Source organism: Sporosarcina sp. P20a, from assembly GCF_002743175.1.
Taxonomy (GTDB): Bacteria; Bacillota; Bacilli; order Bacillales_A; family Planococcaceae; genus Sporosarcina.
Genome location: NZ_PDYT01000001.1, coordinates 173,015 through 288,357, shown reverse-complemented (window position 1 = coordinate 288,357; position 115,343 = coordinate 173,015). Strand labels below are relative to the sequence as shown.

121 protein-coding genes, 1 other RNA gene and 2 riboswitches (2 of these 124 running past the window's edge) are annotated in these 115,343 nt (G+C 41.3%); of the genes, 17 read left to right on the top strand and 105 right to left on the bottom strand.

Annotated elements, in window-relative coordinates; translation table 11 throughout:
• Window positions 1-74, bottom strand: partial view of a CidA/LrgA family holin-like protein gene (locus CSV72_RS01445; RefSeq protein WP_099676798.1) — the 5' portion only. The gene continues 304 nt to the left of window position 1, outside the view; only the first 74 of its 378 coding nucleotides appear in the window; it begins with the start codon at window positions 72-74; its stop codon lies beyond the left edge, outside the window.
• Window positions 75-317: 243 nt separating this feature from the next.
• On the opposite strand from CSV72_RS01445, the gene CSV72_RS01440 reads away from it, so the two are divergent.
• On the top strand, window positions 318-530 hold the full coding sequence (locus tag CSV72_RS01440) for a cold-shock protein (RefSeq protein ID WP_083035681.1): 213 nt from the start codon (window positions 318-320) through the stop codon (window positions 528-530).
• A gap of 76 nt (window positions 531-606) precedes the next feature.
• Here the strand turns inward: CSV72_RS01440 and CSV72_RS01435 are convergent, their stop codons facing one another.
• On the bottom strand, window positions 607-804 hold the full coding sequence (locus CSV72_RS01435; RefSeq protein WP_029054626.1) for a zinc-finger domain-containing protein: 198 nt from the start codon (window positions 802-804) through the stop codon (window positions 607-609).
• 110 nt (window positions 805-914) lie between these two features.
• On the opposite strand from CSV72_RS01435, the gene CSV72_RS01430 reads away from it, so the two are divergent.
• Window positions 915-1,316 carry a ribonuclease HI family protein gene (locus CSV72_RS01430; protein WP_099677116.1) on the top strand — a complete coding sequence of 134 codons (402 nt, stop codon included), beginning with the start codon at window positions 915-917 and terminating at the stop codon, window positions 1,314-1,316.
• A gap of 474 nt (window positions 1,317-1,790) precedes the next feature.
• On the opposite strand, the gene CSV72_RS16620 is transcribed toward CSV72_RS01430, so the two are convergent.
• The 8 genes from CSV72_RS16620 to CSV72_RS01395 form a co-directional block, all read right to left on the bottom strand.
• Window positions 1,791-1,949 carry a hypothetical protein gene (locus CSV72_RS16620; RefSeq protein WP_158232110.1) on the bottom strand — a complete coding sequence of 53 codons (159 nt, stop codon included), beginning with the start codon at window positions 1,947-1,949 and terminating at the stop codon, window positions 1,791-1,793.
• On the bottom strand, window positions 1,946-3,283 hold the full coding sequence (locus CSV72_RS01420; RefSeq protein WP_099661430.1) for an MATE family efflux transporter: 1,338 nt from the start codon (window positions 3,281-3,283) through the stop codon (window positions 1,946-1,948). Before CSV72_RS01420 ends, CSV72_RS16620 begins: the two co-directional genes overlap by 4 nt.
• Window positions 3,284-3,557: 274 nt before the next feature.
• The gene (locus CSV72_RS16615; RefSeq protein WP_158232109.1) at window positions 3,558-3,698 is read right to left on the bottom strand and encodes a hypothetical protein; all 141 of its coding nucleotides are present in this window, start codon (window positions 3,696-3,698) and stop codon (window positions 3,558-3,560) included.
• 99 nt (window positions 3,699-3,797) lie between these two features.
• Complete coding sequence (locus tag CSV72_RS01415) at window positions 3,798-3,980, bottom strand: hypothetical protein (RefSeq protein WP_099676796.1); 183 nt, start codon at window positions 3,978-3,980, stop codon at window positions 3,798-3,800.
• A gap of 225 nt (window positions 3,981-4,205) precedes the next feature.
• Complete coding sequence (gene yghU, locus CSV72_RS01410) at window positions 4,206-4,994, bottom strand: glutathione-dependent disulfide-bond oxidoreductase (protein ID WP_099676795.1); 789 nt, start codon at window positions 4,992-4,994, stop codon at window positions 4,206-4,208.
• Between the two features lie 440 nt (window positions 4,995-5,434).
• The gene (locus CSV72_RS01405) at window positions 5,435-6,034 is read right to left on the bottom strand and encodes a metallophosphoesterase family protein (RefSeq protein WP_099676794.1); all 600 of its coding nucleotides are present in this window, start codon (window positions 6,032-6,034) and stop codon (window positions 5,435-5,437) included.
• A 6-nt stretch (window positions 6,035-6,040) separates the two neighbouring features.
• Window positions 6,041-6,865 carry a sulfurtransferase gene (locus CSV72_RS01400; RefSeq protein ID WP_099676793.1) on the bottom strand — a complete coding sequence of 275 codons (825 nt, stop codon included), beginning with the start codon at window positions 6,863-6,865 and terminating at the stop codon, window positions 6,041-6,043.
• Entirely contained in the window at window positions 6,862-10,455 is a 3,594-nt protein-coding gene (locus CSV72_RS01395; RefSeq protein ID WP_099676792.1) for a dynamin family protein, read from the bottom strand. The genes CSV72_RS01400 and CSV72_RS01395 overlap by 4 nt, the downstream gene beginning before the upstream one ends.
• A 258-nt stretch (window positions 10,456-10,713) precedes the next feature.
• Here CSV72_RS01395 and CSV72_RS01390 point away from each other — a divergent pair, with 258 nt between their 5' ends.
• The gene (locus CSV72_RS01390; protein ID WP_099676791.1) at window positions 10,714-11,172 is read left to right on the top strand and encodes a chemotaxis protein CheX; all 459 of its coding nucleotides are present in this window, start codon (window positions 10,714-10,716) and stop codon (window positions 11,170-11,172) included.
• Between the two features lie 58 nt (window positions 11,173-11,230).
• On the opposite strand, the gene CSV72_RS01385 is transcribed toward CSV72_RS01390, so the two are convergent.
• From CSV72_RS01385 to rnpB, 3 genes are all read right to left on the bottom strand, one after another.
• The gene (locus tag CSV72_RS01385) at window positions 11,231-13,132 is read right to left on the bottom strand and encodes an ATP-dependent DNA helicase (protein WP_099676790.1); all 1,902 of its coding nucleotides are present in this window, start codon (window positions 13,130-13,132) and stop codon (window positions 11,231-11,233) included.
• Between the two features lie 62 nt (window positions 13,133-13,194).
• Window positions 13,195-14,322: a THUMP domain-containing class I SAM-dependent RNA methyltransferase gene (locus CSV72_RS01380; RefSeq protein ID WP_099676789.1), complete on the bottom strand. Its 1,128-nt coding sequence runs from the start codon at window positions 14,320-14,322 to the stop codon at window positions 13,195-13,197.
• A gap of 141 nt (window positions 14,323-14,463) precedes the next feature.
• An RNA gene (gene rnpB, locus CSV72_RS01375) (RNase P RNA component class B) lies at window positions 14,464-14,839 on the bottom strand.
• Window positions 14,840-15,452: 613 nt separating this feature from the next.
• On the opposite strand from rnpB, the gene CSV72_RS01370 reads away from it, so the two are divergent.
• Both CSV72_RS01370 and CSV72_RS01365 read left to right on the top strand, forming a co-directional pair.
• A complete protein-coding gene (locus tag CSV72_RS01370) occupies window positions 15,453-17,717 on the top strand; it encodes an ATP-binding cassette domain-containing protein (protein WP_099676788.1) in 2,265 nt (754 codons plus the stop codon).
• Between the two features lie 38 nt (window positions 17,718-17,755).
• On the top strand, window positions 17,756-18,430 hold the full coding sequence (locus CSV72_RS01365) for a DNA-3-methyladenine glycosylase family protein (RefSeq protein WP_158232108.1): 675 nt from the start codon (window positions 17,756-17,758) through the stop codon (window positions 18,428-18,430).
• Window positions 18,431-18,491: 61 nt separating this feature from the next.
• On the opposite strand, the gene gpsB is transcribed toward CSV72_RS01365, so the two are convergent.
• The 3 genes from gpsB to CSV72_RS01350 all read right to left on the bottom strand — a co-directional run bounded on the left by gpsB (window position 18,492) and on the right by CSV72_RS01350 (window position 20,641).
• Window positions 18,492-18,791: a cell division regulator GpsB gene (gpsB, locus tag CSV72_RS01360; protein ID WP_099634717.1), complete on the bottom strand. Its 300-nt coding sequence runs from the start codon at window positions 18,789-18,791 to the stop codon at window positions 18,492-18,494.
• Window positions 18,792-18,868: 77 nt separating this feature from the next.
• Complete coding sequence (locus CSV72_RS01355) at window positions 18,869-20,143, bottom strand: ribonuclease H-like domain-containing protein (protein WP_099676786.1); 1,275 nt, start codon at window positions 20,141-20,143, stop codon at window positions 18,869-18,871.
• A gap of 276 nt (window positions 20,144-20,419) precedes the next feature.
• On the bottom strand, window positions 20,420-20,641 hold the full coding sequence (locus tag CSV72_RS01350; RefSeq protein ID WP_099676785.1) for a transcriptional regulator: 222 nt from the start codon (window positions 20,639-20,641) through the stop codon (window positions 20,420-20,422).
• A 126-nt stretch (window positions 20,642-20,767) separates the two neighbouring features.
• Between CSV72_RS01350 and CSV72_RS01345 the strand changes: the two genes are divergently transcribed.
• From CSV72_RS01345 to CSV72_RS01335, 3 genes are all read left to right on the top strand, one after another.
• Window positions 20,768-21,214 carry a DUF4385 domain-containing protein gene (locus CSV72_RS01345; RefSeq protein WP_099676784.1) on the top strand — a complete coding sequence of 149 codons (447 nt, stop codon included), beginning with the start codon at window positions 20,768-20,770 and terminating at the stop codon, window positions 21,212-21,214.
• Window positions 21,215-21,602: 388 nt separating this feature from the next.
• Window positions 21,603-21,806 carry a helix-turn-helix transcriptional regulator gene (locus CSV72_RS01340; protein ID WP_099676783.1) on the top strand — a complete coding sequence of 68 codons (204 nt, stop codon included), beginning with the start codon at window positions 21,603-21,605 and terminating at the stop codon, window positions 21,804-21,806.
• Entirely contained in the window at window positions 21,806-22,486 is a 681-nt protein-coding gene (locus tag CSV72_RS01335; RefSeq protein ID WP_099676782.1) for a DUF3169 family protein, read from the top strand. Before CSV72_RS01340 ends, CSV72_RS01335 begins: the two co-directional genes overlap by 1 nt.
• A gap of 71 nt (window positions 22,487-22,557) precedes the next feature.
• Here CSV72_RS01335 and CSV72_RS01330 read toward each other — a convergent pair whose 3' ends face one another.
• From CSV72_RS01330 to CSV72_RS01310, 5 genes are all read right to left on the bottom strand, one after another.
• Complete coding sequence (locus CSV72_RS01330; RefSeq protein ID WP_099676781.1) at window positions 22,558-22,929, bottom strand: DUF488 domain-containing protein; 372 nt, start codon at window positions 22,927-22,929, stop codon at window positions 22,558-22,560.
• A gap of 208 nt (window positions 22,930-23,137) precedes the next feature.
• Complete coding sequence (locus CSV72_RS01325; RefSeq protein ID WP_099676780.1) at window positions 23,138-23,491, bottom strand: hypothetical protein; 354 nt, start codon at window positions 23,489-23,491, stop codon at window positions 23,138-23,140.
• A 161-nt stretch (window positions 23,492-23,652) separates the two neighbouring features.
• A complete protein-coding gene (locus tag CSV72_RS01320; RefSeq protein WP_099676779.1) occupies window positions 23,653-25,848 on the bottom strand; it encodes a 5'-nucleotidase C-terminal domain-containing protein in 2,196 nt (731 codons plus the stop codon).
• Between the two features lie 176 nt (window positions 25,849-26,024).
• Complete coding sequence (locus CSV72_RS01315) at window positions 26,025-28,289, bottom strand: DEAD/DEAH box helicase (RefSeq protein ID WP_099676778.1); 2,265 nt, start codon at window positions 28,287-28,289, stop codon at window positions 26,025-26,027.
• The gene (locus CSV72_RS01310) at window positions 28,282-28,659 is read right to left on the bottom strand and encodes a YppE family protein (RefSeq protein ID WP_099676777.1); all 378 of its coding nucleotides are present in this window, start codon (window positions 28,657-28,659) and stop codon (window positions 28,282-28,284) included. Before CSV72_RS01310 ends, CSV72_RS01315 begins: the two co-directional genes overlap by 8 nt.
• A gap of 199 nt (window positions 28,660-28,858) precedes the next feature.
• On the opposite strand from CSV72_RS01310, the gene recU reads away from it, so the two are divergent.
• Window positions 28,859-29,470 (top strand): Holliday junction resolvase RecU, encoded by a 612-nt coding sequence (recU, locus tag CSV72_RS01305; RefSeq protein WP_099676776.1) that lies wholly within the window; start codon window positions 28,859-28,861, stop codon window positions 29,468-29,470.
• 24 nt (window positions 29,471-29,494) lie between these two features.
• Complete coding sequence (locus tag CSV72_RS01300) at window positions 29,495-32,191, top strand: transglycosylase domain-containing protein (RefSeq protein WP_099676775.1); 2,697 nt, start codon at window positions 29,495-29,497, stop codon at window positions 32,189-32,191.
• A gap of 51 nt (window positions 32,192-32,242) precedes the next feature.
• Here the strand turns inward: CSV72_RS01300 and CSV72_RS01295 are convergent, their stop codons facing one another.
• The 14 genes from CSV72_RS01295 to CSV72_RS01230 form a co-directional block, all read right to left on the bottom strand.
• Window positions 32,243-32,578 (bottom strand): YpoC family protein, encoded by a 336-nt coding sequence (locus CSV72_RS01295; RefSeq protein WP_099676774.1) that lies wholly within the window; start codon window positions 32,576-32,578, stop codon window positions 32,243-32,245.
• Entirely contained in the window at window positions 32,575-33,222 is a 648-nt protein-coding gene (gene nth, locus CSV72_RS01290) for an endonuclease III (RefSeq protein ID WP_099634701.1), read from the bottom strand. Before nth ends, CSV72_RS01295 begins: the two co-directional genes overlap by 4 nt.
• A gap of 8 nt (window positions 33,223-33,230) precedes the next feature.
• On the bottom strand, window positions 33,231-33,938 hold the full coding sequence (locus CSV72_RS01285) for a DnaD domain-containing protein (protein ID WP_099676773.1): 708 nt from the start codon (window positions 33,936-33,938) through the stop codon (window positions 33,231-33,233).
• A 44-nt stretch (window positions 33,939-33,982) separates the two neighbouring features.
• On the bottom strand, window positions 33,983-35,176 hold the full coding sequence (locus tag CSV72_RS01280; RefSeq protein ID WP_233191041.1) for a pyridoxal phosphate-dependent aminotransferase: 1,194 nt from the start codon (window positions 35,174-35,176) through the stop codon (window positions 33,983-33,985).
• A 38-nt stretch (window positions 35,177-35,214) separates the two neighbouring features.
• Complete coding sequence (locus CSV72_RS01275; protein WP_099676771.1) at window positions 35,215-35,694, bottom strand: cell wall elongation regulator TseB-like domain-containing protein; 480 nt, start codon at window positions 35,692-35,694, stop codon at window positions 35,215-35,217.
• Between the two features lie 72 nt (window positions 35,695-35,766).
• On the bottom strand, window positions 35,767-38,538 hold the full coding sequence (gene dinG, locus CSV72_RS01270; RefSeq protein WP_099676770.1) for an ATP-dependent DNA helicase DinG: 2,772 nt from the start codon (window positions 38,536-38,538) through the stop codon (window positions 35,767-35,769).
• A 334-nt stretch (window positions 38,539-38,872) separates the two neighbouring features.
• Window positions 38,873-39,256 carry an aspartate 1-decarboxylase gene (gene panD, locus CSV72_RS01265; protein WP_099676769.1) on the bottom strand — a complete coding sequence of 128 codons (384 nt, stop codon included), beginning with the start codon at window positions 39,254-39,256 and terminating at the stop codon, window positions 38,873-38,875.
• On the bottom strand, window positions 39,249-40,130 hold the full coding sequence (gene panC / locus CSV72_RS01260) for a pantoate--beta-alanine ligase (protein WP_369802862.1): 882 nt from the start codon (window positions 40,128-40,130) through the stop codon (window positions 39,249-39,251). Before panC ends, panD begins: the two co-directional genes overlap by 8 nt.
• Complete coding sequence (gene panB / locus CSV72_RS01255; protein WP_099676768.1) at window positions 40,127-40,966, bottom strand: 3-methyl-2-oxobutanoate hydroxymethyltransferase; 840 nt, start codon at window positions 40,964-40,966, stop codon at window positions 40,127-40,129. The genes panC and panB overlap by 4 nt, the downstream gene beginning before the upstream one ends.
• A 246-nt stretch (window positions 40,967-41,212) precedes the next feature.
• A complete protein-coding gene (locus CSV72_RS01250) occupies window positions 41,213-42,196 on the bottom strand; it encodes a biotin--[acetyl-CoA-carboxylase] ligase (RefSeq protein ID WP_099676767.1) in 984 nt (327 codons plus the stop codon).
• The gene (locus CSV72_RS01245; RefSeq protein ID WP_099676766.1) at window positions 42,174-43,352 is read right to left on the bottom strand and encodes a CCA tRNA nucleotidyltransferase; all 1,179 of its coding nucleotides are present in this window, start codon (window positions 43,350-43,352) and stop codon (window positions 42,174-42,176) included. The genes CSV72_RS01250 and CSV72_RS01245 overlap by 23 nt, the downstream gene beginning before the upstream one ends.
• Window positions 43,349-44,488, bottom strand: a complete 1,140-nt coding sequence (gene bshA / locus CSV72_RS01240; RefSeq protein ID WP_099676765.1) for an N-acetyl-alpha-D-glucosaminyl L-malate synthase BshA — start codon at window positions 44,486-44,488, stop codon at window positions 43,349-43,351. Before bshA ends, CSV72_RS01245 begins: the two co-directional genes overlap by 4 nt.
• A 25-nt stretch (window positions 44,489-44,513) precedes the next feature.
• Entirely contained in the window at window positions 44,514-45,314 is an 801-nt protein-coding gene (gene dapB, locus CSV72_RS01235; protein WP_099676764.1) for a 4-hydroxy-tetrahydrodipicolinate reductase, read from the bottom strand.
• Window positions 45,311-45,643: a nucleotide pyrophosphohydrolase gene (locus tag CSV72_RS01230; RefSeq protein ID WP_099676763.1), complete on the bottom strand. Its 333-nt coding sequence runs from the start codon at window positions 45,641-45,643 to the stop codon at window positions 45,311-45,313. The genes dapB and CSV72_RS01230 overlap by 4 nt, the downstream gene beginning before the upstream one ends.
• Window positions 45,644-45,824: 181 nt before the next feature.
• Here CSV72_RS01230 and CSV72_RS01225 point away from each other — a divergent pair, with 181 nt between their 5' ends.
• Window positions 45,825-46,697: a YitT family protein gene (locus tag CSV72_RS01225; protein ID WP_099676762.1), complete on the top strand. Its 873-nt coding sequence runs from the start codon at window positions 45,825-45,827 to the stop codon at window positions 46,695-46,697.
• Between the two features lie 38 nt (window positions 46,698-46,735).
• Here CSV72_RS01225 and CSV72_RS01220 read toward each other — a convergent pair whose 3' ends face one another.
• The 39 genes from CSV72_RS01220 to CSV72_RS01030 form a co-directional block, all read right to left on the bottom strand.
• Window positions 46,736-47,404 (bottom strand): zinc metallopeptidase, encoded by a 669-nt coding sequence (locus tag CSV72_RS01220; protein ID WP_029053027.1) that lies wholly within the window; start codon window positions 47,402-47,404, stop codon window positions 46,736-46,738.
• Between the two features lie 66 nt (window positions 47,405-47,470).
• Complete coding sequence (gene lhaT / locus CSV72_RS01215) at window positions 47,471-48,070, bottom strand: lipoprotein heptaprenylglyceryl N-acetyltransferase LhaT (protein WP_233191040.1); 600 nt, start codon at window positions 48,068-48,070, stop codon at window positions 47,471-47,473.
• Between the two features lie 104 nt (window positions 48,071-48,174).
• Window positions 48,175-48,942, bottom strand: a complete 768-nt coding sequence (locus CSV72_RS01210) for a menaquinol-cytochrome c reductase cytochrome b/c subunit (RefSeq protein ID WP_099676761.1) — start codon at window positions 48,940-48,942, stop codon at window positions 48,175-48,177.
• Between the two features lie 51 nt (window positions 48,943-48,993).
• Complete coding sequence (gene qcrB, locus CSV72_RS01205) at window positions 48,994-49,668, bottom strand: menaquinol-cytochrome c reductase cytochrome b subunit (protein WP_081244540.1); 675 nt, start codon at window positions 49,666-49,668, stop codon at window positions 48,994-48,996.
• 22 nt (window positions 49,669-49,690) lie between these two features.
• Window positions 49,691-50,194 carry a QcrA and Rieske domain-containing protein gene (locus CSV72_RS01200; protein WP_085133401.1) on the bottom strand — a complete coding sequence of 168 codons (504 nt, stop codon included), beginning with the start codon at window positions 50,192-50,194 and terminating at the stop codon, window positions 49,691-49,693.
• Window positions 50,195-50,562: 368 nt separating this feature from the next.
• Entirely contained in the window at window positions 50,563-51,012 is a 450-nt protein-coding gene (locus CSV72_RS01195; RefSeq protein ID WP_158232107.1) for a DUF2487 family protein, read from the bottom strand.
• An 85-nt stretch (window positions 51,013-51,097) separates the two neighbouring features.
• Window positions 51,098-51,658 (bottom strand): ReoY family proteolytic degradation factor, encoded by a 561-nt coding sequence (locus CSV72_RS01190; protein ID WP_099634686.1) that lies wholly within the window; start codon window positions 51,656-51,658, stop codon window positions 51,098-51,100.
• A 1-nt stretch (window position 51,659) separates the two neighbouring features.
• Window positions 51,660-52,922: a tetratricopeptide repeat protein gene (locus CSV72_RS01185; RefSeq protein ID WP_099676759.1), complete on the bottom strand. Its 1,263-nt coding sequence runs from the start codon at window positions 52,920-52,922 to the stop codon at window positions 51,660-51,662.
• A gap of 27 nt (window positions 52,923-52,949) precedes the next feature.
• Complete coding sequence (aroA, locus tag CSV72_RS01180; protein WP_099676758.1) at window positions 52,950-54,245, bottom strand: 3-phosphoshikimate 1-carboxyvinyltransferase; 1,296 nt, start codon at window positions 54,243-54,245, stop codon at window positions 52,950-52,952.
• Window positions 54,246-54,260: 15 nt separating this feature from the next.
• Window positions 54,261-55,373, bottom strand: a complete 1,113-nt coding sequence (locus tag CSV72_RS01175; RefSeq protein WP_099676757.1) for a prephenate dehydrogenase — start codon at window positions 55,371-55,373, stop codon at window positions 54,261-54,263.
• 12 nt (window positions 55,374-55,385) lie between these two features.
• Window positions 55,386-56,477 carry a histidinol-phosphate transaminase gene (gene hisC / locus CSV72_RS01170; protein WP_099676756.1) on the bottom strand — a complete coding sequence of 364 codons (1,092 nt, stop codon included), beginning with the start codon at window positions 56,475-56,477 and terminating at the stop codon, window positions 55,386-55,388.
• 28 nt (window positions 56,478-56,505) lie between these two features.
• Window positions 56,506-56,871, bottom strand: coding sequence for a chorismate mutase (aroH, locus tag CSV72_RS01165; protein ID WP_099676755.1), 366 nt, complete (start codon window positions 56,869-56,871; stop codon window positions 56,506-56,508).
• Window positions 56,868-57,974 (bottom strand): 3-dehydroquinate synthase, encoded by a 1,107-nt coding sequence (gene aroB / locus CSV72_RS01160; protein ID WP_099676754.1) that lies wholly within the window; start codon window positions 57,972-57,974, stop codon window positions 56,868-56,870. Before aroB ends, aroH begins: the two co-directional genes overlap by 4 nt.
• Before the next feature lies 1 nt (window position 57,975).
• A complete protein-coding gene (aroC, locus tag CSV72_RS01155; RefSeq protein WP_099676753.1) occupies window positions 57,976-59,157 on the bottom strand; it encodes a chorismate synthase in 1,182 nt (393 codons plus the stop codon).
• A gap of 23 nt (window positions 59,158-59,180) precedes the next feature.
• Window positions 59,181-59,954: a CheR family methyltransferase gene (locus CSV72_RS01150; protein ID WP_099676752.1), complete on the bottom strand. Its 774-nt coding sequence runs from the start codon at window positions 59,952-59,954 to the stop codon at window positions 59,181-59,183.
• Between the two features lie 115 nt (window positions 59,955-60,069).
• A complete protein-coding gene (gene ndk / locus CSV72_RS01145; protein ID WP_085428805.1) occupies window positions 60,070-60,516 on the bottom strand; it encodes a nucleoside-diphosphate kinase in 447 nt (148 codons plus the stop codon).
• A gap of 90 nt (window positions 60,517-60,606) precedes the next feature.
• A complete protein-coding gene (locus tag CSV72_RS01140) occupies window positions 60,607-61,581 on the bottom strand; it encodes a polyprenyl synthetase family protein (RefSeq protein ID WP_099634727.1) in 975 nt (324 codons plus the stop codon).
• Between the two features lie 26 nt (window positions 61,582-61,607).
• Window positions 61,608-62,303 carry a demethylmenaquinone methyltransferase gene (locus CSV72_RS01135; RefSeq protein ID WP_099676751.1) on the bottom strand — a complete coding sequence of 232 codons (696 nt, stop codon included), beginning with the start codon at window positions 62,301-62,303 and terminating at the stop codon, window positions 61,608-61,610.
• A 36-nt stretch (window positions 62,304-62,339) separates the two neighbouring features.
• Window positions 62,340-63,053 carry a heptaprenyl diphosphate synthase component 1 gene (locus CSV72_RS01130; protein ID WP_233191039.1) on the bottom strand — a complete coding sequence of 238 codons (714 nt, stop codon included), beginning with the start codon at window positions 63,051-63,053 and terminating at the stop codon, window positions 62,340-62,342.
• A gap of 29 nt (window positions 63,054-63,082) precedes the next feature.
• Complete coding sequence (gene mtrB, locus CSV72_RS01125) at window positions 63,083-63,304, bottom strand: trp RNA-binding attenuation protein MtrB (protein ID WP_099634675.1); 222 nt, start codon at window positions 63,302-63,304, stop codon at window positions 63,083-63,085.
• Between the two features lie 65 nt (window positions 63,305-63,369).
• On the bottom strand, window positions 63,370-63,939 hold the full coding sequence (folE, locus tag CSV72_RS01120) for a GTP cyclohydrolase I FolE (protein ID WP_099676749.1): 570 nt from the start codon (window positions 63,937-63,939) through the stop codon (window positions 63,370-63,372).
• 178 nt (window positions 63,940-64,117) lie between these two features.
• Complete coding sequence (locus tag CSV72_RS01115) at window positions 64,118-64,390, bottom strand: HU family DNA-binding protein (protein WP_037561579.1); 273 nt, start codon at window positions 64,388-64,390, stop codon at window positions 64,118-64,120.
• A 217-nt stretch (window positions 64,391-64,607) separates the two neighbouring features.
• Complete coding sequence (gene spoIVA / locus CSV72_RS01110; protein ID WP_099634673.1) at window positions 64,608-66,086, bottom strand: stage IV sporulation protein A; 1,479 nt, start codon at window positions 66,084-66,086, stop codon at window positions 64,608-64,610.
• A 348-nt stretch (window positions 66,087-66,434) separates the two neighbouring features.
• Entirely contained in the window at window positions 66,435-67,145 is a 711-nt protein-coding gene (locus tag CSV72_RS01105; RefSeq protein WP_099676748.1) for an LptM family lipoprotein, read from the bottom strand.
• Between the two features lie 3 nt (window positions 67,146-67,148).
• Window positions 67,149-67,352, bottom strand: coding sequence for a DUF2768 domain-containing protein (locus CSV72_RS01100; protein ID WP_099634671.1), 204 nt, complete (start codon window positions 67,350-67,352; stop codon window positions 67,149-67,151).
• Window positions 67,353-67,372: 20 nt separating this feature from the next.
• The gene (locus CSV72_RS01095) at window positions 67,373-68,392 is read right to left on the bottom strand and encodes an NAD(P)H-dependent glycerol-3-phosphate dehydrogenase (protein ID WP_099676747.1); all 1,020 of its coding nucleotides are present in this window, start codon (window positions 68,390-68,392) and stop codon (window positions 67,373-67,375) included.
• Window positions 68,393-68,418: 26 nt separating this feature from the next.
• Window positions 68,419-69,729, bottom strand: a complete 1,311-nt coding sequence (gene der, locus CSV72_RS01090) for a ribosome biogenesis GTPase Der (protein WP_099676746.1) — start codon at window positions 69,727-69,729, stop codon at window positions 68,419-68,421.
• Window positions 69,730-69,859: 130 nt separating this feature from the next.
• Window positions 69,860-71,008, bottom strand: coding sequence for a 30S ribosomal protein S1 (rpsA, locus tag CSV72_RS01085; RefSeq protein ID WP_099676745.1), 1,149 nt, complete (start codon window positions 71,006-71,008; stop codon window positions 69,860-69,862).
• 79 nt (window positions 71,009-71,087) lie between these two features.
• Complete coding sequence (locus CSV72_RS01080) at window positions 71,088-71,672, bottom strand: lysophospholipid acyltransferase family protein (RefSeq protein WP_099676744.1); 585 nt, start codon at window positions 71,670-71,672, stop codon at window positions 71,088-71,090.
• On the bottom strand, window positions 71,669-72,346 hold the full coding sequence (gene cmk, locus CSV72_RS01075; protein WP_099676743.1) for a (d)CMP kinase: 678 nt from the start codon (window positions 72,344-72,346) through the stop codon (window positions 71,669-71,671). The genes CSV72_RS01080 and cmk overlap by 4 nt, the downstream gene beginning before the upstream one ends.
• Window positions 72,347-72,422: 76 nt before the next feature.
• Window positions 72,423-73,064 carry a flagellar brake protein gene (locus tag CSV72_RS01070; protein ID WP_158232106.1) on the bottom strand — a complete coding sequence of 214 codons (642 nt, stop codon included), beginning with the start codon at window positions 73,062-73,064 and terminating at the stop codon, window positions 72,423-72,425.
• Window positions 73,065-73,130: 66 nt separating this feature from the next.
• On the bottom strand, window positions 73,131-74,414 hold the full coding sequence (locus tag CSV72_RS01065; RefSeq protein WP_099676741.1) for a PepSY1/2 domain-containing protein: 1,284 nt from the start codon (window positions 74,412-74,414) through the stop codon (window positions 73,131-73,133).
• A 23-nt stretch (window positions 74,415-74,437) separates the two neighbouring features.
• On the bottom strand, window positions 74,438-75,235 hold the full coding sequence (gene sleB, locus CSV72_RS01060) for a spore cortex-lytic enzyme (RefSeq protein ID WP_099676740.1): 798 nt from the start codon (window positions 75,233-75,235) through the stop codon (window positions 74,438-74,440).
• Between the two features lie 97 nt (window positions 75,236-75,332).
• The gene (gene prsW, locus CSV72_RS01055) at window positions 75,333-76,013 is read right to left on the bottom strand and encodes a glutamic-type intramembrane protease PrsW (protein WP_099676739.1); all 681 of its coding nucleotides are present in this window, start codon (window positions 76,011-76,013) and stop codon (window positions 75,333-75,335) included.
• A gap of 80 nt (window positions 76,014-76,093) precedes the next feature.
• A complete protein-coding gene (locus CSV72_RS01050) occupies window positions 76,094-77,056 on the bottom strand; it encodes a YpdA family putative bacillithiol disulfide reductase (protein WP_099676738.1) in 963 nt (320 codons plus the stop codon).
• A gap of 28 nt (window positions 77,057-77,084) precedes the next feature.
• Window positions 77,085-77,849 carry a metallophosphoesterase gene (locus CSV72_RS01045; RefSeq protein ID WP_099676737.1) on the bottom strand — a complete coding sequence of 255 codons (765 nt, stop codon included), beginning with the start codon at window positions 77,847-77,849 and terminating at the stop codon, window positions 77,085-77,087.
• 109 nt (window positions 77,850-77,958) lie between these two features.
• Window positions 77,959-78,264, bottom strand: a complete 306-nt coding sequence (locus tag CSV72_RS01040; RefSeq protein ID WP_085428786.1) for a hypothetical protein — start codon at window positions 78,262-78,264, stop codon at window positions 77,959-77,961.
• Between the two features lie 148 nt (window positions 78,265-78,412).
• Window positions 78,413-79,852, bottom strand: coding sequence for a RecQ family ATP-dependent DNA helicase (locus CSV72_RS01035; protein WP_099676736.1), 1,440 nt, complete (start codon window positions 79,850-79,852; stop codon window positions 78,413-78,415).
• Window positions 79,852-80,880 carry a YpbB family protein gene (locus tag CSV72_RS01030; protein WP_099676735.1) on the bottom strand — a complete coding sequence of 343 codons (1,029 nt, stop codon included), beginning with the start codon at window positions 80,878-80,880 and terminating at the stop codon, window positions 79,852-79,854. The genes CSV72_RS01035 and CSV72_RS01030 overlap by 1 nt, the downstream gene beginning before the upstream one ends.
• Before the next feature lie 112 nt (window positions 80,881-80,992).
• On the opposite strand from CSV72_RS01030, the gene CSV72_RS01025 reads away from it, so the two are divergent.
• Window positions 80,993-81,250 (top strand): ferredoxin, encoded by a 258-nt coding sequence (locus CSV72_RS01025; protein WP_029053065.1) that lies wholly within the window; start codon window positions 80,993-80,995, stop codon window positions 81,248-81,250.
• 647 nt (window positions 81,251-81,897) lie between these two features.
• Here the strand turns inward: CSV72_RS01025 and CSV72_RS01020 are convergent.
• From CSV72_RS01020 to CSV72_RS00965, 12 genes are all read right to left on the bottom strand, one after another.
• Window positions 81,898-82,479, bottom strand: coding sequence for an ECF transporter S component (locus tag CSV72_RS01020; RefSeq protein ID WP_099676734.1), 582 nt, complete (start codon window positions 82,477-82,479; stop codon window positions 81,898-81,900).
• Between the two features lie 186 nt (window positions 82,480-82,665).
• Window positions 82,666-82,800: riboswitch (FMN riboswitch) on the bottom strand.
• Window positions 82,801-82,872: 72 nt separating this feature from the next.
• The gene (locus tag CSV72_RS01015; protein ID WP_099676733.1) at window positions 82,873-84,072 is read right to left on the bottom strand and encodes a GerMN domain-containing protein; all 1,200 of its coding nucleotides are present in this window, start codon (window positions 84,070-84,072) and stop codon (window positions 82,873-82,875) included.
• A gap of 4 nt (window positions 84,073-84,076) precedes the next feature.
• Window positions 84,077-84,601: an RNA polymerase sigma factor SigX gene (locus CSV72_RS01010; protein ID WP_099633300.1), complete on the bottom strand. Its 525-nt coding sequence runs from the start codon at window positions 84,599-84,601 to the stop codon at window positions 84,077-84,079.
• Window positions 84,602-84,649: 48 nt separating this feature from the next.
• Complete coding sequence (locus tag CSV72_RS01005; RefSeq protein WP_099661469.1) at window positions 84,650-86,452, bottom strand: ATP-binding protein; 1,803 nt, start codon at window positions 86,450-86,452, stop codon at window positions 84,650-84,652.
• Entirely contained in the window at window positions 86,449-87,168 is a 720-nt protein-coding gene (locus CSV72_RS01000) for a response regulator transcription factor (RefSeq protein ID WP_085133365.1), read from the bottom strand. Before CSV72_RS01000 ends, CSV72_RS01005 begins: the two co-directional genes overlap by 4 nt.
• A gap of 104 nt (window positions 87,169-87,272) precedes the next feature.
• Window positions 87,273-88,457: a c-type cytochrome biogenesis protein CcsB gene (gene ccsB / locus CSV72_RS00995; protein WP_099633297.1), complete on the bottom strand. Its 1,185-nt coding sequence runs from the start codon at window positions 88,455-88,457 to the stop codon at window positions 87,273-87,275.
• The gene (gene resB / locus CSV72_RS00990) at window positions 88,448-90,106 is read right to left on the bottom strand and encodes a cytochrome c biogenesis protein ResB (RefSeq protein ID WP_099676732.1); all 1,659 of its coding nucleotides are present in this window, start codon (window positions 90,104-90,106) and stop codon (window positions 88,448-88,450) included. The genes ccsB and resB overlap by 10 nt, the downstream gene beginning before the upstream one ends.
• A 15-nt stretch (window positions 90,107-90,121) precedes the next feature.
• Window positions 90,122-90,658 (bottom strand): thiol-disulfide oxidoreductase ResA, encoded by a 537-nt coding sequence (resA, locus tag CSV72_RS00985; RefSeq protein ID WP_099676731.1) that lies wholly within the window; start codon window positions 90,656-90,658, stop codon window positions 90,122-90,124.
• Window positions 90,659-90,762: 104 nt separating this feature from the next.
• On the bottom strand, window positions 90,763-91,494 hold the full coding sequence (locus CSV72_RS00980) for a pseudouridine synthase (RefSeq protein ID WP_099633294.1): 732 nt from the start codon (window positions 91,492-91,494) through the stop codon (window positions 90,763-90,765).
• A gap of 107 nt (window positions 91,495-91,601) precedes the next feature.
• Complete coding sequence (locus CSV72_RS00975) at window positions 91,602-92,606, bottom strand: D-alanyl-D-alanine carboxypeptidase family protein (protein WP_233191038.1); 1,005 nt, start codon at window positions 92,604-92,606, stop codon at window positions 91,602-91,604.
• Window positions 92,603-93,214 (bottom strand): SMC-Scp complex subunit ScpB, encoded by a 612-nt coding sequence (gene scpB / locus CSV72_RS00970; protein WP_099676730.1) that lies wholly within the window; start codon window positions 93,212-93,214, stop codon window positions 92,603-92,605. Before scpB ends, CSV72_RS00975 begins: the two co-directional genes overlap by 4 nt.
• Window positions 93,215-93,227: 13 nt before the next feature.
• Window positions 93,228-93,959 carry a segregation/condensation protein A gene (locus CSV72_RS00965; protein WP_099633292.1) on the bottom strand — a complete coding sequence of 244 codons (732 nt, stop codon included), beginning with the start codon at window positions 93,957-93,959 and terminating at the stop codon, window positions 93,228-93,230.
• Between the two features lie 36 nt (window positions 93,960-93,995).
• Between CSV72_RS00965 and CSV72_RS00960 the strand changes: the two genes are divergently transcribed.
• Complete coding sequence (locus CSV72_RS00960) at window positions 93,996-94,505, top strand: DUF309 domain-containing protein (RefSeq protein ID WP_158232105.1); 510 nt, start codon at window positions 93,996-93,998, stop codon at window positions 94,503-94,505.
• Here CSV72_RS00960 and CSV72_RS00955 read toward each other — a convergent pair.
• From CSV72_RS00955 to CSV72_RS00930, 6 genes are all read right to left on the bottom strand, one after another.
• On the bottom strand, window positions 94,502-94,876 hold the full coding sequence (locus CSV72_RS00955; protein ID WP_233191037.1) for a GNAT family N-acetyltransferase: 375 nt from the start codon (window positions 94,874-94,876) through the stop codon (window positions 94,502-94,504). The two genes, CSV72_RS00960 and CSV72_RS00955, sit on opposite strands and share 4 nt — an antisense overlap.
• 180 nt (window positions 94,877-95,056) lie before the next feature.
• Window positions 95,057-96,382, bottom strand: a complete 1,326-nt coding sequence (gene lysA, locus CSV72_RS00950; RefSeq protein WP_099676728.1) for a diaminopimelate decarboxylase — start codon at window positions 96,380-96,382, stop codon at window positions 95,057-95,059.
• Between the two features lie 86 nt (window positions 96,383-96,468).
• The gene (locus CSV72_RS00945; RefSeq protein WP_099676727.1) at window positions 96,469-97,926 is read right to left on the bottom strand and encodes a spore germination protein; all 1,458 of its coding nucleotides are present in this window, start codon (window positions 97,924-97,926) and stop codon (window positions 96,469-96,471) included.
• Window position 97,927: 1 nt separating this feature from the next.
• On the bottom strand, window positions 97,928-98,716 hold the full coding sequence (locus CSV72_RS00940) for a SigF/SigG family RNA polymerase sporulation sigma factor (RefSeq protein WP_099633288.1): 789 nt from the start codon (window positions 98,714-98,716) through the stop codon (window positions 97,928-97,930).
• 3 nt (window positions 98,717-98,719) lie between these two features.
• Window positions 98,720-99,166 carry an anti-sigma F factor gene (gene spoIIAB, locus CSV72_RS00935; protein WP_099633287.1) on the bottom strand — a complete coding sequence of 149 codons (447 nt, stop codon included), beginning with the start codon at window positions 99,164-99,166 and terminating at the stop codon, window positions 98,720-98,722.
• Window positions 99,156-99,509 (bottom strand): STAS domain-containing protein, encoded by a 354-nt coding sequence (locus CSV72_RS00930; RefSeq protein WP_233190380.1) that lies wholly within the window; start codon window positions 99,507-99,509, stop codon window positions 99,156-99,158. Before CSV72_RS00930 ends, spoIIAB begins: the two co-directional genes overlap by 11 nt.
• A 290-nt stretch (window positions 99,510-99,799) precedes the next feature.
• On the opposite strand from CSV72_RS00930, the gene CSV72_RS00925 reads away from it, so the two are divergent.
• The gene (locus CSV72_RS00925; RefSeq protein ID WP_099676726.1) at window positions 99,800-100,018 is read left to right on the top strand and encodes a hypothetical protein; all 219 of its coding nucleotides are present in this window, start codon (window positions 99,800-99,802) and stop codon (window positions 100,016-100,018) included.
• On the opposite strand, the gene CSV72_RS00920 is transcribed toward CSV72_RS00925, so the two are convergent.
• The 6 genes from CSV72_RS00920 to CSV72_RS00895 all read right to left on the bottom strand — a co-directional run bounded on the left by CSV72_RS00920 (window position 100,013) and on the right by CSV72_RS00895 (window position 105,152).
• Entirely contained in the window at window positions 100,013-101,308 is a 1,296-nt protein-coding gene (locus tag CSV72_RS00920; RefSeq protein ID WP_099677111.1) for a pyrimidine-nucleoside phosphorylase, read from the bottom strand. The genes CSV72_RS00925 and CSV72_RS00920 overlap by 6 nt on opposite strands.
• 7 nt (window positions 101,309-101,315) lie before the next feature.
• A complete protein-coding gene (gene deoB, locus CSV72_RS00915) occupies window positions 101,316-102,509 on the bottom strand; it encodes a phosphopentomutase (RefSeq protein ID WP_099676725.1) in 1,194 nt (397 codons plus the stop codon).
• 24 nt (window positions 102,510-102,533) lie between these two features.
• On the bottom strand, window positions 102,534-103,424 hold the full coding sequence (gene xerD, locus CSV72_RS00910) for a site-specific tyrosine recombinase XerD (RefSeq protein WP_099676724.1): 891 nt from the start codon (window positions 103,422-103,424) through the stop codon (window positions 102,534-102,536).
• Between the two features lie 44 nt (window positions 103,425-103,468).
• Window positions 103,469-103,945 (bottom strand): ferric iron uptake transcriptional regulator, encoded by a 477-nt coding sequence (gene fur / locus CSV72_RS00905; RefSeq protein ID WP_099676723.1) that lies wholly within the window; start codon window positions 103,943-103,945, stop codon window positions 103,469-103,471.
• A 96-nt stretch (window positions 103,946-104,041) separates the two neighbouring features.
• Complete coding sequence (locus tag CSV72_RS00900) at window positions 104,042-104,554, bottom strand: hypothetical protein (RefSeq protein ID WP_099676722.1); 513 nt, start codon at window positions 104,552-104,554, stop codon at window positions 104,042-104,044.
• A gap of 64 nt (window positions 104,555-104,618) precedes the next feature.
• Entirely contained in the window at window positions 104,619-105,152 is a 534-nt protein-coding gene (locus CSV72_RS00895) for an NUDIX hydrolase (RefSeq protein WP_099676721.1), read from the bottom strand.
• Between the two features lie 72 nt (window positions 105,153-105,224).
• Here CSV72_RS00895 and CSV72_RS00890 point away from each other — a divergent pair, with 72 nt between their 5' ends.
• Window positions 105,225-106,127 carry an aldo/keto reductase gene (locus tag CSV72_RS00890; RefSeq protein WP_099676720.1) on the top strand — a complete coding sequence of 301 codons (903 nt, stop codon included), beginning with the start codon at window positions 105,225-105,227 and terminating at the stop codon, window positions 106,125-106,127.
• Window positions 106,128-106,170: 43 nt separating this feature from the next.
• Here CSV72_RS00890 and CSV72_RS00885 read toward each other — a convergent pair whose 3' ends face one another.
• From CSV72_RS00885 to CSV72_RS00875, 3 genes are all read right to left on the bottom strand, one after another.
• Window positions 106,171-107,526, bottom strand: coding sequence for a nucleobase:cation symporter-2 family protein (locus CSV72_RS00885; protein ID WP_099676719.1), 1,356 nt, complete (start codon window positions 107,524-107,526; stop codon window positions 106,171-106,173).
• The gene (locus CSV72_RS00880) at window positions 107,523-108,110 is read right to left on the bottom strand and encodes a xanthine phosphoribosyltransferase (protein WP_099661475.1); all 588 of its coding nucleotides are present in this window, start codon (window positions 108,108-108,110) and stop codon (window positions 107,523-107,525) included. Before CSV72_RS00880 ends, CSV72_RS00885 begins: the two co-directional genes overlap by 4 nt.
• Window positions 108,111-108,240: 130 nt before the next feature.
• A riboswitch (purine riboswitch) is annotated at window positions 108,241-108,342 on the bottom strand.
• A gap of 620 nt (window positions 108,343-108,962) precedes the next feature.
• A complete protein-coding gene (locus CSV72_RS00875) occupies window positions 108,963-109,892 on the bottom strand; it encodes an AEC family transporter (protein ID WP_099633276.1) in 930 nt (309 codons plus the stop codon).
• Between the two features lie 74 nt (window positions 109,893-109,966).
• Here CSV72_RS00875 and CSV72_RS00870 point away from each other — a divergent pair, with 74 nt between their 5' ends.
• Complete coding sequence (locus CSV72_RS00870; RefSeq protein WP_099633275.1) at window positions 109,967-111,199, top strand: CynX/NimT family MFS transporter; 1,233 nt, start codon at window positions 109,967-109,969, stop codon at window positions 111,197-111,199.
• Window positions 111,200-111,736: 537 nt separating this feature from the next.
• Here the strand turns inward: CSV72_RS00870 and CSV72_RS00865 are convergent.
• Window positions 111,737-112,582, bottom strand: a complete 846-nt coding sequence (locus CSV72_RS00865) for a VOC family protein (protein WP_099676718.1) — start codon at window positions 112,580-112,582, stop codon at window positions 111,737-111,739.
• Between the two features lie 37 nt (window positions 112,583-112,619).
• The gene (locus tag CSV72_RS00860) at window positions 112,620-113,042 is read right to left on the bottom strand and encodes a DoxX family protein (protein ID WP_099676717.1); all 423 of its coding nucleotides are present in this window, start codon (window positions 113,040-113,042) and stop codon (window positions 112,620-112,622) included.
• A gap of 524 nt (window positions 113,043-113,566) precedes the next feature.
• Between CSV72_RS00860 and CSV72_RS00855 the strand changes: the two genes are divergently transcribed.
• Window positions 113,567-114,097: a helix-turn-helix domain-containing protein gene (locus CSV72_RS00855; protein ID WP_099633273.1), complete on the top strand. Its 531-nt coding sequence runs from the start codon at window positions 113,567-113,569 to the stop codon at window positions 114,095-114,097.
• Window positions 114,098-114,244: 147 nt separating this feature from the next.
• On the opposite strand, the gene CSV72_RS00850 is transcribed toward CSV72_RS00855, so the two are convergent.
• Both CSV72_RS00850 and CSV72_RS00845 read right to left on the bottom strand, forming a co-directional pair.
• Window positions 114,245-115,003, bottom strand: a complete 759-nt coding sequence (locus CSV72_RS00850) for an exodeoxyribonuclease III (protein ID WP_099676716.1) — start codon at window positions 115,001-115,003, stop codon at window positions 114,245-114,247.
• Window positions 115,004-115,023: 20 nt separating this feature from the next.
• Window positions 115,024-115,343, bottom strand: the end of a protein-coding gene (locus CSV72_RS00845; RefSeq protein ID WP_099676715.1) for a pseudouridine-5'-phosphate glycosidase. Its footprint extends 592 nt past the window's final position; only the last 320 of its 912 coding nucleotides appear in the window; its start codon lies off the right edge, out of view; it ends in the stop codon at window positions 115,024-115,026.

Genomic DNA, 115,343 nt, shown 5'->3' with positions numbered 1-115,343 from the left:
GCCTGTAAAAACTCTCCTGCTAGAAATAGTATGTATAAAAACCCGACCTGCAAAAGTGCGATAACAATTTTCACTCCAACACTTCCTTACCTAATTCTTATATATATAAAATGAATACTACTTCATTATAGGGAATAGTCAGATAAAAACCAATACTTTCCTAGCTATTATTGAATAGTAATCAGAATATTCATCCTAGCATTGACACTTTCGTCCCACCCATGTATAGTGTAAGAAGCCGTATTGGGCAAGTTTTTAATAATAGACTTGCACGTTACGTGTGGAGATGGATTTCTAATTGCCGAGGAGGAATTATTATGCACCAAGGTAAAGTGAAGTGGTTCAGCAGTGACAAAGGATATGGGTTTATCGAAGCAGATGATGGTGAAGACGTATTTGTACATTTCACTGGAATTGCTACCGATGGATTTAAGACACTGGCTGAAGGTCAAACAGTTTCTTTTGAAGTAATTGAAGGAAATCGTGGTCCACAGGCGGCTAACGTATCGACTCTTGAGGATGAAGTGTAACCTCACTTCGGCGCAAACAGCTGAATTTATAACATAAACAAAGCATCCACGCAGTTGCGGGATGCTTTTTCATTATTTATTTGGAGGCCGTACTGATCTTGTTGATTTCTCTTCCAAGGAATTGCAGCTGGTCTCCTACAGTACAGTCGGAAATACAAAATTGGTGAGCGCCTGTTTTGCCTCGTTCATTTGTTAGTTGTTTTTTGACGTAACAACCTTCACAATATATATCGAGCAATTGATTAATTTCTTTCATGACAACTACTTTATCCATTAGAAAAGAACTCCCACCTTTCTTCCTTCTATTTTAAGTTGGCTGACGGGATGTTGCAAGTGTTTCTACGTTTTTTTACAATTCATTACCAGATTGGAGCGAAAAATCTCATGTTGGAAGTGTACATAGATGGTGCTAGCGCAGGGAATCCTGGGTTAAGCGGAATTGGTGTGTATATTAAAGGAGAAGGTCAGGACGTTCGGATTAGCGAGACGATTGAGCCAACGAATAATCACCACGCGGAGTTTCAAGCGCTTGTGAGAGGTCTTGAGGAGGCGTCTAATCTGACAACAGGTATGGTGTCGGTAAGGTCGGATTCGAAGGTGGTCGTGCAGTCGATGGAGAAGGAGTTTGTAAAGAACGAACAGTATGCACCTCATTTGAAGGAAGCATTGAGACTGGCAGCAACGTTTGACTTTTTCTTTATTAAGTGGATTGCGGACAGCACAAACAAGACGGCAGATACACTTGCACGGCAGGCGATTTTGATGCAATTGAAGCAAAAGGAATAGCCTGAGCGAACTGTTTTATTGTCTATTATAACCGTCACTAAAAGAGTGTACTGCTACTGTTCCATTTTTATTCGGAAAAGGTCGTGCTTCATGACGACCTTTTTGCACGAGGTTAAGTGGTTGCGATTTGTCGCTTTAGCTGGACGTGTATCTTATAAGCGGTGAACAACACCCTTTGTTTCGATCAACTAAGTGAGTGTGTTATGGTGTATGCCAAAATAAATACATCACTACGAAGAACAATAAGTAGATAACTATAATTATTGGAAAAACGTAAAGTGACACTCTCCCGAATTTGTCTTTTCTGCTAAACAAGGCTAAAACGAATGAGAATACAAGAAGGATAAATCCAAGTGGCATTGCAATGAATAGTCTACCTGAAAAAATAAAAAGGCAAAGGAAAACCAATCCTATAAGTAGACTAATAAAAGACATCATGCCTAATCTCTGTGTATTTTGCAAGTGTATGACCTCCTAATTCTCGACAAGAGGATAGCCCGTTACATGTTTTTTTATTCCACATATCCACCATATTACACGCGATATTTCATTGCCGAGAATTTGATTAGCTTCAATAAAACGATCTTCATACTTTTCGTATCCATTACTTCGCACTCTGGTCGTTTGATTCATTCCCCGATAGCTTCGACTTCTCGCCATTTTCCATATCGGTAATACATAAATGCAGCGATACTACTAATAACAAAACTGACGCCCATCCCGAGTGCAATTCCTTTCTCACCCATCATGCCTGACAATATGTACGTAATTGGAAAACGAAGAATCCAAAAAGAAATGATGTTTAGCACAAGCACTTGGAACATGGCTCCCGCTGCACGGACAGCCCCATTTAAAACAAAATTAATGCCTAAGAATGGATAAAATAATGCAATCGCCTTTAAATAGTTTATACCAAAATCAGCAGCTTCCGGTTCTGTTATGAACAGCTTAATCCCATAATCTGCAAATAGGATGATCAGAATGGCGATCGCAAACATGACAATCAAATTATATATAAACCCGTACAACGTAATTTTATGAACCCGGTCCCATCTGCCTGCCCCGATATTTTGACCCGCCATACTATTGACCGCAGTTCCGAGTGCTTGGGCTGGCAGCATAATCAAACTATCCAATCGTTGTGCCGCCCCGTATCCCGCGACAACTGCTGGGCCGAATGATGCGACTACACTCATGATTGCCATCACACCTGCCGAAATGACACTCATCTGTAAACCCGCAGGAATTCCCAACTTTAATATATCGAGTACTTCTCGGCGCGCTGGAATATGTGGTTTTGAGAATGGAACAAGGCTTTTACGCACTGAATAAATAGCACCAGCGGCAAATGCGATTCCCTGTGATAATATCGTTGCATAAGCAGCGCCTTGAACTCCCCATCCAAAAACGTAAATAAATAAAGGATCCAGTACTGTGTTCAAAATAACTGCAGCTAGCACAAAATAAAGCGGTGTCTTCGAGTCGCCTACCGACCTAAATACGGTACCAATAAAATTATAGCCGAATAAGAAAAGGATGCCGATAAAATTAATTCGCAAATACGAAACGCCCATCGCCAACATCTCGTCAGGGGTCCCAAGTAAAAGCAAGAGTGGTTCCGCAAATATAAATCCTGCAATACCGAGCACGACGGACATGCCGGAAAGCAGAACGACAAATGCATTTAAATAACGCCGAAGTCCTGACTCGCTACCTCTGCCTTTTTGCTGGGATAAAATCGTTAGTGCAGCGTTGTTCAAGCCGATGACGAATGACAAAACCGTAAAGACGACCGTCCCGGAAATAGCCACAGCACCAAGTGCATCCGCACCAATTAAATTCCCAACCCACAAGCTATCGATAAATTGATAGGATGCTTGTAGTAAATTTGTTATCATAATGGGTCCTGAAAAAAGCATGAGTTGTTTGATTATACTTCCTTCTGTGAAATCCTGTTGCCTTGCCATTCTTTTCCTCCCTGCTTTTAATAAAAACTTACCATTTTATCTTTTTTAATATCTTAGCGATCTATTTTGGGAAAGCTGTTTAATGTATTATTTTAAAATTATGCCTGATTAAAACAGTGGCATCCTATACGATATTGGTTAATTAATAAGAATAAATTTGGAAAATTCATCAAAATTTACTTACATTCCCCTGTAACAGCGCCAAGGTTTCTTCTAAAACAATGGACCAGGCATCAGATTTTGGATCAATTAATTAATTCAAAATGAACATAATTCAATAATAGATACTTGTAGAACCTTCTAAAAGATAAGTTCCATACCCCAAAGTATTAATTCCTAAAACAGCTAATAACGCTACAAAGATTTTAGTGCTTAAATTTGTCGCACTATTTTTTGAAACCTCGTAATTACTCATCTTAACCCTCCACTATATTCCGTTAAATGGCTCAATTCTAACTTAAATCTTATACGATAACTGCGCCCTTTTGATGAGAAATGTGATAAGAGTTACAATTCACTTCCGAAATTTACCTGGATCCTCAATCCTTGTAGATACAACCTCTCCACAATTCAGACAGAAGGTAAATATTTTATTCGATCCAACTGATAACTTTTTGTCCAGTGGTTTAACGGCCATAAAATCCGTACCTTCACCAAACTCAGTACCGTTACACTTCGGGCATTCATTTTTATTCATTCATAACATCTCCCTTATTTTTCTATACGACCGACCGACCGAACTGATCCAATCTAGAGTACAATTCCCGTTCAAGAATTTGGCCTATAACTAAATAGGGTGCAAAACTCTTATACAAGAATCGCACCCTTTTGTTAAATAAACCACTATTCCGTTGTCTTTGATATGTCTATATAAGGTTTCAATTCTATTGTAAAAAAACTTCAATACATTGTTTTTTTAAAATTACTCCCCCAGCGACTGATACTCTGCTGCAAGACCTTTTTGAACGCCTGGTCGTTTCGCAATGCGATGAGACCATTCCAAGAGATGAGTATATTCATCCATGTTTAAAAATTCATAAGAGCCTTCATACAATTTCCCCAAAGCTAACCGTCCGTACCAAGACCATATTGCAATATCTGCAATAGTATAAGTATCGCCAGCGATATAAGAATGCTGAGCTAGTATTTTATCTAGTAAGTCTAATTGACGTTTCGTTTCCATAGTAAAACGATCAATTGGGTATTTCATAGGCTCTGGCGCATAAGCGAAAAAGTGACCAAACCCTCCACCAACATAAGGACCCGCCCCAATTTGCCAGAATAGCCAATTAAGGGTTTCTGTTCGTCCATGAATATCTGTAGGGATCAGTTTATTAAATTTCTCAGCCAAGTATAGCAAAATCGAACCTGATTCAAAAATTTCCAAACGCGGACTTTGACTTTGATCGACTAGGGCCGGGATCTTTGAATTAGGATTGACCTGGACGAAATCTGAACCAAATTGTTCCTCGGCTCCAATATTGATTTCATACAAATCATAATCTGCACCATCGACATCCAACTCTTTTAATTCTTCCAGCATAATCGTCACTTTAATTCCGTTCGGTGTTCCGAGTGAATAGAGTTGGAACGGTGCCTCTCCGACCGGTAATTTTTGTTCAAAACGTTCACCGGCTGTCGGACGATTCCCCCATCTATTTGAATTCTCTTCTTCCCACTTCCACACGTTTGATAATTCATATTTTGTCATCTGAACACTCCTCCTACTATTTATTTAGTAATTCCATCATACTAACAGTACAAAATTATTCCTAATATTTAGTTTATCAGCTTATCGTTATGAATCTTAAACTTTGCTCAGAAAAAGGTAACTTAGTAAATTCCTTAAACAATCTCAATGAAAAGTTGACTGTTTTCTAGCTATAGAATGGCTACTGATATAATATATTGCATTGATCAAATCTAACATCGCCAATAAAAATCGCTCTTACTTTCATTGGATCTTCCTCCTCACAGTGTACATTACAAAATGACACGCTTACTGAACGTCAAAAACTCTTTGTACTTCAATACGATTATACCAAAGATATCCAAATAGATTTTAAAAATAAAAAAGCACCGCAAAATGCGATGCTTCACTTACTATTTCACTATTCACTTCTCAACTAAACAGGTCAGACATAAACCTATTTAGCGTTGTGACACTTTCATAAATCTAACGGTTTGTTCTTCGGAATCATATAACACCCATTCTCTAGAGTCCACTACAGCCCCTACGTTGACCACCGTTCGGGAACCCCTCACTGACATCTCTTCGTTCCAGTTAATCGCTATGTGTTTCCCATCGCTTGTAATGCCTGACCGATGGGTATGTCCGTGAAACACTACGCGTGATTCTGGTAGATGCTCAGCAAGCCACGCCGCCGCTTCGTTATGCGGCCATTGGTGACCGTGGATGACAACTGCCTGATCTATCTTCAAAATCTCCGGTAAGTCATTCAAGAAGTCCCGTATAGGTTCTGTTTGCTTAGTCAGCAACAGAATGCGTTGTTCTTGATTGCCGTAAATGGACGAAAAAGTGAATAGCTCATCGATACCATCCGGATGTATGATCACTTCTTCGATAGTAGGATAAATCTGCCCATGAAGGTCTTTTTTGCTGACCGTGCATTCGTATAAATCACCGGTCCCAATAAGAGTCGCTTCAGGTGCTTCATTAGCAATTTGCGCCAGTACGGCTTGCAAATCTTCTTTGGATGAATGAATATCTCCGAGCAATGCGTATTGCATCGTGTTTCAACCCCTTATTGCGGTTTCGATCGGTGCGTCGTCTTTTGAAATCCAGTCGCTGAAACTACCAACATATAGTTTTACATTTGGATAGTCCAGTTCTTTAAGTGCTGCGAATAAAGGGGAAGCCGTTACACCACTGCCACAGTAGACGATGACATCATCTTCAGGTGACACAACTTGTTGTAAGTGTTCTTTCGCTTGCTGCACGTCATACTGTCCATCTTGCTTTAATTGTTCCCAATCAAAGTTTCGCGCTGTCGGTATATGGCCCGCCTTGTGGTAGAGCGGTTCTATTTCTCCCCGATAGCGAACTTCAGAACGAGCGTCGACAAGTTGTGACGCTCGATTGCCCGCCACCACTTCTTCGACTTCACTTCTACTTGCATATAGGTGATCTTGCCACTGCGGTTCCACTGTTGAGCGTGCAGGTGTTACAGAGTCACTTGTTACGTCAACGATTTCGCGTAATTCAGCATATCCTTCTGTTACAACATGCACATCCGTGAAGCCTCCATATTGCAACATCCACCAAGCACGTGTTGCAAAAGGACTCCCACCATCGTCGTAAATCAAAATTGTATCCGTACGTTCCAGTCCACTTTTACGGAATAGTTCAGTCAACTGTTCAGTAGAAGGCAACGGATGACGTCCACCTTCTAAAGAAGTGCCGGACAGATCTTCTGCTAAATCCCAATGAACGGCGCCTTTTACGTGTTCTTTTTGATAATCAAGTTTGCCACGTTCTTCATCTTGCAATGAAAAGCGCGCATCGATCCATTTCGCATGACTTGTCTCTATATCGTGAATAGATACGAATACTTGTGTCATTGAACCAACTCCTCTTGACGGATTTTTTCATACGTTTTCTGCCATTGTTCCAGCTGCTCCGAACCATCAAGCAATGTACGCTCCGATTCGATTTGCACTAGACTTTCCTGCAATAAATGAACGCGTAATGCTTCTGCTTCATCGTCGATCCATAAGTCTGCCCACTTCTCAATACGTTCTTTCTGATCGCCAAGATAGCTCGATGCATCTTTTTTCAATATTTCTTCCAGCTTCGCTTTTAAGATATCGCGATCACCGCGCTCAAAGAACGATTTTTGATTTTTGAAGGATTTATTGACCGCACTATATACCATAGGTTCTTCATATGGCGTATCAAATGACAGCATGTCTTTGTCATTTGGCTCATATGGTGAAGGCACGATCGACTGATCCATTTCGGATAATGACCGAACTTCCATCCGTTGACGTTCTAGCAATTGCTTCTTCATGTACTGGAGAATACGCAAATTCGTTACTTTTAATTCCTGTGTTAAGTCAAAGCCTACCATATTGACTGTTTCCGCCAACGCAATTTTTAATGCTTTATCCGATGAGTTCTTCGCGAACGTGGACGGACTATAGCCTTCTTTAAAGAAATCGCCGAAACGCAAGAAGACGCGTTGCAAAATATAGTAGACAAGCTCACTCAATTCATCTTGAGTGGATTTCACTAAGATCTCACTTGCGCTCTTTTCGAAGCGCTCTTTAATTGCTTTTTCAGCGGTCGCGAGTTCCTCTAGTCTTTCCGCTTTACGTGAACGGTTTTGAATCGTTCTATCGATTAACGAAGCTAGACGATCGATTGTTTTCGTCGTTTCTTCTTCCAGAGCCTGAACAACTTGCGCGCGCAAATCATGCTCAAGGAATGAATAAAATTTCTCTTCGAAATCGACCATTAATGGATTCGGTTGTTGTGTTAACTTGCCTTCCAATGCTTCAAGGCTTGAAATACCGTGCACTCGTGGATTACGGATTCCAAATTTCTGCAATTCATTCGCAACGAAGCCTTTTACTTCTTCTCCTTCTTCTTCATTCGAAGCAAGGTCGATTGCGTTGACGATAAAGAACATTTTATCAAGTTCGAATGCATCTTTTACACGGCCCAGCTGAATAAGGAATTCACGGTCGGCACGTGCGAATGCATGATTATAGTACGTTACAAAAAGAATCGCATCGGCATTACGAATATATTCAAATGCTACGTCGGTATGACGCGCGTTGATCGAATCCGCTCCCGGTGTATCCACTAATGTAATACCGTGGCGAGTTAAGGCACAATCATAAAAGAAGTCGATCGATTCGACGAAACAGCTACGTTCCTCTTGTGCAACAAATTTCGTAAACTCTTCACGCTCTACCGTCAACGTCGTACCGAGTGCAGGCGTATAGAGTGGATACCCTCTCTGGAATGCGCTGATGAACGACTTATGGATGTGCAAGTTCTCGTCTTCAAGTGGTTGTTTCATCGCAGCATCTGTTTTATTGAAAGCATCTTCAAGTGAAGAAATATTGATACCAAGTGCACCGAAAGAGAGCGCTACGTCTTCTGTCATCGTGGCAACATCTTTCAAGTGGATATCTGCAGTATTATGTAAGTGCGTTTCACTTACTGGACGAATTCGGTTGATCGCAGCGGTTGTTGGGTTCGGTGAAACAGGTAATACTTTTTCACCTATCAACGCGTTTGAGAATGAAGATTTACCCGCACTGAATGCACCAAACAACGCAACTGTGAATTCTTGCCCTTTTAAGCGATCTGCTTTTGTCATCAAATACGATGCCGTTTCTGCAAATCCTGGAATGGCTTCAACAGACCCTGCGATGTGTTGTGCATGAATGATTGCTTTTTCTGAATCGACGATTTGACGTTGTTCTTCCACCACTTCTTCTACTTCTTCAGCAACCGTTTCTTGCTCTTCTACTTTCGCTACATATTCAATTGTTTCAATTTTCTTAGGCTGTTCCCACTTAGCAACGAGTTGATCGCGGCCCATACGCGTCGGTGCTGACGGATTGGCGATTTCTTTATCGACCCATTCCATACGCTCTTGCCATTTATTCATTTCTTTTAGTGCATCTACTTTTTCTTGCAACACCGCAATCGTTTCCACTAGAGGTCCTGATTGCTCGCCACCGGATTCTTTCGCAATCACTGACATTTCCTGTTTCCATTTATCCGTTTTGCGCTTGTACACTAAATGAATAGCACGTTTCATTTGCTCTGCGTAATTCAAAATGGTTTCGCCGGTGATCACTTCTTGTACATGGAGTTGCTCATCCACTTCGTCAAACGGTAGTGTCAGATCCATATTATCAATCGCAAGTGAACGCTCATCGGTTAAAATCCCTGCTTGTTTCAATGAACTCTTCATCAAAGACTTCATATAAATTTCGATTTGCGTGTGGGCTAGACCTGAAATATTATCATCTAGCTTTTGACGACGTCTTTCGCGCTCTTCTGCTGTCTTCTTCGCGCCAAATAGTAAACCGACTTTGAATTTCGGTGACTTCGCTTCTAGATGATCTTTTAATAATTCTCTCGTTTCAAACGGCGCTAGTCCCGCGTTCGACAATAATTCATTGCGTTCTTTTTCAAAATTCACATAGAATTCGTCACCCGAGACTAGTTCTAAACGTTTTTTCGCATCTTTCAAATCTTGATTTAACTCTTCAAACTGCTCCCACTCGGATTCGCTTAAGATTTCCGAATGGTTCTCCTTCAAGTCATCTACTTGTTGCTGAAGATATGTCATATGCTCATCTTTTAATTTTAATAATGATTGTTCAATATTCTGTTCAAAGTTCTCTTCGCGGTGTTCAATCGAACCGTCAACAATCGCCTTAACTTTTTCAAAATCATTATGCGGGTGATCCAGCTGTTTCAATGACGTGTAGAAAATTCCTTTTGGCTCTACCCCCCATAATTTGAACGAATCTTCAACGGACTTTTTGAACTCATCGAACGATAATTCACTGTCACGGTGCTTATCGATCTGATTAATAATTAAATACACATTACTGTTATAACGCATTAATTCTTTTGTGAAGCGGAAGTTCATTTCAGATTGTACGTGGTTATAGTCCATCGTATAAAATACAAGATCCGCTAAGTGCAATGAAGACTCGGTAGATAGTCTATGTGCATCATCTGTCGAGTCGACACCTGGTGTATCCATTACCGTAATTCCTTCTGGTAAATTGGATTCGGTATGACCGATTTCAACTAATGAAACTTCAGCCCCGTCCTTACTGTAGGCTTTTACGCCTTCAGAGAAACCATGACCGCTGAATTTCACTGCACTTCCATCGACGCGGTGGATAATGGCATAATCCTCATCCGCTTTATGCACCTTCACAATATTCGCACTTGTCGGAATAGGGCTAGATGGTAAAAGGTCGTCTCCTGTTAATGCATTGATTGTCGAAGACTTCCCTGCCGAAAAGTGTCCAGCAAAAGCAATTGTATATTCTTTGTCGATTATTTTATTAGCGAGTAATGTCGTCTTTGCTTTGCGTTCATCATCTTCATTGTTTGAAAAAATTTGTCCATATGTAGCAGACTGCTGTAAAAACTCATGATTTGTAGACATAATCGTCGTCCTTTCAATTTAAACTCATCTCATCATACCATTAATGCGTGAAAAAATAGATAGTTACTTTATAAGTATTACTTTAATAATGAAGAATGTATGATGCACGTGTGATTTGTATAATCATCCTAGCAAATTTTGAGGAAATTGAACGAATAGTGATAGTAGGACTATTCATTCAAAATTTATCTAGTCTATTAGATATGTTTAGTGATATGATTGAACTACTAAATCGTTCGTGAAAGGATGTCCCTTTAGATGGATACAGCAACAAATGTTCAAAAAGTTTTAAATGCAACGATTGCCTCCCTTACTACTGTTGTCCCATTAAAATTCCAAGTGCTTTCTCCCACCCTTATACAGCAACCGTATGAACAACGTGAAATCAGTGTATTGATCGGTCTCATTGGAGATATTAAAGGTCGTTTAATTGTAGAGCCTACCCATTCCATTATCAGTGACATCGGTCTAGCTATGTTTGGTATGCAGATCGAAGGTGAAATGGCCGAGTCATTTACTGGAGAACTCGGGAATATGATTGCGGGAAACCTTTGTATAGTATTAGAAAAAGCTGATCTGACGCTAGATATTTCACCACCTACTGTCATGACAGGACAAACAAAGTTTTATGGCTTTAAGCAGGCATTTCAAATCCCAGTGAAATTTGAAGATGGCCAGACGCTAAATTTATTGCTTACGATTGACGAAGAACGATGACAGGCAAAAAGCGTGTAGATATCGGAACTCCGACGTCTGCACGCTTTTTCTATCTTGTTCACGAGAATGGTACAGGCAACACACGTTCCATAACCGGTAATAATTCTATATTCTCTGGTTTTACAAATAAATGAATTGTCCCGTGGTCATCGCTCGTTCGAATCAATCGTCCAATTCCTTGTCGCAAACGCAATAGCATAAATGGTAGGTCCACTTCGTCAAACGGATCTTCCGCAAATTCCCTTCTAGCTTGGAATAGCGGATCATGCGGTGGAAACGGTAAGTCAAAGATGATGACACGAGTCAACGCGTCATTCGGCAAATCCAGACCTTCCCATAAATGATAAGAGAAGAAAACATTCACTTTCTGCTGTTGGAAATCTTTTACTAATGACGATAGGGAACGTTCCCCTTCATACGTCACCATGACACTTTGTTCGAGCGGTAATTGTTCGTAGGCTTCCATCATCGATTGCTTGGAACTGAACAATACCAATGTCTGTTCCTCTTCTTCGAGGAGTTCTGAAAGACGCGTGATGTTCTCTTGCGTATTGCCTTGTTCCAAATGAATTTTCATGACATTTTCATAGTCGAATGGTGATGCGATAGAAAATGATTGATAATCTACGATACCTAAGCTGTATGCCAAGTAATCAAATGATTTCTCAACTGACAATGTGGCAGAAGAGAAGATAATCGGCATCGTTCCAGTGAATAACTTCTCTTTCAAAATAGACGTGACAAGTCTTGGCATAATGAGCAATGTACTTTCTTCACGACGATTTTCAAGCCAATCTACCGCGTCATTGTCACCCGCAAATAGCTCCATTGAATAAATGTACTGTTCCAAATACTCTTCGACAATTTTTAAGTCGTATTCAGGAATCACATATAATTCGCCTTCAAAAACAAATTCTTCAAGAAGTTCATTTGATAATGCGACTGCTGTCTTAGCAAGCTTCATCATTTCCTTATTCTTTTCGATTGTCAGGCGTTCATTGTCATGTTGAATGGCATTACTTTTCAACTGTTTGAAAAACAGTTCATGTGTCTCGAGTAATTGCTCCATTAACTGCAACGTTTTCTCTCGGATGCCGTCGACCATAATACGTTCAAGCAAATTGATAATCGTTTGTTCTTGCACTTCATATGTCAATGCACGCTGAGCGGAATACTCAAGCAAATGTCCTTCATCAAAAACAACCATCGATACTTCAGGTAATAAAGGCAACTGACCTTGTCTAGCACGGGATTCTTTTGTCCATAAATGCTCCATATAGAAGTCATGTGAGCAAATGATCAAGTCAGCAGCTTCACGATAATGATTACGATGAATCGTTTGCCCACAACGATTACGAATATCACAAGCCGCACATTGCATAATCGGGTGGTAATTAATCATTTCCCACTCTTCATCGGCTAAATACGGATAATCTGAACGCACACCATAAGGATAAACCGACTGCAAAGAACGCTCTGCATTCACGAATTCCGGCAACTGATCTTCGACTAAATCGACAAAATCCTCGTTCGTCTTCATGCTTGTTTCTTCCAGACGTTTTAGACAAATATACTGATTACGCGCTTTCGCCAAACGGACGTCCACTGTCATATTGAGTGCGGTACTCAATTTCTGAATATCGCCTTCTTCTTTGATCAATTGATCGATCAGTGTTTCATCTGCGCAGGAAATCACGGCTGGCTTACCTGTATAACGTGCATACGCAATAGCCGGCAATAAGTACGCAATCGTTTTCCCTGTACCCACTCCCGCTTCTGCAAGCAAGACATTTTTTTCTTTCAGTGCTTTTTCTATTTGAAATGCCATATAAATTTGCTCATCACGGCATTCGAATCCTTTTTCTGTTAAATCATCATATAACGTATCCCCGAGCCAATCGTTGAGAGATTCATAAAACGTTTGCCCTTTATCCAACTCAAATGGAATTTTTGTACTCATACTGACTCCTCCTGATTGCAAGCGAAAGGAAGAGGGATCTACTCCTCTTCCTGCCCGTCTAATTATGAACGCTGTCCCCAGAACTGATATAAATCAGTACGGATGAAGCCGTTAAATAGTTTACGTTTTTTCGTTGCACGTTTGCCGTACATCGTTTCATAGTTTTCAAGTGAAGATAAAATATATACAGACCATGATGGATATTGTTTCATAATCTCACCAAGTACTTCTGCAATATCTTCTGCTTCTTCCACTTCACCAAGACGTTCACCGTATGGCGGATTGGCGATCAAAACTCCATTTTGTCCTTCAAGACTCAAATCACGCACGTCTCGCTGTTCGAATGAAATCAAATCTGTAAATCCTGCTTCCATAGCATTCCGCTGTGCCACAGCGACGATATTGTGATCTACGTCAAACCCACGAATATCGAGTGGTAAATCATACTTCGCAACGTCTTCTACTTCTTCGCGAACACGATCCCACACATCTGCTGTCATCCAAGGCCATTCTTCACTTAAGAAAGAACGATTATAACCTGGCGCTAAATTTTGTCCAATCATCGCGGCTTCAATAGCAATCGTACCAGAACCACAGAATGGGTCTACAAATGGACGATTCGGGTTCCACTTAGAAAGCTTAACGAGTGCAGCTGCCATCGTTTCCTTTAGTGGTGCATCCCCTTGGGCCATACGATAGCCGCGTTTATGCAAGCCTTGGCCACTTGAGTCAATTGTCAATGTTACTTTATCTTTTAATATAGAAACTTCTAATTTAAAAAGCGGACCTGATTCACTTAAGAATCCAGTTCGTTTATACGCGCTATTCAATCGTTCCACAATCGCTTTTTTCACGATTGCCTGACAGTCTGGCACGCTAAATAATTTTGACTTGACGGATTTACCTGAAACTGGGAAAGCGGCATCTACCGGCAAGAACTCTTCCCATGGCAAAGCTTTCGTACGTTCGAATAACTCATCAAATGTGAAGGCTTTAAATTCGCCCACAATAATTCGTACACGGTCGCCCACGCGCAACCACATATTCGTTCTCGCGATTGCTTCTTCGTCTCCCGAAAAATAGACTTTTCCGTTCTCTGTCTGGCATTCATAGCCAAGATCTTTTATTTCAGATGCTACGATGGATTCGAGCCCCATGGCAGCGGTTGCTACTAAATTGTATTTACTCATGTTTCAACACTCCATTCTTTTCTTTCGGTCAATATGTCCCTTCTATCTTTAGAAAGGTATATGTATACGTTCGTTTCTATAAAAAGAAAAACTCTCCCAAAACTGTAGGAGAGCTAATTGTAAGATAAATGCCATAGAATATTCTGTAAGCCATGTTTTGTTCTTCGGTACTCAAACGGCTCGCGCCTCGTACTTGAAGTGGTAATCATCTATCTACAGACAATTGCCTGTTCCTTCCTCCATTGAATTCTTTCGGAAGAACGCCCCTACCATAATTTGGGTTTCTCACTCGTGGGGTTTACCCGTTCCACTCGACATGTTTCCATGCCGACTACGTCACTGTGGCACTTTCAGAGAATCTAGTCCATATCCGAAGACTTAGGAGTTATTCCCGCCATCAATGCAGATGCATTGCCCCGGCTTATTTTTTCACCGAGCACGAACACTACGGTCATCTCAGATCCGTGTGAGCATGGACTTTCCTCTACAACCGAAGTTGCAGCGATTACCTGAATACTCTCTATGGCACTCCTGAGTATACACCAAATCGGTTCGTTATACAATGGATTCGTTTGAAAGAGTTAGATTTTATGTTTGGAGTGATTTGTTGAATGAAGTAATAAGTGGTTTGGGATTGAGGCTTGAGCCGTTATGGTGGATGGATGTAGATCATTCACTGTCAGTAGTGTGTGACTTATTGTGATCTTAAAACTTATTTAAGTTCAAGAGCAGATGGAGTTCAGAATCTATTGTAGATAAAGTGTGTATTGAGCGGTTATATCTAGTTAATGAGCGGTTAGAGTGAAGGATAGAGCGGATGCGGTGTAGGTATGAGCGCTTGTTGGAAGTTATGAGCGGTTGAAGCGAAAGTATGAGCGCTTAACCAAATTAATGAGCGCAGACGAGTCCTCATTCATAATTGATTCGCCTTTCCAACTAAAAACAACATAAAATTGATCGTTTAGTGTCAACAAAGTGTTGGAAGTAGCCTTTTAGCCTGCAAACCCTCACCACCGATGCTAAAGTCAACTTTTCCCCATCAATTTTCCCAAATTACATAGTGTAACTTCTATAAAACAGGGAAATCATCTAGCAAGTCTAGTATTTACGGTTTAAAGGAGGGCTATTGTATGAAGGAAATCAAAGATGAGATTGTTTTGCGTGGACTACGAGAAAACAATTTGAAAGATATAGATTTAAATTTGCCGAAGGAACAGATTACGGTGTTTACTGGGTTATCTGGGTCGGGCAAGAGCTCGGTTGTGTTTGATACGCTTGCGACGGAAAGTAGACGGCAGATGACGTTGAATTATCCACTGTATGTACGAAACCAAATGCCTCGTTACGAACGGCCGCGTGCTGATTTAATGCGGCATTTGAGCCCAGTTATTGTGGTGGAGCAAAAACCTGTTGGGGGTAATACTCGCTCGACAGTTGGGACGTATATGGATATTCATCCATTGATCCGTCTTTTGTTCTCGCGCATCGGTACACCTGCAATTGGCTCGGCTACTGATTTCTCCAGTCAAAGTTCATTTGGTAAATGTCCAGAGTGTAATGGTTTCGGTGAAGTCGTGTACCCTGATTTGCATAAAATTATCGACTTGGACAAGTCACTTCGTGAGTACGCCGTAAAGTTTAAGCCATTGTCCCCTTCTGGTTGGCAAGGTAGATGGATGATGACAGGTGGATTATTCGACCCGGATTTGCCAATTAAAGAGTACCCAGCAGATCAATACAATTTATTGATCTATGGTCCTCCTGAAGGTGAAAGAGTGTTTGCGCCATTCCATACGAAAGATGGTCCGCATGATCATGAGTGGGATGGCTTATTACCTAGATTTGTACGTCTATATATTAATCGAGATATCTCAAAGCTCAAACAAACATCGCAAGAAGATGTTCTGGCTGTGTCGACACATACATTATGCCCAACCTGTGATGGCTCAGGATTAAATCCTGAAGTGTTGAAGTGCAAAATCAATGGTTTCAATATTGCTGAATACGATAAGTTGGAACTGACAGAGCTACTGCCAGAACTGAAAAACATAGGTGATCCTTTAGGTGAGTCTATTGCGCAACAAGCAATCCCCAATGTACAACAACTGATTGACTTGGGACTTGGCTATTTAAGTCTATCAAGAAAAATGGGAACTCTTTCTGGCGGAGAAGCGCAACGTGTGAAAATTGCAAGACATTTAGGTAGCAGCTTAAACAATATTACCTATATTTTCGATGAGCCAAGTGCTGGCCTTCATCCAGAAGAAGTGGATATGCTCATTCAGATGCTCCAAAGTTTGAAAGCTAACCATAATACTGTCATCGTGATTGAACACGATTTATCTGTTATAAAGGTAGCGGATGAAATTGTGGAAATGGGACCAGGTGCTGGTGCTGCTGGTGGAGAGATTGTTTATCAAGGTGAGCCAGACGGATTACAAAATGCTTCTGCATTAACGAAACTCGATCACAAATTAGAAATCAATCAGAACCCACGTGAGTCAAACGGTCATTTCACCGTGACAAGAGCGAATAATAATAACTTAAAGGATGTATCGATTGATATCCCTAAAAACGTTCTCGTATCCGTCTGCGGCGTTTCAGGTTCAGGTAAGAGTTCACTACTATTTGAAGCGTTCTCGACAAAATATCCCGATATAATTAAAGTAAGCCAAGGCCGTATCGGAATTTCTAGCCGCTCGACGCTAGCTACCTATATGGGAATCATGGATGACATACGGCAGAACCTTGCGAAAGAAACGGGACAGCCGGCTGGTCTATTTAGCTTTAACTCGTTAGGCGCTTGCCCAGTATGTGATGGTAAAGGAGTCACCACTCCAGATGTGGCATTTGCGGATCCGGTCACCGTAGTTTGCGAAGCTTGTGGTGGTTTACGCTATTCAGATGAGGCCCTTTCCTATGTGTATCGCGGGAAAAACATCGCGGAAATCTTAGAATTAACAGTAGACGAATCGCAAGAGTATTTTGTTTCACCGAAGATTTTAAAAAGAATGGACATGCTGGATGAAGTCGGTTTAGGTTATCTCACATTAGGGCAAACGACCAGTTCATTGAGCGGTGGGGAAATTCAGCGACTTAAACTGGCAAGTCACTTACAAAATGAAGGACAAATCTATCTGTTGGACGAACCATCATTAGGGTTGCATATGAGCGATAATGGTAAGCTACTTGAATTGTTCCAAAAACTTGTAAACAAAGGGAATTCCGTGATCATCATTGAACATAATCTAGACTTCATTGCAGCTAGTGACTGGGTAATCGAGCTAGGTCCGGGCGGTGGAAAACGTGGAGGTACCATACTCTTTGAAGGGACACCGCAAGAAATGCTGTCTGCGGACACGCTAACAGCGAAGTGGTTGAAGGACGGCGTTTGATTCTTTACTATCTAACTCCAGGATAAGAGGTGAGCGATTTGGAAACGCTTCGTATTCGTATACAGGATCCAGTAGTCGAATCTATTTGCGCGAAGGACCCTAGACTTAAACAATTGATTACACTCATTGGTGATATTGAAGTTCCGTTACGATCAGATTATCTATCTTCTATTGTACGGTCCATCATAGGTCAGCAGATTTCAGTAAGTGCTGCAAGTGCCATCTACGCACGTTTACTAAATTTGCTCGGAGGTCGTATAACAGTGGACGGGTTGCTAGCCACGTCACAGGAAGAATTAAGGGAAGCTGGCTTGACTATGAGAAAAGCTGAATATGTAAAAGACCTTGCAGATAAAATAGTGAACCGTGATCTGGATCTTAGGAATATTGGACCCTATGACAATGACGCGATTCTCAAGCAATTAATCCATGTCAAAGGGATCGGTAAATGGACAGCAGAAATGTTTTTGATTTTATCACTCGGCCGTCAAGACGTGCTTGCGATCGATGATGTAGGAATCCAGCGATCTGCACAATGGCTATATGGAGTGGAAAAATCCGAACGCCGTCAACTACTTATTGAGAAATCACCGCTTTGGGCACCAAATCGTTCCATTGCGTCCTATTACCTTTGGGAAGCAATTCATCTAGGTTTTGTTCAGGATTTTGACTCGATTGAAGAATTAATCGATACGAAAAATGAACTTCAATAATTCAAAAAGCACCGCCACATATTATAAACTGTGGCGGTGCGTTTATTTCAAGGTGAAATTTTTATTCTTCAGGCTGAACCAGTTTGTCGCCAAATACTTCTCTTTCTAGGTTCGCGATGCGTTGAATGATATCAATATTCGTCGTTTGAGGAGCCGGTGTTGCAGAGCGTCTTTGAGAAGAATTGACTTCAGACTTCAATCTAGTATTCTCTTCTTGTAGACGTGCAATTTCTTTTTTGAATGTTTCATAATCTTGAATGACATCATCCAAAAACCAATCCACTTCTTCTTGCTTATAACCTCGAATGGCTTGCTTAAATTCTTTTTCCAAAATCGTTTTCGTATCTAGCTTAAATTCCATGACAAAACGTCCTTCCGTCTATGATTCCATAAGGTCATTATAGCATATGTTGTCATTCTTTGTCTTACTGAAAAAGACTATTGTTCTTCATCTGTCGCTTCTTGCGCTTGCCCAGGAAATAACTTTCTATTCACTCGCATTTCCCGTTTTGCTAAAGATTTCTTCATCCGATTACTGAAGCGCAGCGTGAAATCTTTGGATTGTTGCAATAATCGATCCGCACTTAGTATGTGCTCATATGCAAGAGAATAATCCTTAACTTGGTGCTCATATAATTTTGCTAGTTCCTCGTAAGCTAGTACCTGCTCCCTGCCTGTACCATGCGTGGCGACGATGTCAAATGACTGAATGGCCCGGTCGAATTCTTTATGGCGCTTCAATAAAAATCCTAGATGATAATGCGTCATAGGATAACTCGTCCCGTATACTTCCGCAATTCGTTGAAGTTCCGTAAAACTATGATCTTTCAAACCAAGATCTTGGAACCATTTGGCGATATTCGTTGCGATTTGTGCATTTTGCTGACTAGTTTCCTCCATGATAATATCCGTAGACAGACTAAACAGTGTCACAAGCGACAGAATATCCCATTCATTATGCCACATGACTTTCATTAAAATTTCTGCACGACCATTTTTCACCGCATCTTGATAAATAATAGGTGCCATATGGCCAGGTATATCATCTTTCCGATGAAAGCCTAGCTGCGTTCGCTCTACTTCGGTCAACTTGAATGATTCCATCTGCCCTTTCCAAATTCGACGCGATCCATGTAACAAATCGATTTGATGCGGGACAGGCAGTGGCGGCAATAGTTTCCGATGCAAAGACCAACGTGTTTGGAGTTGTGGGAAATCAAAGCTTTTCCCGTTATATGTGACGAGTGTTAGTCCTTCTCTCCATAATTCTGACGCATAAAGAAATGCCGCTTCATGATCCGGATTCGGCAATACGTATTGTGTCATGACGAATTCATCGGACTTTAATTCCAACAGTCCAATTAAAAAAATGACAGCTCCAGCGCCTTTCAAACCTGTTGTCTCCGTATCAAAAAATAATAGCTTACCAGCGTTTGGAGATAATGGATGCATGTAATCCGCTTCAGACCATTTCATCAGCTTTTGCTTCACGTCTCCTAAACGAAAATCACCGTGCATCGTATCGAGCGGATAATGAATAACACGTTTATAGACGACACCGAATTCATTTTCAATTTTCTCCATGCCTGTCGTCAACCAGCGTTTTTCATAGTTGGGTGCTGGTGGCGTCTTGAAAGTCTCTTCCACTTCCTGAACAACTTTCGTCTTTTTTAACAACGACTTCATCGCCATCAGTTTCTGCTCATATGACATGACGATTCAACTCATCTATCTGTTCCTCTAATTGTTGGCTATCCACTATATGTCGAACCCCTTGTCTATATAACCTATTAAATTTCCCTTTAGTTACATACTGGTCTATCATAACTTCACCTCAGAAATGATCGTATTGCTCTAAATTATACATGATATGTCTAGTTTTATATGAAATTTGTTTTTTACATTTTAATACATCCTATCTCAAACACTAAAAAGCGATGTATCCTGAAAATCGGATAGATCGCTTGAGTTCCTTCTGTATATAATCGATTAAACGATAACCGTTTCTTTCTCTCTTACGGGAACGACTGCCAGTACTTGGTCGATCAGGAAAGTTCGTTTGGAGTTTCGCAGAAAACAGTATGCTGTAAATGTTTTGCCATGTAAGTTCAGTACACGGATTTTTCGTTTGCTAATGGAACCATCTTTAGCTTCATATATCACTTCGAGAATATCACCGTATCGTAATGCCTTTTCTAATGAACACCGCACATTCGTTCCCTCCCTTTGTTCCAGTATAAAGAATGTATGTTCTGTTGTAAAGTATTTTACATAATTAATTCTCACGTTTTCTGCCCTTCTTTCAGGGGTACAGTAGAGAAAAAAGGATGTGAGTATATGCCATTCGATTATGATGTAGATTACAGTACGTTAGACTTACGCAAAAACCCCGAATTATATAGAGTAGGAAGAGGTGAACAAGGCGTGTTATTGGTTGAGCCTTACAAAAGTGAAATTTTACCTCATTGGCGTTTTAAGACACCTGAAATTGCAAAAGAGTCTGCTGATAAAATTTGTGAGCTTTTCGAAGAATATCGAAAGAATAATGACTTCGTTGGAATGGATATGGCACGTAAGTTCATTCAAATGGGATATACACGAGCACGTCGTTATGCCAATCATAAAAGCGGACGGAAGTATAATGAGGATGGAACGGGTAAGGAGCGCGATATGGATCCTGTGAAAGCAAAATCTGCACAAATTTTCAAAGAACGATGGGACACTATCCGCGAAGATGAAGATTATATAAAGCGGAAAAAAGCACATCAGAAAGCATATGGATAATTCTCATAAAAAAGCGGTTAATGTCTAAACAGGCATTTACCGCTTTTTTTACGTGTATTACTTGTCGCTTGCAAACTTGAGCTATCCAGTGGTTGGTGAACAGAAAGAGTGAAATAGTTCCACACATATTTTTCAGTAGTATGTGATTTTTCATATTCCGTCCTTTGCCATTACGTGAATATATAGAAGTACGTTTAACAAAGCGTTGAAGATACTTGAATTTTTTAGAGGAACAGCAAATTTGGCTGATTCCTCCTTTCTTCTCACTGTTGAGCGTAAATACCACATCTTCGGTTATTACGTAAACGACTTGTAAAGTAGTCATACTGACAATTATACTTGTCAATATGCACATTATACATTACAATACAATCAAGAGGTGAGGCTAGTGAGAACAAGATTAAAAGAATTACGAGCGCGTGATGGGCTCAATCAAACGGAACTCGCAAAACGCGCAAAAGTATCTAGGCAAACGATCAGCTTAATTGAAAGGGAAGAATTTGTTCCTTCCTTGCTTATTGCGAAACGGATTGCACATATTTTTAATGAGACAATTGAAAGTATTTTTATTTTTGATGAGGAGGAATTATAATGAGAATGATCATTTGGACACTTATCGGAGCAGTAGTCGGCTTCTTTGGAATGTATGCCGCGTTATCTATAGATTTCAAAGCAGGCTTTCCGCCCGTAGCACTTGAGGTAAATATTGTATTGGTTGCTATCACTTTATTGCTTTTTGTTTTCATTGCTGTCAGTGCTACACAGATGAAAAAGAAAGCCGACCTCACACTGACAGGTGTTGACGAAGACGAACGCGATGTTTGGCAATATAAACGATTCAGTGACCTGAATTTATGTAATACCGTCGCACTGATCGTAAGTATTGTCGCAACAGGCATCTCTATCATCACCGATCAGCCGACATGGTTATTAATGACTTCCGGCGGTACGTTAGTACTATCTATCATGTTTTCCATGCGGGTCCCAGGTTTGATGAAAACCGTGTATCCTGACCGTGAACTGCCCTCTTCTTCTGAAAAAAACTTTGCCAATAAGTTGCTAGCTGCTTCAGATGAAGGCGAGAGATTCGTCATGCTTCAAGGCTATTATAAAACGTTTAACACGATGAATCTGTCATTGATCATCGCATTGATGTTATTTATTCTGTACTCCGTGGGCACAGGTGACTCCCAGTTATTCTCTATTTTCATTGTAGGACTCATACTCATTTTAACGAACGCACAGTATTTGCTAACGATACGAAATAAATGATAAGTAGCTCAATATATTGATACTCGCTGTTCAAGTGTTTGTTTTCTTGAACAGCGAGTATTTGTATTTGATCACTCTACTTGCTGATGATCCAAGATTTCTTTTAATACTACAGCTTGATTATTCATTTCATCCTTCGCTCCAAATACTAGCGTTATATTCTTCTTATGTTTTTTCGTCCAGTCCTTCAGTTTTTCTAACTCTTCTTGCTGTTCTTCATTGTCTTTCAATTCTTCTTTATACTTTTTCTTAAAATCTTCAAATTTATCGGGATCATGGTCAAACCATTTACGAATTTCTTTGCTCGGTCCTACATCTTTCAACCATTCATCCACTTGTGCATCTTCCTTGCTCACTCCACGTGGCCAAAAACGATCAACTAGAACTCGCAAGCCATCTGCTTTCTCTGCATCATCATAAACCCGTTTGATCTGAACTGGCATATTGATCTCCTCCTATTCGGTTCTCATAATTCTTCTACCCTAAATTCTATAAATGAAAAGGTTATTAGTTTTTGAATGTATTACAAAGAATGCAACGTCGAGATTCATCTCGACACTATCTTTATTTTTAATTTATTTCTAGTACATTAGTTATTGGTATGCTCAGTTCGGGCAACTTCATTTGACTATTTCAAGCAAATCCGTCGTTTCAACTTGATACGTCCACCGTTCTATTTTGTTTTTGGAAGATCGGTTTCGTATAATCGACGCGATACCATTTCGTTCTATCAATTTTCATTTTATTGTACGAGGAATTGGAGATCAGATAGCCTTGGGACTCTAAACTGTAAATGGTACGCCGAATTTTATTGAGTGACCAAAATGGAATCTCTTCCTTCCAGTCCTCATACGTTTTGTATACCCATTTATATCCTTCCCGTTCATTTTTTGATATGAGCGAACGATAATGAAGGTGTTGCAGTAAAAAGGCTTCATTATGGCCGATCTCCTTAACTAACGTAGTTTGCAAAGTAAATGAAGGTTCATCAAGTAATAAATACATAGTATTTCCTCCTAATGATTCGAATGTAAGAGAGGCATTTCCCTCTCTTCATATGCTATATAGCGACATATTGCAGAAAGGATACACCTTAGAAAAATATTTTTTCAATATAAAAAAGAGCTGAAGCTTTTTGAGCTCCAACTCTTTTGATTTCTTGAATATTACTTTTTCACATCAACAATTCGGCCTTCAATTTCAGGCTTGACTGTTCCAAGCTTAATCATGTGATCGCGTAGATTAACCCAGTCATCTAAACCAAGATCGGTTACACGACCATTTTCATATGCTTCACCAAGCACTTTAAAGCCATCTCCGCCTCTTGCTGTAAAGGCATTTGTCGTGATCACGTATTCTTTATCCATCTCCACATCAACGAACTCATCATTCATTTTCACTTGCATTGTCTGAATACGTTTGCCCACTTCTTTACTGCTATCGAATGTTATTTTCATTCCTGACATATGCAAGAAACCGCCTTCTTCATTAGGTGAGTTTCGCACACTATGCTCAAGCGTATTTTTCATCTCTTCACCCGTAAGCGTAACAAGAGATAATGTATTACCGAATGGTAGTACTTCAATTACTGCTCCGACTGTGACTTTTCCCTTATTCAAATGGTTGCGGATTCCTCCACCGTTTTGCAGAGCAATTACCGTTTTCGGATTGTATTCTTTTGCTTTTTCCAGCATTCCATCCGTAATTAAGTTACCAAGTGCTGTTTCGTTCGCACGGACACTTTCCGTCGGATTGTCTTCTCCACGACTTCTCGGGTTCGGTAGATCCACTTCTAACGTTGCTCCGATTTCTTTACCAAACGTATCATCGATTGTACCGGAATACTTGAGAAGTGCTTCCGCTGCTTCCGGGTCATTCGCTTTGTCTTTTAAGCTGATTAACTCGCCAGCATGTCCTGTAATGACGCCTTTATTATCAAATTCTACATCCAATGTTCCAAGATGAGTCAAGTATTGATCAGCTTGAACTATAACTGTAGGATCTTTGCTTTCTCCACTTGCATTTTTGTCGACAATGACCGGTTCTGATAGTTTCGTATGAGAATGCCCACCAACGATAATATCAATGCCTTCAACTGCTTCAGCTAGAAGCAAATCATTCCCTACAGACGGATCACTATCGAACCCAAGATGATTTATCGAAATAATTTTATTTACTCCCTGGCTCTCGAAGTAGGCTACGGCTTTTTCAGCTGACTCTTTATAATCCAGAAACTCTACTGCTCCTGGGCTAGCGACAAACGCCGTACTTTCTGTAGTCAATCCGAATATTCCAACTTTTTCCCCATTCACTTCTTTGATCAAGCCTTTATGAATTTCTCCCAATGCTGGCGTACTTGTAAATTCCGTTTCGCTTACTAGATTTTTCAGAGCTGGGTCTTTGGAGAAATCTATGTTGGTGCCGATTACAGGGAAGTTGGCACCTTTCACAAAATTCGCCAATGATTGGTGACCGTTTTTACTGTCGCCTAAATCAAATTCATGATTACCAAATACCATTGCATCCAGACCCATTAAATTCATCAATTCTAGATCGGCTTGTCCTTCAAACTCTGAGAAATATAATGTTCCCGAGAAAACATCTCCGCCATGGAGAAGCAAAGCATCCGGCTTTTCATTTCGAACTTCTTTAATAGCGGTAACCGCTTTCGGCATTTCCGCAACGCGGGCATGCGAGTCATTCATATGCATTAATGATAATGTGAAATCACCTGGATTTAATTGGTTGGCACGATGAATGAATGATGAGAATGCGCCCCGTGTAACGGGTTCATTCGGTCTGAAATTAGTCAGTTGATCGGTCAACCCAAGATTCGCAAGGATTTGCACACCTCTTTTATGTGACTCTCCTACATTCGATAAGTTGATTGTCACTTTCTTGCCTGTATCGTATTTCTCAAGATCCAATGCATTCACTAGAACATTCGCCATTTGTTGACGCGTGAGGGCTGCAGTCGGTTTAAAATTGCCATTTGAGTCCCCTTTAAATACATTCGCGTTCGCTAGAGTTGCCATTTCTTTCGCGTAGAAACTGTCCGCTGAAATATCTTTAAACTTTTTTAATGCATCCGCCACATTATTCGGTTCTTCAAAGTCCCCTAGCTTTGCCAAAATTAACGCCGCGTGACGACGCTCGATTGAATTCCCAGGCTTAAACTGATTTCCGGGATATCCACTAATGATTTGTTGATCCGTCAACGCTTTAATTGCTTCATAATGGGTGTTATCCTTTGATACGTCGGTATACCATTGCTCTGCTGCACTAACAGAACCTCCTGCCATTACAATAGCGCTAGCGACAGCAAATGTTGCACCAAACCTATGAACTTTTCTTTTATTCATCTGTTTTTACCTCCCCATTTTTACTAGTCTGATAGTTGTACATATTCATATTATCAGAATATACCTCAGTTTGGTTAGAGAGTCGGGAAGTTTATTTATTTTCATGAATTTATTTACTTATTTCTTTTTATCCATAAAAAAAGAGTCGAAGTGATTCGCTTCGACTCTCTTTCTACTCACTTGGCCAACTCTGCTAGCAAGCTATGTGCACGATGTTTGTTATTCTTCTGTCCCGCTTCTTGCGCTCCGATACAGACAGGACAGCCGTATTCACAACGACATTCCGCCACATGATCCGCTGCCAGCATTAATAATTCTTTCCAACGACTATAAATATTTTCACTCAAACCAATTCCACCTGGATAGCTATCGTAAATGAAGAATGTCGGCCGCTCCATGTGAATTGCTTTCACTTGCGGCACGACATGGATATCATTTCGATCACATTTAATGAATAGAGGTACTAGCGACTGAATGGCGTAGGCAGCAGCTGTCATCGCATCGGTCAAGTCGGATTTCTCCCAGTCCTCGGGAACATCGAACGTTAACCATGTACCGGACGTATGCATTTCTTCCGCCGGCAACGAGATCGGACCTGACCCAATATTGTCATGCGTATCAAACTTAATTTTCTTAAAGATTGTCGGAATGGCGAGTACCGCTAAATCTCCGTAAGCTAACGTACGCTCCCCGTCTACCATTCGCTTGTCTTCACTGATCACTTTCAGTTCCACCGCAAGATTGGCATCTGTGAAATAATCGACATCGACGACGGTCACATACGCTTTCTTTTCTTCCCAATCCAACTTCTCCACTTGATACTGCGTTCCTTGATGTAAATAAATTGCTTCTTCATGCAATAATGTCATGGCACTGAATCGGTCCATCTCTCCAATGACGCTAGTTTCTTTCGGAAGTGACTGATCAATGATGATGACATTTTCTTGTGAAGCAGAACGCAAACTGATTTCTCCAGCGGGAAAACGATCGGTCATCCAATGCCATTTATCTGATGTTTGTAACAACACACCTTCACTTTGCAAAAACGCTAGTAATTCTTGTACTTCAAATTCACCATACGTCTCAGTAGAACTAAATGGCAGTTCGAATGAAGCACATTTCAGATGATCCATCAATATCAGCATATTGTCCGGATGAATATGAATCTCTTCCGGTTGCCGTCCGAGCAAATATTGCGGATGTTGAATAATATATTGATCAAGTGGCATCGATTGCGCTACATAAATAATCAGCGCATCTTCTTGGCGTCTACCCGCACGACCCGCTTGTTGCAATGCACTGGCAATATTTCCCGGGTAACCTGTCATGATACACGCTTGCAATTGTCCGATATCAATACCAAGCTCCAAGGCGTTTGTACTGACTACGGTGCGAATATCACCATTTTTCAAACCACTTTCGATTGTTCTGCGTTCTGATGGTAAATAGCCGCCACGATAGCCCATTACAGTTTTATCGAATAACTTTTTCTTTGTTAGCTCTTTCATATAGGTCACGAGCATTTCTACACGCACACGACTTCGTGCAAAAATGATTGTCTGAATATGCTTTTGATATAAAAATGCTCCGAGATCACGGACCTCAAGCACTGCACTTCTTCGTATACCAAACACATCGTGAACAATGGGAGGGTTATAAAAAACGAAATGTTTCTTACCGCGTGGTGCCCCGTTTTGATCTATCAGCACCATATCTTTATTCGTCAGATTATCCGCCAATTCCTTGGCATTTGAAATCGTTGCGGACGTACAAATAAAAATCGGATCACTGCCATAAAATCGACAAATACGCTGTAATCTTCTTAAAACATGCGCCACATGACTGCCGAACACACCTTTATACGTATGGAGCTCATCGACCACGATATATTTCAAGTTCTCGAACAATGAAATCCATTTAGTATGATGAGGCAGTATGGCCGAGTGAAGCATATCCGGGTTCGTTAAAATAATATGTCCAGATTTTCTCACTTTGGTTCGCAAGCCAGGTGCCGTATCACCATCATACGTATGACTTAAAATCGTTTCGCCACTCGCTTCAATCAAATCATGCAAATCTGCTAACTGATCTTGTGCCAATGCTTTCGTTGGGAATAAATACAGAGCCCGTGAAGATGGATCATCCAAAATCGACTGCAATACTGGCAAATGATAACAAAGTGACTTCCCTGAGGCAGTCGGCGTTATAGCGGTAATCGAGTGACCTTCACGCACTTCATCAAACGCTTGTCGCTGGTGGCTATATAACTGTGTGATCCCTTTCATTGCCAATGCTTTACGAATCGATGAATGTAAAACTGGAGGAAACTCCGCGGTGACAGCCTCTTGCTCTTTTAGTGTTTCGATATAGGCAATATTTGGCCCAAAGCGCGAGTCTGCGAATAGTTCTTGAATGGTATCGGGTATACTTTGTTTATTCATTCACACGGTCCTCTCTCCGGTCCGCGTTCATTGCGTCCAAAACAGTTTGCAATGTATAGCGCGCCGCACGGATAGACAGAATGAAACGTTTTTTTCCAGTTGCTTTATAGAATGATTGCACGACGAATTGTGTCATCGAGTCTTTCAGCGAATCCACTTGCACTTCATGCACATACCGTGGCTTTTCCTTCTGTATCCACACCTTCATCTCTTCCGCCCACTGCGCGATTGCCTTGTGACTTACATCGGCATATGGCTTCACTTCTTCAAAGAAATCAGGCTCATGATCCGTCTCACGCATATGATAAAACCGTTGTTCGCATTCATCACAAATTGTCAGCAATAGCTTTGTGTCTTCAATCTTGCTCATTTATATAAAACTCCTTTAGAATTCATTGTAATCAATGTACTCCCCTCATTTTATCAGATATTCAACTGTAGCTCCACTTTCTACGAACAAACATTCCAAGACGTCACCAATTTGACTACTTTTGACACGTTGGAAACTTTCTTTTTGGTAACTCGTCTAATAGTCGGTATGATATGATGTAGAGTACGAGGTGGTCACATTGGCGATACGTTATCCAAACGGAAAAAAGTTCAATCCTTCCGTGTCTTCTACGAAAAAGAAAACCTATGACTACTCCTTTAGTAATCGGGGTAAATCATTAGAAGACGAACTCAACGACACAAATGAATACTATTTGGCGCATGGTCTTGCCGTCATCCATAAAAAGCCGGTTCCCATACAAATCGTCAATGTCCGCTACCCTGCAAGAAGTGCTGCGGTGATCACAGAAGCGTATTTCCGTACACCTTCGACAACTGACTATAATGGTGTGTGGAATGGATATTATGTGGACTTTGAAGCTAAGGAAACAAAAAACAAAACTTCCTTGCCCCTCCAAAATATTCATTTGCATCAAGTGCAGCATATGAAGCAAGTAATCGACCAATCCGGACTTGCTTTTTTTATTGTCAATTTTACATTGTTGGATCGATATTTCTTACTGCCCTTCGAGGAATTCTATCCTCTGTGGCAACGTATGGAAGATGGCGGAAGAAAGTCCATTACGTTATCTGAAATAGAAGAACGATCTATCGAAATCAATACCGGTTTTCATCCTCGGCTAGATTATATACAAGCCGTGGCGGATTGGATGAAGCGCAAGAAAGATTAATGAAAGCGAAAGGCAGGAACTATTATGAGTGATAACATAAACTCGAGAACGGCAAGAAGAAAGAAACAAGTGAAGGAGCAACCGAAGCGTCCACAGAAAAAACTTCCTAATGAATTATGGAAGAAAATCCTTTTAGGAATTGCGGCACTTTTCCTTTTAGTGCTAGTTGGCGGGGCTTCATTATTCGCTTATTATGCAAGTACTGCACCCGATTTGGACGAAGAGCTGTTGAAAGATCCACTCACTTCTAACTTCGTGACAAAAGATGGCGATGTATTCATGAAGTTCGGTGCAGAGAAACGGGAATTCGTACCGTATAATGAAATTCCCGAGCAAATGAAAGATGCTATTTTAGCTACGGAAGACATTCGTTTCTTCAAGCATGGCGGAATTGACTTTTATCGTCTTGGAGGAGCCATCATTGCCAACTTCCGGAGCGGATTTGGATCACAAGGTGCTTCGACATTGACACAGCAAGTAATCAAAAACTCATTCTTGAAGAATGAAAAAACATTAAAGCGTAAAGCACAGGAAGCTTGGCTTGCGCACAAATTGGAAAAAGAATATACAAAAGAAGAAATTTTTGAGATGTACTTCAATAAAGTTCTCATGTCAGGTACACGCTACGGTATCGGGACAGGTGCAACTTACTTCTATGGTAAAAAAGTAGGTGAACTGGAATTACCTGAAATGGCTATGCTAGCGGGTATGCCACAGTCTCCGAACGGCTATAATCCATTTAAGAATCCCGAGCGTGCAGAAAAGCGACGGAATATTGTACTAACACTTATGGAACGTCACGGCAAAATCACGACTGCTGAAATGAATGAAGCGAAAAAAGTTCCAGTTACTTCAACTTTATTGGCAGAAGAAAATCGTGAAGTGTATGGTAAATACCCAGCTTATGTAGATGCGGTGCTAGATGAAATTGAAGCAGCAGGTTTTACGGATCTTTTATCTGAAGGTGTTACAGTTCAAACTGCTTTAGATCCAAAAGTACAAGAAACTGTAGAAGCCAAAATCAATGATCCAAGCTATTATGAATCGGATGAAATGCAAGCCGGTATGACAGTGTTGGATACGAAAACAAGTGCAATCGTCGCTATTGGCGGCGGACGGAATTATTCAGGGCGTGATTTGAATTTCGCTGAAGTCAGACGTGCACCGGGTTCTAGTATTAAGCCCATTTTATCGTATGGCCCGGCAATTGAAGAACTAGATTGGTCCACAGGTCAAAAGGTAGTAGACGAACCTTACAGCTATAAAGGTTCAGGTACAGCGATCGGTAACGCAGATGGTAAATTCCTTGGTACATTGACTATGCGGCAGGCATTATATTGGTCCAGAAACATACCCGCAGTCAAAACGTTTGAAAAAGTTGGACCGAAGAAAGCCGAAGCTTTTGCTAAGAAACTTGGGTTTACGTATAAAAATATAGATTCTTCCAACGCGCTTGGTGGCGGGGATGAATTCTCCACAGTTCAAATGGCAGGCGCTTATGCTGCTTTTGGTAATGGGGGTATTTATACAAAACCTCATACTGTCAATAAGCTCATCTTGCGTGACGGCAAGACGGAAAAGAATTTACGTCCGGACCCTGTCACTGCAATGAAAGATTCTACTGCGTACATGCTTACAGATGTATTGCGTGATGTCCTTACCGAGTATGAAGCAACAGGTACTCGAGCAAATATTAGCAATATGGACATTGCCGGAAAGACAGGTACAACAAATTATTCAGCTGAAAAAATGAAAAAAGACAATATGGAAAGTCATTTTGTGCCTGATACGTGGTTCACAGGCTATACAACCGAGTACACCATTTCAACATGGGGCGGGTATGGAGATTTCTCACCGATTAAGACCTATGACAATGGACGCTATGTACCGCAAAATTTATTCAGAGATGTTATGAGCAGTATTGCAAAAGATCCGGGTACGTTCGTTCAACCAGACTCCGTTGAAGAAGCAGCAATTGTCAAAGGCAGCGATCCTATTATGCTTGCTAGTTCATTCACTTATAGTAACCTCGTCAGTAATGAATTATTTGTCAGGGGCACATTACCCAAAAAAGCATCAATTCCTAAAAAGGTTTCAATTCCAAGTCCGGATGGATTAACTGCACAATTCGACGCGAATTCCAATACAGTTCAATTACAATGGAATTACGATGTGCCAAATAAATACAGCAGTCTCGGAAGTCCCACATTCAACGTCAGTGTTTCTGTTGATGGGGGTGGACCACAAAGTATTACGACGACATCCGATAAACAAACCACATACTCTGGTGTGGAGTACGGGAAGAACTACACATTCTATGTCAGTGCCAACATGGGCGGGTATACAAGCGGCTCGGCTACAGCTTCCCTTTCGATAAAAGGTGCTGATGAACCGGTCATTGAAGATGAACCTATCGTTGAACCCGATGAAAACCAGGATGATCAAAACAATAACGATGATGATCAATCTGGAAATGATTCGGATGACAATAATGATATAGACAATGAAGAGCCCGATCAATCAGAACCAGACGGCTCGAACAATCCAGATGGCAATAACTCAACTAACGACCAGAACGACCAAGGCCAGAATCAGGACCAAAACCAAGGTCAGGGCCAGTCTAACCAAGGACAAGGAAATCAAGGGAACCAAGGCAATCAAGGACAAGGTCAAAATCCTAACGATGCCGGGGATACTTCATCTGACTCCTCTTCCAATTAAAAAAAGAGCGACTCCACACGTCAAAACAACGTGTAGAGTCGCTCTTTTTATTTACTGTTGAACGCGTAACCGCGCTGCTTTCTTTTTCATCTCATCATACAGCATAGTCAGCTGTATGACTGCATAATGACTATTTTTTTGAACTTTGATAAACTCGATTCGTTCTCTATAATTATTTGGTGCGAGTGCGTGATACATTTTTCCTGTGTGTGGATTCTCCAGCTCTTCGCTTTGCTCAACTACCCATTCGAGTTGATCGATAGCTGGTTGTATTAATTCCAATTTACGCGGATCATTTACGGCATATGCCTTTTCTACTTCAGGCTTTTGCTGTCCCCATATATCGAGTACTTGTTGTACGTTTTTCTTTAATTGTTCATGTGTCATTTCGCTTTCATCCTTTTCCGGCCTTCGCGGCATAAATCCAATAACGGACATTCTGGACAATTGGGATTTTGCGCTTTGCAATGATAGCGACCAAAGAAAATTACTTGATGATGGGTTTGTGTCCACTGTTCCATTGGCGTCCAACGCATGATTTTTTCCTCTACATCAATCGGGCGATCTTTCCAGCGATTCATACCTAATCTCTTCGCTACACGTTCGACATGTGTGTCGACAGCTAATGCTGGCACACCGAACGCGTTCGACACGACGACATTTGCTGTTTTCCTGCCCACACCCGGCAACGTCATCATGATATCTCGATTAGGAGGTACTTCTCCCCCAAATTCTTCAATCAACCGAAGGCTAAGTGCTTGGATATTTTTTGATTTATTACGGAACAAACCAATTGAACGAATATCTTGCTGTAATTCCTCAATGGGTACGGCCAGATAATCTTCCGGTGTCTTGTATTTTTTAAACAGCTCTGCAGTCACTCGGTTGACTAACACGTCCGTACATTGTGCAGATAAAAGTGTCGCGATCAGCAATTCAAAAGCATTTTTATGAACGAGTTCACAATGCGCTTCAGGAAACATCTCGTCGAACGTTTGCAGGCATGTTTGCCACTGTGTTTTTGTCAGCATTGTTTCACCTACTCCCGTTCTTCGAGCCAATTGTAGAAAGGCACATCTTTAATCGCTGTTTTCACTTGCGGCGTTGTCGCTACCGATGTGGGACGAAACGCTTTTGTCTGCTTTTCTACATCACGCATCGTTTTCACATTTTTCTTTTTCCATTCAAATAAAATTCGGTCGATATAGCGCAAACTCATTTTTTGTGCTAATACGGCTTCTCTTAATGCCGCGCGAATGATTTCCGTTGAATGACCATCTTTATCAATCCACATACCGATTGTTTCAAATTCCATAGGGGATAAGAAGCGGCCAAATTCCTGTTCGAACAACGAGAAGATTTCCCCCTCTTCATGCTTGACCACTTCTTCTTCGATTTCCATCGATTGTTTTTCGACTTCATCTATCAATCGTTTCCACAAAGGATAAAATGAAAATTGTTCATGTAAAACTTTATTTTCATCGGTACTTTGCTCAATGGAAAACAATCCTTTTTGCATCATACGTTGTAGACAATTCGTTACATCTTTCTCTTGCAGTTGCATACGATTCGCGATATCAGTAGGCGTTGGAAAATAGTTCCCCGCTCCTTGAAATGCAATCAAATGCAATAATACCATGGCGTCACTATCTGAAATCAGCAGTTGTTTATAATGTTGAAAAAAGAGCTGGGAAATAGAAACATTTCCCTGCTCCATCCAAATTTTCAGCCGCTCATCTTGCTGCATATTTGAAACTTCCTCTCATCAGCACCTTATCGGTTGCTTCTGTTTTACGCTTTCCAATGATCTCTTACAAACTGATCGATACGAGAAATTCCTTCCTCCAGCTGATCAATCGATGTGGCATAAGAAAGACGGATCGTAGTATCTGAACCGAATCCTGAGCCTGGAATGACAGCAACTTTAGCCTCTGTCAATAATGCTTGTGCAAAGTCATCTACATTTGCATAACCAGTTTTCTTTACTGCTTCCTGTACGTCTGGCAATAAATAAAATGCGCCTTGTGGCTTCAATACATCGAAACCTGGGATAGCAGAAAGTTTAGGGTACGCTTGATTTAAACGGGATTCAAAATCTTTCCGCATGACTTCTACAGTGTCTTGAGGTCCGTTATATGCTTCAATTGCTGCATACTGCGAAGTCGTCGTCGGATTGGATGTAGAATGGCTAGCGAGATTCGTCATCGCGCTTACTACTTCTTCATTACCCGCGATATATCCTATTCTCCAGCCTGTCATTGAATGGGACTTCGATACACCATTAATAATGAATGTACGATCTTTGGCATCGTCTGAAAGCTGCGCAATCGATACATGCTCTTTACCATCATAAACAAGCTTCTCATAAATTTCATCCGAAATGATCCATACATCTTTTTCACGGCAAACCTCTGCAATGGCTGTGAGTTCTTCTTTCGAATAAATCATACCTGTTGGATTACCCGGTGAGTTGATGATGATGGCTTTTGTTTGATCCGTGATGGCATCTCTAATTTGCTTGGCTGATACTTTGAACTGTTCAGCAGCTGTTCCTTCAACGAACACAGGAGTACCTTCTGCGAGCTTCACTTGTTCAGGATAACTCACCCAAAATGGCGAAGGGATGATGACTTCGTCACCTTTATTCAGAAGTACTTGGAAAAGTGTATAGAGCACATGCTTTGCTCCAATACCGACTAACACTTCCTTGCGTGTATACGTCAATCCTTGGTCTCTTTTCAATTTGTCAATTATGGCATCCTTTAGTTGTGGAAGACCACCGGCCGGAGTATATTTCGTCTTGCCATCCTTCATTGATTGATACGCTGCTTCTAAGATGTTTTTAGGCGTATTATAATCAGGTTCGCCAGCTCCGAGTCCGATCACATCGATGCCCGCTGCCTTCATTTCTTTTGCCTTCGCTGTAATCGCTAATGTTGTAGATGGTGATAAAGTATTTACTCTGGACGCTAATTGCTTTCTCAAATTGACCGCTCTCCTTTTAGTCCTAATTCCATTTTTCTCTATAGTTTTGAAATTCGCTTTAACCATTTTCCATCTGCAAAATTCAGATACGCGTAGTTTAAGAAATCCTCGTCGTCCAGATAACTGACTTCCCAAAACGGGGTGTCATTTTCCATACTTAATGAGGCATTGAGGATTTTTTTAACGTTCTCCTCTTTTTTTACGATGTCCGTGGCTTTTCGCTTAGTAATACCATCTTTAATTGATACAGCTTTCAGAATTTTTGTCGTCTTTTCTTCCACAAAGATGATTTTTTCATGGTTATTTTTATCTGTACCATAGACGGTAATCCATGACGTCTTCCCATGAAAATGATCCATCCTATCTACTTTTTCAAGAACATTATTGGCCAATACAGCTTCTTTCACTATGTTTTCAGATGCAGCAAACGGTTTCTCTGCTTGATAGAAAACGACAAGAGTAATCGTGAACCCGAGCGCGAGTAAAAATAGGAATAGAAACTTAATCCAGTTGAGCATAAGTGCCACTTCCTATCGAATGAACCGCTGATTTTTTTCGATTCATTTTCTAACCTGCTTTCTATTTGTACATCATTCATTATAACAATTTTCGATCTCGTTAACTAGACCTTCCAAAGATACTTTTTTTACAGATGACGTAGGCAATGCTTGTAAAAAGGATGTGCCGTAGGATTTCGTGTCTATGCGACGATCCAATATGATGAAGAATCCTTGTTCATCTGATGAACGGATTAATCTACCAAATCCCTGTCTGAAACGCAGTATCGCTTCCGGTAAACCTAAATGGGTGAATGCATTTTTATGCTCCGCTACTAAAGCCTCTGAACGAGCTTTAAATAAAGGTTCCTCGGGTGAAGTAAACGGTAAACGAACGACCACTACTGCCGATAATTGTTCACTCGGAACATCCACACCTTCCCAGAAGCTTGTCGTGCCGAATAATACGGCTTTCTTTTGCTGTTTAAACGTCTTCAGCAACTTATGTCGGCTTCCGGAGCTAACACCTTGTGCGATCAGCATGTATTCTTCTTGTAATGACTCACTGTCGATTACCGCTTGATGCGTCTTCTTCAACATATCATGAGACAAGAACAACGCAAAGACGCGTCCTTCAATCGCGACCGCTGTTTGGATTAACGCATCTGCCACCGCTTCGATGTACTCTTCATTTGAAACTTGCTGAATATCCGGCATATCTTCCACAATCAACGTATGAGCACCTTCATAGAAGTTCGCGGGTGCATCAAATGTGTACAGCGGCACGCTAGAAGGCAATCCTGCCTGGTCTAGTACGAAGCGGTCCTGCTGCCCCGCGGTTAACGTTCCGGACGTCCAAACGATGCCTGCCTCCCCATCAAACGTATCTATAAAATCACGGATTACTTGTGAACCGTTTACCGGACTTTTCTTGATCTGTAAACTGCCAGGCAAACTTCGACTATCTTTCTCCATCCAAATGGTCGTGCTTGATTTTGGCTGTTCTAAAAATAATTCAATCCATTCGCCAGCTTTTATTTTCATTTCATTGACCCAATAAAACCATTCATTTAGTGCTGCGTGCTCATGCAAGGTCAATTCACTCGACAAATTCTGGATTGGCATTGCATAGTTCTCGGTAACACCGATATAATCATTCATCTTACGCAACACTTTGTCGAAAATTTCATTCGACCGCAGACGTTTGGACAATGGCTTTACTGTTCTTGTCGTCTGCTTATTGTCGCTATTTGAGTTCGAGTTCACTAGTACGAGCATCGATTCATCGAATGCGAGTATGAATTCATTGAATGAATGTTGAAGTCGTTCAGTAGTAGTTTTATGATTGAAATGAAACCGCTTTAAGATATCCTGAATATCAAACAGTAATTGACAGCTGCTTAAACCGTTCAATTGACTCATTACATATTTCCATTTCGTATAGGAAAACACTTGTTGGTGAGTCCGTATTGCCGCTTGGTTCAGTTGATGGGCTTCATCAATCACCAACCCACTGATGGAGTGAAACAGCGGATCGTAACGCTGTTGATCATTTACTAACATCGAGTGATTCGTCAATAGCACCATCGACTGCTGACAGTTTTTTATTGTATGTGTATAAAAATCTGCTACTCGTTCGTCTTTCTTCACTCGCATCGAACGCTTACGAATTCGGTCGATAAATAACTGACCACCACCTGATACATTGACCTCATCCAAATCACCAGTAGTCGTTTCTGTTAACCAGACCAATAACTGCATGATGGTGATGGAGTCATCGTAAACCTCATCATTAAAATGCAAGAGCTCCTCAAATTTCCCAAATGAAATGTAATTCGCCATGCCTTTAACAACGGTCGTTGGAATCGTCACCTGCAAAGCCTTTTCAAGCTTCTGGACTTCTTCCGCAAGTGTATCGACCAAGTGATTCGTATACGTACTAATGACAACAGGCTGCTTTGTTTCATATGCACGGATTAAAGCAGGCACTAAATAACCGATCGTCTTGCCAGCACCGGTTGGAATCTCTACAGCGATTTGCTTCTTCTCAACAAAAGCTTGCCATGTCAAATCCATCAATTGTGCCTGACCTTCTCTCACATGGTAAGACGGATCAATTTTCTGCATGACTCGATCTTTCGCCGGAACATCTGCAGGAAAATCTATCGGCTGTGACCATGATGTTGCAGGTGGCTTTGATTTCAAATACGGAATCCCACGAAATAGCGCATAGTCAGTGGATGTTTCCTTTCCACGTACATGCTTAAGTGCTTCATAAAATAATGTTGAAACGTCAGATTTCATTGCGAATGAACGCTCATGCATACGATTCAACGTCTCTTTAGGTAACGTTTTGATTTTCTTAATAGCCTGCAATAAAAACAATGCCGTCGCTTCCGCATCATCATCTGCCCGGTGAGCCTGCTTTAACGAAATATTTAATGATTCGGCAATATCCTGCAAACGATAGCCAGATAAAGTAGGATACATAATCTTCGCCAGTTCTACGGTATCAATTGTCTTACCATGCCATTTGGATACACCACAACGAACCAATTCTTTTTGTAGAAACGATACGTCAAAATCTGTATTATGTGCGACAAAAATACATCCAGCAAGCAAATCCGCCACTTCTTCAGCAATGTTTTCAAAAGGGGCAGCATCCTTCACGTCTTCATCACCGATGGATGTGAGTTGGTGAATAAAAGGCGGAATCGAGCGCTGCGGATGCACGTAACGCATATATGTATCTATTATTTTATTGTTCTCAATAAAAACAATTGCAATTTGAATGATCCGATCTCCATTTGAAGGCGAATGACCAGTCGTTTCCAAATCGACAACTGCATATTTGCTTGTAGACATACCATCATCAACTTCCTATTTGGTTTCTAAAGCAAATTGTATCACACTTACCACGACGACTCACGTCTTGCATTCAGGGCAACAGAAAACCATTTGAACGAAAAAATAAAAAGGTGAATTAGATCGTAGTTCGAGGTTAAAGTTCCGTCTGAGGACGCTTTCCTGTGGGCGCCGCTTGAGCAAAACGAACAGCGAAGGGTTTGCTTAGCCCAAGATCCCTCCCCCGGAAAGCGCCCGCCTGGAACGCAGATCGACTTTGCTACCTTTTCCCACTTACTTAATCTACAAATGAAACCCCCATTCGAATAACTCTCAAATGGGGGTTCAGTACTCATTAGAATATAGCGACGCCTGGCTTTTCCGTGATAACTTCCTTCACACGATTCTGCTCATCCATAATCAACACAGTCGGCTGATGAGTACGAGCCTCTTCGTCCGACACATAAGCATAGGAAAGAATGATAACAATGTCGCCTGGCTGCACAAGACGCGCTGCAGCTCCATTGACACAAATTACTCCACTGCCCGGCTCTCCTTCGATAATATACGTCTCGAAGCGCGCACCGTTATTATTATTGACGATTTGCACCTTCTCATTCGGTAACATACCTGCAGCCTCTAATAGCGCTCCGTCGATTGTAATGCTCCCTACGTAATTCAAATCGGCTTCCGTAACAGTAGCGCGGTGTAATTTTCCATTCATCATCATTCTAAACATTTTTCTCATCCTTTATAGTTGACATAATAATATTATCTATCAATCTTGCGTGAGTAAATTGTACCGCAACGGCCAAGATTACTTCTTGAGTATCATCGATTTTTTCTTCCAGTGACGGATACGCAAGTACTTCGACATAATCAATTGTACCGGATGTTTCTTCTTCAATCGCTTTGCGCACAATCTTCGCGACTTCTTGCAGTGGAACGCCTTCATAATAACTGCGTTTCCCCTGAGATAGTGCACGGTAGATTGCACTCGCTTCATTCCGTTCATGTTCAAGCAAACGAACATTACGAGAACTTTTTGCAAGTCCGTCTTCTTCTCGAACAGTAGGTACACGTGCAATCGACGTGCGAAGATTAAAATCACGGACAAACGTTTCGATAATCGCTAGTTGTTGCGCATCTTTCATGCCAAAATACGATTCATCTGGATCGACGATGCTGAATAATTTCAACAGAACTTTCAATACTCCGTCGAAATGTCCTGGTCTCGAAGCTCCACATAGTCGCGATGCTTGTTCTCCAGGTAAAATACTAATGCCGCTCTTACGAGGATACATTTCATCAACAGACGGAATAAATAAATAGTCGACACCTGCTGTGGAAGCCAGTTCTGCATCATGTTGTTCATCGCGTGGGTATGCTTCGTAATCTTCTCCTGGTCCAAACTGCGCAGGGTTAACGAAAATACTCATTACGACAATATCATGGTCTCTTCTAGCTTCTTCTACTAATTCCATATGGCCTTCGTGAAGGAAGCCCATTGTCGGTACGAAACCTACCGTGCGTCCTACACGCTTTCTTGGATTTAAGATATTTTGCAATTCTGCGATCGACCGGACAATTTGCATGGTGGCACTAGCATTCATAGCGTCTTGCCTCCGTACAATGCTTCGAGTTCTTCTTCCTTCATCGTAAAGCGATGGCTTTCAGAAGGGAACGATCCGTCCTTAACGGCCAAATTATAAAGTCTCATCGCACCTTCAATATCTTTACCTACTTCCGCGTAGCTTTCGACGAATTTCGGTAGTTTATGATTACCGTAGCGCACCATATCATGGAATACGAGTACTTGGCCATCTGCTTCAGCGCCCGCACCGATGCCAATGATAGGAATAGATACTGCCTGCGCGACTTCTCTCGCCAATTGGAAAGGAATGCATTCCAGTACAATCATAAACGCACCCGCTGCTTCACAAGCTTTAGCATCTTCAATCAGTTGTTTAGCTGCAGCTGCCGTTTTCCCTTGTACCTTGTATCCGCCACTAACCCCAGCAGACTGCGGAAGCAATCCTAAGTGTGCGCATACCGGCATGCCTGCGGTCGTCATCAAGTTGATTTTATCGATGACCGCACCACTTCCTTCAACTTTCAATGCATTCGCTGAAGTTTCCTGGAATAAACGTAAAGCATTCTGTAATGTGGTATCAGCAGATCCGTGATACGTACCAAACGGCATGTCTACGATTACGAATGTATCTTTTGCACCTCGTCGAACCGCTTTACCGTGGTGAATCATTTCATCAAGTGTTACATGTGCTGTCGAATCATAGCCAAGCACGACCATCCCTAAGGAATCTCCAACAAGAAGTACATCAATCTCCGCTTGTTCTGCAATTTGCGCTGTCGGATAATCATATGCAGTTAGCATACTAATCTTTTCACCGTTCGCTTTCATTTTCGAAAAATCTGTTGTAGATTTCACTGTTCATCTTCTCCTTTACGTCTGATTTCAGCAGGCGTTTGGTAGGCAAAAAAACCAAAAATAAAACCCTACTGATCCAAATTTGGACAGAAGGGTTGCGTAAGCGTTTCATCATGCTTCCTCCGTCCCTGTCTAAATAGATCAAGGCAGATCTCGTATATAATTCATTTGCCAAACAGGTGCAGCTCCAAAATCGATACCGCCCTATGCGTACACTATATCAAAACAGTAAGAATCTGTATAGTTTTAATTCTTAACTTCAATGTCTGCTGAATAAATTCCACGTACAGTGCCGTCTGCCAATCGAAGTTCTAGCATGCCATCATGAGAAATACCAAGTGCAATACCTTCAACTGTTTCATGGACCATACTCGCTTTGATTTTCTTACCCGTAATCGCAGCATAGCTCTCCCATAAAATTTTAATTGGCGCAAATCCTTTTTCGACATATAAATCTGTATATTGCTCAAGGTACTTAAGAATAGCCGCCACTAATTGCGCACGGTTAATCATTTCTCCTTTTTCAATACGTAATGAAGTCGCTATTGTTTGAAGTTCTTCAGGGAAATCAGACTGCTGCTGATTGGCATTGATTCCCATCCCTAAAATAATCGCTTTGACACGATCTGGATCGGACTGAAGCTCTGTCAGGATACCTGTAACTTTTTTGCCATTTATTAATATATCGTTCGGCCACTTGATAACTGGTTGAATATCCGCCACTTCTTCAATCGCGCGAACAATTGCGACCGCTGCAACCAATGTCAGTTGTGGCGCATATTGAGGTGCCAAATCAGGACGAATAATCAAACTCATCCAAATACCACGATTTGCTTTTGACTTCCAAGGTCTCGCCAAACGTCCTTTGCCCGCTGTCTGCTCTTCCGAAATAATCAACGTACCATCTTCCGCACCATTTTGCGCATCTTCATGTGCAATGGTCTGCGTAGTAGGCACGGTTGTAAAGTAATTAATAGTATGACCGTAGCGGTGTGTCGTTAAATATTCGGTGATATTTCCTTGATTGACTAAATCCGGTGCTTCTATTAAGTAATAACCTTTTTTACGTTGTGACCCAATTTCATAGCCCTCTTCTTCAAGTTCTTTTATATATTTCCAGATTGCTGTGCGCGAAAGACCGAATTCATCGGCAATATCTTGACCCGATATGGGCTCACCTTGTGCGGCAAATAATCGTTTTAATAATTCATTTTTCACGGGAAGTTTCATTTATAAACCATTCCTTTATCGCCAGTGCGTCATTTTCGATTTGTCCGTAGACAACCGCTCGTTCAATTTTCATAATCCAATCACTTGTCCATCTGCCACCACTTTTTCCTGACCATATTAATAAATCTTTTCCTGTGAAAGCCAGGTCTGCACGTTGCAGAATCGGCAATTGCTTTTTATGTTGTTCAATTTGCTGACTGCTGAGATCATGACCTTCATGATTGGTGTAATAGATTCTCCCCACTACTTCCAGTACGTCGGTTGGATAACTATAGAAATCCCAAGGGTCAAATGGTCGTTGTGTACGTACAGAATATGCTTCTTCATATAGTTTCAAGAAGCGTTTTTCTTCATTGGATAATTTGTAGAGCCTAGCTAGGTCTGTTGCCGATGTGTCCGTTACATTCAGCATCGCTCCGAATCCATGACGTGCGTGAAGAAAAGGTGTATAGCGATCCAGTGATTCAAACGCTATAAATAACTCGGGAAATAGTTTGGGTAATCCAATTTCACGTCCGTAATGAAAAGCCCGTGATGGGTTCAGCCCTTGAAACAGTTTATCCATTTCTGATTTGATCCGTTCAATTGCCACATGACGCAATGAAGGGGCCAGTTGTCCCATCGAATGCAAAGTTTGCCATTCTATTTCAAAATCCAAGACTGATGAAAAACGTAAAGCACGGAAAATTCGCAGCGGATCTTCTTGAAAACGTTCTTCCGGTTTTCCAACAGAACGAATTATCTTATGTCTCAAATCTTTGAGTCCATCAAATAAATCAATAAGTTCTCCGTCTACTGTCATTGCGAGCGCATTGACAGTAAAGTCACGGTGTTGCAAGTCCTCTTGCAATGATGTTACATAGACGGTATTACTCAGTTCGTTGTATGTACTGTCTGTCCGGTACGTCGTCACTTCAATCGGCTCGCCATGCATAAGCACAAGGATCGTACCATGTTCAATGCCTATATCAATCGTGTGGCGAAACACCTCTTTCACTTGATGCGGTGTGGCGGAAGTCGTAATGTCAATATCCAATGGTTTTTTACCAAGCTCGGCATCACGTACTGCACCCCCAACAAATACGGCCTCATAGCCCGCTGCGTGCAATTCTCTAAGTATTTTCCGGCTCGCTGCTGAACCGAATGAAGCTGTCATTTCATCGCCGCCACTTCATAATATAACTCTTCATATTGTTCTACTATCGATTCGGAACTGAATTCTTCCACTACAGTTCGCATAGCATTCCTCTTCATTTGTTGATGTAATGTGGAATCACTCAGCAACTGTGTCACACGATTTGCGACGGCTTGTACATCACCTAATTCCACCAAAAATCCGTTGACCCCATCTTCCACAACTTCTGGAATACCACCTATCGCATTTGCTACAGCTGGCACACCACAAGCGAACGCTTCAAGTAGCACGAGACCAAACGCTTCTTTCTCGGAAAGCAACAGCATCACATCACTGATTGATAATAATTCAGGCAGATCATCACGCTTCCCTAGGAATAAAATGTCATCTTGCAACCCATTATCCTCAACATATTTCTCCAAATCAAATTTCTCCGGGCCTTCACCCACTAATAACAATTTTGCTTTATGCTGCGGATCCAACAAACGGAAACTTTCGATAATATCGGGAATACGCTTCACTTTACGGAAGTTAGATATATGAATTAGGACTTTTTCATCCGCTGCAATGCCGAGTTCTTCCCGAAGATGTCCCACTTCACGTGGATAATACTTTTCCTCATCGATGAAGTTATAAATCGTTCGTATTTCTGTCGTCGGTTGTAGCAACTCGATCGTTTCATTACGTAACGATCGTGATACAGCCGTGACACGATCAGATTTATTAATACCATAAGACAATGTATTTTTTAATGCAGGGTCGTGACCGAGAATCGTTACATCGGTGCCATGTAGGGTTGTAATGATGCCAATAGATGATTGTGCCATATCTTTCGCCAGAACAGCGGAGATCGCGTGTGGGACTGCGTAATGGACATGCAGTAAATCCAGCTGTTCTGATTCAATGACTTGCGCGATGCGGTTGGCAAGGGCGATGTCATACGGAGGATACTTGAATACTGCATACCCTTCTATCGTCACTTCATGAAAATGGATATTCGGATGGATATCTAAAAATCGAAACGGTTTACTAGATGTAATATAATGCATCTCATGACCTTTAGCCGCCATTTTTAGTCCTAACTCCGTTGCCACTACACCCGACCCTCCGAGTGAAGGATAACAAATGACGCCTACTTTTAATTTTCTTTGTTGCATACGTTAACCGCCTCACTGCAAAAGTTTAATCTATAATTTTTTCAAGCCCGTAAACGAATCGTGTAGAAGAAACAGATTCACGGATCGCCAATAGGATTCCTGGCATAAAGGATTTTCGGTCGAATGAATCATGTCGGATTTTGAGCAATTCTCCTTCACCGCCAAGTAGCACTTCTTGATGTGCTAGTAATCCCGGTAAACGAATACTGTGGATTTTCATTCCTTCAATATCTGCACCACGTGCACCTTTAAGTGTCTCTTGTTCTTCTGGGTGCCCTTGAATGTGAGCTGCACGTACTTCACGGATCATCTCAGCTGTCTTGACAGCTGTTCCGGACGGTGCATCCAATTTGCGATCATGATGCATTTCGAGTATTTCAACGTCGCCCAAATAACGAGCAGCTTGTTGAGCAAATTTCATCATGAGAACCGCGCCAATAGAGAAGTTCGGTGCAATAATACAGCTTTTTTGCTGTTCATTAGACAAGTTCTCTAAATCTGTAAGCATTTCAGCAGTCAAGCCGGATGTTCCAATTACCACGTCCATGCCGAGTGACAACGCTTGACTTGCGTTAGCGAATACAGCATCTGGATCTGTGACATCGAGTAATACATCGGGATGGTGTGCAGCATGCAACGCTTCGAGCGATGTATAAATCGGTATCCCGTCTTTGGCATCTGTAACTGTTCCATTATGTAAATATTCCCCGTCATGTTTATAATCAAGTACTGCCACAATCTCAATGTCTGCTGCTTCCGTGCCTGCTATTATAGCAGTCCCACCCATTCTTCCACGTGCACCTGCTATCGCTAATTTAATCGTCATTCTTCTTCCTCCTTTTTCGTCCAACGGTCTTTATCTCTTGTGTTGAATTTTGTCATTACAGAATCAAGCGCTTCGGATAAATCAATTTGTTGTGAGTTGGCAAAACAAATGAGGACGAATAATAGATCGCCCGTTTCTTCCTCCAACGTTCGTACGGCCTCTGTAGATTTTTTCTTCTTCATACCGTAGCGATCCTGCACTTCACGGGATAATTCCCCTAACTCTTCTGTTAGCCGAGCGATGAGTTCCATTGGAGGAAAGTATCCTTCTTTAAAGCGGGTTATGTATGTATCCACATCTTGTTGCAATTGTTCCATTGTTTTAGTCATCGTAATCCACTCCCCTTCCTATCGTATGCATTCTTCTAGCTATTGTCAAAATATAATATTTAGCACATACTATGTATATTGCACGAATGGTCGAATGATAATACGCGCGTATATGGGACAAGCTACATAGAACAAGAAGCTCAATTACATCTAGAGTCAATTAACGGGAGGAGTGTTGTGTTTGTTCACTGGAATTCGTATACGAAATATCTTATTGATTATGTTAGGTGCAGCACTATTTAGTTTCGGACTTGTGAACTTTACGATTCAACATGAACTGGCAGAAGGTGGATTTACCGGGATTACCTTGATTTTGCTGTTTGCTTTCAATTGGGATCCCGCTTTAATGAACCTAGTGCTGAATATTCCGATGTTCATAATAGGCTGGAAAATGCTCGGTAGACGCTCCTTTATTTATACTGTCATTGGTACGATAGCAGTGTCGCTTTTCATTAAAATCTTCATGAAGTATCAAGTGAACATTCATATGGAAGGTGATCTGTTTCTGGTCGCGTTATTTGCCGGCGTTTTCATCGGTGTAGGACTAGGTATTATATTTAGAAGCGGCGGGACGACAGGTGGCTCAGATATCATTGCGAGACTCGTGCATAAAAAATATGGAATTACAATGGGCAAAACGATGTTTGTGTTTGATGCAGCTATTATTTTGTTATCGTGGGCTGTCTATTTAGATTATCGCTCCATGATGTATACATTAGTTGCGTTATTCGTCGGCGCACGTGTCATTGATTTCGTGCAAGAAGGAGCATACTCCGCCAGGGGTGCATTCATCGTCACAAGCTTCCCGGATGAAATTGCTAGTAAAATCTCAGATTCAATGGAAAGAGGCGTGACAGTATTCAAAGGTTACGGTCATTTTTCAAAAGAAAATCGTGAAATACTTTATTGCGTAGTCGGAAAAAATGAAATGATTCGATTGAAAAATCTCATCACTTCAGTAGATCCCGAAGCATTCGTCTCCATGATGGAAGTGCATGATGTGATGGGAGAAGGATTTACATTGGATGAACAGAAACGACCTATAGGTGATTAAAAAAATCCTTCTGCATGAGCAGAAGGATTTTCTCTTTATTAGTCGCGGTTTGTAAAGATTAAAATCAAACGAACTAGTTCAAGTACTGCTACTGCAGTAGCGGCAACATATGTCATCGCGGCTGCACTCAATACTTTTTTCGCTTGTGGTTCTTCATCGTTACGGATGATACCTAGTTGAACGATTTGATCCATCGCACGTGATGATGCGTTAAACTCTACTGGCAATGTGACAATTTGGAATAGTACTCCAACCGCCATCAACAGAATCCCGATACCTAGCAAAGAGTTCATGCTAGAGAAGATGATCCCGATCATGATGAATACCCATGATGCGTTAGAAGTTATACTTGCGACTGGCGCCAATCTGTGGCGGAAACGCAAGAATGAATAAGCCTCTTTGTCTTGAATAGCATGGCCAACTTCGTGCGCCGCTACTGCTGTACCCGCTACAGAAGATTCGTGATAGTTGCTTGTGGACAATGCCACGATTTTTGTCATTGGATTATAGTGATCCGTTAAGAATCCTTGGCTTTCCACAACTTTTACATCATGTAAACCATTTTGATCCAGAATGAGTCTCGCCACTTGAGCACCGGTCATCCCAGAAGTAGAACGAATCTTTGAATACTTTTTATATGTGCTTTTCACTTTAAATTGCGCATAAATAGGAAGCAATAAAATGATACCAAAGTAAATCCAGAACACGTCTATCTCTCCCCTTTCTCTCTACCCTTAATTTTATAATGTTTACTTACTTACTGCAACTATTAACTACGCTTTCAATGTCTGTAAATCCAGTCTTGACTTGTAATTCCACATAGCAATAGCAATACAAGCAATGGATAACCAAAATGTGAAATAACCAATCTGAGGACTGAATTGCGTCAGGTCATGATAAATCGGCATTTGTCCGAAAACATAATCGATGACATCGTTATGAAGTGTCCAAATTGCGGCAATCGCAATATGCCAAGCTGTAAACTTATACTTTGGCAGGTACAAGATTCCTTGCAATGCCATCGCGAAGTGAGAGGCAATCAACATCCAGCCTACCCAGCCGATTGAACCCGTTACAACGAGTGTCAACAAATTCATAGCGACAGCCCATAAGCCATACTTTACTAACGTGATGAGTGCAAGAGCCTCCATCAATTTAAAGTTTCGATTGAGTAACCAGCCTATTATTGCGATACAAAAAAACAAAGTAGCTGTAGGACTATCCGGTACGAAAATCCAGAATTTCGGCTCAGTGATTTCTAATTGCCACATATACCAATCATAGCCGTAGACCGAGCCTATTATATTAATAAAAAGAAGGATCCATAAGAATGATTTATGTGAAAGGATCATCCAGATTTGTGCCCATAACATTCGCAAAAACATCACCACTTCCATCGGAATGTATTACTTCTATGTATAGTTTATTTACGGATAAATATATAGAAAAAAAGAGTCAGTTTCCTGACTCTTTTTTCTTACTTCGTTTCTAGCTCAGATATAAATTCAGCAAGTACTTGAAGATCTTCATCTGAACCTTCCCATGTACCAGCAGGCATTGAACCTCGGCCATCATGAGCGATTTCGATAATTTCTTCAGCTGTCATACCTGTGTTAGTTAACGGCAAGCCCAATCCACCTTGGAAGGAGTCACCGTGACAGCCAATACAGGAAGAGCCCTGATAGATCTCATACCCTTCAGCCGTTTCATCATATTCTACTTCATCCACAATTGCACCTTGAACTTTTGCTGCTTCCCAGTCGTGGTTTTCGACTGATTCCCAAGTCAAGTAGAAGATAGCTAAGAATGAAAGAATCATGAAGCCTGTTGGCAATGGACGCTTAAATGGACGTCTCTCTTTCGTTGTATCCATGAATGGAACTAGCATTAATGCCATAACTGCCAATCCAGGAATTACGATCGCACCGATCACGTTATAAGGACCGGAAGCGAATTCATATTTCAATAGCTGATACATGAATAAGAAATACCAGTCTGGTACCGGTATATACATTGTATCCGTCGGGTCCGCTTGACGCTCAAGCGGTGACGGGTGTGCAAGAGTAACGATTAGATAGCCGATTAAGAAAACCGCTCCAACCATCCACTCTTTCAATAGAAAGTTTGGCCAGAATGCTTCGGTTTTACCCGGATATTCTGAGTAGTCTTTTGGTGTATTCGCCATCTTGCCTGAAGCCTTGATGCGCGAATCCCCAACAAATTTCATCCCTTTTCCGCGGTGCATGTTATTCCCTCCTTCTTAAATTTCAGATGACCCTAACCATAAAACTGGTTCTTATAGTGGTCCGGAAATACCTTGTCTTCTGATCATGATAAAGTGTGCTGCAAGCAACCCAAGCAAAGCAGCTGGTAGGAAAAATACATGAATCGCGAAGAATCTTGTTAACGTCTGTGCACCTAGAATCGTGGAATCACCCGCGAGAAGGATTTTAATCTGTTCTCCGATGAAAGGTACTGACGCGGCAATCTCAATCCCAACTTTTGTTGCAAATAGAGCTTTCATATCCCAAGGTAATAGATATCCTGTGAATCCAAGACCTAGCATTACGACGAAGATCAATACTCCGACGATCCAGTTCAATTCACGAGGCTTCTTATAAGACCCTGTAAAGAATACACGCAAAGTATGTAGGAACATCATTACGATAACTAACGAAGCTCCCCAGTGGTGCATCCCTCGCACAAGTTCACCGAATGCAACATCGTTTTGAAGGTAGAAAACTGATTTCCATGCGTTTTCAATATCCGGTGTGTAATACATTGTCAGGAACATACCAGACAAGATTTGGATAACCGTTACGAAAAACGTCAAACCTCCGAAACAATAGATGAATGCAGAAAAATGATGTGCAGGGTTTACGTGCTCAGGTACTTCGTGGTCAGCGATATCTCGCCAAATTGGTGTGATATCTAACCGTTCATCCACCCAATCATAAATTTTATTTAACACTGCGGTCGTACCCCCTTACCCTTTAGACTAATGTGTTCGGTATTACTCCACCTAGATAGACAAATCCGTCGATGACATCTACTTCAAACTCATCAAGCGGTCCAAGCGGCGGTGTTCCTGGAATATTATCACCATTTTTCTTGTAACGTCCAGCGTGACAAGGGCAGAAAAACTCGTTTTTATGCTCGTCGCCTTCCCAGTTAACTGTACACCCTAAGTGTTTACAGACCGGAGAAAGTGCTATGACTTTGTCGCCTTCTTTGTAGACCCAAGCCGTGTTAGATTCGTCAGAAGTATACCATGCATCTTGTCGATCTTTGATTGTATAGTCTACACGAACCGGTACTTCCGAAAGATCGGCTTCTTTTTGCGGTGTTGGAATCATGTCGGAACCGCCGGCACTAGCCAGAACGGGATCAATTGCGAAACGAATCATCGGCATCAGCATTGCAGATGCCATGAACCCACCAGTTCCCATTAGTGTATAACTCAGGAACGTGCGTCTTGACACTTTATTGCTCATCAGTAATTTCCCTCCTCTTACTCCAAAGTCAGTCCCACGGACATTCTTTTGCTAATTGTAATACTAGGACATATCTATGATATATCAATATGTAACTAAATTCAATAATGCTTTTAGTAGGTACTTAAGTTTGTGGACAAATATTAAGATTTGGTGACAAACGACGATCTCCCTTTAAATAAGTTGCAACTAGTGCTTGTACCCTTTTGAGGACGGTGTTTAGAGTGCGTCTGTACTGATAATGACATGAAATTTGATTTACTTCAAGTTCTAAGACGAAATGAAGTAGCGCTCTTACGTCAAGAGCACAACACCGTAGCACAAATTACCTACCTAACACTAAGTCAGCCTTCAATAATCATAACTTGACCCTACTGCACGTTCCAACTCTCCATAAAATGTGTCAGGACTTGCCTTAGCTGGTCTTCCATGATGGTCTGGCGTAGATGGTTGTCCATAGTCTCCAAAGGGATAGACGGTAGCCAGACAACTTTACCTTCCACCGTCACGCTCGTCCACTTAGGATCCGTCGTAAGATAGAAGACATGTGTAAAGGAAGATTTTTTCAAATCCTCCGACAGTGTGTCCGCCATTTGCTGCAAATCTGTTGACTGCGTGTACGAAACGGGCGGCATGAACATCATACGCCCCTTGAACTGCTTCTCTATGAACATTGACAGATTCATCAAGAATTCAGAAGAGGAAGCACTGTTTTTCATCGTTTCAGGTCGTGTGTCTATAGCTATTAAAGGCACAACGACAGTATCAATATATTCTTTCTGATTGATATACGTATCCACATCTTTCGGAACCCAATTCATTGTCATTCCTCCTTGCATCACTCAGTAAAGTTTAGCCTATATTTTCCCTCAACGCAAACCAATGATTCCACCGCGGAGGGCGAAATCATTGGCTTATGTCTTTATCTTTTTTCATCTCATTCAACATAGCTGTTAAGCTTATGAACAGCTCACGGTCACCGTTGTCCAGCGCTTCGTCGATTCTCTTCAGCAACATGTCATTTGTCGTTAATGTGAAACTTTCTTCCAACAGCTTTTCCGCTATTTGTTGGTCTTTCTTTTTCTTCAGCAGATCTTCCGGCAAATAAGGATTCTCTTCCGCCACACTCGCATACTCGGGACATTTATTACTGTGTTTGAAATTCAGTTGGATGAACATATCCTCGTCAGGATGCAGTCTGAGGTCGTGAAAGGACTTTTCCGCATCAGCTGTCATCAAAGTACCCTTGTAGAAGCGAAAAGGGATACTGTCCACTTCTGTCGTAGAAATGATCATGGCGCGTGGACAGTGATGAGCCTCATTTGTAAAATGAACATTCGTTAATAAATGTTCGTTGCTGAGAAGATAATTTAAAATCCATACACATTCCCGCCGCTTTAATCGATAGCGCTTTAAAAACCACCTTAAAAATTCTTTTTTGGCAGCTACAGGAACCATGGCCTTCATCTTACCCCTCCTCTTCAGATTGCGCGATGTATGCCGTCCATTCCTCTTCATGCGGAGCGATTCTAACTAACTGCTGAATTATCGATAACGCTTCATCGCGCTTACCTTCCTCCAGCAAGAACCGTGCATATTGATCTAAGAAAGCAGCATCTTCGTTCATCCCATCATATGCTTTGAAATACATTTCATACGCTTTTTCGTAATCTTCTGTGCGTTCATAAGCATATGCAAGAAAAGCATGAAGTAAAGGGATTTCTAATTGATCTACTTCGGAGAACGTCAGTAAATCAATTAACGCTTCGTCTTTTTCCTGATTTTCATAAACCGAAGCCAGCGTTACGAGTGCATCTATATACTCCGGATCTAAAACGAGCGCTTCTTTCAAATGTTCTTCTGCTTGTTGTGGGATTTGCAGTTTCAGAGCAGATTTTCCTGCCGCCAGCTGCAATTCTTTATCGAACTCATCACGTTCAATACCTTTTGTGAAAAGCTCTAACGCTTTGGCGTCTTCATTTTGTTGTGCATAGCTTTGACCCGCAAGCATATAAGCAGAGAAGTAATCTGGATCCATTTCTAACAACTGCTCAAGACGTGTGACTGCCTCCGAGTAGCGTGCAGTTTGATAGTATGCCAATCCTAATCCGAACAATTCTTCAGGATTCGCTTCCTTGTCAAGTAATGCCTCATAAAAAGGAATGGCTTCCTCGTACGCCGCACCTGCACTGTAGGCTTCTGCGAGACGCGAGGACAGACGTACCCCAGCGATTTCTTCAGTTGCCTCGTGAAGCTTTTCATATATCCTCACAGCCTCACTGTATCTTCCTGATTCCAACAGAAGTTCTGCTTCCGCTAGTTGGATTACCGGTTCGTGCGGAGCCAACGTTGCGGCTTCACGCACTTTAGATAATGCCGTTTCTGCAAGTCCGAGCATTTGATAATAATCCGCTTGTGCAAGCAATGCTTGTACATACTCATCTTCATCTGGCGAAATGTCCGTCAGCAATAATAAGGCTTCGTCCTCTTCACCCAGTTCCAGTAAAGCCGCGGCGCGATCTATTTTCAACTGAGCTTCATCCGGGAATACTACCAATAACTGAGAAAATATATCGTCTGCTTGTCCGATGAATCCATATTCGATCAAAAGATTTGCAACATTGTATAATGCGTCATACTCGTTAGCAGCTTGCAGTTTCTGTATTTTATCTTGTAGAGCATCTAAATCCCCATCGAGTACTATTTGCTCCAATTCCTGCAATACATTCATTTTTTCACCTGAGCTTTCTATTCTACTTTATTGATTGACTAGCTCCGATAGATCTTCGAAAAAGTGTGGATAAGAAATCGCGATACAAGATGGATTATCGATATGAACAGGACTTGACGTGATCAATCCCGCTACCGCTGCCATCATGCCTAAACGATGGTCACCGTATGATTGAAGTGTAGCTCCCGTTAGCGGTGTCGGCCCATTAATAATCATGCCATCTGGTGTAGTCTCGATATCTGCTCCGAGTTTCCGTAATTCCGTAGCGACAGCTTCAATACGATCCGTTTCTTTGACACGAAGTTCTTCTGCATCCTTAATAATGGTCTTTCCATCTGCTTTTGTTGCCAATAAAGCAAGCACAGGAAGTTCATCGATTAATCTCGGAATCAAATCACCACCAATTTCAGTTCCTCGCAGACTCGAATGCTTTACTCTTACAGTGCCATAACGCTCACCCGAAAACCCTTGTTCATCTGATAATTCAATTTCTACACCCATCGCTTCTAGTACATCCAGTATACCTGTTCGTGTAGGGTTCAATCCAACTTTCAAGAACGACACATCACTATCTTTCACTAATGCCGTCGCTACCATGAAAAACGCTGCAGAGGAAATGTCCCCTGGTACGACGACATCTGTTCCTGTCAGTTGCTGTCCGCCTTCGATTCGGATTACTTGATCTTGTTGATCCAGCTTCGCGCCAAATTGTACTAGCATGCGCTCGGTGTGATCACGTGATACAGCAATTTCTGTAACAGACGTAGTGCCCTGTGCTTGAAGACCGGCAAGTAATACAGCGGACTTTACTTGTGCACTAGCAACCGGCATCAAATAGTCAATTGCTTGTAACGCTTTCCCAGTGATGGTAAGTGGTAAATAATCAACCGTTCCTTTGCTCGTGATATCAGCACCCATTTCTTCTAAAGGTTCCGTCACGCGCTTCATTGGACGCTTGGATAAATACTGATCTCCACACATTTCAGATGTTACGGAAGAACCGGATAAAATGCCTAACATCAAACGGGCGGTCGTTCCTGAGTTACCCGCATCAAGTGCTTCAGCGGGAGTCTGCCAATTCGCAATGCCAGGACTCTCAACAGTCACATTCGTGCCGTTGCGGGTAATCTTTACACCAAGTTGCTTGAACATTTCAATCGTACTCAGACAATCTTCACCATCCAAAAATCCACTGATTGTTGTTTTACCTTTTGCAATTGATCCCAACATAACCGCGCGGTGGGAAATTGATTTATCTCCAGGTACTTGTAAAGCGCCGCGAAGAACCGGCTTATCAAATGAAACCGTTTGTTGTTCTGACATTACGCTCTCCCCCTCTTAAAGTACGTGCATAGAATAGTCAGTTTCTGCTGTCAATACTTGACGAGCTCTCTTACGTTCAGTAGCTGACTGGAAGCTGATAACTAAAATACCGTACACATCTGTACGTGTTTCTACGATTCGTATATTGGTCAAACTAATATTGGCAGTTGCCAGGATTTTTGTAATTTCGGAAATCACACCCGGATGATCCGGTACGTCGATGTGTAAATCAAACGTCATGTAGAGTGCCCCTTGAACCGCCCCTTCATTTGTAGAAGGAAGTTGATCGCGGTAATTTTTTGCCTGCGCAAAGAAATCAAAAATACGTTCCGGATTATTGTCTTTCAGCATGGCACGAATGCTATTCATTTCTTCGAGCCAGCCATCTACTTGCGATAATAATTCTTCACGGTTTTGGATCGTGATATCTCGCCACATGACAGGATCTGCCGAAGCAATGCGCGTTAAATCCCGGAAACCACCTGCAGCCAATTTTTTCACAAACGGTTGTTGTTCTTCCTGTGCAGCCAAGCGGCCAACTAAAGAAGAGGCTACAATGTGCGGGAAATGGCTAATGATCGCTGTCATACGGTCGTGCTCTTCCGCTTGTAGAACAATCAATTTAGCTTTTGTTGGTAATAGCAATTTTTCAATAACGTCGATTTGGTCTTCAGTCGTTGATTCATTCGGCGTCAGAATATAATACGCGTTTTCAAAAAGATGTTCCATCGCAGCAGATACACCACTTTTATGGGAACCTGCCATTGGATGACCACCTATGAAGGTGATCCCTTTTTCTTGTAGGATCTTCGCAGCATCCATAATTGGTTTTTTCGTACTCCCTGTATCAGAGACAATTACATGTTCTTTAAAGTCCCAGTCTATTGCTTCTTCAAAAAGAGCAACCGTCGTATTAACAGGCGTCGCAAAAACAACAAAGTCAGCCTGTTCACAGGCTGATTTTGCAGAAGGTGCGACGGTATCTATGATGCCTCTGCGAAATGCTTCGTCAGCAGTTGCATACGAGCGGTCAAAACCTACAATATGAATTTCTGGATTTCGTTTTAATGCTAGACCAAGTGATCCACCGATCAATCCGAGTCCAATTATACTTACAGTCGTTTTCATTGTCATCTATCCTTATTGGTTAGTTAATAGTTGATCGAACGCTTTAAAGAAGCCTGTATTTTGTTCATGCGTTCCTATCGTCACGCGAACAAATCCTGGTGTGCCCAGCAGATTTCCGCTGCGGACAATATAACCGTTTTGCAATAACACTTCGCATGCCGCATCTGCATCCCCAGGTACAGCAAGTAATACAAAATTAGTAGCAGACGGATAGATTGCCAATGCATGCTGTTTCGCATAGTCTGCGTAGCGTCTTCGTTCTTCATCATTTTTAGTCACACACTCTTTTAGAAACTGCTGATCTCGAAGGGCAACTTCTGCTACAGCTAATGCGAGTGAGCTGTTGTTGAATGGATTCCGTACTTTATTGAGCTCAGATACAACGCTCGCGTTAGTTACACCATAGCCTATTCGGAAACTTGCTAGGCCGTATGCTTTAGAGAACGTGCGAAGTATAATCAAGTTCGTATAGTCATGGATCCACTGCACCGCATCTTGTTGTGCTGGTTCCGTAACAAATTCAAAATATGCTTCATCGAGAACAACAAGTGCGGTTTCAGGTACCCGATCTAAGAAGCTTTTTATGGATTCACTCGATAATAGATTACCTGTCGGGTTATTTGGATTACATACCCAGATGACAGCTGTTTCTTCATCAGCAACTTTTAAAAATCCTTCTAAATCGTGGTCGCCATTTTCAAGCATAGCCACTTCACGAATTTCGGCACCTTCTACTTTTGCGTTATGTGCGTACTGAGGGAAAGTCGTGGAAGCCATCACCGTATTAGTACCGGGTTGTAGTATTGCGCGGGAAATGATTGTGACAATTTCATCTGAACCATTACCGAATATAATTTCATTCGGATCGATTTGATGGAACTCTGCAAGCTTTCCGCGTAATCCTGCAGTGTAAGCATCTGGATAAATTTCAAATTGGGCTGCCTTTGAACGTAAATATTCTGCGACTTCAGGTGATGACCCGTAAGGATTTTCATTTGAAGCGAGCTTATGTACTTCTTGCAGACCATATGTACGTTTTACATCTTCTAATGAACGACCGGGTGTATAAGGCTTCATCGTGTGTAAAATTGGTTTCCACTTCATAGGATCGCTCCCCTTTACTTCTGTTTTGTTATTTTTGTAAATCAGGTCGTAATTGAACTGCGTTATTTTGATAGATATGTTGTATTTCCTCTTGTTTCTTGGAAGTATTGACGTTCATCATGACGCGTATACACTTACGCATAGAGCCTGGCACATCGATTTCATGTGTACACATGACCGGTACATACGTCCAACCTTCAATCGAGCGGATCGCTTTTGCAGGAAATGCCGCTTTGACATCTACTGTAGTTGAAACTATTACAGAACCGACATCTTCCGGTTTGAATTGATTCGCCTCTGCCATTTCAAGTACAAGAGATTCTGTCGCCTGTAACACTTCATTAGCTTCATCATGTTCAACTGTTGTCGCACCTCTAATTCCCCTTACGCTCATACGATTCCCTCGCTTTCCAATTTTGCTTTAAATTCCTCAAATGCTGCCTGACACTCTTCTGAACTAATCTCTTTCACAAAAGGTGTACCGATTTTTTGTAATAAAACAAAATTCATCTTACCGAATGAAGCTTTTTTATCCTTTTGCATATAGGATAATAACTCTTCGAAACTATAAGAGAATACTGGCTTAAATGTATAGCCATTTTTATTAGCAAAATGAAGATAGCGATTCGTGAATCCTTCTGGTATATTACCGTGTTTTTCACTTAGCAAGAAGGCATAACCCATACCAATCATGACACATTCACCATGACTGAGGCTACCGAATCCAGAAGCCGCTTCCACTGCATGTCCAAATGTATGGCCGAAATTCAGAAACTTGCGCGTGGAATTCTCAAACTCGTCTTCTCCCACGATATCTGCTTTCACCTTGATGCCTTGCAGTAATTCTTTTTCAAGCCACTCTATAGAAGGTGTAGAAAACTGTTCTTTTCCCAGTAATTCCTCTGTCCAAAGCGGATCCGAAATAAAGGCATGCTTGATCAATTCCGCCAAGCCTGAACGCATTTCTGAAGCAGGCAATGTTTTGAATACATCGGTATCAAACAACACGGCTGACGGCTGATGGAATGACCCCACCATGTTTTTCCCTTCCGGCATATTAATGGCTGTTTTGCCACCAACTGCACTGTCATGCGCAAGCACAGTTGTCGGACATTGGATAAAGCGAATACCACGCATAAACGTAGCTGCCACAAAACCTGTTAAATCCCCACAGGCTCCTCCGCCAAATGCAATCAGGAGTGAATTTCGTGTAAAACCTTCAGTCAGTAAGAAAGACTGACAATCTACGTATACTTCTGGCATTTTACACTTCTCGCCGCCAGGTACGATTTTCACCGATACCTCGCGACCAGAACGTACTAGTGCTTCTTGCAGTAAAGGAAGGTGTAGCTCTGCCACTTGTGCATCGGCAATAATTCCAATTTTATCTGTCGTACTTAGCAATTCTGCATATTCAGTTGAAAATAATTCATAGGTGTTCGAACCTACATAGACATCGTATTGGTGATCACGGACGGAAACAGTTAACTTATCCATCTTAAAACTCCTTTACATATTGTCTATATTGTTCAATGTCCTTCTGTAAACCATCCATTGTATCCGAACGGAATTCTTCCATGATTGCTTTAGCCATCTCTGTAGCGATGACATGTTCAGCTACAACAGATGCAGCAGGTACTGCACAAGGGTCGGAACGCTCAATCGTCGCAACGAAGGATTCCTTTGTATCAATATCTACGCTTTCTAGTGGTTTATAAAGCGTCGGAATGGGTTTCATTACACCTCGAACTACGATCGGCATACCCGTCGTCATTCCGCCTTCAAGTCCACCTAAACGATTGGATTTGCGGTAATAACCCAGCTCTTCATTCCAGCTGATTTCATCATGTACTTCACTGCCTGGCATTTTGGCCATATCAAATCCTAAGCCTACTTCAACGCCTTTAAAAGCGTTGATGCTCATCATAGCACCTGCAAGTTTGCCATCCATTTTGCGGTCGAACTGCACGTAACTACCAATTCCCGGAGGACATCCTTCAATGATGACTTCTACTACGCCACCAAGTGTGTCGCCACGCTTTTTAATATCATCTATAGCTGTTGTCATTTTGACAGACGCGTCTGGATCCGCACAATATACTGCATCTTCTTCAACAATCGCACGCAGTTCTTCTATGGATAGATCTGCATAAGCGGCAGGATCTGTTTCAATGCCGCCAATTTCCGTAACATGGGCTACAGTTTCGATCCCAAGCTGACGCAAGAATTGTTTCGCTACTGCTCCGATTGCTACACGCATCGTCGTCTCACGTGCAGATGAACGCTCCAAAACATTTCGCAAGTCACGATGGCCATATTTCATACCGCCGACTAGATCTGCGTGTCCAGGACGTGGACGAGTGATCTGACGCTTCACATCTTCCGGATTTACGTCTTCAGGAAGTGGTTCTACGCCCATGATGCCTGTCCAATGTTTCCAATCATCGTTAACAACTGTTAGCGTAACTGGTGACCCTATCGTTTTGCCATGACGCACACCTGATGAGATTTCTACACGGTCCTTCTCTATTTGCATTCTACGGCCTCTACCGTGACCGCCTTGTCTTCTCTTTAATTCTTTATTGATCATCTCAGCCGTTAGCTCCATCTGTGCAGGTAATCCTTCAATGATGGCAGTAAGCTGTGGACCATGAGATTCTCCAGCTGTAATAAAGCGCATATTCCATTCCTCCGTAACGTGGTTTAGTGTTTTTTTCTATAAAAGAATGTATCTACTGATTCAAAATTGTATTTTTCAGGATTGAATATTTGTTCTGTGCTTCCAACGAACAGAATACCACCTGGTTTAAGTGCTTTGGAGAAGTTAGCATAAATTTGATCTTTCGCTTCTTCAGTGAAGTAAATCATCACATTACGGCAGACAATCAAGTCGTAATTCGTATCATAGCGATCTTCCAGCAAGTTTTGCTGTTTGAACGTGACCGTCTTCTTAATATCTTCTACTACTTGATAGGAAGCACCTTCTTTTATGAAGAATTTATCAATGATTGGCTTTGGCACTTCTTTTAATGCACGATCATTATAAAGGCCTACTTTGGCCCGATTCAATACACCCATATCTAAATCCGTTGCAAAAATAGAGATATCACGTAATGGAAGATAAGTTGATAGAACCATTGCAAGCGAATACGGCTCTTCGCCGGTAGAACAAGCTGCACTCCAAATTTTCAATCGCTTATTCTTCTCCAATAATTGGGGAAAGATTTTTTTCTCCAAGACGTTCCAACGTATGGCGTTGCGGTAAAATTCTGACACATTAATCGTCATGCGGTCCAAGAATTCTTCCAATAAGTCTTTGTCCGTTTGAATAGCTAGAGAGTAATCTTTAAAATTACGAAAGCCTTTCTTTTCATATAGTGAAGTGAGTCTTCTCTTCATCTGGGCTTCTTTATACAAAGACAAATCAATCCCGGTTTTCTTCTTGACCCCTTGAATTAACATCGAATAATCAGACATTTAACAACCCCCTGTTGCCTTTTCTTTCTTATGTACGTTCTTATTATAGCGGAAAAAGTATGTCGTATGTATAAGAAAAACAGCCATGCGAAATTCGCTCGGCTGTTCTTGGCGATTAATTAATCCAGTTGTTCACTGTTTTGTCATAAGTCACAAGCTCTTCTTCTTTAAAGAACAAGTTAATCTCGCGGCTTGCTGACTCAGTTGAGTCTGAACCATGAATAATATTCTTGCCTACTGTTACAGCGAAATCTCCACGAATAGTTCCAGGAGCTGATTCTTTTGGATTTGTAGCACCCGTCATTAAGCGTGATGTAGAGATTACGTTCTCGCCTTCCCATACCATTGCGAAAACTGGTCCAGAAGTGATGAATTCTACAAGTTCTCCGAAGAATGGACGTTCTTTGTGCTCTCCGTAATGCTGTTCAGCAAGTTCTTGAGAAATATTCATTAATTTCCCGCCAACTAGTTGGAATCCTTTACTTTCAAAACGACCAACGATTTCACCAATTAAGTTACGTTGTACGCCGTCAGGCTTTACCATTAAAAATGTTCTTTCCATCTCTAAAACACTCCTTCAATCTTCTATAGGGATAATCCCTTTTAAATCGTAACATTGACGCCTTTTTCTTTCAACTATTAACAAACATCGTCAATATTTTCGTTGGCCGATAAAATCAGCAATTTGAGTCAAAGCTTTCTTTGACTTGCCATTCGGCAGACTTTCCAATTCCTTCAGTGCTTTGATCAAGTACAAATCACTTACATGCTGTGCTTTTTCAATGGCACCACTTTGTCGAATATAACGAAGCATCGCTTGTCTATCCGATTCTTCCATCTCTCCGGTAAATGCACGTTCCATATAAGGCTTGAACTGTTCATCATCTTTTATGTATAGAACAGGCAGTGTAATATGACCATTTAATAAGTCGCTTCCTGCCGGTTTACCAAGTTCTGCATCTGTTGAAGTGATATCTAAAATATCATCGATGATTTGAAATGCCATTCCAGTGAAGTATCCGTATCTCTTTAGTTTCCGTACAGTCTGAGCGTCCGCATCTGCACTGAGCGCGCCGAGTTCACAACTGGAGGATAGTAATAAAGCGGTTTTCCGCTTAATACGTTTTAAATAGTCGCGCAGATCTTGATCAGTTTGTTGTTGGAAATCAATTTGAATAATTTCCCCTTTGCATATCTCAAGCATCGTTTCAGCAAGAATCTGATGTACAGGTGCTTTTTCGATATTACCGATAGATGTTAGCGCCCTTGAAAAGATGAAGTCCCCTGCATACATAGCCACTCGGTTGTTCCACTTCGCTTTGACGGTTTCTAAACCACGCCGCATATCTGAATCATCAATTACATCATCATGGACGAGAGATGCCATGTGAATCAACTCAAGGGATACTGCAATCTTCGCAGCATTTTCCAGCGAATAGGTTCCGAATTGTGCAGCCATTATAACGAAAATTGGCCGAATCCTTTTTCCACCAGCTTTCAATAAATGCAAGGAAGCTTGACGAACAATGGGAGAAGAGGATTGCACGGAGCGCTCAAGCTCTTTTTCAATATAGGACATATCTTTGCGGAAATCCGTATAAAGCGACATCAACTTAATTTTTTCCAACCCCATTACCTTCTCCCGTGTATTCATTATTTGTAAGCGATATGGCCTGCCGCCGCACCGCCACTGTAAGACTTATACGAAACGTCTTGATATCCAGCATCGACAAAAAGCTGTGCTAGCTCTTTCATGCCTGGGAAATCATTCGCCGATTCTTGAAGCCAAGAGTATTCTTTATAACTTTTTGCAAACAGCTTACCGAATAACGGCATGATATATTTGAAATAGAAGCGAAACCCTTGACGATAGACAGGTATTTTAGGTTGAGACGTTTCCAAACATACTGCCATTCCACCCGGCTTTAATACGCGTCGCATTTCTTTTAATACAGTCAAGTAATCAGGAACATTGCGTAGACCAAAACCGATTGTCACATAATCAAATGTATTGTCCGCAAAAGGAAGTGACATGGCGTTGCCTTGAACCAACGTAAGATTCGGGTAAGGCGTTACTTTGTCTCTGCCGGAATCCAGCATGTTGGCACTGAAGTCTAAACCGACAACTTTACCAGTAGGTCCTGTAGCTTGAGCCAATGCGACTGTCCAATCTGCAGTACCACAACAAACGTCAAGTGCTTTAGCTCCTAACTGTACATTCATGCGTTCCATTATATCGTTCCGCCATTTAATATGTTGATTGAAACTGATCACGGAATTCATTTTATCATAGTCTGTAGAAATTTTTTCAAAGACGTTATGAACTTTTTCTTCTTTTGAGACCGCCACAGTTCGTCCCTTCTTTCTTCACTTCAGTTTACTTTCTTATGGGTTCGTCATTTTCTGCAACTCTGCTATAACTTCAGTATGTAAATAAAAGCTGTTCTCTAATCTGTTGTTTAGCTGTAGCTGTAATTGCTTGATCCAATCTTGTGTATCATTCGTACTCGGCACTAGATGCGGAAACTTCATTCGATTCAAATCCTGGTGTCTGCTGTCAAGCAACCAGACGAGAGGAAAAATAGTCTCTACGATGTGTGTGTAGCGACTAAAGCCGAACGTCTCGAAGAATTCCACAATACATGCACTTTCCACTTCAGCGATTAACTGCAACCGCTCGTCAAGAGTAGTTGGCGGCGCTTGAAGCAATGTCGTCTTGCATTCATTGACCCTGCCGATTGCTACTGACAAAGAACGAATGAGATGGAAGTTTGGGATCGACGCTAACAGCTTATAGTGGATACCACTGAAGTGATCACCCGCAAGAACCATCAATTGCTGTTCTTTGGATGAAGCATCAACGATATCGATTTGATCATGGACATCAAAAGCCGTATGGATGGCACCAATCGCCAACGCTGCGGTTTGCATCTCATCTGTCCACTGCTCGCCGTTAAGCAAAGGCAATAGGAGCAACGAAGCTTTACGCCTGTCAATCGGAGCATGCCCTGCATCACGTTCGACCACTGGCTGATAAATAGCACGTCGCAAATGGTGTATATAATTGTCGACTTGGTCAGTGAATCCTTTTGTTTCCATCAGTAAGCTCCATTCCCGTAAGGATACGGTCATTCTTTTTCTTCGCTTTCAATTACGCCGTGAGCTGTATGAATTTCAGCTTCTCCCCGAATCTTTATAGCGGAGGTATGCTCGGTAAACTGCGCGATCATGACTTCTCCTCTATCTAGCTTTTCGGTATGGTGAAACTTGGTATCATTGCCTCTCGTGAGACCAATGACATTCACTCCATCTTTTTTCGCTTTGATAATTAGATAATCTGGTTGTGTCATTTTCGCATCTCCAGTCTATATATAATCCTAATGATAGCATATACAGCAAGCGCTCGGCAAAGACCTTAGTTCGTTCTAATAAGAGATAAAATTTCGGCACGTTTCACGTCATCATGTTCATAGATTCCTCTAGCAACGGTCGTGATCGTTTTAGCTCCCGGCTTCTTAATGCCTCTCATCGTCATACACATATGTTCAGCTTCGATGATGATATAGACACCATGGGGATTCAACTTTTCCATCATCGCATCTGCCACACTGGATGTAATGCGTTCTTGCAATTGGGGACGACGCGCTGCTGTTTCAACAGCTCTTGCCAACTTGCTCAAACCAGCAACTACTCCATTACGTGGAATGTATGCTACATGGGCGACTCCAAAAAATGGCACTAAGTGATGCTCACACATAGAATAAAATGAAATATCTTTCACCAATACGACTTCATCATGGTTCTCATGGAATACCGTATCGAAATACTCTCTTGGATCTTTGTTTAAACCTTCAAATACCTCTTGGTACATTTTTGCCACACGTTTTGGCGTCTCAAGTAATCCTTCACGAGTCGGATCTTCACCGATTGCTTCTAGGATCATCGTAACCGCCTGCTCTAATTTATTTATATCTTGCTCTTTCATAACAGCATGTCCTCCTTGTAGGAACAAAACCTATTTCCCCAAAATACTAGCACATTCCATTCATTCCGTATAGTTACTTGTACTTCATTATGTATACCATTTAAAAAACGGAAAGGAGTCCATCCATGGCCATCTGATGAACAGATTCGCTGGACGGACTCCTATGTAAAATCTCAAATTATTTTACTGCGTCTTTAAGTGCTTTACCTGCTTTGAAAGCTGGAACTTTACTTGCAGCGATTTCGATTTCTTCACCTGATTGTGGGTTACGTCCTTTACGTGCAGCACGTTCGCGTACTTCGAAGTTTCCGAAACCAATCAATTGAACTTTATCACCGTTAGCAAGAGTCGATTGAATTGTATCGAATACAGCTTCAACAGCTTTAGTTGCGTCTTTTTTTGTTAGACCTGCCGCTTCTGCCACAGAGTTAATTAATTCTGTTTTATTCACACCGTTCACCTCCTCTCAAAGGGGGATGCTATTGCTGTTAACACTGTAAAAAGAGTAACATAAGAAAAACCACGGTGCAACAATATTATCGCTCTTTTCCTTTATTCACGGCATTTCAAGCGATTTTCATAGAAAAGCATAGAAAAAAGACCCGTTTTTGACGGATCTTTCTTCATTTAAAATAATATTTCTTGTGTTATTTTCAGCTTTATACACCTTAAACGATAAAGGTTATCATGCCTTTATTTCCATCATTAACCATCTGTTCAATCGTTTCACGCAAGCGTTTTCTTGCTCGATCCGGAACCGCCGCGGTCTTATATCGAATACTTTCTTTCATGACTTCATGAAGTGGCGTGCCAAATAATTGCGTTTCCCATAATGCTTCACGGTCATGTAAATAAGCATTTTTCAATTCCTTCAGCAAGTGATGACTGTGGAATTCGGAACCAATTAAGGGAGCAAATTCCGCTTCCATATCGATTCGAATAATATGAAGTGAAGGTGCTTTCGCTTTCATTTTCACTCCATAAAACGTATCTTGTTTAATTAATTCAGGAGCAGTCGGCTGGAAATCTTCAATCGATGGCAACGCTACACCATAACCTGATTTTTTCGCAGTATCGATTGCTTCTGCGTACATATCATACGATTTTTTCGCCTTAACGGCTTCTTGAATAAAAACAAGCCAATCTTTTTTCGAGCGCATTTCTGTTCCCATGAACTCTTCGCACACATTGACAAAAGCTTGCTCATCCATATCAATCTTCACGATGGCACGGCCTTTACCTGCATCGACTTCTACTACTTCCGCTTGTCTAATAAACTCTTCTTCTTGCAATAACTCCGCAATCTCCTGTACTTTACGAATCTTAGAGACACCAAGGAAGCCATCTGTAATTAACTGATCAATACGTGCATTCAGCTTGTGGCTGTCCCCTAACTCCTCCATCCAGTCCGGACGTTGCAATTCGATATCCGTGATAGGGAATTCATACAGCGCCTCTTTAAGAATGAGCTGGATCTCCGCTGCATTGAGTTGATCCGCACTGATAGCAATTACGGGAACACCATATTTTTCATGTAATTGCTGTTTTAGTTCCAATGCTTTTTCATGAGCAGGCATTTTAGAATTTAATACAATGACGAACGGCTTACCGATTTCTTGCAGTTTCGAAACAATTTCTTTCTCAGCGACTTCAGCGGCTGCGCGTGAGATATTGTTCACCGTGCCGTCCGTCGTCAACAAAATTCCAATGGTGGAGTGATCACGAATGACTTTGTCTGTTCCGATGCGTGCTGCTTCTTGGAACGGGATTGGCTCGTTATGCCATGGTGTATGGACGTACTTCGGTCCATCCTCGTCCTCATATCCTTTAACGCCGTCTATAACATAGCCTACACAGTCTGCTAGGCGAATTTGGAATTCCAGTTCGCCATCCCCGATTGAAACGCTTGTGCCTTGGGCAGGTACGAATTTAGGTTCTGCAGTCATGATTACGGGACCTGGTGAACTTTGGGGAAGTTCGTCTTGTGCGCGTATCCGATCGTTGGCATCCGTCATGTTGGGGATTACAACTTCCTCCATGACTCGTTTGACAAATGTGGATTTCCCTACTCGAACAGGGCCTACCACGCCTATATAAATATCGCCGTCTGTTCTTCTAGCTAAGTTTTCGTATAGTTCTTCTTTCATCATTAGCCCTCCTTTTTCTCCGCATTGTAGCTTATGAAATAGAAAAACGTTTCATGCATAGTTGCATGAAACGTTTTTGGGTAATGGTACGAAACTTTCTTCTGAAGTGTTACTAAACATGAATAGTGGTTCGGGATTTCCGTTCCAGGCGGACGCTTTCCTGCGGGCATGGCTCGAGCCGCTTCCCTCACTTCGTTCAGTCCAGGGTCTCAAGCTCATGCTATTCCCGCGGGAGTCGCCGCCTTCCACTGCAATCCTAGTTATATTGTGTTGACAGTTTGTATCACTCTTTGAAATATGTAAAGTTCAAGTGCTTGATACATAAGGTCACCTACAAAGTAGAGACCGTTATTTCTTCATAAACACAGGTTCGTTGTTTTCGTCTACTGTGTATGGCAACGAGTATGCCGGGAGGACTAGGGAGTCTTCGTATAGTAGGTAACGGATATCTGTGCCCGGTTCTATTTCAGGCTTTTGCTCCATCAAGATCTTGTTGAGGTCGATGGAGTAGTCTACATAGAAGTTTCCGTCGCCGCCTACTACAATGGGCAGGTGGGCGTCAGAGTATGGGCTTTGGACGGTTAGTGGTTCTTTAAAGCCCATTTTCTTGAAGTCTACTGTATACACGTTGTCGCCAACAGGATCTAGGAATGGAAGTTCTCCATTGATAAATTTGCGTAGATTTAAGTCACGCAGTTTTTCAGTCGTACGCAAGTCGACTAGTTTAACTGTAGGATTTTCCTCTACATCCATAAGAACGTACTGGAAGATCCCACCATTTTCGAATGCGTTGGAGGGTATTTTTTCAGTGAAGTCCGGAACGATTTTCGAGAACTCAATTGGATATTTGATGAATTGATCGACTTTCTGATCGCGTGTTTTGATTGGTAACAGACCGCCTGATTGTTCTTGGTAGCGCTCTACGGCTTTTTGGATTGTCTCTTGCATTTCAGGATACGGTGTTTCACTTGCTTGTTTTTCTTCAGGCGGACGACCTCCGCAAGCAGACAGCAAGACTCCACATAGTAAGACCGAAAGTATAAGTAATCGTTTATTCATAATTTACGCCCCTCCAGTCGGTCCGTTGAATACCAAATAGACCATTGCGAAGAACGATGATATTAATAGTGTATAGGCAATAATCGCAAATAGAATTTGTAGTACACGGTTTTTTATTTTATAACGGCTCAAATAAATTAAGCCCATTGAAATCACCATGAATCCCATTGCATAAAATGATAGCCACATTTTATCTAACGAGGACAAAATTGTCACCCTCCTACTGTTTAAATACCGAAAAATGTATCGATTTCTTGCTTCTTACCGCGGGTCATTAATAGATCCACTGCTTGTTTAGGTGGAATGCCTCCAAATAGTATAGAATATAAGGCTTCTGTCAACGGCATGTTGACATCAAATTGCTGCGCCAACTGAAACGAAGCCTTCGTTGTACGCACACCTTCTATTACCATGCCCATTTCTTCAGTCACTCTCTCTAGGGGTTGGCCTTTACCAAGTAAGTTTCCTGCTCGCCAGTTTCTCGAGTGGACACTTGTACACGTAACAACCAAATCACCAAGTCCCGTTAATCCGGAAAATGTTTGTTGATCCGCGCCCATTTTAACACCTAGTCGCGTAATTTCTGCTAGCCCTCTTGTAATCAGAGCAGCTTTTGCATTATCACCGTAGCCAAGACCATCAGATATTCCAGCAGCTAAAGCAATAACATTTTTCAATGCCCCGCCCAGCTCCACGCCGATTACATCTTTATTCGTATAGACACGGAAATACTGGCTCATGAATAAATCTTGTATCCGTTCTGCCGCTTCCATGTCGCTTGAAGCGACTGCCACCGTTGTTGGATGTCTAAGTACGACTTCCTCCGCGTGACTCGGTCCAGACAGCACTACAATGGCTTCGCGCAGTGTTTCATCAATTTCATCTGCTATGATTTCAGAAATCCGTTCCAACGAATCTGGATCAATTCCTTTGGAGACGTGGACAAATGTAACCGGTTCTGTTAGTAATTCCTGTATATGACGACACGTCTCACGCATCGCAACAGTCGGTACGGCCAGTATAATCGTCTTCGCATGCTGGACCGCCATGTGCAGTTCATTAGTAGAGTTAAGGTTATCTGGCAGTTTCACATCTGGCAAATACCGGTTGTTCGTGTGCTGATTATGAATTTCATCCGCTTGTTCGGCACGCCTTGTCCAAATTAAGCTGTCATGTCCATTTTCAGCCAGCACAACAGCAAGTGCGGTACCCCAACTGCCCGCCCCGATTATAGAGACTTTTTCCATTACCTCCACCCTTTCTGTTTGCGTAGTTAACTTCTTGCTCTAGTGATTAAGCGAATTGGTGTACCTTCAAATCCAAAAGCTTCACGTAATCTGTTCTGTAAAAAGCGTTCATAAGAAAAGTGCATAAGTTCCGGTTCATTGACAAAGACCACGAATGTCGGTGGCTTAACAGCAACTTGTGTTGCATAGTAAATCCGCAAACGACGTCCTTTATCTGAAGGTGCAGGATTTCTAGCTACTGCGTCTTCTACTACCTCATTCAAGACACTTGACTGAATACGCATCGCATGATTTTCACTAATCAATTGGATATTAGAGAATAATGTATGCACACGTTGTTTCGTTTTAGCTGACACAAAGAAAATAGGTGCATAATCAAGGAATCTAAACTGATCGCGAATATCATCAATAAATTTATTCATCGTCTTATCATCTTTTTCAAGCGTATCCCATTTGTTCACAACAAACATGACACCTTTTCCTGCTTCTTCCGCAAAACCGGCTACACGTTTGTCCTGCTCACGAATACCTTCTTCTGCGTTCATGACAATCAATACAACATCAGAGCGATCAATCGCCTTCAAGGCACGTAATACACTGTATTTCTCTGTATTTTCGTATACCTTCCCTTTTTTACGCATTCCCGCTGTGTCGATAATTTTAAATTCTTGTCCTTCTATTACTTTTGTAGAGTCAATCGCATCTGTTGTCGTTCCAGCGATATCACTGACGATGACACGATCTTCACCAAGTAATGCGTTAACAAGTGACGACTTTCCGACATTCGGCCGGCCGATTAAACAGAACTTGATGGAATCGTCTTCCTCTTCTTCTAAGTTCATATCTTTAAAGCTTTCTGCGACAGCATCCAATAAATCACCAAGTCCTAGACCGTGTGATCCTGAAAGTGGATACGGCTCGCCAAATCCAAGTGAGTAGAAGTCATAGATCATGTCTCTCATTTCTGGATTATCTACTTTATTCACTGCCAATACGACTGGCTTGTTCGTTTTATACAACATACGTGCTACATGTTCATCTGAATCTGTCACACCATCTCTACCATTCGTCAAAAAGATGATGACGTCCGCTTCTTCAATGGCGATTTCAGCTTGCATACGAATTTGATCAAGTAATGGCTCATCACTCAGTTCAATGCCGCCTGTATCGATTAAGTTAAATTCATAATTCAACCAATCTGCTGCGCTGTATATACGATCTCGCGTTACACCGGCAACGTCTTCTACGATAGAAATACGTTCGCCTACGATCCGGTTAAAGATTGTCGACTTACCGACGTTTGGTCTTCCTACGATTGCTACTGTTGGTTTTTTCATGTTCTTTCATTACACCCTTCCGACCTATCTTTGAATATTATACACAAAAAGAATGATGATGCATATGAAAGCATCATCATTCCAGTTACGCTTATTCATCATTTGTGGCTAGTTTATCACATTCTGAAGATTATTTTTGGAATTTCTTTAGTTGATCGCCGATGACATCTGCTAAAGAGAAGCCAGTTGTTTCTTCAGGCATTTCATAACTAAAGTTTTCTTCACGTGCTTCTTGAGGCTTTTCTATAAGATCTTTAATGCTCAATGAGATACGTTTTTCCTGTGGGTTCACGTCTAATACTTTTACTTGTATAGACTGTCCTTCTTCAAGAACTTCTTGTGGCGTACCGATATGCTCATGTGCAATACGTGAAATGTGAACGAGTCCTTCCACGCCAGGCAAGATCTCAACGAATGCCCCATATGCTACAAGTCGTTTCACCGTACCTTCCAGTACAGAGCCAACTTCTGCTTTTTCTTCAATATTTTCCCATGGTCCAGGCAATGTATCTTTAATGGATAGAGATACGCGTTCTGCATCACGGTCAACAGACAATACTTTGACTTGGATTTCGTCTCCTTCTTTCAACACCTCCGACACGCTTTCGATATGTCCGTGTGAAATTTGTGAGATGTGGACCAAACCATCTACTCCACCGATATCAACGAATGCACCAAAAGATGCGATGCGTTGTACGGTACCATCTAGAATGTCACCTTCTTGAATTTCAGAAAGTGCGGCTTCTTTTTTCTTCTCATTCTGCGCTTGAACAACTGCACGGTGAGACAAAATCAAACGGTTCTTTTCTTTATCCATTTCAACGATTTTGAATGTCATCGTACGTCCTTTATAATCATCAAATGATTCAACGAAGTGATCTTCTACTAAAGAAGCTGGAATAAATCCACGTACGCCAAGGTCGACTACCAGTCCACCCTTTACTACGTCCTTTACTTCTGTTTCGATGATTTCACCGTTTTCAAATTTCTCTTCTAGTGAATCCCATGCATTTTCTGCATCTACTTGGCGCTTGGATAAGACGTAAGTCTCATCTTCCACTTTGGTAATCGCCAATTCTAATTCGTCACCGACTGAGACTGCATCTGCTGCTTTTTCAATATGCAAGCTAGAAAGTTCACTGATCGGAATCACGCCGTCAAAAGGAGCGCCAGCGATTTCAACCGTCACCGATTTCTCTTCAACCTTTGTCACTACACCCGTTACGTGTGCACCTTCACCGTATTCTTTAACTTCATCCATATTCATCTCTTCAGTCATATGTAGTCCTCCTCCATAATGATCCTATCTCTATATTATGCGAATTGAGACTTAAAAACAAAAAATTGCACTTATTCTTTTATTTGTACTGTTCAATCAACTTGGATATCTCTGCCATAATTGCCTCTGTTACCTCTTCGGCAGATGCTTTTCTTTCACGGTAAGCCGTCATATCCATAGCTTCACCATAAACTACTTTCAATTGCGAAAAAGCTTTATACGGTCCAATGATTGCACAAGGGACAACTTTTGCATCGCCACCTTTTAACGCAAAAAACCCTGCGCCTGCCAAACCTTTTCCAATCTCTCCCGTTTTGCTTCTAGTTCCTTCAGGGAAAAGGCCTACCACTTTATCTTCACGTAATAGTTTAATGGTTTTACGGAATGCTTCTCGATCACTCATGCCGCGTTTCACAGGATATGACTGTACTTTTGGTAATAAAGTTTTAAGAATCGGCTTTTCAAATAGTTCTTCTTTGGCCATAAAATGAACCGTTCTTGGGCATGTAATACCGACTATAGGCGGATCTAAATTATCTATATGATTTGTACATAAAAGCACGCCGCCTTGTTTAGGAAAGTTTTCTTTGCCAATTACCTTAATTCGATATAGTGGAAAGCAAACAGTACTAATCAAAAATTTGCCAAGTGGATATAAATTCATTGAGCTAACCTCTTTTCGGCATATTCGACAATCCTATTCGTTACTTCTTCTATTGTTTTCCCTGTTGTATCAATTATAATAGCATCTTCTGCTTTTTTTAAAGGGGATATTTTACGTTCGCTATCCGCTTGATCTCTCTCACTAATTTCTCTTTTCAATGTTTCATAATCAGACTTCATTCCGCGCTTTCGTTCTTCTAATAAACGACGCTCTGCACGCTCTTCTACAGAAGCTGTCATGAAGATTTTTAGTTCCGCTTCTGGCAAAACAGCAGTACCAATATCTCTGCCATCCATTACAACGGATGATTCCGCTGCCAAATTTTGCTGTTTAGCGACTAACAGTTCACGGACAGACGTCAAAGCCGCTATCGCTGAAACATTCGTCGTCACTTCGTGCGAACGTATCGCATCGGTTACCTCGATACCGTCCAGCAAAACTTTTTGCACTTCTTCATCCGGTTGCAATTCAATATCCGTTTGTGCAATCAGTCTCGTTATTTCTTCCTCATTACGTGGATCAGTGGCGCTTTGAAGTACTTTGTAAGTAATGGCACGATACATGGCCCCCGTATCGATATACGTATATCCTAATTTTTTAGCTACTAATTTAGCAATTGTACTTTTACCTGCCGCTGCAGGTCCGTCAATTGCGATTCTCATTCCACCTGTCATGATGAAAACCCCTCCATTTACGCCTTTATTGTACCATAAGCAAAAAGGAAAAGTCTGCTCTCGACAGACTTTTCCTTTAGTTATTTCGTAATTCTAACTGACGTTCAAAACAATAGCGAATAATGTGTTGTCGATCTTTGTCGTCTATTTCATTAAACACAAAAGAGCTCAGTCTGCGCTTCTCACTTTCCCAGTTCCTAACTACTTTCGCTTTACATGAAACATATTTGATTTCTGTTTTCGAGAAATACAATACGATCAATAATTTCACTTCTGTATTTTGCATGAAATAATCATGATCTTTCATATTGACTGCTAATCCTCCAGCGCTGATATCCATTGACACCAATTGCAATGATGAGGAATTTGCCAGTAACGCCACATCCAATGATGTATCGACACGAACGAATTCTCTTCTCTGGATTTTAATCAATTGCTGATCACCAGGATACTTCAGTTTAAGCATGGGTATCGTTTGGTTGACTCGGCTATGCACTTCCGTACGAAATGCATACGACATCTTATACTGGTCTACGAATGTAACGAGAAGCTGCGTACCATCTATGAAGAATGCTGTTTTTCCCGTCATCATGTTGATAGGGTAATCCATCATGAAGTGTTCTTCACCTTCAATATCCACTACACGACATTTAAATTTCTCCGATTCCTCGGTATAATCTTTTTCTAAAGTTAATACCGTCCCGATACTTAGTCTCATTTCTCCACCTGCCATTCGTCCTATGCTTTCATTATGTCATGTGGAGTAAATTTTTCCAATCCTTTTTTATTGTTTTTCTGTCGTTATGACTTCTAATGTCTCAGTGTCAACGAGAATCTTATATGTCTCCAAGTTGTCTTTTCCGGAAACGACTGTTAAATAATGCGCAAGGCGTTGGACCATTTGACTATTTTCTACGTAGGCAAGCTCCTGAGCCATTACTGTAACGTCCGGCCTAAAGAACGTGTGCCACTCCGCTGTACGAATAGGTTGTGATTTCGGTTGCTCTTTTCGAATGTACTCCGATGCATTCAGACCAATCACTTCACCGTTGTCTTTTGCTAACTTGATATGAATCGGGTCTGAGAATACTTTGGCATCATTTTCAGGGTGCACTCGGACGTAAACAAAATGCCATGCGGTATCATTTTCTCTTGCCTCTTCCAAAACCAAATCCGTATAATCCGCTTTTTGTAAAAACTCATCAGCTAGTTTCTCTAGTTCTTCATAGGATACTGTGGGCTTACCCATACGACGCTCCACGAGATACGACAGAACATGTCCACCTTTTTCAGTTATATCAATATAGCCAATTGAAGAATTTTCCGCGAAACGGATATGATAAAATGGATAGGGAGCGCCTTTCCTACTTCTTTCTGCTGCAATGATATCATTCGACACAGCCGGCAGAAGCTTCTTGAATTTTTGAATCGCTTCGTCCTCGCTAATTTTCTTTTCTTTAATATCACGCAACTCTTTTTTCTTCTTGGCATCAGACTCGCTTGCTGTTAATGGGAATACCGCTTCTGTATATTGCATGACAGACTCTCCCATTTTCGACCAATTCGCCTGGCCATCTGGCGAGTCACGCAACTTCTTTTCCCAGTTACTCATCGACATTCTTCTTGAAAACATATCTTTTGTTGCCAATTGCCATTCATTCGTCAATTCATTAAGATTTTCTGAAGCACGTTGCATAACACCATAATATTCGTCAGGCTCGCCATTTTCCGTAGATTCCTTTGCGAAATTCCCTAACCGTCCTAAGTAATTCATCCAGGAAGTAGAGAAACTTTCATCTACAGGAAGTGAGGAAATAGACGATTTGATGTCTGAAGACAAACGCCAAATATCTTCCCTTTCCTTTGCAGAACTTTTTTGATCTTCAAAAAGCAACGACTTGTTTACCGCCTCTTCCAACTCACCAAGTTTTTGCGAGGCATCCGTCATACTTTTCGAATATTGGCCATTCAGTGCGATCGATAAATCTTCATTTTCACGTACCGTTCCAAACGTATATATTCCCAATACAATAAATGAATAGGTCAGAATGAAAATCATTCGTTTCATAAGTAGCTAGGTCCTCCTTTCTATTAGTCACAAAAGATGTGTAAACCGATTTTCTTAATTTGCGGTCTTGACCAAATCCATTTACTAGTCGCTGTGATTGGATTGAAATAGTATATTGCGTTTTCTGAAGGATCCCAGCCGTTGATTGCATCGATGACTGCTTCTTTCGCGCGCTCATTCGGTGTCAGCCAAATCTGCCCATCCGCAACTGCAGTAAACGCTCCTGGTTGAAAGATGACGCCACCAATAGAATCAGGAAAATCTGCATGTTCGACACGGTTTAAAATAACTGCTGCCACCGCCACTTGTCCTTCGTATGGCTCTCCACGAGATTCGCCATATACTGCATTGGCCAATAAATTAATATCCTGGTCGGTATATTTAGGGGGTGCCTGCATTTGGGTTTGCGTCTGCTTGTGTGGTGCACTTCCCTTTTTCACCTGCGATTCAAGCGACTGACCACCGTAATAGGTAAATTGATTTCCTTTCGCAATCTGTCCCTTTACATACTTTTCATCGTAATCAGAAATTCCTTGCAACTTCTTCTGAGTCCCTTTACCCGCAATCCCGTCAAGCGGCAAACCGTATTGTTCCTGGAAATTGCGTAATGCCCAGTAAGTCCCAAATCCAAAATTACCATCAATCTCTCCATGATAGAAACCGATATATTGAAGCCTCGCTTGTAACTCAATGACATCATCTCCTTTTGCACCTTTTGCCAAGTCACGTCCACTAAATGCTTCACTATGACTCACAAAGAAAGAAAACATCATGATGCCTGCCAGTAATAAAAATAGGAAGCGTTTTGTAATTCGCTTCATAGACATCCACCTCCAAAAAATTGTGCTTCCTTGTAGGTTATCCAATATTCAGTATTTTATAAGGCGAAAAATCCGTCTGATTTACTCAGACGGATTTCTAGAAGTTTGATTGATTTCTTTTTCTAAATTGCTGCATTGCAAAAGTGTGCGCATACTTCACTCGTGTCAAGCCAAACCACCAAAGGAATAGCATAAAAGGGATCATTAAATATAACCAATAATCATAGGTAAATAAAATCGCATTGTAGAGGACATGGAGCAAGAATGGAGCCAAAAATGCAATAGTTATCCATTTTACTTTTTCTGATACAGCAGAAAACTTCGCTTTTCCAAAATAATACCCCATGACGACACCAAATAACGCGTGGCTTGAGACAGGGAGTAATGCACGAATAAAAGCTGTGTCTAAACCAAAGGATAATAAATATAAAATATTTTCCACTGTAGCAAATCCAAGCGAAACACTCGCCCCGTATAAAATCCCATCATAAGCATCTTCAAATTCAATTGTTTTATACACGAGAATAAAAATAATAATCCATTTAAAAAATTCTTCTAAACTGCTCGTAAATAATACATTACGGAAAAATTCATTGTTAAATACATGCTCTTCTTCAAATACATGCTGAATAAACAAAATAGGAAATGTCATGATTGCACCGTAAATGAATGCATGGAATAGCGTCTTGGATGGCTCTTTAGCAATTTGTTTACGTAAATACAAATAACTGAAAAGTGCCAGCGCCGGCGCTATTGCGACTGTCAGTAAAATAAACATAGGCGCCTCCTCATGTCGGTAGTATATCACATCATAAATGAAAAAAGCCGCTTGACCTGTAAGGCAAGCGACTGATCCATTCACTTATTTTGTGCAATACATTGCGCAATCATTCCACCATGGAACCGACCATTTTCGATGAAAATTTCATTGGCATTATTTCCAGCCGCAATGACACCCGCGATAAATAAATTATCCACGTTCGTTTCCATTGTATCTTCATTGAAAATAGGTCTTCCAGATTGTTCATCTACTTTAATACCTATTTTACGTAAAAATGCATGATCCGGATGATAACCGATCATCGCAAAGACATAGTCACTTTCGAGATCAAATATAGTTCCTTGCTGATTGACGGTGACAGTTTTTTCAGTGATTTTGGTAACGTCTGCATTGAAATACATATCGATTTGACCATTCCGCACTAAACTATCAAAGCCAGGCAAAATCCAAGGTTTGACACTATTTGAATACGTATCATTACGGTAAACGACCGTAACGTGCGCTCCAGCACGCTGTAATTCCAATGCCGCATCGACTGCAGAATTTTTGCCACCAATGACTGTTACTTTTTTATTGAAATACGGATGTGCTTCTTTAAAGTAATGGAAAACAGTTGGCAAATCTTCTCCTTCCACATGTAAACGATTTGGCTGATCATAATAACCTGTTGCTACTACAACATACTTCGCACTATAGACCGCTTGATCCGTTTTCACGGTGAATTGACCACCATTTTTAACTACATCTTCCACTCGCTCATGGCTATTAATTTGCAGTTCTTCAATTTGTGCAACGGTTCTATAATAGACCAATGCATCATTACGTTTCGGTTTATCCATCGCTGTAATAAATGGCGTCTTGCCAATTGATAACTTCAAGCTTGAACTAAAAAAGGTTTGGTGAGTCGGATAATTATAAATGGAATGCACGATATTTCCTTTTTCAATTACTACTACCGACAAACCGATATTTTGTAGTTCAATTGCCGCTGATAAGCCACATGGACCGCCACCGACAATTACTGCATCTACAGAATTCATGACATCTACTCTCCTGACTTCTAACTACCTAATAGTGAACTTCCACTACATGACATTCGGGTTTTGCACCGAGTCGTAACGGTAACTTGGTCGTTCCATAGCCGTTACTGATTAATTTCGCACCGTATTTCGTTATCTGGAAACAACCTAGATCCTGCAATCCCCATGGTCCAAATCTAATTTGTCCACCATGTGTATGCCCAGCAACCGACAATTTAGGTTGCAGTTGCTCCTCTACTTTTTTAAACAAAGAAGGATTGTGCACAGCCAGAATTAAATACTCATATCCACTTGCTGAGTCGATTGCTTTATTGATATCGACGGTACCATTATTCCGATCCTGCAGTCCACATAATCCGAAGCGTGGATGATTCGGTACGGTTGCTGTACTATCTACGAGTACCGTTGCGCCTACTTCATCCATCACTTGCAAAATGTTTTTTCTACCAACCTCTTTATCATTATTACCAAAAATATAAAATAGCGGTCCTACTGAAGACAGCAAACGCATGTTATGCAAAATCCGCTCCATAGGTACACCTTTTTCAGCTACATCTCCGCCTACTATGACTGCATCAATTGCACGCGTACGTAATTCATCGATTAATCGAGGCGAAATAGTACGTCTGTGTATATCCGAAATAAAAAATATATTCAACTGTTTAGTAGGAGTTGGATCAATCGACAAAGTATGCGTTAGCAAACGATTTCGATTGGCCAACGTATACATATACGTCAACGTAGTTATTGCTGATAAAAGAACTGATATTCCTGCTGTTTTTGCCTTTTTCATTAGTCAGCTCCCATAGAAAAAAGCAAAGTATCCACTTTGCTTTTGTAGTAATAAATTTCATTAGTAGTATAGCAAGATTCCGATAATACCCTCAACCATTTTACTTTCGTTATGAAACTGCACCCAAGTATTCTGTCATCGTTGGATGAAACCCAACCGATAACTCAACTTTTTCCACTGGCACTTGGTCGGGAACGTCAGGGGAATAGAGATCGGATAATACGTAGAGTAAAATAATGATAGGAATTAGCGTAAAGATTGCTAGAAAGATATTGATGATCTTCACACGACCGTATTTTTCCTCTTTCTTCTTTCCATGTACTTCTGCACGGGAAGGAAGTTTATCAGAAGGCACTTTATCTTTAATCTCTTTTCGCTGCCGTTCAAAATCCATCTTATATTGATCGTTTAACATGTCTAATTTCTCCTTCACACCGCATAATGTCTGTTGCTATTATATGATGCAATTCGTTTATTCATCCCTGAAAAGTACGTCCGCTCATAAACTCATCTGTTTCTATTATGCCGAATTTTGTCTTAAAAGTAAATACAGACAGTTAGGATCAACCTAATAATTGATGCAGTCGTTCACGCCACTGTAACGGCTTAGCGACCCTCTCAGGTAAAGATTCCGATTTCAATAGCCAGCTATCATCAAGATTCTGACAGTTTGAACAGCAATCCATTTCTGCTGGTGAAGTGTTTTCGTCAAAAAACTGTACTAATTTCCTACGTAAGCAGCTATCACATTTTATATAGCTTTCCATTTCCTCAATTTGTTTCTCTTTTACATGATAAATCTGCTGAATTTGTCGAACGACATTTTCCACATCAAATTGTTCCAAATAATAATCAAGTAGACGGGATGAGACTTCAGACAATCCTGCTTGTTCTGCAGCCAATCGCTCTCCAGTTCCTGCTTGCAATAAAGAAGAATAATAGAGAGTTTGCTGTTCATCGGGCAAATCTTCATAGACAATGAATTTCACTTTCTGAATATCTCGATCATTATACAAAAGAGTGGCGGCTGCTTTTCCTCCGTCACGCCCTGCACGCCCGACTTCTTGTATATACGCACTTGGAGTGGCAGGGATATGTTCATGAATAATTTGTCGAATATCATCTTTATGAATTCCCATACCGAATGCATTAGTCGCGCAGATCCACTCAAGTTCTCCTTGGACAAATTGTTCTTGAATGATTGACCGTTCGTCCTGTTCTTTGCCCCCATGATAACTAGCAGTCGCGATGCCTCTTTCTCTGATGATTGCAGAAAGTTTATCGGCACGCTTTCGTGAAGCTACATAAATTATTCCAGGACCGATTGTCGTAGAGAGCCTGTCGATAACCCATTCTGTCTTTGCTAATTCATTGTCCATCTTCAATATACGATACGAAATAGCCGTTCGATCCATCGGCTGACGTTCAATATACGGGTTATTCATTTGCAAATACGTAGTGATATCCCCCACTACTTTTTTATTCGCAGTAGCCGTTAATGCCAAAACCGGTGATCTTCTTGAAACTGCGAATAGTTCTTTTAACCGTAAATAATCTGGACGAAAGTCAAATCCCCACTCTGAAATACAATGCGCTTCATCTACTACGAAAAAAGCAATATGTAATTGGTTTACGAGTTGTTGAACAGTTTTTTGCATCATCATTTCAGGTGATAAAAAAATAAATTTATATTGAGATAAAGTAGACAGCGCTAATTCTTTCTCCTGACTGGATAAAAATGAATTAATGGCCACAACGCGTTTCTCTTTATGTTTACGTAAATTAGCAACTTGATCTTCCATCAACGCAACGAGCGGAGAGATAATGACCACTGCACCATTGAGCATATACGCGGGTAACTGATAGCAAAGGGATTTCCCCATGCCTGTAGGAAAAATTGCTACCGCATCTCTTCCTGCAAGAATTTCTGTAATGACTTCTCGTTGTCCTGGACGAAATGATTCATACCCGAATTTTTGATGCAAAACATCCTGTAGCTCCATTAGCTCTCCCTCCTTCCAATAATGATTATTAATCGTAGTTGAAAATACATCAATTCTGGACACTGTTCTTTTAATACACGTAATCGCTTTGTTTGCATCTGTTCTACATGACGCCAAACTTGATCAATTTGTTCGTTTGTCACAAACTCTTTATATGGAAAATTTTCTACATTCGCAGCCATTTCAATAAAATGATCTTCTATTGTACTTAATTTCAAATTCCGCAAAGTAGAAATTTGTTCAACGGTATAACCACGCTCGAATAGCTTCCTCGTTCTCTCAGCGGATTGTGTCAAATACGTGTCCACTCTACAACCTGCAGCTAATTCCTTCAGCAACGGAGTATTTCGTTGTTGGTGAATAAAATCGAGCAACATATGCAATGCTTCTAGATAATAAAGTTGGATCGAACGGGTCGGCATGTTGAGACTTTCCGCCATCTGCTCCCAAGTAAAGGCGGTAAGCCGGTTTCCTGATAATCGACCAATCACTATTGTACATTGTAGCTCCGGTACTTGAGCGTTTATTAGTGCGTGTTCCAATTCATTCTGCAACGATATAGATAGTGTATTCATCGGTTTTGATTGATTACGCAGAAATCCTTTTACAAATTTCTGAGTAGGCAATTCTTTCTGAATCGGCATGAACATAGTTTCACCACTTCGCAAATTAGACAAGGTTTGAACTGTCAATGCCAATCGCCTACCGAATTCTCTTTCACGTCCACGATAGTCCCAGCCATTAAATCGCCACATTTCACTACCTGTCGCCATTTGACCTTTTGCTGTGACATAAACAAGTTTATCTATATAGATTAAACCGTCCGCCACCATCCGCTCCAGCGCCTGCTGGAATTCGCTTAATGACAACTGTGGCAACAGTGCGTAGTATGATTTGACTTGATAATATTCGACGTCTTGCAATGTCTGTCCCGATCGTTTGCCACGAAGTATGTGGTAGACTCCTTGCGCTGAACGCTCACCATGGAGGCGTTGAAAGATCGTTAGTAAGATGGAATCAAAACTCATTTGCGCTCCCTCCTGAAGAAATAACGTTTTTTTGTTGAAAAGTGATGAAAACAGCTTTAGAATAGAGTAGATACAAAATAGGTTGAGTGAATGGAAGAAGGGAGAAAGACAAATGTCTAGCAAAAAATATACGATTGTCGATCAGGATACGTGTATAGCTTGCGGGGCCTGCGGGGCTGCTGCACCAGATATATATGATTATGACGATGAGGGGATTGCATTTGTTATTTTAGATGATAACACGGGAAACACTGAAGTTCCAGAAGAACTGATGGAGGATCTCGAGGATGCATATGATGGCTGCCCTACCGATTCAATTAAAATTGCGGATGAGGCCTTCGAAGGCGATCCATTAAAATATGAAGATTGATTCAATCCCAACAACACTTCCTACTATTGGATGTGTTGTTTTTTTATTTGATGAATCAATTGGAGAGATCATTAACTATACTTGAGATGATCAGGCTGGTATTTGGATAGGGGTGGGTATTTCCGTTCCGAGCGGACGCTTTCCTGCGGGCATGGCTTGAGCCTTCTCGGCGCTTCGCTTCTGCGGGGTCTCAAGGCTCATGCTTATCCCGCGGGAGTCGCCGCTGGGAACGAAAATCCCTGCAGAGTATGGGGTAGCCACTTATTGTTTCACTCTAAAGCTAGGATTGTAAATAATCTCTACCTGAAACGAGACATAATCTGCGCTTTTATTTGACATTGAACTTAAATAAATTCAATGACAACAATAATTCACAAACTATCGACAGTGTGTGATATACATATATCCACTTTATATGTAAGGATTGCAACGGAAGATGGGGGCGACTTCGGGAGGATCAGGCCGACAGGTGAGACAACTAAAGGAACGAAGTGACTAGTTGGCTCAACGCGGCCCCTCCAGAAAGCGTCCGCCAGCTGCAGTGGAAATCCCATGACGTTACAATTGCCACACTTCCCACTCTCCACTCTCCACTTACATAAAAAACCAGCCTTCCCTGTTTGCAGGAAGACTGGCGCTTTTATGATTTAGAACAATAATTTCTTTTGTTGCTGAAGAATCCACTTCTCCATGCTTCTATATAACATCAACGTGATGGCTAATAGCATTATACCCTTGACCAAGTTGAACGGTAAGATTCCTAATATGATCATCTGATACAGCGAGTCGCCTGTAACTGCTGGCATACCAAGGAAGTATGTGTACATCGGCAAGAACACTAAGTAATTCAACAAGCTCATACCTACTGCCATTGCTACCGTACCCGCGATCAAACCTGATGCAAGACCTTTAGCTGAACGATACTTCGTGAAAATCCAGTAGATTGGCATAATGAATAATACACCTGTCACAAAGTTTGCAACTTCTCCTACCGGTACTCCTGTCGGGCTTCCTGATAAGAACCAGTGCATGACGTTCTTCAATATCTCTACGCCTATACCTGCAACAGGTCCCATCGTCATGATCGCCATAACAGCAGGAATCTCACTGAAATCGATCTTTAAAAATCCAGGCATTGCCGGGATCGGAAAGTTGAACTGCATTAGCACAGTTGAAATACTTCCCAAAATCGCCACCAAAATCAGCTTACGTAACTTCTTGTTATTCACTTGTTCCTCTCTCCTTTTGCGATTCACTTCAAAAGAGGAAAGGCTGGCTCATCTGTTGTTCGCTAAAAATCCCTAAAGCATAAATGCTTTAGGGAGAGTTAAATGCACTGTTAAGAACAGATAATTTACAAACTTATCCGTCAGGAAACAAGCACCACTTTTGCGTACACAAAAAGATGGCTGCACCTTCACCTTCTCCCATCCAGACTATACTGTCGGCTCCGGAATCTCACCAGAATCAGCTGTTAAGCTCGCGGGCTAAAAGTAGTATTCTACTTCATTTCCGCCGGTCGGGAATTACACCCTGCCCCGAAGATGAATCAATATTTAATTATGAACCTATTATAGCGTAAAAAAACTGTTTTGTAAACTTTACGAGTTTACAAAACAGAATTATTCGTTAATTAGATACTTTGGATTTGAACCCATCGGTTTTTCCAATGGTTGAGTGAAGTCAAAATGATTCCATTGTTCCTGCGCGATTTGATCGAATTCTACCTGTTTATCGAAACTTGCCGCCGTCAGCAAGATTCCGTCTAGTAGTTGCATTGCTTCTTCTGATTGCATTTTATCTAAATCAAGCACATCAGTAAATTTTACGTTAACAATACCTTTAACTTCTTTGGCTGTGAAGTCTATTCCTTTAGGGACCACAGTCGAATAGATATCATTTGGTGACTTCTTCATATCACGCAAAGCTTGTTCTACCGTTTCAAAGGCCTTGCCGAAATTAGTGGAAAGTACCGCTTCTCCATCTGATTTTAAAAATCGATAGTAGGCTTGATGCGAAACCGCCCCTGACAAGGCAATCGGTTCATCCACTTGACCTACTTGTTCAAACGTTATTGAAGATGCATCTTCTTGTAAAAACTTTATTTCATCGTATCCTTGAAACGTATCTTGTACAGATAAATTCAACATCTCAAGTGTCGCACTCGACGTGTCATAGTTATGGTTTGCAGTAAACTTCATTTGAACTTGCTTACCGTTTGAGGAGATCATCGCTTTATACGGATGGTACTCTATAAATCCAAGTGCTTCTTCATCTATTGTATTCGCATACTCATTATACAGTGCAACTGCATCCGGCGATACCCCTAAGCCTTCAGGAAGACGTTCATTCGGTATTAGGAATGTTATAGGAACAATGGTTGCCTGATCGGTAGCCAGGCCAATATGAAACGCTGTGTGATCCAGGACGTCAGCAGGATAGACAGCGTACGAGAGCGGAGCTGAAACTTGCCTTGTAAACACGGATGCATCACTCGCGTCATTCGACTGCATTTCTTCATTATTCTCCATCTCGATAGTATCAGCTGTTTCCTCTGTCGTTACTTTATCCATCGATACTTCATTATTTTGCTGAATGAATGTCGGCACGATGATGGTGAGCAATACAATGGCAGCAACAGCTGCAATGATTGGTGGCCATTTTGACTTGGAAGGCTTTTTTATAGGCTCTTTCGATTCAGAAAGTCTCGAATCTTCTTTTAACCGTTGCAAAATTTCGTCTTTGGTACGCTGATCTTTAACGACCGGCATGTCACGTAAACGTTTTTCAATATCGTCTTCATTCCACTTGTCTTTGCTCACCTCATCACCCCTCCCTCACGGAACGTACTTCCAATTTCACCTGCAACGCTTTGATCGCACGATGTTGTGTCGTTTTCACTTTGCTTTCGGTCCAACCTAAGACCTCAGCCGTTTCTGCAACTGATAGATCCTGAAAGAACCGCATGAGGATGACCATTTTCTGATCACCCGTACATGTGTGCAACGCTTCAAGCACTTGCTTCTGTTCTTCATCCGCTTCAATTAAATGTTCAGGCAAGCGATCAGTTGAAGCTAATTGCTCTGTTTCCCAATCAAAATGAATATTTGCATGTTTCTTAATTGTGGATTGTTTTCGGAAATAATCAATGGAGACATTTTTCGCAATCGCAAACAGCCAAGTTTTCTCAGAGCTTTTCCCTTCAAAACGGCCATATGATTTGAGTACACGCACATATACCTCATGCATCAAATCTTCCGCTACTTCTCGATTGCGAGTCAAATAGGTGAGGAAGTTGAATACGTCACCGTTATAGTCTTCATATAATCGTTGAAAAACGGAATCATCCATTCAATCCCCTCGCTCTATAATAGTAGTCGGTTCAGTTTAGGAAAAGTTTCATTGGTCTATTGGTTCATAAGGAAGTGAACAGATAAAGATGGTTCCTTTTTCTTTACCACGCGTAGCTAAAATCGCCCCATTATGTGCTTCCATAATATTTTTGGCAATGGCTAAACCAAGTCCTGTACCGCCTTTTCCTCTTGTTCTTGCTTTATCCGCCTTATAGAAACGCTCAAAGACGAATGGCAAGTCTTTTTCAGGTATACCGACACCTGTATCGGCTACGGTAATATCAAGCATTCCAGTAGACCGGAAGACACCTAGTGTCACTGCTCCACCGTCTGGAGTATGTCGGATGGCGTTATCAATCAAATTAGTGAATACCTGCTCAAGCCGATCTTCATCAGCCGTTACCAGTAGCGTATTCAATTCTTCCGATTCCAAAGACAAGTCCACTTTTGCATCTTTCGCTACTTGCGAGAACTTTGTTACCATACGTTCCAAGAACTCTACTATTGATAAAGGATTTTTATTTAGTTGAATGTAGCCGGACTCCATTCTTGCCAAATTCAGCAAGTCTGTGACGAGGCGACTCATACGCTTAGATTCATCATGGATGATCTGAACCATTTCCAACCGTTCTTCCTCACTGCTCACAACATCGTCTATGATGGCCTCACTATATCCTTGCAACATCGAAATCGGCGTTCGCAATTCGTGTGATACGTTGGCAATGAAATCCGAACGTAATTTATCCAGTTTATGTTGTTCCGTCATATCACGGAATACAGCCACCGCTCCTCGAATACTATTTTCACTGTACAACGGGCTGATGGAAATTACATAAAACTGTCCACCCAATTCCAACTCATCCTCGACTTCTTCGGCGAATGAAATGGCATGCTCTAGCATATGAAAAACTTCTTTAGGCAACGGATGATGATTTTTCTGATTATATCCATACCATTTTTTCAACAATAACTCAGCTTGCGGATTTTTCAGAAGGATTGAATAATCTTGATTAAACGTCACGACTGCATCTGTCATAGATGTAAGAATGCTCGAGAGCTGTTCTTTCTCCTGCTTAATTACTTCAATATTATATTTCAACTGCCGTCCCATTTGATTGAACGCAGTTGCCAATTGACCAATTTCATCTTTTTGTGCAACTGGTAAATGGGTATCGAAATTTCCTTTTGACAACTCAAACGCCGCCTGTTTCATCTTACGTAACGGCAATGTGATACGTGTAGATAAGAAAAATGCAAAGAATGTAGTTAAAATAAATGCGATGAATGCAGATAGGAAGACAATATTCGTCGTGCTTTTCGTCGTACGGTGCACAGCATCAAGACTTTGGTACATAAGTACACTCGCTTGCTCACCGCTTACCCGTTCGAATGGATAGGATAAAATCAAAAATTGCTCCATGACGTCTTTCTCTGTCAATGAAGGCAATATCATTTCTTTCATTTTTTGCTTACCCAATTCTGGCGACTTGAATAAGCTGCCTTCGGATAGCAATTTATCTTCAATTTCATCTTTACTTGAAGACGTATGGAATGAATACAACACATCCCCCTGTTGATCAACGACAATGGCATTGGTCTCCACATCCAAGATATCATCGATAATCTGGTTCATAGACTGTTTCATGGAGGGATTCGTTTGCCCATTATAATCATTGACGATTTTGCTGATGGTAGTTGCTTCCCTCTGCAATGACTCTTCTGCTTGTTTCGTATGGAAGTTATCTAGAAACTCTAACAGGAACAGAGTGACAATAAACAGGACAAAGGAAACGAGAAGCAATATGGTGGCCCATAGCTTCCCGACAATTGAATTCCATATTCTAATCATTCGTTTGGAACCTCGAACTTATAACCGACACCCCAAACGGTGACAATCATTTTCGCTGCCCGTTCTGAAACACGGCTCAATTTTTCACGTAGCCGTTTGACGTGTGTATCCACTGTGCGCAAATCTCCAAAGAATTCGTAATGCCATACCTCTTTTAGCAATTGTTCACGATCGAATACTTTGTCTGGTGATTTCGCCAAGAAATATAATAACTCATATTCTTTCGGTGTTAAATTAACTTCCTTACCTTCAGCTGTTACGCGATGTGCATCATGATCAATCGTCAGCTGCGGGAAGACTACTAAGTCTTTCGATGTTGTGTTAGACGACACATTTGGGAATGCAACAGAACGTCTGAGCATAGCTTTTACGCGTAAGACTACTTCTCTTGGGCTGAATGGCTTGACGATGTAATCATCTGCACCACTTTCAAACCCACTTACACGGTCTGCTTCTTCACCTTTTGCTGTCAATAAAATAACAGGTGTCATAATTTTATTTTCACGCAGTTCAGCTAATACTTCCATGCCATCTTTTTCAGGCATCATCACGTCGAGCAATATACAGTCATATTGTCCAGCAAACACTTTCTCTAATGCATCTGCTCCATCGACTGCTTCTTCAATTTCATAACCTTCTCTAGATAAATACATATTCAACAGGCGACGAATGCGATCCTCGTCATCCACCACTAAGAGCTTCACAGTTTCTTCCACAGTTCATTACCCCTTTCGACAACCTTCTATCACCATTGTACAATTACTGACCTATAAAAAGAAATAAAAAGACTGCATGACAATTAATGTCATGCAGTCGAAGATTATGCGTATGAGTGTAAACCTGCAATAATTAAGTTTACGGCAATTAAGTTGAACATGATAATAACAAATCCGATGACAGCAAGCCATGCAGACTTCTTACCTTCCCAACCTCTTGATAGACGCAAGTGAAGGAATGCAGCGTAGAACAACCATGTAATGAGTGCCCACACTTCTTTCGGATCCCAACCCCAGAATCGTGACCAGGCTTCATGTGCCCAAATCATGGCGAAAATCAACGCACCGAGCGTGAAGACGGGGAAACCAATCAATACAGCACGATAGCCGATTTCATCCATCAGTTGAGAATTCGCCTTCTTCGCCAACGGTTGGAATACCGCGGCAAGAGGTTTGCGTGCGATTAAGCGTAATAATACGTAAAGCACTGAACCTACAGCTATAGACCAAACAAGAGAAGACATTTTTTGTGCATTGATAATCGGAGGTAATTCAACCCAAGGTGTCATTTTCTCCGGCGTCATCGCTTCATACTCATTCATTCCGAATAACGGAGGTACGTGATACGTAATTTCAGCTGGTGCTTGATCTCTATCTATATACGTGAATTCTGCTTCATAGTCCATGACTTTGAAAGTCGTAGAAGATATGACAAAACCAAGAACTAGAACTAGTGTATACATAACTGCTTCTATCCAAAAGCGTGATTTAGATTTTTTCGTCATATCGATATTCTTCACTAAGAATACAAGACCCGCTATTGCACTGATCGCCAGTATGGATTCACCAATAACCGTCGTGATTACGTGAATAAACAACCATTTACTTTGAAGTGCAGGAATTAGTGGAGTGACATCAGTTGGGAACATCGTTGCATATGAAATAATGATAATCGCAATGGGCAACGCGAATAATCCAAGTGATGGTGTTCGGTAAATAATATACAACAGGATAAATGCCCCTACGAGCATCATGCCGAACGCAGTTGTAAACTCGAACATATTACTAAGTGGTGCGTGACCTGATGCAGCCCATCTTGTAAAGAAATAGCCTAAGTGAGTTAGGAACCCAATGATTGTAATAACTAGACCAATCGTTCCCCATTTACTATTATGATATGCTTTTTCTGATTTCGACTTTTTTATAGCGCCTCCAAAAAAGAGTGTCGCTACTAAATAAGCAACAAATGAAACAAATAATAAGTTACTACTAATGGTTACTAAGTCCATATTTCCTCGTCCCCTTCCTGTTCTGGCTTGTCCAACTCAGGATCCTGACGATCTATATAAGCAGGCAAGTCTGCAGTTTCTCGTAATGTATCCAGCTCTTTTCGTAAAGAGAACCAGTTTTTATTCGTATGTGCAGCAATCAATAGATGACCTTCTGTATCTTCTTGGATCCATACTCTGCGATGTTGCCAGTACATACCTTGAATAACACCAATCATAAATACTAGGCCACCGAGTAAGAGAATATATAAAGTTTTATCTTTGCGGATGGTTAAACCTGAAATGTTTCGAGTCTCGGCAGCTGCGAACTTAATCGCATAGTCGTTCTCTTCTACTTCCAGCGTTTGACGAATTGCAACGAAACTCTTTTCACCTTCTGGCTTATCCGGTGTGTTCATTTGAAAAATGAACGCTGGATTATTCGGAACAGGTGATTTCGAATAGGGTTCCCCGTCTTTAATTCCATCATAATCTGGATAAAAACCGAGCATATTGACAGTAGAGCCATTTCCAAGATCATATTCCTTCTCTGGGTCACTTAAATTTACCGTAAATTCTCCAAGAGATTCTTCAGAAGATTTATTTACCAAATGGAATGTCATGTTTTTAAGCTCGTCCAGTTTATAATCCATCTGGAAAACATTATATCCATCAAACTTCAATGGCTTGTTGACATTGATGGAGTAATCCTCCACTTTTTTAAGACTTTCACTACCAGGTAGTGCTCCCTCTTCTTGTTTATACAATGTAACGTCTGTTGTATATGATTTGGCGATCGTGCCATTCTTATCCAACGCCTCACCGAATACTTCTTCTGCTTCTTCTTTTGTATAATTCTCTAAAGTGAACTTTTTATTTTCAAGTACATAACCTGGTGCTCCGACGATATTACGAGTTTCCCCTTCACGAAGCCACATCGCTTCGTCAACATAAAAACCAGGAATCCCTCTCAGCAGAATGCCCGAAATGAAAATAATTAATCCGACGTGGTTAATATATGGGCCCCAACGTGAAAATCGATGTTTTTCAGCTAAAATTGCGCCATTTTCCGTTTTCACATTGTAGCGCATTGCTTTTAGTTTCTCTTCTGCTTTTACAAGTGACTCTTCTGTATTTTGAACATCACCTTCTCCGAAAATCCGCTGACGCTTCATAAAGGATGGATGACGACGTGTACGTTGCTTTTTAAGTGATTTATAAAGCGGAACCACACGGTCAATACTTGCGATAATAATAGAAGTTGCAAGCATACCGACCAGTACTTTAAACCACCAGCTATTATACATATCATATAAGCCTAGCTCATAATAAAGTTTTCCTACCGTACCATACAAACGCTCATAGTATTCCAAATAGCCTTCCGGCGTAGTGGCAGGTACATAGAACTTCTGCGGAAAGATGGTTCCAATTGCTGACGCGATTAATACCGCCGCAATAATACTAACGCCAATCTTGACACTGGAGAAGAAGTTCCAAATTTTATCGACAATGGAACTCTTATAGGTTTGAGATCTTCTAGAAGATCCTTCGTAGCGCATATCTACAATATCACTTTTCTTTGCTTTTTCAGATAAGGGACGACCACACTTCTCACAAAGCTCTGTACCATAAGGATTTTCATGCCCGCATTGGCATTTGATTTTGCTCATTGAGTAACAATCTCCTTACTTTGGTTGAATGCTTTCTAAATACTCGTAAATTTGTTGCTCTGTCATTCCCTGTTTAATGACTTTCGTAATCTTTCCTTCTGGATTGATGAGGAAAGTTGTAGGTAATGGTTTGATATTATACAAATCCATAACGGTTTTGTTCTTATCCCATAACATCGGGAATGAAAGGTCCATGTCATCTCTAAAAAGTTCTATTTTCACTTTTGGTTCTCCTACGTTGACAGTAAGGATATGTACACCTTTCGCTTCAAAGTCTTTATAGAGATCCTCCATGTGAGGCATTTCCTTTTTACAAGGTGGACACCATGTACCCCAGAAATTCAGGAATACGCCTTGTCCTTTGTAATCCGATAACCGATGTTCATTTCCTTCTAAATCTACAAGCTCGAAATCAGGCGCTGTATCACCTTCCGCCAAGACTTTCACTTTATCTTTTGAAGTAATTGCGTAGATAAGAATTGCAGCTAAAATTAATAGAAGGGCTGCTCTGCTAATTAGCCTGATAGTCTTTTTACTTTTTTTTTTGGCCAATCATGTAACCTCCTGTCTAATTTATGTTCCAACTGCTATTATACCAAAACATAAAATCAGTTGGCTCGGCACTAGTGATAGGTTTGTGAACTTTTGACACTTTCTTAGCCGATCTTTCCTGTTTCTGCTAACACGCGTAGTTGTTTCAATTCATGTCTCGTTAGTTCACGCGCTTCTCCGGCATTCAATCCGCGTGTAGTCAAGTTAGCAAACTCTTCACGCTTCAATTTTTGAACCGGACAATTAATTGCATCAAACATTCTTCGTACTTGACGGTTACGTCCTTCATGAATGGTGATCTCGACAATTGCAGAATTCGTTTTTTTATCCGAGCTTGTCATTTTCACACGTGCTGGAGCAGTACTGCCGTCATCTAGTTCAATTCCTGTCTCCAATTTCTTGAGATCATCACGGGAAGGGATTCCTTTTACTTTTGCCACATATTTCTTTTTAATTTCGAATTTTGGATGAGTCATTAAATACGAGAAATCTCCATCGTTCGTCATTAGCAATACGCCTGATGTATCATAGTCCAGTCTACCAACCGGGAATATTCTCTGGCTGACTTCCGGTACTAAATCCATTACTGTTTTACGACCTTTTTCATCATCTACTGTTGAGATATAACCGCGTGGTTTATAAAGCAGATAATAGACAGGTGTTTCTTTTGTCAATTGAACACCTTCCACTTCAATTGTGTCCATTCTGCTAACTTTTGTGCCAAGTTCCGTTATGACTTTACCATTCACTTTAACTAAACCGTCCAATATTAGTTTTTCTGACTTTCTTCTTGATGCTACGCCGGCTTGTGCCAATACCTTTTGTAATCTTTCCATGGGTTCCTCCTTGATGTTACATACTGAAAAAATTATGTCACACTTTGGGGCAAATGAAAAGAAGACTGACCTGTGTAGGGCAATCTTCGAAATAGTATGTTTTCTGTTCACTTTTCGGTCACGATATCTACTGCTACCGTCTTAATGGGTTCTGTACCTAAATAAATAGACCAAAAGCCTTTTTTCTGTTGTTCATCTGCTTGTGGAATCTGTAACACATTGGACAACATTTTTTTCTCTTCTTTCGTTAGGAGCAATTTAACAGATTGATCTAACTTTGCGGTCATATGAGGAAATACTTGATACTTCCCTTTTTTCACTGCTGTATACGATTGATATTCAGAAAACACTTGCTGGGATAACTGCTTGTGGACTTGCCAATCGTTTCCATTGTTTAATGTAACGACAATGACGGACTTGCCATCCTTTTCGAAATAGGTAGCCAATGTACGTCCTGCTGCTTTTGTAAAACCTGTTTTACCTGCAACAGCAGTCGGTTCAGATATCACTAGGCGATGTTTGTTTTGCCAACTGTTTTTCCCCTGTTCCGTTTCAAAAGGATAGTTCTTTGTAGAAGCTATCTTACGAAATTCTGGATTCTTCATAGCAAAATACAACATTTTAGCCGTGTCATACGCAGAAGAGAGATGATGCTCCCCGTGTAAACCGGATGGATTCATGAAATGCGTTTGCTCTAGGCCGTGACTTTGCGCTACTTCATTCATTAGATAGACGAATCCTTCAAGTGAGCCACCCGCATGTTCAGCGAGCGCCTGCGCTGCATCATTACCTGAACGAAGCATTAAGCCATACAGTAAATCTTTTGTCTTCATTACTTGACCCGTTTCGAGATAAATGGATGACCCTTCTGCTGTCGCGGCTTGTGAAGAAATGACCGTTTCCTCTTCACTGGGCTTTAACTCCAAAAAAGTATAAGCCGTCCACATTTTAGTTAAACTGGCGATTGGAAGTGGAACATGTTCATTTGATCCCATCAGTAACCTACCATTCTCTCCGTCTATCACTGCATAAGACGAACCCATAGCATGGCTACTTGCGGGATTCATCAATAATCCGATAATCAGTAGAGCGATGACCGAAATCTTTTTCAAGCATCATGTCCTCCTTCTTCTGTTATGGAAAATGCTTCTTGGAATTTCGTCATGAATAAATCCGTTTCTTCCGATGTTTCTTGTTCTTCGTCAAGTGATAGTGGCGGCATATCTTCGAGCGACGCCAATCCGAAACGATCTAAGAAGAAAGTGGTTGTTCCATATAGAATAGGTCGACCTGGTCCATCCATGCGCCCTACTTCTTCTACAAAGCCTTTGCCGGCCAATGAAGACAATGCTCGCTCGGACTTTACACCACGCAAGTCATCAATCTCTACACGCGTCACAGGCTGCTTGTAGGCAATGATGGCAAGTACCTCGAGTGCTGCTTGTGTAAATGTAGAAGGTTTTGGATCTTCTAGCATTCGTTTGATGTCATCTGCCCATTTACTCTTCGTCACCAAGCGGAAACTCCCGCCGTAACTTTTCAACGTGATGCCACGTGTGTCATCGTCGTCATACGCCGCTTGCAAGAATATAAGTACTTGTTCTGCTTTTTGCTCTTCACATTCCAATAGCGCAGCTAGTTGTGCAATTGATAAGCCTTCTTCACCTGCTACGAATAAAAAGCTTTCCGTCATCCCGACGAAACGTGTTTCGATGTCCATTCCTATCATCCCTTCACATCAACGAGATTCGTAATTCTTCAAAATTATTATTTTGTCGCACTTTCACTTCTTGTAACTTCATCAGTTCAAGCAACGATAAAAAGGTTAATACGAGTTCGGGCACAGTCGTCGTTTCAAAAAGCGCATGAAAATCACATTCTCCACCGCATAGTTCCAACTTACTCATGATCGATGACATCTTATCCCCGACAGATTGCTCGGATTTTGTTATACTCGCAGTAAGAGGCAGTTTCAGCTTCTTTCTGTGTAACATTTTTTGAAATGCACCAATCAAGTCAAAAACATTCAGCTGTTCTTCTGACTCTGTTACAAGCGGTTCACCATAATCCGTTAAGTCTTCAGGTTCTTTGGTGAAATGCTCATCACGGTGCGCCGCCGACTCACGAAGCGAGTTTGCTGCTTCTTTAAACTTCCGATATTCCATTAAGCGGGCGATCAATTCTTCACGCGGATCTTCCTCATAACCGAATTCTTCGATGAATGCCTCTTCTTCATTGACCGGCAACAGCATTTTGCTTTTTACTTCCAGCAACGTCGCTGCCAGTACAAGGTATTCGCTTAATTCATCCAATCGAAGAACTCGCATGGCATGCAAATGTTCTATGTACTGCTGTGTTAGCTCCGCCATGGGGATGTCATAAATATCAATTTCAAGCCGATTGATCAAATGTAGCAACAGATCAAGTGGCCCTTCGAAGACTTCGAGTTTTACACTATAACTCATTTTACCAACCTACCTAACCAGAAAGGAATGATTTGGATGAACCCTTACTACCATCCTCTTTTTCTACAGTTTATTGTGTATTTCAACGACAATCAAGATTATTTCGAATGCCATGAGGTGCTGGAGGAATATTGGAAAGAACAAGAGAACTTTTCAAAAGACCATCCACTGACAGGGTATATTCTTATGGCTACCGGATTATACCATTGGCGCAGAGGAAATACAGCAGGTGCTTCTCGTACTTTAACTAAAGCCATCACACGCTTCCGCGAAATGCCTGTACAATTTGGCGACTACCTTGAAGAAGTGGCCATTGATGAAATCATCATGCAGCTGGAGCATTGCCTTACACGCATTGAATCAGATGAAGATTTTAATCCATTCCAACTTCCGATCTCTCCAGGGTTGAGAGTTAAAGCAGAGAAATCCAAGCCTCTGATTGCATTACTGCCTAAAGACAGCGCGTCTGTTATTCATAAGCATATGCAACGGGACAGGTCAGATATTCTTTTACAACGTGAAGAAAAGAAGAAGGGCAGAGGTTAAAGATCTGCGCCTTCTTCTTTCCTTAAACAACTTTGTATAAATGGTTCGGTAAAGTCAGTACCTTGACAACCGTACCCTGGATAGATTTCTTGCAATTCTTTCATCATCTTAAATGCAATTCCTTCTCCACGAAACGATGGATTGACCGAAATATGCTGTACAGTGTACGTCTTGTCAGTGTCGTTGACTTCTACCCCTATTAATCCGATGTAATCTTCTGCTTCTTTATAAAGAAATAGCTGCCACTGTTCAACACATAAATATTGCTGTACAGTCTCTTGCAGTTTGCATAACATCTTTTCGCTAGGGATATAAGATAAAAAGCCCATAGCAATTTTCTCTTGTGCCTTCTTAAAACGAATAAGATTCAATAGTAACCCCTTCTTTTCAGAAATCCTTTGTACAGTCTACACCATTAGCTCGCTTACTTCAACTAGCGCATTATTTATAGCGCGGATCGATCACTGGGACAACCAAATACCAATAGATGACTCCCCAAATTATAGCGACAGCAACAATGGAAGCAAAAAGAATAATGTTTTTCTTCTTCATCAGAAATTCTCCTTCTCATCTAATTGTAACGGAAGGTCCAATTTAATGATGTCTTCGTAGGTTTCGCGTCTTACCACTAATTGATGTTGTCCTTTTTCTACAAACACAACGGCAGGTCGAGGCAAACGATTATAATTGCTGGCCATGGAGTACGTATAGGCTCCTGTACAAAAGACAGCTAGTAGATCACCGGTTTCCACATTGGGTAAATCGGCATTTTCAATTAATTTATCGCCAGACTCACAGCATTTCCCTGCAACTGTCCATTGCTGGTCATGTGGCTCGTTCATCCGATTAGCAAGCGCACTGGAATAGTGTGCGTCATATAAAGCCGGGCGAATATTGTCAGACATTCCGCCATCTACTGCTACGTATGTACGGACACCCGGCACAACTTTCGTACTGCCAGCAGAATAAATGGTCGTTCCTGCATCTCCGACAAGCGATCGGCCGGGTTCAATCCAAATTTCAGGAATTGGATACTCACATTCCTGCGCCATCTTTTTCACTACATCTGCCATTTCTTCTACATAGACAGCTGGCTCAAGCGGCGTATCTTCCTCAGTATAACGAATACCAAATCCGCCACCTAGATTTAAGACAGGACAGATAAATTGATAATTCTTCCGCCATTCAACCATTCTATCCATTAGCACTTCTGCTGCGAATTTGAATGCATCGGTTTCAAAAATCTGTGAGCCTATATGACAATGCATGCCTAGGAATTTAATATATCCATGATCATGCAATGCTAGGAACGCTTGATCCGTTTGGCCATTTTTTAAATCAAAACCAAACTTTGAATCTTCTTGGCCTGTGGTAATATAATCATGAGTATGTGCTTCAATTCCCGGTGTTACACGGATTAAGACATTCATTGTTTGCTTTCGTTCATCTGCAATTTCTTTGATCATGTCGATTTCCAAGAAATTATCGACTACGATGCATCCAATTTTTTCTTCAAATGCATATACTATTTCTTCTCTGCTTTTATTATTACCATGGAAATGAATCCGCTCGCGTGGGAATCCTGCCGCTACAGCCGTATACAATTCCCCACCTGAAACAACATCAAGGGATAACCCTTGCTGTTCTGCCAACTGATAAATTGCGATTGAAGAAAAGGCTTTACTCGCATAAGCAACTTGTGCTTTAATATCCTTTTTCTCAAACGTTTCTTTAAATGCCTGCGCACGCTCTTTGAATAACTCTGTATCATAGACCATGACTGGCGTTCCATATTGTGAAGCCAGTTCTGAAACGTCCACTCCACCGATTGTCAGATGACCGTTTTCATTCACTGCCTGTGTTCCATAAAGATGCATGTCCCATACCCCTTCCGAATTCTCTCAGATAACTTTATCACAAGAAGACGGAAAGTAGCAACGACATGCAGAATGTCTGAACACCCTTACGACATCCTGTCACGGTTCGGCGATTTCGTGATAAACGGCCGTGGATCGTCGATTGTCATAGGGAAACGAATCAATACACGCAACAAAGCTTTCGGGAAGAATGGCGTAAACGGCCACAAATATGGCACATTCATCGGCTTTAATGAGCATAAATAATAATAAATGACAGCAAGTGCTATGAAAAATCCTGGAGCCCCAAGTAATGCAGTGGAGACTAATAAGAAAACCCTAAACACTTTTGTCGTAATACTTAATTCAAATGAAGGAATCGCAAATGTTAAAATGGCACTAACCGCCACATATAATACGACTTCCGAAGAGAACAAGCCTACGTCAATCGCCACTTGCCCAATAACAATAGCCGCAACGAGTCCCATGGCAGTCGATAGCGGTGTCGGTGTATGGATTGCGGCCATCCGTAATATTTCTATACCGACATCTGCTATTAACAATTGGACCAATAACGGAACTTCTCCCCATTCATTTGGACCAATATATTTGATTGCTTCCGGAACGAATTGTGTTTCAACCGACATCAAATACCAAAATGGCAACATGACTAAACTTAAAAATGTCCCCATGAAGCGTACCAATCGAATGAACGTCCCGATTAAAGGCGCTTGTCTATATTCTTCCGCATGTTGCAGATGATGTACAAGCGTAACTGGGACTAAAATGACGGATGGAGACGTATCGACGATGATGGCAATATGCCCCTCGAGTAAATGGGCCGCACAAATATCAGCGCGTTCCGTATACCGAACGAATGGCATCGGATGAAACCCTTGTTTAAAGAGAAATTCTTCGAGTGATTTATCGGTCATCGTCAAGCCATCCGTTTTCAATGCATCCAGTCGCTCTCTCACAAAATCCAAATGCCCTTCATTGGCGGCACCTTTCAAAAAGGCTATAGTAATGTCCGTTTTACCCTTTACGGACGTCTCATGCATTTCAAACCGTAGTTCCGTTGTACGTAAGCGTCTCCGAATTAATGCTGTATTCGTCAGAATATTTTCCGTAAAACCGTCCCGTGAGCCACGTATGACTTTTTCAGTATCCGGTTCTTCTGGGTTTCTGCCTGGATATGATCGAACATCAAGCGTGAATGTGAAACCGTCTTTCATAACGAATACAGCTAACCCACTTAAGATCACTTTCGCAAGTTGATCTTCATCCTTTACAATTTCCAGCGAATGATACGGAAAATAATCGACCATGGCACGATCAATATTTTCAACAGATTCACTTGCAAATATTTCATTTCGATTCTGCATTTCTGTCAATAAGGTAGTTAAGACCTCACCATCCACTAACCCGTTCATATACAGAAGAAGTATTTCTTTATCCCATAGGTGGATCAACCGTTTCGTCGCGTCGAATGTCTCGTCTTCGCCAAACTGATTGACAAACCACCTTTCCCCTTCTCGTATGGACGTAAATAGTGTATCGGTCAAATTACGGTCTCCTCACCTTCTCGAGCGCATCTTCCGCATCCGCGCCCATCCATGTTTTCATTTGAGCTAGAATTTTCTTTTCTAGCCGTGAAACTTGAACTTGTGATATTCCAATTCGTTTCGCAATATCACTTTGTGTGTAATCCAAATAATATCGCATATAAATGATCGTCTGATCCCGTTTATTTAACCGCGTAATGACATCTCGAAGCGGGATGTGATCGAATACTCTCTCTGATCTATCATCCCGAAGTTGATCCATTAGCGTCAAGCTATCTCCATCGCTTTCATACAATTGTTCATGTAGCGAAGCCGGATCTCGAAGCGCGTCAGAAGCTAGAATAATATCTTCCTGTTTCACTTCCAATATCTCTGCAATTTCTGAAATAGATGGTGAACGGCCATTTTTCTTAAAGAAATCATCGGTTGCGTGACGAATTTTATAGCTTAACTCACGAATGGTGCGCCCTACTTTCACCATTCCGTCATCACGTAAATAACGTTGGATTTCTCCGACGATCATCGGCACTGCATACGTTGAAAACTTCACCTCATAGGATAAATCAAACTTATCTATTGATTTCATCAAGCCAATGCAGCCTATTTGAAATAAATCTTCTAAATCCGCACCACGCGAAGCAAAGCGTTGAACGATGGACCACACGAGTCTTGTATTGCCTTCTACCATCATTCGTCTAGCTTCTTTGTCACCCGCTTGTGATTCTTTGATGAGTTCTCGCATTTTTTCTTGTGACAATAGAGCGTGTTGCTTCTCAACAGATGCTTCCATACGTCACCTCATTCTACTTACTTCTGTGACTGGAGAAAAGTTCTTCTCAAATGTCACGATTGTCCCATTTCCAAGGGTAGAATCTACACGGATACCGTCCGAGAAACTTTCCATGATCGTAAAGCCCATACCGGAACGCTCCATTTGCGGTTTAGTCGTGAACATTGGTTCCATCGCTTGCTCTATGTCGAAGATACCCATTCCTTCATCTGTTACCGTCATTTTTACTGAGCGGTCATCGATCGTCGCATGGATCTTCACCATACTTTTACCGTCGCATTCGTAACCGTGGATAATGGCATTAGTGACAGCTTCGGAAACAATAGTTTTAAATTCCGAAATTTCTTCCAGTGTCGGATCCAACGGTGCGATAAAACAGGTGAGTGCCATCCTGGCAAGTGCTTCATTTTGTTCTATCGCTAGAAACGACAAGGTCATTTCATTTTTCATGTACAACCCCTCCGATTTCGTCGATTGCTTCTTCGACTGTACATATTCTGACGACATCACCAAGACCCGAGAATTGGAATAGTTTCTGCATTGTCGGAGATGGATTCAATATAAGTGTTTCTCCGTTTACAGGGACTAAATCGCGCATTCTTCCGAGTATAAGTCCGATTCCTGCGCTGTCCATGAAGCCTAGTTGGTAGAGGTCCCAGACGATTGCACGCGTCTTTCCTGTGAATATAGCGGTAGATACTTCTTCTCTAATTTGATTCGCTTCGTGGTTGTCGAGTTCTCCTGCTAGCGTGATTAGGACTATGCCATTTTCCAGTTGTGTAATAGTTGCCATGTGTGGATACGCCTCCTTCATGAAGGCATTGTCGCACATTTAGAACCGCTATCCTTTAGTTTTGACAAAACTAGTCAGCTGTCCCTAAAACTTCTTACGTTGTGACAGAGAAGCTAAGGGTGTGTGTGAAGTCATCGTTGGTCTATGTTCCAGGCGGATACTTTCCTGCGGGTACGGCTTGAGTCACCGCCTTCCACTTCGATTAACTAGTTTGGCTTTCTAACTATTATGACGTGTAAATATTTGTTCCATTACTAAATAAAGCTAGCTTCCAAAAGGTAAGCCTCTCAATGAGACAGTTAGTCACACTTTCGAACTGGCTAATTACGTGGAAGCCATCCGTCAGCGCTGTAGCGTATTTAATGACGTCACTCCTTCACTCTTCACGAGCTACACAAGAGTATGTACAGTTGAAATTGTTTTTACACATGAACGACAAAAAAGCCATGTGCTCTGAAGGCGACCAATTTCTTGGCGTTCTTCAGGCACATGGCTTGAATGGATTATAGGGAATGTATAAGTGGTGGTGCTTCTATTTTTTCTTTTGAGATGTGCATATGAGATTGCAGTAGTTTGATCGAGACGTCAACTTGTTCGGTGTTTGCATGGAGAATCGCGAGCGCTTCTCCTTTTTCAACAAAGTCACCTATTTTCTTGCGCAATACAATCCCAACTGCGAGATCAATGACATCCTCTTTTGTGGCACGACCTGCACCAAGAAGCATGGCAGCTACACCTATTTCATCGGCATCAATCATTGATACATACCCACTTTCAAGAGCGGGTACTTCAATTTGATTCTGTGCTTGTGGCAGTAAATTTGTATCCACTATCACTTTTTCATTGCCACCTTGCGCTTTGATCAAATCACCGAACAAGCGCAGCGCGTCACCATTTTCTATGACATTCTGTAGTTGTTTACGTGCGTCTTCTTCTGTTTGTGCTTTGTTCGCAGCCAGCAACATCTTACTCCCAAGAACTAAACATAGCTCCGTTAGATCGGCCGGACCTTTTCCTTGCAACGTATCAATGGCTTCTTTTACTTCGAGAGCATTACCGATCGCAAATCCGAGCGGCTGACTCATATCCGATATAACAGCACTTGTGTTTCTTCCAACTTCATTTCCGATCGCAGTCATCGCATCCGCCAACCGCTTGGAGTCCGCCAAAGTTTTCATGAAGGCTCCCGCGCCTGTCTTGACGTCCAATACGATAGCATCTGCACCCGCCGCAAGCTTTTTACTCATGATAGAGCTTGCAATCAGCGGGATGCTATTGACGGTCGCTGTGACGTCTCGCAGCGCATATAGTTTTTTGTCAGCCGGTGTCAAGTTACCGCTTTGGCCGATTACAGCGATTTTCAAATCATTGACCTGTTGAATAAATTGTTCCGTAGAAATCTCTACGTGAAAGCCGTCAATTGCTTCAAGCTTATCTAGTGTACCGCCTGTATGACCTAGTCCCCTACCACTCATTTTAGCAACTGGCACACCACATGCTGCGACCAGTGGAGCTAAGATGAGTGTCGTAGTATCACCTACTCCACCCGTTGAGTGTTTGTCTACCTTCACTCCTTCAATGGCAGATAAATCGATTTGATCACCCGACTCCGCCATAGCCATCGTTAAGTAGCCTTGTTCCTCTGTAGTCATGCCTTTAAAGTAAATAGCCATCAAAAATGCACTGGCTTGATAATCAGGGATTGAGCCATCGGTATACCCCGTCACAAAAAACTCTATCTCTTCTTTATTTAGTTCTTTTCCGTCTCGCTTGTCCTCAATGATATCTACCATGCGCATCATAAAATTAGTCCTCCTTAACCAATGCAGAAAAGAAACTTTCACCATGTTCAGGCTTATCTACTTGGAAATTTTCAGCAATCGTTGCACCTACGTCAGAGAATGTTTTACGGATTGGCAACTGGCCAGCCCCTTTATTCGAAGGTGAATACACAAGTAGTGGTACATATTCTCTCGTGTGATCCGTTCCTTCATGAGTCGGGTCGTTTCCGTGGTCTGCTGTGATAATTAATAAATCATCCGGCCGCAGTGCATCCATGATCTCAGGTAAGCGTGCATCAAATTCTTCAAGTGCATTACCGTAACCAATCGGATCGCGACGGTGACCATATAATGCATCAAAGTCTACTAGATTAACGAAACTGATGCCCTCAAAATCTTTTTTCATAACCGTGACAAGCTGATCCACACCGTCCATGTTCCCAGTTGTACGAACTGCTTCCGTTACACCCTCACCATTATAAATATCTGCAATTTTACCGATTGCGATTACGTCATAGCCTTTATCCTGCAATTCATTCATCACCGTTTTACCAAATGGCTTCAATGCATAATCATGACGATTTGTTGTGCGTGTGAATGTACCGGGTTCTCCAACAAATGGACGTGCAATCACGCGGCCTACTAAAAATTCGGGTTGCAACGTAAGTTCTCTTGCGATTTCACAAATACGATATTGCTCTTCAATAGGAATGATTTCCTCATGTGCTGCAATTTGCAGTACAGGGTCACCTGACGTGTAAACGATGAGAGCACCTGTCTTCATATGCTCTTCTCCAAGTTCCTCGATAATTTCCGTTCCGCTTGCCGGCTTATTTCCGATAACTTTCCTACCCGTTTTTAATTCCAGTTCATCTATTAATTCTTTTGGAAAACCATTTGGATACACTTTGAATGCATCATCTATACGCAAACCCATGATCTCCCAGTGTCCTGTCATCGTATCTTTACCAACAGATGCTTCTTGCATCTTTGTGTAATATCCTTGCGCTTCTTTTTGAGGTGCAAGACCTTTAATAGGTGCTATATTCGCAAGACCGAGACGTTCCAAGTTTGGTAGTTTCAGTCCATCCATCTCTTCACCGATATGTCCAAGTGTATTGGATCCAACATCACCAAAAGCTTTAGCATCGGGTGCTTCACCGATCCCTACTGAGTCAAGTACGATTAAATGTATACGATTATAACGAAATTTTTCCATATGAAAACCTCCAGTAATAGTAGTTTACGCTCTAGGATGATATTGACTATAGACATCTTTCAAACGTTTTTTGCTGACATGCGTGTAAAGTTGCGTCGTAGAAATATCGGCATGTCCGAGCATTTCCTGGACTGCGCGCAAGTCCGCTCCATTTTCAATCAAATGCGTGGCGAAAGAGTGGCGCAATAAGTGTGGTGAAATGACTTTCTGAATTTCTGCCTTCACTCCTGCATCCTTCAAGATTTTCCAACATCCCTGTCTCGTCAACCGTCTGCCATGCATGTTTAGGAACAAGGCTTCAGTATCACTGATGAACTTAGGACGCCCTTCATTTAAATACATTGTACAAGCATCGATTGCGGAACGTCCAAGTGGAACTATCCGTTCCTTACTACCTTTTCCGAATACCCGCACAAAACCCATTGTCAAATGAAGATCAGCCAAATCAATTGCTATTAATTCACTTACTCTCATTCCCGTCCCATATAACAATTCAAGCAATGCAATATCGCGCATGCCTTGTGAAGTATTACCATCAACGGCATGAATCAATCGTTCAATTTCAGGTATAGAGAGCACATCCGGCAACTTTTGTTCGATTTTAGGCAATTCGATATGAATCGTACAATCATGTGTCGTGATTTGCTCTCTCACTAAAAATTGATGAAATGAACGAATGGAGGAAATATGTCGAGAAAGTGTACGACTGGATTTACCACTATCTTTCAACTTCTGCAAATACTGTAGAACCATCGTGCGTTCGATCGAATTAACTGTTTCCAAATTCAAACTTTCGATAAAACGTATATAGGCTATAAGGTCGCGTTGATACGACTTAACGGTATTTTGAGCTAATTGTCTTTCAACCGTTAAAAAATGCACATAATCTTCTAATGCAAACTGCGCATCTTTCATAGACTTTCCTCCTTTCTTATGTAAAAAGTAAAAAAGGACAGCGCTTAGGCCATCCCATTGTCTTCCTGTTCTTTCTCTTCGTCTTTCACTTTACAACGTTTACAAATTCCATGGAACGTTAGCCAATGATCTTTGACTGTAAAACCATAACTACCTTCTACGACTTTTTCTACTTCGCCAAGTAGGTCTTCCTGAATTTCATCAACCGTTCCACATTCTAGACAAATTAAGTGATGGTGGAACCGCGCAGCGCCTTCTTCTCGCAAATCATAACGTGCTACACCATCGCCAAAGTTAATTTTATCGACAACTTTTAGTTCAGTTAATAATTCTAATGTACGATATACAGTCGCCAGACCAATATCCGGCGCTTTTTCTTTTACTAGCAAAAATACATCTTCTGCACTTAAATGGTCTTCTTCATTTTCCAGAAGAACTGCTACAGTCGCTTCACGCTGAGGCGTCAACTTGTAGCTGGCCCCGTGCAATTGCTTCTTGATTCGTTCAATTCGGCTTTCCATACGACGCCCCCCTCAAATTGTTTCCATTATACCAAACTGTCGTTCCAGATGACAATAGAAAGGAAAGGTTCAGTTCATTATAGTGTGAACTGGATATTACTTAATAAAATGAAAGATCGATAGTTCCAGTATTTGCGTGATCAACAATAAAGCAATCAATGGTGGAACAGCAGTTAATGGACGATCTTTTTTACTTGCCGGTGTAGAGAAAAATGGTGGATTTAACGCAGAACATAAAATCAGGAACAACAAACAGCTGATTAATTGAAATGGGAACCACCAAATCGTATAGGATACCAATTTTAAGCCTGTCGACAATAAATAAGTGGATGACAAACCAAAAAAAGCACATTTAATTGCACCGAGAAACATAGTGATAAAACGGACTCTTTTATATTTAGACAGAATGATGGCTAATAGAATAAAGCTCATTGTCACCACAACAGGCGACCACATAGCCGCTTCAGATCCCTTCACTACGCGTTGATCATATAAACCGATGATCTGCTCTAGCGACGTGACCGGCCATTCCCTGAATAATAAAGCCCCTCCTATATAACTGATTGCGAGTATAACGAATAAATACACAAAAGACAATGATCGAGCCATAAATAGGACACCTCCGCATCGTTTCTATAACATATGCTTGTCCGTCCAGAAATAGCTCAATCCTTTATAGGTTTTTTACATACCAGACAGCAGCAACCGTCTTGGCATCATAAATCCTTTCATTCGCAATGAATTCCTCTGCCTCTTCAACAGTTACTTCTAGCACTTCAATGAATTCATCTTCATCCCCTACAGCAGGCTGTTCCACTTTTTCAAGCTCTTTTGCTACATATAAGTGAATAATTTCATCCGCGAAGCCTGGTGAAGTTGAGAAAGTCTGCAAATATTCGAATGAATTCGCACGGTACCCAGTCTCTTCTTCCAATTCACGAATTGCCGTCAGCTTAGGTTCTTCTCCCGGCTCAATCTTACCTGCAGGTATTTCTAGCATCGTTCGTTCCAAAGGCTTTCTGTACTGTTCAACTAACACGATTTTTTTATCTTTAGTCAAGGCGATAATCGCCACCGCTCCTGGATGTTTTACTAATTCTCTTTTTGCTAGTTTTCCATCAGGCAATTCTACTTCGTCGACTTGCACCGAAATGATTTTGCCTTTGAAGATCTGTTCTGTTGAGAGGGTTCTTTCTTCAAACTTCATCCAGCACTCAACCCTTTCCATTGGTTTTATTTCCCGCTCTTATTGTACCATGAAACGAAAGGAGTGAGGCACATGAAGAAGCGTATTATTGGTACAAGTAATTTGCTTGTTTCGGAACTCGGATTGGGCTGTATGTCGTTACCAAGTGAATTGGAAGCGGCTCGTTCTGTACTCGACGAAGCAGTTGATCATGGCATCAATTATTTCGATACAGCAGATCTTTATGATAAAGGAACCAATGAAGAACTCGTTGGAAAAGTGTTGAAAGAAAAACGTCAGGAATTGATCATTGCGACAAAAGCCGGTAACAAGTGGCTGTCAGGAGAAGAGCCCTGGACATGGGATCCTTCCAAAGCGCATATTATGAACGCTGTAAAACAGAGTTTACGACGTTTACAACTCGATTATATCGACCTGTATCAGCTTCACGGCGGTACGATGGAAGATGATGCAGATGAAACAATCGAGGCGTTTGAAACATTAAAAAAAGAAGGAATCATACGTGAATATGGTATCTCAAGTATTCGTCCCACTGTTATCGAACGTTTCCTGAATAATAGCCATGCAGTGTCCGTCATGATGCAATACAACTTGCTTGACCGACGTCCCGAAGAATACTTTTCTATGATTGCTAAAAAGGGTGCATCTGTCGTCACTAGAGGCACTCTGGCAAAAGGCTTACTGACGAATGAAGGCATGGAGCGTGCGAAGAAATTGAATGGCTTCGTAGCTTATGCACCGTCTGATTTACAGCAGACAGTTGAAGCACTATCCAAAGAAACGAACGACTTACATGCATATGCTCTTGCTTTTGCACTGAAAGAGCCTGCTGTTGCCTCTGCTTTGATTGGTTCAAGAACACAACAACAACTTCGCGAATCATTAAACGCTTATGAAACGCAAATTGATCCACAATTGCTAACGTTATTGACAAGCAAAACAGAGCCACATCAATATGAACAGCACCGAGTGTAAATAGTAAAAGAGCAACTGCATTTTCCAGCAGTTGCTCTTTTACTTATTTATGATTAGCAGTTGCATTTACCAAGATAGAAGATGGCCCTTCTTTGATGCTAAGAGGCATAGCTTTAGCTTCATACGCTTGTTTTGTTGTTTGCTTCTTTTTTGAAGGAATCATATTGAAAATGATATTCAAGAAAATCGCAGTGATACTTCCGAGTACAATCCCGTTACTAGTTAAAATTTGTACACTTTCCGGCAATTCCTTAAATAGATCCGGTACAACCGAAACACCAAGGCCGATACCGATAGAACATGCTACGATCATCGCGTTATCTTGAGTTTTTGAAATAACAGGACTCAACATTTTAATTCCTTGCGAAACCACCATGCCGAACATAGCAACCATCGCTCCGCCCAGAACTGCGGGAGGGATAATCGTTGCAAGAGCTGCTATTTTCGGCAAGAAACCTAAAGAAATCAGCATGATTGCAGTAACGAATATTACACGGCGTGATTTCACACCAGACAATTGCATTAAGCCGACGTTTTGTGAAAATGTCGTATAAGGAAATGCGTTAAATATACCCCCAATAACGGAAGCTAGTCCTTCTGCACGATATCCTTTTTCCAGCATTTTTTGATCGATTTCTTCCTCACAAATATCGCCGAGTGCAAAGTATACGCCAGTCGATTCTACGAGCGACACCATTGCAACCAGTGTCATAATGGCAATCGGCAGTAGATGGAACGTAGGTGTTGCTAAATAAAATGGCATGACCATATGAACATAAGAAGCATCTTGTACATTGGAGAAATCTACAATACCAAGGAAAATCGCTGCGATCGTACCACCGACTAAACCTAATAAAATGGCGATCGACTGCATAAAACCTGAAGTAAATCGGAACATCAAGACAATAAATAATAACGTTCCAAATGAAAGTGATATATTTGTCAACGATCCGAAATCTTCCGCACCTTGTCCGCCACCCATATTATTGATCGCAACCGGAATCAATGTGATTCCAATAATTGTTACGACAGAGCCGGTAACGATTGGCGGGAAGAATTTCACAAGACTCCCAAAGAATCGGCTGATGAAGAAAATGATTACGCCTGAAGCAATAACCGCTCCATAAATAGCTGCAATTCCATAATCATTGCCTATCAATATCATCGGGCCAACCGCTGTGAATGTACAACCGAGAACTACAGGTAATCCAATGCCAAAATATTTATTACGTGAAATTTGTAACAACGTGGCGATACCACACATTAAAATATCAATCGAAACAAGATATGTCAGCTGTGTTGGAGTTAAACCAATAGCATTCCCCACAATAAGCGGTACCAATACTGCGCCTGCATACATAGCTAGTAAATGTTGAAAACCTAGCAGCGTAGTTTTCATCGTTCCGTTTCCTCCCCGACAAACTGGACTTGACCATTTTGTAACGACTGAAGTTCAGCTAACGATTCCAAACGTACCCCTTCTTTGCGGATCAGATCTCCGCCTGGCTGGAAGCATTTTTCAATAACAATTCCAACTCCTGCAATAGTTGCACCTGCTTGTTTTGCGATATCTATGAGTCCAAGTGCAGCTTGTCCATTCGCAAGGAAATCGTCAATGAGCAATACCGTATCTTCACTTGAAATGAAATCTTTAGAAACTGATATATCATTTGATTCCTTCTTCGTGAAAGAATACACTTTCGCGGAGTATAAATGATCCGTCAATGTAAGTGATTTACGTTTTCTGGCAAACACTACCGGAACGCCTAAAATCATTCCCGCCATTGTCGCAGGAGCAATACCTGAAGATTCAATCGTGATGATTCTCGTGATGTTTTGATCGCTGAATCGGCTAACAAACTCTTTTCCGATTTCTTGCATCAGTAATGGATCGATTTGATGATTCAAAAAGGAATCCACTTTTAGTACCTCTTCCGATAATACTTTACCTTCTTGTCGAATCTTGTTTTTTAGCAACTCCACGCTGTTATGCTCCCTTCATTTTTCCGAATAAAAAAAGCGTATATGCCATACTCCCATATAACAACTATGAGAGAGCGGCATGTACGCTTTTAAAAATGAAAAAGCAATTTCTTGTCGAACGACAAAGAAAGCTGCTTTTCATTCTCCCCATAGGCGGTCTATTTTCGGTAGACCGGTAGAAACTTACGGGCCATATCCCCGTGATTATATGAGTCTTATTTAACTGAATGCTAACAGTATAGCACGATTCGACATTTTTTCAATACGAATATTTGACGATTTGCTTGCTAGCTTCCACTCAGTGAGCATGTGGACATATTCTTGACAAGAAGTTGGGAGGGATTGGAATAAACGTTGTTTGCAAAGTGAGTTAATAATGAGTGCGATGGGATGGAAGCTCCAGTTGGCGGAAGCTTTCCCATGGGCTCGCGGTGAGCCAACTAGTCACTGCGTTCCTTTAGTTGTCTCACTTGATCGAGCTGATCCATCGGGAGTCGCCGCCAACTTCCGCTTCCATCTTACGTTGATAGTAGTGTTACTTAGATCACTCACTGTCTGAAGTATGTGAATCATTGTTTTGTCTTAACTTATTTAGATTCAAGTGCTGAAGTTCAAAGCCAATTACTACCCTAACTTCAATACGCAACTAGGAGTATCACCCACTTACACTGCAAGGGATTGGAGCGAGAGCCGTAGCGAAGGACGGCTTTTGCGAGTAAAAGCGAAGCGTTAGGAGCACATCTTTGCACTAGGAGTGGCGACTTCCAGAGAATCAATTTGTCGCGAACCCTCAGGTAAGCGTCCCCTCCGTAGTGCCAATCCCCATCCCAACGATTACTCTCTCTTATTCGTTTATTGAAACAAGATAGATGATAGATAAATTACTACGCCAACTGTGAAGCTGCTGGCTACGGTGTTGAATAGGACGATTTGGGCTGCTAGTTCAGACTCTACGTCGTATTCCAATGCCAGTGTTGAGCTATTTCTCGATGTTGGAAACGAACTGGCGATCCACAGTGACTGAGCCGTGACCCCATCTATTTTCAGCAGTAAAATCAACAGCAACGCCACGGCTGGTGAGATGATGAGTCGGCCGATAGCGCTAAGGTAAATCAAACGATTCCAAAGTGTCTTCACTTTAATCTGCGCTAACTGCGCGCCAAGTGTGATGAGTGCGATGGCGATAAATGCATCCGATAAATGACCGATCGGGAGCTCGATAAACTGCGGCAACCGGATATCTGCCAAGTTAAGCAATGCACCTAGCCATAAAGCGTGGATAATCGGCATCCGAATAAACTGTTTTGCAATGTCTTTTCCCGATTGCGTGGAAGATACGAGATTATACAATCCATATGAATACGTCAGTAAGTTCTGATAGACGATCAAAACAATCTGAATGGACACACCAAGCGGATTCGCATGAAAAACTAGCTGACTAACAGGTAATCCATAGTTTCCTGAGTTGATGAGAACAATACTATTCTTCATTACGGCGGTTTGCTGGCGATTCAGACGCAAAATTTTACTGAATAAATGACCAGTAATTATTAAAGTGGTCGTGAATAATACAACAAACATTAATACGTCAAGTAAGATTTCCACATCAATAACGGTATGATATAAGTTCATGAATACGGCGGCAGGTATCAAACAATATGTCAGAATATTGCCTAATGCCTTAACATTAAAAGTAAACTTTATTTGTAAAACAACACCAATTCCTAATAAAATAAGCATCGGTGTGATAACATTTACAAAGACTATGAGTAAGTACTCCATAAAGGAATCTCCTTTCTGCTGCTTCAGCTACATACTTCTCAGAACAATCTTCAAGGAATACAGGAGGCTTCACAATGAAAAAAGAACGACCAAGTAAACATTTACATTTCCCTAAGAGTCAGTGGGTGTTATTAGCAGGTATTTTATTTTTAGCCGCTACTATCCGTTCCCCACTAACATCTGTAGGGCCTATTATCAGTAACATTCGTGATCAACTGCAAATCTCTAACTCATTAGCAGGATTTCTAACAACCATCCCACTACTGGCATTTGCTATTGTATCACCTTTTACACCACGGATTGCAAAACGATTCGGCATGTCGCGAACGCTTTTCTATGCAATGATTATTTTATTGCTAGGGATCATCATGCGTTCTATCGGTACTAGCACATTGCTACTAATTGGTACATTTTTAATCGGAGTAGGAATCGCATTTGCAAACGTCCTATTGCCGAGTCTTCTTAAACTGAGCTTCCCTTTACATATCGGATTGATGACGGGTCTGTACTCCGTGTCTATGAGTATATCTGCAACACTTGCATCTGGTATCGCTTCTCCCATCGCCAATGAAACAGTATATGGCTGGCAAGGCGCGCTAGGAATTTGGGGAGTCATTACGTTGTTAGCCATTATCGTATGGATACCTCAGATTCGCAAAAAGAAAGAAGTCATCAAAACAGTTCAGAAAAACACGAAGTCGAAACCAGCTCTTCCTATTTGGCGTTCACCACTAGCTTGGAGCATCACGATATTCATGGGACTACAGTCGTTCCTATTTTATACGACAGCATCATGGATTCCCGTTGTGTTGCAAACGAATGGTATGACCGCTGATGCTGCTGGATGGATGTTAGCGCTTGTCCAGCTCGCACAATTGCCTATGATGTTTATCATACCAGTGGTCGCTGATAAGGTACGTGATCAACGTATTCTTGTCGTAGCTGTTTTCGCTTGCTATTTAATTGGCTACGGCGGTGTACAGTTTGGAAGCGAAAGCCTAACTGCACTTTGGATGATTTTCATTGGTCTCGGAGGCGGTTCGGCATTTGGACTCGCTATGATGTTCTTCACTTTACGTACCAACACACCAGACCAAGCGGCTTCGATTTCCGGAATGGCGCAGTCGATCGGCTACTTACTAGCATCCGTCGGTCCTGTGTTGTTCGGTATCCTTCACGACTTTACCGGTTCATGGACGGCACCACTTTATACCTTCATAGTTGTAGCAACTATACTATTTATCAGTGGTATGTACGCAGGTAAGAAACGTTATATTTCGCTTGAACCAAAACAGAATGCATCATAAAAAAGTGAGAATACGTTTGGGGTTACGCTCTTTAGTTCACTATGATAAAAACGCATTTCAATAATTAAACGAAGAACCCCAATTCATACGAATTGGGGTTCTTCGTTTAACCAGTGTATAAACCTAGAGTATAAAAAGCCTGCAGTTTTAAATAGCTTGTTAGCAATCCAAATAACAGGCAGTCGTTTACTGTTTTTGCACTGCCAATGTATAAATAAAACTCATTAATAAATTATGTTAACTCATAAATAGAAGAACCAATCATAATGTGCACTCTACAAGCTAGAGTGATATCTAACTTTTCGTGTATTTTATTATGGCTAAACCTACAGATTAACAAGGTACATATTGGAGCAGATTCGTACTTTATCATGTTGAGTGCACGTGATACTTATGAAGCAATTCGTTAGCATGGAAAAGTGCTTATATCGATCAGGAATGATGACTATGTCATTAGAACAGAACCACGAAATATGTACATGAAATTAGTGGAACTTCAGCTATTACACCGTTTTAGAAAGAATAACTGAAACGAGTTTACACGGTTAATTGAATTTTATTTCCTGATGGATCTTCTATGACAAACAATCCATCTTCAACTATATATGATGCGCCTAGATGCTGTAATTGTTCAATAACCTTTGCTATTGCTTCTTCATTTGGAAAAGTAAGAGTATACCAATTTATACCGACGCTATTTTCTCGTGGCTTCGAAGCACCTACTCCTTGCCATGTATTCAAGGCGATATGATGATGATAGTCACCGGTTGAAATGAAAACAGCTTGAGGATAATGACTCACAACTGTAAAACCAAGTCCCTTCGTGTAAAACTCCTCTGCTTTCTGAAGATCGGCCACATGCAAATGAACATGCCCCATAACCGTGTCAGCAGGCAACCCATCCCAATCCATATCACTTACCGCTAATAGACTTTCTACATCTAATGGGTCAGAAACCATCTTGACTTCCCCATTAGACCAGGTCCATTCGATAGCTAGCCGATCTATATACACTTCTATGCCATTTCCGTCTGGATCTGTAATGTATAGAGCTTCACTTACAAGATGATCTGATGCTCCGAATCGAAGGCCTGTCTCAGATAAATGGCGTAAAAAGACAGATAAGTCAGCCCGTGTTGGTAACAAAAGTGCAAAGTGAAATAAACCGGTTTTCCCTTTTTCCTTTGGTAGTACATCAACCGGTTGCTCAATTGTTAATAATCCTATTTTACCATCCGCTGTTAAAACGGCTTTTCGATCTGTTTGCTCCAATATTTGAAATCCTATAACCTTTTGGTAAAATTCAAGCGATGAATTAAGATTTGTTACATTTATATTAACCTGTCCAACAAATATATTAGGCCTTTGATGAAAGTTTTTCATTTTTGCAATCAGCCTCTCTTCTATCTAGTATTGTTTCTTACTGTTCGTGATATGAGTTTTTCTTTTTTCTATTAAATATAGCTTGATCAACTGCCCAAATCTTACTTCCATTTATGGTTAAAAATATAGCGATTACTAAAAGTACAAGATCTAGTTCGTAGCCAACCTTTTCCCCCGTGCCTAAGAATCCAGCGGTGAGTTTAACCTTTAGAATTGCACCAACCATGATTATAGCTAGCAATGCAGAAACAACTCTCGTCCCTACGCCTAAAATGAGTGCCATTCCACCTATTAGTTCCACAGCCCCTACAAAGTATGCTAAAAACCCTGGAATTCCTATACTATCAAACCATCCTCCGGTATTTCCTATTCCATCTTGAAATTTAACGAACCCATGTACAAAAAAACTAATCCCTAACATTATTCTTAATAAAAATATGCTTATCTCTAATTTCTTCATCTTCATTTCCTCCTAAATTTTATTACTTAATTCATTCCAAAGTCATTGTGTTCCGGGCTTCGAAGATCATAAAAAGCCGTTGTGTCATCATCCCAAATTTTATGTACCAAAAGATTATTATTTCTATATAGGTGAACACTGTTTGTAAAAATAATTAACCTTCGCTTTCAATTGATTTCCAGTAGAAATTACAGTTTACGGAACGTAAGAAACCAAAACATAGCTAGACTCCCAATGGAATGCTCAAATATTTTAACAGCTCGTTCAATCCGCATAGCTAAACATCTGACTAATAAACTTCTCCTCCTTTCTCAAATATTACTATATCCCTAGTATTATTTTACTTTTTAAAACTATATATATGTTCGTGAAAAACATCAATAGCTTTATTATTAGTATATAACCCAATAATAAGTATCACTAGGTGAATAATAATTCTCTATAGGATAACATCATGCGAAAGTTCACGTCAATATATGTGTGTTATCATATAGTCAAACAACAATATTCTTGGAGGGATTAGAGTGGAAATCGGCTCGAAAATACGAGATATACGGAAGAGAAAGAAAATAACAATTGCCCAGATGAGCGAACAAATTGGACTCTCAAAAGGGTTCATAAGCAACATCGAAAACGATAATGCATCCCCCTCCCTAAATACGTTGCAAGAAATCGCCAGCTTCCTTGACGTTCCTCTACCCTATTTGCTGCTAGAAAAAAAGGAGCATATGAAAGTCATTAGGAAAGCCGATCGGGTATATACAACGTTTAACGGCATAAAAATTGAACATATTTCTACTCAAAGCGGCCTTCGCATGATGCACGTTGAATTACCCCCCGGTACATCGACTGGTCAAGCGATTGCCCACGAAGGTGAAGAGAGCCATGTCGTACTTAAAGGCACGGTCCTTGCTGAACAAGGTGAAGATTCTGTCATTGCAAAAGAAGGCGATTCATTCAGTTGGAATGCTAGTGTACCTCACTTTGTAAAAAACATCGGAGAAGAAGTGGCCGTCTTACTTATCGCTGTCTACTCCGAGGATAAAATCATATGACACTTCTTTTCATTTAATTTTTTCCAAGCAACTAGAACTGATTTAATCAAAAAATCGCAACACAAGTTTGACTTGTGTTGCGATTTTTATTTTACAGCTTTAGTATCCTCCAACTAAACAGGTCAATTTCAGATGCATTGGCTCTAATTAGTATATTTCTAACTCTGCAGAAATCGGGCAATGATCACTGCCCATGATTTCTGAATGAATGGCTGTTGTTTTTAGAGCTGACTGGAGACACTCTGAAATGATAATGTAATCGATACGCCAGCCGATATTTCGTGCACGTACGTCGCGCATATAAGACCACCACGTATAACTTCCTTCAAGATCCGGATTCATAAAGCGAAATGTATCAATGAATCCCTTGTCTAATAGCCGTGTCATTTTTCCACGTTCTTCATTCGTGAACCCTGAATTACCAATGTTTGATTTAACGTTGCGAATATCAATTTCTTCATGCGCTACGTTTAAATCTCCGCAATAGATGACTGGCTTGATGGCATCCAGCGACTGTAAATGCTCGAGTAATTCATCTTCCCATGCCAAACGAAGTGATAATCGTGCCAAGTCCCGTTGTGAATTGGGTGTATAACAATTGACGAGAAAGAACTCTTCAAATTCCAGCGTCAGTACTCGCCCCTCTGATTCGTGATCTAGATCATTCAATCCATAGCGTACAGAAAGAGGTATTTTCTTCGTAAACACTGCCGTACCGGAATATCCTTTTTTCTCTGCATAGTTCCAGTAGGATTCATAGCCATCGAAAGAAAGATCGATTTGTCCTTCTTGGCACTTGATCTCCTGGATACAGAATATATCTGCCTGTACTTGTTCAAAAAAGTCACTGAAACCTTTTTTTACACATGCTCTAATACCGTTCACGTTCCAAGATACTACTTTCAATACTACACAACCTATCTTTATTAATTGCCGTTAAAACTTACTGCTAATTTTGCTGCAAGTTCAGCGTTTGACTTCACCAATGCGATATTGGCTTCCAGGCTTTTACCGCCTGTCATTTCCTGAACTCTTTTTAACATATGTGGTGTAAGATTCTTCCCACTAATGCCCAGTTGTTCAGCTTCTTTAAGCGCATCTGAAACCAATCCATCCATATACTCTTGATCCATCGCATATTCTTCAGGAATTGGATTGGCGATAATCGCACTTCCCTCCAAACCTAGATTCCATTTAACACGCAACATCTCTGCTATCATGTCGATTTCATCTACTCGATAATCTA

Bases quoted from the DNA above. Each gene is read 5' to 3' on its own strand.
- fur (WP_099676723.1), bottom strand. From the start codon at position 103,945: ATGGAAAGCCGAATTGAACGAATCAAGAAGCAATTGCACGGGGCCAGC.
- CSV72_RS01190 (WP_099634686.1), bottom strand. From the start codon at position 51,658: ATGAAGGCCATGGTTCCTGTAGCTGCCAAAAAAGAATTTTTAAGGTGG.
- resB (WP_099676732.1), bottom strand. From the start codon at position 90,106: ATGAGCAAAATCAAATGCCAATGCGGGCATGAAAATCCTTATGGTACA.
- CSV72_RS01300 (WP_099676775.1), top strand. From the start codon at position 29,495: ATGAGTGATAACATAAACTCGAGAACGGCAAGAAGAAAGAAACAAGTG.
- prsW (WP_099676739.1), bottom strand. From the start codon at position 76,013: ATGTTTATTTTACTGACAGTCGCAATAGCGCCGGCGCTGGCACTTTTC.
- CSV72_RS01010 (WP_099633300.1), bottom strand. From the start codon at position 84,601: ATGGATGATTCCGTTTTTCAACGATTATATGAAGACTATAACGGTGAC.
- ndk (WP_085428805.1), bottom strand. From the start codon at position 60,516: ATGGAAAGAACATTTTTAATGGTAAAGCCTGACGGCGTACAACGTAAC.
- CSV72_RS01430 (WP_099677116.1), top strand. From the start codon at position 915: ATGTTGGAAGTGTACATAGATGGTGCTAGCGCAGGGAATCCTGGGTTA.
- CSV72_RS00980 (WP_099633294.1), bottom strand. From the start codon at position 91,494: ATGGAAAGATTACAAAAGGTATTGGCACAAGCCGGCGTAGCATCAAGA.
- CSV72_RS01130 (WP_233191039.1), bottom strand. From the start codon at position 63,053: ATGGAAACAAAAGGATTCACTGACCAAGTCGACAATTATATACACCAT.
- CSV72_RS01250 (WP_099676767.1), bottom strand. From the start codon at position 42,196: ATGAAACTTCCCGTGAAAAATGAATTATTAAAACGATTATTTGCCGCA.
- CSV72_RS01380 (WP_099676789.1), bottom strand. From the start codon at position 14,322: ATGAGTAAATACAATTTAGTAGCAACCGCTGCCATGGGGCTCGAATCC.
- CSV72_RS00860 (WP_099676717.1), bottom strand. From the start codon at position 113,042: ATGAAGAAATTAGAGATAAGCATATTTTTATTAAGAATAATGTTAGGG.
- CSV72_RS01080 (WP_099676744.1), bottom strand. From the start codon at position 71,672: ATGAATTTATATCCACTTGGCAAATTTTTGATTAGTACTGTTTGCTTT.
- CSV72_RS01355 (WP_099676786.1), bottom strand. From the start codon at position 20,143: ATGTCATATGAGCAGAAACTGATGGCGATGAAGTCGTTGTTAAAAAAG.
- CSV72_RS16620 (WP_158232110.1), bottom strand. From the start codon at position 1,949: ATGAATCAAACGACCAGAGTGCGAAGTAATGGATACGAAAAGTATGAA.
- CSV72_RS01330 (WP_099676781.1), bottom strand. From the start codon at position 22,929: ATGCCAGTTCAGATCAAACGGGTTTATGATGATGCAGAGAAAGCAGAT.
- CSV72_RS01405 (WP_099676794.1), bottom strand. From the start codon at position 6,034: ATGCAATACGCATTGCTCGGAGATATTCATTCATCCAAAGAAGATTTG.
- CSV72_RS01390 (WP_099676791.1), top strand. From the start codon at position 10,714: ATGGATACAGCAACAAATGTTCAAAAAGTTTTAAATGCAACGATTGCC.
- CSV72_RS01325 (WP_099676780.1), bottom strand. From the start codon at position 23,491: ATGTATTTATTACTTGATGAACCTTCATTTACTTTGCAAACTACGTTA.
- CSV72_RS01295 (WP_099676774.1), bottom strand. From the start codon at position 32,578: ATGACACATGAACAATTAAAGAAAAACGTACAACAAGTACTCGATATA.
- scpB (WP_099676730.1), bottom strand. From the start codon at position 93,214: ATGGACATCGAAACACGTTTCGTCGGGATGACGGAAAGCTTTTTATTC.
- gpsB (WP_099634717.1), bottom strand. From the start codon at position 18,791: ATGGAATTTAAGCTAGATACGAAAACGATTTTGGAAAAAGAATTTAAG.
- CSV72_RS01245 (WP_099676766.1), bottom strand. From the start codon at position 43,352: ATGACAGCTTCATTCGGTTCAGCAGCGAGCCGGAAAATACTTAGAGAA.
- spoIIAB (WP_099633287.1), bottom strand. From the start codon at position 99,166: ATGAAAAATGAAATGACCTTGTCGTTTCTAGCGATAGAACAAAATGAA.
- CSV72_RS01195 (WP_158232107.1), bottom strand. From the start codon at position 51,012: ATGAATTGGGTTCCGAAAGATGTGGATACGTATATCAATCAGAAAGAA.
- CSV72_RS01035 (WP_099676736.1), bottom strand. From the start codon at position 79,852: ATGGAGCTACAGGATGTTTTGCATCAAAAATTCGGGTATGAATCATTT.
- bshA (WP_099676765.1), bottom strand. From the start codon at position 44,488: ATGCAACAAAGAAAATTAAAAGTAGGCGTCATTTGTTATCCTTCACTC.
- CSV72_RS01025 (WP_029053065.1), top strand. From the start codon at position 80,993: ATGTCTAGCAAAAAATATACGATTGTCGATCAGGATACGTGTATAGCT.
- CSV72_RS00865 (WP_099676718.1), bottom strand. From the start codon at position 112,582: ATGAAAAACTTTCATCAAAGGCCTAATATATTTGTTGGACAGGTTAAT.
- CSV72_RS01320 (WP_099676779.1), bottom strand. From the start codon at position 25,848: ATGAATAAAAGAAAAGTTCATAGGTTTGGTGCAACATTTGCTGTCGCT.
- CSV72_RS01385 (WP_099676790.1), bottom strand. From the start codon at position 13,132: ATGAGTACAAAAATTCCATTTGAGTTGGATAAAGGGCAAACGTTTTAT.
- CSV72_RS00875 (WP_099633276.1), bottom strand. From the start codon at position 109,892: ATGGAGTACTTACTCATAGTCTTTGTAAATGTTATCACACCGATGCTT.
- CSV72_RS01185 (WP_099676759.1), bottom strand. From the start codon at position 52,922: ATGAATGTATTGCAGGAATTGGAGCAAATAGTACTCGATGGGGATTTA.
- CSV72_RS00960 (WP_158232105.1), top strand. From the start codon at position 93,996: ATGAACCCTTACTACCATCCTCTTTTTCTACAGTTTATTGTGTATTTC.
- CSV72_RS16615 (WP_158232109.1), bottom strand. From the start codon at position 3,698: ATGAGTAATTACGAGGTTTCAAAAAATAGTGCGACAAATTTAAGCACT.
- CSV72_RS00870 (WP_099633275.1), top strand. From the start codon at position 109,967: ATGAAAAAAGAACGACCAAGTAAACATTTACATTTCCCTAAGAGTCAG.
- CSV72_RS00890 (WP_099676720.1), top strand. From the start codon at position 105,225: ATGAAGAAGCGTATTATTGGTACAAGTAATTTGCTTGTTTCGGAACTC.
- dapB (WP_099676764.1), bottom strand. From the start codon at position 45,314: ATGACGATTAAATTAGCGATAGCAGGTGCACGTGGAAGAATGGGTGGG.
- CSV72_RS01230 (WP_099676763.1), bottom strand. From the start codon at position 45,643: ATGACTAAAACAATGGAACAATTGCAACAAGATGTGGATACATACATA.
- CSV72_RS00900 (WP_099676722.1), bottom strand. From the start codon at position 104,554: ATGGCTCGATCATTGTCTTTTGTGTATTTATTCGTTATACTCGCAATC.
- lysA (WP_099676728.1), bottom strand. From the start codon at position 96,382: ATGCATCTTTATGGAACACAGGCAGTGAATGAAAACGGTCATCTGACA.
- CSV72_RS01105 (WP_099676748.1), bottom strand. From the start codon at position 67,145: ATGAATAAACGATTACTTATACTTTCGGTCTTACTATGTGGAGTCTTG.
- CSV72_RS01050 (WP_099676738.1), bottom strand. From the start codon at position 77,056: ATGAATTCTGTAGATGCAGTAATTGTCGGTGGCGGTCCATGTGGCTTA.
- CSV72_RS01095 (WP_099676747.1), bottom strand. From the start codon at position 68,392: ATGGAAAAAGTCTCTATAATCGGGGCGGGCAGTTGGGGTACCGCACTT.
- CSV72_RS01150 (WP_099676752.1), bottom strand. From the start codon at position 59,954: ATGTCTGATTATTCGATGTTAATTCAAGGGGTCAAGAAGAAAACCGGG.
- CSV72_RS01315 (WP_099676778.1), bottom strand. From the start codon at position 28,289: ATGAATAAACAAAGTATACCCGATACCATTCAAGAACTATTCGCAGAC.
- CSV72_RS01415 (WP_099676796.1), bottom strand. From the start codon at position 3,980: ATGAATAAAAATGAATGCCCGAAGTGTAACGGTACTGAGTTTGGTGAA.
- CSV72_RS00930 (WP_233190380.1), bottom strand. From the start codon at position 99,509: ATGGCAACTATTACACAACTGGAAAATGGCATAGTCCTAATCACGCTA.
- sleB (WP_099676740.1), bottom strand. From the start codon at position 75,235: ATGAAGCGAATTACAAAACGCTTCCTATTTTTATTACTGGCAGGCATC.
- folE (WP_099676749.1), bottom strand. From the start codon at position 63,939: ATGAAAGAGCAAGATATAAATAAATTAGAGCAGGCGGTTACGATGATC.
- CSV72_RS01040 (WP_085428786.1), bottom strand. From the start codon at position 78,264: ATGTTAAACGATCAATATAAGATGGATTTTGAACGGCAGCGAAAAGAG.
- CSV72_RS01395 (WP_099676792.1), bottom strand. From the start codon at position 10,455: ATGTCTACAAATCATGAGTTTTTACAGCAGTCTGCTACATATGGACAA.
- CSV72_RS00965 (WP_099633292.1), bottom strand. From the start codon at position 93,959: ATGAGTTATAGTGTAAAACTCGAAGTCTTCGAAGGGCCACTTGATCTG.
- hisC (WP_099676756.1), bottom strand. From the start codon at position 56,477: ATGAAGTGGAAACCAATTTTACACACGATGAAGCCTTATACACCCGGT.
- der (WP_099676746.1), bottom strand. From the start codon at position 69,729: ATGAAAAAACCAACAGTAGCAATCGTAGGAAGACCAAACGTCGGTAAG.
- lhaT (WP_233191040.1), bottom strand. From the start codon at position 48,070: ATGTTATGGGCACAAATCTGGATGATCCTTTCACATAAATCATTCTTA.
- xerD (WP_099676724.1), bottom strand. From the start codon at position 103,424: ATGAAAGATGCGCAGTTTGCATTAGAAGATTATGTGCATTTTTTAACG.
- CSV72_RS01345 (WP_099676784.1), top strand. From the start codon at position 20,768: ATGCCATTCGATTATGATGTAGATTACAGTACGTTAGACTTACGCAAA.
- CSV72_RS01005 (WP_099661469.1), bottom strand. From the start codon at position 86,452: ATGATTAGAATATGGAATTCAATTGTCGGGAAGCTATGGGCCACCATA.
- CSV72_RS01370 (WP_099676788.1), top strand. From the start codon at position 15,453: ATGAAGGAAATCAAAGATGAGATTGTTTTGCGTGGACTACGAGAAAAC.
- ccsB (WP_099633297.1), bottom strand. From the start codon at position 88,457: ATGGACTTAGTAACCATTAGTAGTAACTTATTATTTGTTTCATTTGTT.
- cmk (WP_099676743.1), bottom strand. From the start codon at position 72,346: ATGACAGGTGGAATGAGAATCGCAATTGACGGACCTGCAGCGGCAGGT.
- rpsA (WP_099676745.1), bottom strand. From the start codon at position 71,008: ATGACTGAAGAGATGAATATGGATGAAGTTAAAGAATACGGTGAAGGT.
- mtrB (WP_099634675.1), bottom strand. From the start codon at position 63,304: ATGACACAACCAGATTATCTAATTATCAAAGCGAAAAAAGATGGAGTG.
- CSV72_RS01435 (WP_029054626.1), bottom strand. From the start codon at position 804: ATGGATAAAGTAGTTGTCATGAAAGAAATTAATCAATTGCTCGATATA.
- aroH (WP_099676755.1), bottom strand. From the start codon at position 56,871: ATGAGCGTAAGGGGAATTAGAGGTGCGACAACAGTTGAACATGATGAA.
- panD (WP_099676769.1), bottom strand. From the start codon at position 39,256: ATGTTTAGAATGATGATGAATGGAAAATTACACCGCGCTACTGTTACG.
- CSV72_RS01045 (WP_099676737.1), bottom strand. From the start codon at position 77,849: ATGAAAAAGGCAAAAACAGCAGGAATATCAGTTCTTTTATCAGCAATA.
- panC (WP_369802862.1), bottom strand. From the start codon at position 40,130: ATGAATGCTAGTGCCACCATGCAAATTGTCCGGTCGATCGCAGAATTG.
- nth (WP_099634701.1), bottom strand. From the start codon at position 33,222: ATGCTGACAAAAACACAGTGGCAAACATGCCTGCAAACGTTCGACGAG.
- CSV72_RS01210 (WP_099676761.1), bottom strand. From the start codon at position 48,942: ATGCACCGCGGAAAAGGGATGAAATTTGTTGGGGATTCGCGCATCAAG.
- CSV72_RS01030 (WP_099676735.1), bottom strand. From the start codon at position 80,880: ATGAGTTTTGATTCCATCTTACTAACGATCTTTCAACGCCTCCATGGT.
- CSV72_RS00940 (WP_099633288.1), bottom strand. From the start codon at position 98,716: ATGGAAGCATCTGTTGAGAAGCAACACGCTCTATTGTCACAAGAAAAA.
- CSV72_RS01400 (WP_099676793.1), bottom strand. From the start codon at position 6,865: ATGACACAAGTATTCGTATCTATTCACGATATAGAGACAAGTCATGCG.
- CSV72_RS01175 (WP_099676757.1), bottom strand. From the start codon at position 55,373: ATGAAAACGACTGTAAGTATAATTGGACTCGGATTGATCGGTGGATCA.
- CSV72_RS01065 (WP_099676741.1), bottom strand. From the start codon at position 74,414: ATGAAACGAATGATTTTCATTCTGACCTATTCATTTATTGTATTGGGA.
- aroC (WP_099676753.1), bottom strand. From the start codon at position 59,157: ATGCGCTTTATTACAGCTGGAGAATCTCATGGTCCACAGCTTACTGCC.
- aroA (WP_099676758.1), bottom strand. From the start codon at position 54,245: ATGTCAGAACAACAAACGGTTTCATTTGATAAGCCGGTTCTTCGCGGC.
- CSV72_RS00885 (WP_099676719.1), bottom strand. From the start codon at position 107,526: ATGAAAACTACGCTGCTAGGTTTTCAACATTTACTAGCTATGTATGCA.
- deoB (WP_099676725.1), bottom strand. From the start codon at position 102,509: ATGGAAAAATTTCGTTATAATCGTATACATTTAATCGTACTTGACTCA.
- CSV72_RS01070 (WP_158232106.1), bottom strand. From the start codon at position 73,064: ATGAGACTAAGTATCGGGACGGTATTAACTTTAGAAAAAGATTATACC.
- CSV72_RS01285 (WP_099676773.1), bottom strand. From the start codon at position 33,938: ATGCAGCAAGATGAGCGGCTGAAAATTTGGATGGAGCAGGGAAATGTT.
- CSV72_RS01335 (WP_099676782.1), top strand. From the start codon at position 21,806: ATGAGAATGATCATTTGGACACTTATCGGAGCAGTAGTCGGCTTCTTT.
- dinG (WP_099676770.1), bottom strand. From the start codon at position 38,538: ATGTCTACAAGCAAATATGCAGTTGTCGATTTGGAAACGACTGGTCAT.
- CSV72_RS00895 (WP_099676721.1), bottom strand. From the start codon at position 105,152: ATGAAGTTTGAAGAAAGAACCCTCTCAACAGAACAGATCTTCAAAGGC.
- yghU (WP_099676795.1), bottom strand. From the start codon at position 4,994: ATGACAAAATATGAATTATCAAACGTGTGGAAGTGGGAAGAAGAGAAT.
- CSV72_RS00925 (WP_099676726.1), top strand. From the start codon at position 99,800: ATGAGACAGTTAGTCACACTTTCGAACTGGCTAATTACGTGGAAGCCA.
- CSV72_RS01440 (WP_083035681.1), top strand. From the start codon at position 318: ATGCACCAAGGTAAAGTGAAGTGGTTCAGCAGTGACAAAGGATATGGG.
- CSV72_RS00920 (WP_099677111.1), bottom strand. From the start codon at position 101,308: ATGCGCATGGTAGATATCATTGAGGACAAGCGAGACGGAAAAGAACTA.
- aroB (WP_099676754.1), bottom strand. From the start codon at position 57,974: ATGGATAAGTTAACTGTTTCCGTCCGTGATCACCAATACGATGTCTAT.
- CSV72_RS01310 (WP_099676777.1), bottom strand. From the start codon at position 28,659: ATGAGCAAGATTGAAGACACAAAGCTATTGCTGACAATTTGTGATGAA.
- spoIVA (WP_099634673.1), bottom strand. From the start codon at position 66,086: ATGAAAGAAGAACTATACGAAAACTTAGCTAGAAGAACAGACGGCGAT.
- CSV72_RS01275 (WP_099676771.1), bottom strand. From the start codon at position 35,694: ATGCTCAACTGGATTAAGTTTCTATTCCTATTTTTACTCGCGCTCGGG.
- CSV72_RS01420 (WP_099661430.1), bottom strand. From the start codon at position 3,283: ATGGCAAGGCAACAGGATTTCACAGAAGGAAGTATAATCAAACAACTC.